The organism is Mycobacterium bourgelatii, from assembly GCF_010723575.1.
Taxonomy (GTDB): domain Bacteria; phylum Actinomycetota; class Actinomycetes; order Mycobacteriales; family Mycobacteriaceae; genus Mycobacterium; species Mycobacterium bourgelatii.
This window is the reverse complement of the sequence record NZ_BLKZ01000001.1, coordinates 1,263,604-1,377,317: the sequence shown is the minus strand read 5'-3', so window position 1 is coordinate 1,377,317 and position 113,714 is coordinate 1,263,604. Positions and strand designations below refer to the sequence as shown.

Genomic DNA, 113,714 nt, shown 5'->3' with positions numbered 1-113,714 from the left:
TAAACCGACCGCTGTCATAGGCTGCCCCAGCGCCACCGAAAGGCGACACTGGACCGGCCACGGGAGCACGGTGCTGCGGGGGCGTTGCGAAGCCACCGGATATCTTCGCACCGGCGGGCATCGCCTCACGTAGCGTCAACCCGGGCAATACCGGCGAAAGGTCACCATGACAGACAACAAGGTCGGCAGGGTCGCCGGCAAGGTCGCGTTCATCACCGGTGCAGCTCGCGGCCAGGGGCGCGAACACGCGGTCCGACTGGCCGAGGAGGGCGCCGACATCATCGCGGTCGACGTCTGCGAAGACATCGACGGGGTCGCCTATCCCGGCGCGACCGAGGCCGACCTGGCCGACACTGCGGATCTCGTCGAAAAGGCCGGCCGTCGCATCGTCACCGCCAAGGCGGATGTGCGGGACTTGGAGAGTCTTCGCGCCGCGGTCGAGCAGGGAGTTGCGGGCCTGGGCGCGATCGACATCGTGGTGGCCAACGCGGGCATCAGCGGAGCCCCTGCACCCGCCGCCCTGATCGAGCAATCCGCGTGGCAGACCATGCTGGACATCAACCTGACCGGCGTGTGGCACACCGTCAAGGTGGCGCTGCCGCACATGACCAACGGCGGCGGCTCGATCATCTTGGTCAGCTCGATGCTGGGCATTCGCGGCGGCGGCTACATGGCCCACTACGCGTCGGCGAAGCATGCCGTTGTCGGGTTGATGAACTCTCTGGCGAATGAGCTTGCACCGCAGTGGATCCGGGTGAACTCGATTCACCCGGGCAATGTCTTGACGCCGATGCTCGACAACGAGTGGTTCTGCAGGACGCTGCGACCGGATCTGCCGAATCCAACGGTGCACGATGCGGGAGAGGTCATCGGGCAGTTCCACATGTTGCCCAAACCCCTGATCGAGGCGCGCGCCGTCAGCAACGCGGTGCTGTTCCTCGCCTCCGACGAGGCGCAGTACATCACCGGCGCGGCACTGCCTGTCGACGCCGGCGCCGTCGCCAAATTCTGATCCGCCGGTGCGAGCCCGACGCCAATAACGACCCAATGACCGACAACAGGCCAAGACAAACGCCTCTCTGACGGCTCGCGCACCCGATCAGGCATGCTGGGTGCGTGTTCGATGCGCTCGACCACGTAATTCTCGCCGTGCGCGACCTCGATGACGCCGCGCGTCGCTACGCCACACTGTTGTCCCGACGGCCCTCCTGGCGCGGAAATCACCCGGGTTGGGGTACGGCGAATGTGCTGTTTCGGCTCGACAACACCTACTTGGAGTTGATCACGCCGTACGGCGACGGTGTCCTCGGTCGGACAATTGCCGCGTATCTGGATCGACGAGGTGACGGCCCGATAGGCCTTGCGTTCGCCACGTCCGATATCGACGCAGCCCACGCCCAGCTTGCCGCGAACGGCCTTGAGCCGTCCGCCGTGTCACCGGGTCTAGGCCGTGACATCGATACCGCGGCGACGCGGCGCTGGCGCGGCGTGGTGCTGCCCGAAACGCGCACCCGCGGCGTGCTGATGCTCGTGATCGAGCACGAATCGCCGCATCGCCTACCTCAGGCCACTCCGATCGGCACCGCCGATGCCGTGGTCACCGGAATCGATCACGCGGTGGTCAGCACCTCCGATGCGGACGCCGCGATCACGCTCTACCGGGACCGACTCGGCCTGAGACTGGCACTCGACCGCAGTTTTCCCGATTGGGGCATGCGACTGGTGTTCATGCGCGTCGGCGACACCACGGTGGAAATCGCGCAACCCCTGCGGGACGCACCGCTGCCGGCGGATACCGATCAGGTCTGGGGACTTTCGTGGCGAGTTCCGAACGCCGACGCCGCGCGGTCGCGGCTCGCCGCAGCCGGACTCGACGTCTCCGAGGTCCGCCCAGGTCGCAAGCCCGGCACGCGAGTAATCAGCGTGAAGGACGGCACGTGCGGTGTACCCACGCTGCTGATCGAACCGGCGCAACGCCCGCCGCAAGACTAGTTCTGGCGAACCAGCAGCTCGGCGACAAACCGATCGATGAAAACATCCAAAGGCTCGAACGGCTTTGTGCCGACCGGCCTTATGACGAATTTCGTCAGACCCGCATCGAGGTATGCGTCGAGTTGACGATGCAACTGCTCCCAACCGGCGGCGACAAGCTCGTGCGGATCGAGATCGGGACGGCGACGTCGCACCGCTGCGGCCAACTCCCCCGGCAAATCGCCGTCCGCAACCGCCAACGAAATACCGAAGTGATCGGGCTCGATTTCCCGGTCCGCCTCCGCCGCTGCCCGTTCGATCGCCTCGCGCGCTTGCCCGGCTTCTGTTGGGGTGAGAAAGCTGCCGAGCCAACCGTCGGCCAACGCGCCGACGCGGCGGTACGCCGCGGGTGACGAGCCGCCCACCCAAATGTCCAGCGCGGGCGTCGGCCGCGGCTGGACCGCTGCCCCACTGACTTTGAAGAACTCGCCGGAGTAGCTGGCCGCCTCGTCGACCAACACCGAGCGCAACACCCGCAACGACTCGTCGAACACGGCCGCTCGCCGGCCGTCGGGAACGACGAACACCTCGCGCTCAGCCGGAATCGCCGAACGCAGACCGAACACCGGAAGAACCCGCCTGGGAGCCAGCGCCGCCAACGACGCCAACTGTTTTGCCACCAGCACCGGGTGGCGTCCCGGCAGCACCGCCACCGACGTGCCCACTTTCAAACGAGTCGTGCGCGCCAGCGCATACGCCATGCCGACCACGGGATCCACCGCCGGGGAGTACACCAGCTCGGAGAACCACAGGGAGTCGACACCGCTGGACTCCAACTGATCGACGATCTCGGCGAGCTGATCAGGAGCGGTATCCGCCCCCAGCCCAAGCCCAAAGCGAATCTTCACGTCGAACGCAACGCCGCAGGCCGCCCGTTTGTGCCCGCCCCCGACTTCACCGCGGCCCGGTCTGTCGGAGCAGATCCGCGAAAACCCGCGCCGCCGAAGTCACGCCGGCCTCGTCGTCCGTAGCTACCAGATCAAGCAACAACCCGCGCATGACGGCCAAGCCCAGCCGCACCAGGGCCGGGTCGGTCGTACCTCCCGATGTCTTGTTCGCCTCAGACAACCAATCCTCGACCGCGCCCGGCACCATGCGGGCGAAGGGCTGCTCGCCTTGTGCGCCACGCGAATAACACTCGAAGAACAGGCGCTCGAACGCCCGCAGCTCAGGCCGGCACAGGGTTATCCACATTGCGAGAACGCTGTCGGCGGGTTCGGTCGGCAGCTCGGACAGAATCGCCATCTGCCGGCGCTCAACCTCGTTCACGATCGCGAGCAACAGCTCCTCTCGGGAAGCGAAGTGGTGCAACAACATTCGGTGGCTGGTGCCGACCGCCGCGGCCACGTCGCGAAGCGAGCGGTCGCCGACGCCGCCCGCGGCGAATTCCTCGACCAGCGCGTCGAGAAGTTGCTGGCGACGCTGTAGATCAGGCGCGCGACCCATGAGAGTGCCGCAGTTGCTCGCTGCGGCTCTTGAGGCCCAGACCCTCCATTTCCAGGTAACGACGGGTGGTGCGCAGCATCAGTTTGCCGACGAGCGCGCCGATCGGCCCCCGCTGGTCGATCGACTGACGCACCAGAGTGCGGTCCGCGCCGATCGACGTCAGTGAGTGATTGGCCAACGTCAAGCCGCCGGGAGAACGCTGCACCCACGTCCACGACACTCCGGTTTCCAGCTCAGTCACCTCCCAGACGAGTGTCGGCAGTTTCGGCTGTTTGATTTGAAATCGCTTGCCGACAGCGAGTTCTGGGCCATCGAGGGCGACCAGACGGCTCACCGAGGGGGTCCATTCGGGCCAGCGCTCGACATCGGTGAACACCTCCCACACCAGGGGTGCCGCTGCATTGATTTCCACACTGCTCTCCGTAAACATGTACCAAATGGTACATCAATCGAGGGGTGATGCCTATAGGCTCACCGCATGGACTTCGAGTTGCACCGCAAGGACTTGCACCAGACCCGCTTCGCCACCGGCGACGCGCCATCGCCGGAAGATGGTCAGGCGCTACTGCGCGTCGAATCGTTCGGGTTGACGTCGAACAACATCACCTACGCCGTGTTCGGCGAGGCGATGAGGTACTGGGATTTCTTCCCGGCCTCGGACCCGGACTGGGGCAAGCTCAATGTCTGGGGTTACGCCCACGTCGAGGAATCACGGCACCCCGATCTGGCACCGGGCATGCGCGTCTACGGCTACCTACCCTGCGCGAGCCACCTGCTGATCGTCCCGGACCGGATCAACGAGAAGGGGTTCATCGACGCGGCGCCACACCGCGCCCAGCTGCCCTCGGCTTACCAGGGGTATCGCGACGTCCAGACCGACCCCATCTACTCGGCCGAGCGCGAAGCAGAACACATCATCTTCTTTCCGCTGTTCTTCACGTCGTTCCTCATTGACGATTTCCTGGCCGACGAAGCCTTTTTCGGCGCGAGCACCATCACGATCTCGAGCGCGTCGTCGAAGACGGCGATCATCGCGGCGTACCTGCTTTCCAAGCGTGAGGGCATCAAAGTGATTGGCCTCACCTCGGGCGGCAACGCCGAGTTCGTCACGTCGCTAGACGTCTACGACTCCGTTTACTCCTATGACGACATCTCCGAGTTGCCCGGTGACCGTGCCGTCTACGTCGACATCTCGGGCGACACAGGTATCCGGACCGCAATTCATTCCCACTACGGTGACCGCCTGGCGCACAGTGCTGCGGTCGGGGTGACCCATTGGACCCAAATGTCGCCCGGGCCAACGGATCTCGCCGGACCCCAGCCCGTCTTTTTCTTTGCGCCGGACCGGATCAAGAAACGCGGTGCCGATTGGGGCACGGCCAAACTCGACCAGAACGTCGCGGACTCATGGACGCCTTTCGCGGAGTGGGCGTCGGGTTGGCTTCGTGTTGAACGGATTTCGGGACAGGACGCGATCCAGCGCGCCTATCTCGAGCTGCTCGACGGCAAGGTCGACCCGGCGGAAGGCACGATCGTCGAGCTGGACAGCTGATAGGCCGTGAGTAGGCACTGGGCGGATTCTCGTAGGAGGTCCGTTTCGGAGGAGGCTGCTCATGTCGGTGTTGGAGGTTGCGCTTGATCCGTCCACGGTGATCGTTGCCGTGGATCCTGGCAAGGCGTTCAATCGGGTGTGGATCAGTGACGGGTCCGGTCTGCTCGCTGGTCCGATGTCGTTATCGGTCTCGCGAGAAGGCATCGCACAGCTTGAGCTGGCGCTGAACAAACATGGCCGAGATGCGCCCGTGATCGCGATCGAGGCGACCGGCAGTCTGCACCGGCCGTGGGTCGCCGAACTGGAACGGCGCCATCCTGGTTGCGTGCGGCTGTTCGCGCCGTCGGAGACGAAATCTGCTCGCACACAGCTGGGTTCGGGCAGGTTCAAGACCGATGATCGCGACTGCGCAGCGTTGACGTACATGGCCCGCCAGGGCGGCGGTCGCCGCTACGGCCAGGAATCGCCGGTCGAAGCGTTACGTGCCGCGGTGCGACATCGTCGCGGATTGGTAGCCGACCGCAAGGTCGCCCAGCAGCGACTGCACGACCAGCTCAATGCGTTGTGCCCTGGATTGTCGGCGCCGGCGGGTCACGGGCGATCTTTGGCGTTGGAGACTCCGACGGGTCTGGCGGTGCTGGCGTGTGCTGCCGTGTTTGCAGGACGACCACCGCAACTGCGGTCGCTGATGCGCCGGGCTCCGGGCCGATTGACGACCAGCACCGCCCAGTACTGGCTGCAGCGGTGGCGCGGATGTCTGCCTCCGCCGGCCGATGCTGATCAACGTGCGCACCGACTGGGGCGTGATCTGGCCCGGTACCGCCGGCTCCGGACAGACATCGATGCCCTCGACGTCGAAGTCGTGGCCTTATTGGCCGAGACCGACGGCCAGATCCTAACCACTCTGCCCGGCGTCGCCTCCGTTCGTGCGGCAGCCTTCGCCGCGCACAGCCTTCCCATCCAACGCTTCCCTGATGCTGAACATCTCTACTCGGCAACAGGTTTGGCGCCAGCACTCTACCAATCGGCCACGCTGAACCGGCGTGGCCGCATTTCACGTCAGGGCCTGGCCGAGCATCGCGACGCACTGATGGGCATCGCGTGGGGACTGTCGCAGTGCTCACCGTCTTTCATCGAGCGCAACGCTGAACTTCACGCGCGAGGGATGGCCCCGATACAGGCCCGTGTCGCGCTCGCGCGTCATGCCTGCCGGCTGTCATACCGACTGCTTCGAACCCAACAACCCTTCGATGAACAGCGCTATCGTCAAGGAAGGCTCAGCGGCGAACGGTGACGGCCACGGTAGCTATGCCGCACGACGGCGAAACCTAGCTTGCCGCCCGCTCGCCCTGGGCCGCCATCACGGCGCACACGAAAGCCTGCCGCTCACGGCGACTAATCAGCCTGCCGGAACACGACGGCCCACCGACCAACAACGACACACCGTTCATCGCGCCACAAGCCGAGCATCAGCCCGGCTGATCAACCACGCCCAACGTCAACCTTGACTACCAGCGCGAAAGCTAGCCGACAGCCGGCGGGGTCCCCCAGAGCTCGACTACTTCACCGACGTTGCGCAGCAGAACGTAGCGATAGTCGGCCGCGGGCGCCTTCGCCGCGTGCTCCTCGTACGCAGCCCGTGCGCCTTCTTCATCACCTTCGTAGACGGTTGTCGGCACGGCGGGAATGCCCGGGTTTCCTTCGGGAGCCTCGCCGATCTGCACGTTCCACGAATTATCAGTCATGAAACCAGACTACGGAATTCGACGACCATAGGTCGGCCTGCGCTGCGGCCGCACCACCAGGAGTCGAAACCCGTGGCCGCACAAGCGATAGCGTCGCCATCGGGCGGTTCGTGCGCGGTTTCTGTGGTTTGACCGTCCGGCTCTCATCCACCTGAGACGGACGGCAGTGGCGATCCTGGCCTGAACAAGGCCGGCCTCGGCTTAGTGTGGTGAGGAAAGCCGGGAAAAGGACGAACGCCGATGAGCATCGACGAGGAACACGTCACCACGCTGGAGGACCTCAAGAGCGATCTCGCGGGGCGGTACAGGTGGACACCGAGCGGCGGAAGCTCCGTCGACCCCGCGGTCGTCGACGCCGACATGGCGGCCCTCGACCGCGACGGCTACGTGATCTGGCCCAACCTACTCAGCGCCGACGAATGTGCGGAAATCCGCGAGGTCGTACGGCCGTGGCTGGGACACACCGGACGCAATACCTTCGAAGGCCGGCGCACCCAACGCATCTACAGCGTCCTGAGCAGAACACGGGCATGCGATCGGCTCGTCGATCATCCCCGGGTTCTGGCAGTGCTCGACCGCTTGCTGATGCCCAACTACCTGCTTTCGGCACTGCAAGCCATTAACATCCTTCCCGGAGAAGCCGCTCAGCTGGCCCATCACGACGACGGGTTCTACCCGATTCCGCGACCCCGGGAACCGCTGGCGGCGGCGACCATCTGGGCGATCGACGACTTCACCGCCGACAATGGCGCCACCGTGGTCCTACCCGGCAGCCACCGGTGGGGCCAGGGGCGGCCGGGCCCCGACGACCCGGCGGTACCTGTCGTTATGCCCGCCGGGTCATGCGTGTTCTTCGTCGGCACCCTGTGGCACGGCGGAGGCGCTAACACCACCAGCCGCGGCCGTCTCGCCGTCACCGCTCAGTACTGTCAGCCTTGGCTACGCCCCATGGAGGCTTACACCCTGTCAATCTCCAAAGACATCGCCCGAGCAGTCTCCGACGACATTCGCCGCATGCTTGGCTACAGCATCCACCCGCCGTTCGTCGGCGCGGTCGACGGTCTGCACCCCCTGCGCTTGCTGGATATCCCGCCGGAGGGGTAGAGCAGCGGAATTCGCTACTGGGCCGCGCCGGTTTGTAGGCTCTCGAACATGCCCTTGAACCCCGGTGACGTCTTCGCTGGTTACGTCATTGACCGGTTGCTGGGCTCCGGAGGGATGGGCGAGGTCTATCTTGCTCAGCATCCTCGCCTGCCGCGGCACGACGCGCTGAAGATCCTGTCCCTGCCCGCGACCGCAGACGCAGAGTTCCGCGCGCGATTCATTCGCGAAGCCGAGTTGGCCGCGACGTTGTGGCATCCCAACATCGTCGGCGTGCTCGACCGCGGCGAGTTCAACGGCCGCCTTTGGATCTCGATGGCTTACGTCGAGGGCACCGACGCCGGCCGACTGGTTCGGGAGACCTACCCGAACGGAATGCCCGAACAGGACGTTGTCGAAATCGTGATGGCGGTGGCCGAAGCGCTCGACTTCGGCCATGAACGCCGTCTGCTCCACCGGGACGTCAAGCCGGAGAACATCCTGGTGACCCCGTCCGACGGTATGCGGCGCAGGGTGCTGTTGACCGACTTTGGCATCGCCCGCCGAATCGACGACGTCAGCAACCTCACCGACGCCAACGTCACCGTGGGCACCATCAGCTATGTCGCTCCTGAGCAACTACTCAGCAAACCGCTTGACGGACGGGTGGACCAATACGCGCTGGCCGCGACCACCTTCCATCTGCTGACCGGTGCCCCACCTTTCGTGGATACCAATCGCGCCGTCGTCATCAGCCACCACCTGAATTCGCCACCGCCTCGAATCTCACAGCGCAGGCCCGATCTGGCGCACCTCGACGCCGTGCTGATCCGGGCCCTGGCCAAAAACCCCGCTGACCGTTACCCGACCTGCCTCGAATTTGCCCGGGCACTCACTTCCGGATCGGGCCGCATTCCGGACGCCGGCTCGAAAGATCGTCCTGCCACCCAGCGTCTTGAACGTGTCACCGTTCAGGGCACGGCGCGGGGCGTTCAGCAGACAGCGATCGACGGTCACGATCAGTTCGGGGTCCTGTCGTTTTACCTGATCACAGATGAGCCATTGGGCGATCGGCGCACACCGGTGCCCGTGGAGATACAAACCGACTTGGTGGCTGGTCAACTCGCCGATGGCGATGTGGTCGAAGTCAGCGGCGCTTGGGACGGCGAAACGCTCGATGCCGACAAAGTGGTCAACCTGTCGGCCGCAGTTCCTGCGAAGCCACGCCGGTCCCAGGACCGCGCAGCGCCGGAGAAACCGCAGCAGAAGCCGGAGAAGCCGCAGCAGCCGCCACGAGAGGACGAGAAGAAGGCGTCGAAAGGCGCCAAGGTCTGGTTCACCGCTATCGCGGCCGTAATCGCCGTGATCGCGCTGACCGCCGGTGCGGTCTGGTACTTCACCGACGGATTCGGCCGCGGGACCCGCCCCGGGGTGGAGATCAAGCCGGTGAGCGCGACGGTGTTCTCCCCGGACGGCTCCCCGGACAATCCGCAGGACGCCGACTTGGCGATCGACGGCGACCCGAATACCGGATGGTCCACGGTCACCTACAAGGACGCCGTCCCCTTCCCCAAATTCCTCAAGGGAATGGGATTGTTGCTGCACCTGGCGGAACCGGCCGTGCTGACTGCGGTGACGCTCGACCTCAGCAGCACCGGAACCCAGGTCCAGATCCGCTCGTCAGCGACGGAAAGTCCCGCCAAACTCGAGGACACCACCGAACTGACCCCGACCACGTCCCTGCAGCCGGGACACAACCGCATCGAGGTGCATAACCGCACCAAGACCTCCAACGTGCTGGTGTGGATTTCCACCTTGGGCACCACGAACGGCGAAAGCCGGACGAAAATCTCCGACATCACCCTGCAGGGCAACACCTAAGACGCGCAGGTAGGGAAGTCGCCGGTCCCAGCACCGGGCCCGACGCGGTAACGCAATTCTCGTAGAGAAGTGGCGCGCACCATGACGCGCTCTGATGCTCACCCCAGGTCGCCGGCCTTATTGCCGCTGCTAATGCGGGAGGGGTAACCTGATTACCAGAGGCGGCTGCGCTATCGACGATTCTTGCCGCCCGGGCAAACGAGACTGCCAGGAGACGAATATGCCGTCACGCGACCTTTCCTTCCCTGTGTTCGACGCCGACAACCACTTCTACGAGCCCAAGGAAGCGCTGACCAAATTTCTGCCGGAGCACCGCAAAGGTGTCATCGACTACATCGACGTCCGTGGCCGCACCAAGATCATGGTGCGCAACGTGGTCAGCGACTACATTCCGAACCCAACGTTCGAGATCGTGGCGCGCCCCGGCGCCCAGGAGGAATACTTCCGGCACGGCAGTGGCGGCAAGAGCTTCCGTGAGGTGATGGGCAAGCCGATGAAATCGATCCCGGCGTTCCGCAATCCCGAGGCGCGCCTGGAAGTCCTCGACGGACTTGGCTTGGACTACACGCTGATGTTCCCGACGCTGGCCTCCCTCGTGGAGGAGCGGTTGAAGGACGATCCGGAGTTGATTCTGGACATCATCCATGGGCTCAACCAGTGGATGTACGAGACCTGGCAGTTCAACTATGAGGACCGCATCTTCTCCACGCCGGTCATCAATCTGGCCATCGTCGATCGGGCCCTCGAGGAACTCGACTGGTGCCTGCAACGAGGCGCCAAGACCGTTTTGGTCCGGCCCGCGCCGGTGCCCGGCCACCGCGGCACCCGGTCCTTTGGCCTGCCCGAGTTCGACCCGTTCTGGGATGCGTGCGTCAAGGCCGGCATCCCGGTATCGATGCACGCCTCGGACAGCGGATACGCCGAATACCTCAATGACTGGGAGCCCGGCGACGAGTACAAGCCGTTCAAGCCGACCGCGTTTCGCATGGTCGCGATGGGCAAGCGGCCCATCGAAGACACCATGGCCGCGTTGGTCTGCCACGGCGCGCTCACCCGCAATCCCGATCTGCGCATCCTGTCGGTCGAGAATGGTGGATCGTGGGTGCCGTACCTCTTCTACCAGTTCAAGAACGTCTACGCGAAGATGCCGCAGGAGTTCCCCGAGGACCCGATCCAGGCCTTCAAGCGGTGCGTGTACGTCGCGCCCTTCTGGGAAGACGACTTCAAGAAGATGGCCGATCTGTGCGGCGTCGACCGCATCATCTTCGGCTCGGACTGGCCGCACCCGGAGGGGTTGTCCGATCCGATCACCCTCGTCGACGACCTCGAACGCCAGGGCCTGGACGAGGAGGGGGTCCGGAAAGTGATGGGCGGCAACATGATCGACCTCTTCAAGGTGCCCAACGAGATCGTCCACCGACCCGACGTACCCGCGCTCGTACTCACCTGATTTCGCCCGGGCATCGGGAATTGACGTCGTCAACGCGCCGCGTTGCGCTGTTGGCACGAGTGCTCGCGCCGGTTCTCCTGCTCGTGCAATGCGCCAACCCGGCGCCACCCCCTGCCGCGAAATCATCACCGTCCGTAGCGCCGTCCTCATCGACGGTCGCTGCACCGACCAGCACGTCGGCGCCCAGCGCATCACCAACACCGGCGTCAACCCCGACTGCCGCGACTGTGCAACCGGTCACCGCCGCCGACCTGGGCACCACTTGGCGCCCGGAGTGTCCCGTCCAACCAGAACAGTTGCGACGGGTTGACCTCCCCTACAGAGGTTTTGACGGCCAGATTCACCGCGGCGCGCTCGTCGTGCACGAAGAGTTGGTGGCGGACGTGATCGCGATCTTCGACGATCTGCTGCGATTGGGCTATCCGGTCGAGAAGATGCGTACGGTCGACCAATACCCGGACGCCGACGATGAAGCATCCATGGAGGACAACAACACGTCGGCGTTCAACTGCCGGCGCATCCCGGGCAGCGACGAATGGTCCCTGCACGCCTATGGCCGGGCCATCGACATCAATACGTTGATCAACCCCTGCCTCTACGTCAGCGGCTATTTCGAGCCGCGGAACGCGGCGGACTACCTGGACCGCAACCGAACCGACCCGGGACTGATCCACCCTGGGGACCCGGCCGAACGCGCCTTCACCGATCGGGGCTGGCAATGGGGCGGCTACTGGAAAACTCCCGACTACCAGCACTTCGAGCACGCCTGAGCCCGGATTACTTTGCCGTTGCGGCAGTTACAGGCCCAGGGCCCGGGCTGCCAATGTCGCGACCTCACCCCGCAAATCCGATATGGGTGCACTGCCTCGCACGAGGATCGAGTTCGAAAGCAGTACGACGTAGGTGTCCGAAGTCGGGTCGATCCAAATGGAGGTTCCGGTGAAGCCCGTGTGACCGAAGCTCCCAACGGGAAAGACCCTGCCACGCGCACCGGACAGGGGCGTATCGATGTCCCAACCGAAGCCGCGCAGGTTTTGTCCAGGGATCGCCGGGTAGCGCGGTGCGAGCAGCGGATCCCTCGTATTGGGTCTTGTTGCAACGGCTTCCCGGGTGGCGCTGTTGGCTGCCTCCAGTTGCCCCGGCGTGTTTCCCGGCTGCTGCGGCGAGATCATCATCTCCAACGTTGCTTGCGTCAGCGGGAACTCGCTCGGGCGACCCGCGAGCCGGTCGAGCAGAGCCTGCGCAAAGATGCTGACGTCGCGGGCCGTGGAGAACACTCCAGCATGTCCTGCCACTCCCCCCATCCGCCGCGCCGTCATGTCATGCACTGTGCCCCAAAGCAGGTAATTGAAGTCCGGGTTCTTGCTCGGATCTGCTGCATTCTCTTCGTCACGCGCCGTCGGAGCGATGCGCGGTAAGAGCTCGGTGCTCCAGGTTCCGGCTGGGCACTCATCCGGCTCGGTCTCCTCCCCGGGAGCCCACCCGACCGCAACTCCCCTAATCGTGTGCGGCCCACACGCTTTGGCGGGAGGAAGGTAGCTGGTCTCCTGCAGACCAAGCGGTGCGAACACTTTTCGCTGAACGTAGACGTCCAAGGTCTCGCCGGTGATCTTCTCGAGCAGCGCTCCGAGCAGGATGTAGTTGATGTCGGAGTAGTGAAAAACAGTCCCGGGCTCCGATTCAAGCGGTGTCGTCAATGCGCGGCGAAAGCCCTCCGCTTTGTCCGCTCGCTCCAGTCCCCACGGATCTTTGAGTTCTACATCGTCCTTTTCGCCGGAGGTATGCGTGAGCAGCATGCGAACGGTCACCTGAGCGCGCCGTGGATCGTTCGCCGAGTTGAAGTCAGGCAGATACTGCTGCACGGGATCGTCGAATCGGACCGCGCCTTGCTCGTAAAGCTGCATGATGGCCGTGGTGGTAGCAATCGGCTTGGTCAACGACGCCAGATCGAAGATGGTGTCCTCGGTCATCGGGTCTGCGGGTGCCGGCTTTCCATCCAATCCAGGTTCGCTCGCGAGCCTCCGCACGCCGTAGGCCTCGTGGAAGACGATATTGCCGCCGTGCCCGACCACCAGGACGGCACCCGGTAGCTTCTCGGCCGCAACCGCATCGTTGATCAGCTTGGAGACAGCCTCGAATCCGGGTGGCGGGACGACATCGGGCATCTTGGGAACCGTTGCGCGCAGGGGTCTTTGAGCACGCGATGTCGGTGCTGACGCAGTGCTGGTACTTTTCGCCGGATGCGTCGGCTCGCCGTGCGAGCAACCCGTAACGACCGCAACCATCACGGTTCCGGCCACTGCGACCTTACGAAAAAGCTTCCGCACTACCTCTCCCCTGAAGTCTTCCCTGCCAGTGCATCTCGTACGCGTCCCCCCGACCGCTCCAACCGGACCGCGGCCTCGGCGACGTCAACGCCCGCAACGAGCGCGACGATCGCGGTCTTGGCGTGACCGCCCGCAGCGGCAAACGCGGCGGTCGCAGCTTCCTCGTCGACGCCGGCCGCGTCGCGAACGATTCGCACCGTGCGGCGGCGCAGCTTCGCGTTGGTTGCCCGCACGTCGACCATCCGCGGTCCATAGGCCTTGCCGAGGGCGATCATCACACTCGTCGAGATCGCGTTCAGCACAATCTTTTGCGCTGTCCCCGCCGTCAGCCGGGTGGAGCCGGCAAGCACCTCTGGTCCGGTCAGCAGTTCGATGACGATGTCGGCGGCCGCCTCACTGCCGGCGTTGTTGACCACGGCGACGGTCAGCGCCCCAGCCGCGCGCGCATGGTCAAGCGCCCCAAGCACGTACGGTGTGCGGCCGGACGCCGCAATGCCCACCACCGCATCGGCTGCGGTCACATCGGCTAGGTCCGCCGGGTCGAAAATGTCTTCCGCGCCGTCGATCGCCATGGTCAGCGCCGCCGGCCCGCCCGCGATCACGCCACGCACCAGGTCGGTGTTGAAGGTCGGCCCGCACTCGGCGGCGTCGAGCACACCGAGCCGGCCCGGTGTCCCGGCACCGGCATAAATCAGGCGACCACCGCGGTCCAGTCGCGCTGCGATCGCCTCCGCCGCCGCCGTAATCCGTGGGATTGCCGCCCGCAGTGCGCTGTGTGCGTCGCCCTCGGCGGCGACGAGCAGCGCGACGATCTCACCGATCGGCCGCGCATCGAGGTCGTCGAGTCCGGGCCTTGCGGCCTCGGTCGCTAGCGCGTCCAGCCGGTCGGGAACGGCACCCGCCCGCAGCCGGATCACGTGCGGCTCGTGGATCGCGCTGAGCCGCAGCGTGCCGTCGAGGGCGTCACCAACGGGCGCGACGAGGTCGAGTCGCTCGCGCAGCGTTTCCACCCCGGCGAGGCCGCCGACCATCGTCACCGGCCCACCCCCCACCGCGTGCGCGGTCGCGACCAGCGACTCCGCCGCGGCGCTAACAATTGCCGACGCCACGGCGTCGTCGTTCGCGGCCAAAACTTCCGGCGCGAACGACGCGAGGGAGGCAGGATCGGCGAGCTGTCCCGGCCAAGTTCGCGGCGGACCGAAGCGGGCGGATGCGGCGTCGAACAACGCGGTGGCCGGTCCGCGGCCGTCGAAAGCCCGCAGCGCCGCGCGCAACCCGGCCGTTCCGATCCAGGCGCCACCGCCCTCGTCGCCCAGCCATGGACCCCAGCCGTCGGCTGTTCGCAAGGCGCCGTCGGCGTCGATCGAGAGCGCGACGACGCCGGTGCCCACGAGGAGCACCGCGCCCGGCTTGCCATCCAGCGCGCCGGCATGGGCGATCACGCTGTCACTGGTGACCGCGACCCGCTGGGCCCGTAGTGAACGCAGCAGCGCCTCGCCCAGCGCGCGTGCCGCATCGGGGTTCGCCAACGCTCCGGCGGCACCCACGATCACCTCTTCGATGGGCCCGAACTGCCCGGCCACGGCAAGGATCGATGCCTCCGCCGCCCGCACGCCTCCCGGCGCCGCGAGGCCCGGCGCCCCGGCCCCCTCGACCCTGCGGCCGCCTCCAGCCGCTCGGCACGACGTCTTGCCGAGGTCGACGGAAAGGATCACCCGACCAATATTGGTCAGCTTCGCGTGACTTGCAATCAGGCCGCGATACCAAGCTGCTGGTTGATCTGCGGCCAGTACCGCAGACCGTCGAGGGTGAGGATGAGCCAGTCGTGGATTTGGCCGTTGGCCAAGACGAACGAGATCGGCGCGGTTTGGCTGATGGCGGTTTGCTGCAGGCGGAATACGTCGGGCGACAGAATGTCGAGGTTGCCGGAGTACACGAATGTCGGCGGGAGCCCGGCGAAATTCGTTCCGTACAGCGGGCTGACCAACGGGTCGGTCACCGGCAGACCGCCAGCCCACACCTTGCCGATCTGTATCGCGGGCCCCCACGGGAGCAGCGGATCCTGAACGAAGGCGATGTTGGGGTTGGTCATCGTCAGGTCTAGCCAGGGCGACAGCAGCACCATTCTCGAAGGCACGGGGTTGCCGAGGCCGACCATGTGGTTGACCGCGGCGAGCGCGAGGTTGCCGCCCGCGGAGTCGCCGATCACGCTGACGTTGGCGGCGCCGTGCGCGGTGACCTGCGAGTCGATGAAGCTAGCCAGCTGAGGTACCACCAACCCGGCGGTACCGCCCTCCTGCAGCAGCGGGTAAATCGGCACCTGAATGGTCGCGCCGGTCTGGTGGGCCATCACCGAGTAATGGATCCAGTGCAGGAACGACGGCGGGAAGATGAACGCACCGCCGTGAATGGCGACCACATTTTCGCCGGTGGGGTTCATCGGTGTGATCTGCACGATTCGCATGCCGTCGCTGCTGTAGAACTGGACCGTTTCACCCAACAGCAGGTTCAAGAACGGTGGCGGGGAGTTGCCGATGAACCACGACAGCGGCGGGATGTCGCTGGCAAGCAGCTGCAGCAGCGGATTGCTCGGCATCGCAATTCCCGATTCGAGTCCGGACAACGCCAGCAGCGGCTTCACGGGGTACAGCGCGGCGGTTTCAAGTCTGTTGATGATCGACGGCACGCCGGTGAAGGTCCCCGCCTCGGTGGCGGGAAACGGCGGGGCGGCCGGCGCACCGACGATCTCGGTGAAGAAGTAGTTGGCCACTCGGGCGAATCCGGTGGCAACGTTCGTGGGGGCCTGCAGGATTTCCTGCCCGACGAGCTCGAAGTTCTGCAAGACGGAGGCGCTGGCCGCCTCAGCGCTGGCATACGACCCGGCCGCGTTGTTGAGTGCCCGCACAAACTCCGCATGAAATGTCGCCGCCTGCGCGCTGAACGCTTGATAGCCCTGACCGTGGGCGGAGAAAAGTGCCGAGATCGCCGCTGACACCTCATCCTGGGCCGCGGCCAGTACTTCCGTGGTGGCAGCTGCCACGCCCTGGTTTGCCGTCGCGACGACCGAACCGATCGAGGCCACATCCGTGGCCGCGGCCGACACCACTTCCGGCAATGCAAACACATATGACACCGCGCCGCTCCCCTACGTCGGGGCAACTTCCCCTAGTTGCCTGTCACTTGACGATCGCCGAGTAATCGGAGCTTATGCCTGCAACTGTGGCTCTGGGAGCGGCTTGTGCGAATTATCCAAGTCGGGGGTGTTGAGCGGCCACGATGAATTTAAGGTGGATCGGCGGTCGGTATTGATGTGACTGAAGAACGATTGATCGCTACAACCACTATCAACGCTCCCGCCAACGTGATTTTCGACGTGCTCGCCGACCCGAGGGCGCACGCGGGCATCGACGGCACAGGTTGGGTGCGCGAATCCCGCGACGGCCAACGCTTGACCGGGCCGGGTCAGATCTTCCGGATGGCGATGTATCACGACAACCACCCGGACAAGCACTATGAAATGGCCAATCGCGTCGTCGCGTACGACCCGCCGACAACCATCGCATGGGAGCCGGGTCAGGAAGTGTCCAAAGGAGCCCTTGGCGTGGATGCGGGGAACGCCGGGGACAACGGTAACGACATAGTGTTCGGAGGCTGGATCTGGCGCTACGACCTGACCCCCCTCGAGCCGTCGAAGACCGAGGTTCGGTTGACCTACGACTGGTCGGCGGTGCCGCGGGAGGGCAGGTTCCTCGACTTCCCACCATTTCCCAGCGAGCATCTGGACAACTCGCTGAGCAATCTGGCAGCACTGGCGGCCCGGACCGCGACGATCTAGACGACCTGGGGCCAAGCGATCAGGCCACGATGCCGAGTTGCTGGTTGATCTGCGGCCAGTAGGGCAGGCCCCACGGGGTGAGCAATATGAAGTCGTGAATGCCACCCGGGAAGAGTTCGAAGCCGAACGGAGCCCCTGCGGCGATGGCCGCTTGCTGCAGGATGGCCGCCTGGGCTGCGAGCGGATCCAGCGAACCCGAGTAGACGTACGTTGGCGGCAGGCCGTCGAGTGACCCGTACAGCGGACTCGCCATGTAGTTGGTGACCCCGAGATCGCCCGCCCAGACCGCGCCGATCCCTCTGGTCCCGACGTCCAACCAGGGCGACACCAGCACCATCGCTGACGGCATCGGGCCCAGCCCGTTGGTCTGCATGTACTGGAGGGCCGCGAGGGCGAGGTTGCCGCCCGCGGAGTCGCCGGTCACGCTCACATTGGTCGACCCGTATTGAGCGATTTGCGACGAGATGAAGCTGGCGACCGTGGGCACGACCGTGCCCGCGGTGCCGCCTTCCTGCACCAACGGGTAGATCGGCACCTGGAAGGTGGCGCCGGTCTGGTACGCCGTCACGGAGTAATAGATCCAGTGGAAGAACGAGGGCGGAAAGATCAACGCGCCGCCATGCAGGGCGACCACATACTCGCCCGTGGGGTGGGCCGGCGTGATCTGGACTACGGGCATCCCCTCGTAAGTGGTGTATTGGACCGTTTCACCCAGCAGCAAATTCAGCAACGGCGGCGGGGAGTTGCCGACGAACCACGACAACGGCGGGATGTCGCTGGAAATGAGCCGCAGCACGGGGTTATTCGGCAGCGCGGTTAGAGATTCAAGTCCAGACCATGCCTGGGTTGCCATCGCTGACGTTTCGCTTGCGACAAGGTTCGACGCCTGGTGCAGTTGCCGCTGGACTCCCAGGACCGTCTGTTCCAGGGCAGCCAACGGCGACGCATTGGCCGCCTCAGCGGCGGCATATGCCCCCGTCGCGCTGGCCAACGCCTGCACAAACCGCTCGTGAAAAGCCGCCGCATGCGCGGTAAGCGCTTGATATCCCTGGCCGTGGGCGGAAAACAGGGCCGCGATCGCGGTTGATACCTCATCTTCGGCGGCGGCCAGCACCGCGGTGGTGGCCTCCGCGACGCCGCGGTTTGCCGTCGCGACCGCAGTACCAATCGAAGCCACGTCCGTCGCCGCCGTCGATATGACGTCGGGCAACGCGAAGACGTATGACAATGTGCCGCTCCCCTATCCGAAGGCGACCCGTTGAAGGTTGCCCAGGTTTACCAATTGTCGGCTAGCCGGAGCTTAGGCATACACCGGGGGATTTCGGAGGAGTTTGCATGAATTACGTGTGAGGGGCCAGGTCCACAACTGCCGTGGCGCGGCGGATGCGAAGGGGCCGAGTACTTTTCGCGAAAACGCCACGAGGATCAGTACCCTTGCGTATGCTGCGGAAGATGCAGGTTGCGCCGGAGAATCTAGTCGCTGCAGCACGAAATATTGCGACCATCGGGTCGGACTTGAAGTTCGCTCATCTTGAAGCGGCCGTCCCGATGACGAACATCGCCAGCGCGGGGGCCGACGAAGTCTCCGCAGCCATTGCTGCGGCGTTCGCTTCACATGGTCAGAGCTTTCAGCAGGTAACCGACCAAGCGATCGCGTTCCATGACCATTTCGTACAAACCCTGACAGGGAGCGCGAACTCCTACGCGAGTGCCGAGGCGGCTAATGCCTCAGTGCTGTCTGGGGCCGCCGCAGCGTTGCCCGCGGCTGCCGCACCCGCCGAGGACAACGGCTGGGTCACCCTGATCCAATTGGGCGCGCTGGTCCTGTCGCCCTTCATCGTGGTGGCGTTGTTGGGCACCTTGTCCACCATGTTGGCCACGTATTGGGCGGTGCAGTTCTTGGGCACCGCGTTGGGCTAGCGGGAGCGTCAGGACAGGTAGCGGCTGCTGAGCCGAGCGAAAGCCGCCGGCTGCCGACAGGACTCGTACCGGTCGTGCAACTGCCGCGCCAGTTCGGGCATGGGCACGTCGGTGGTATCGATCTCAAAGTCGTATTCGGTGTGGGCGTGGGCGGCTCGGGCGCTGCCGCGGTTTACCCCGGCAAGGCGGTTACCCCGCGCCGCCTCCCTACGGGCGCCCTCCTCGTCCGATACGTGGACACCTACCAACCAAACCTGGTAGCCGGTGAACACGCGGAGCAAATCCAGCAGCCAGTCACGCGTCCAGATCAGGTCATCGGCGATGACGTTGATGCCCTCGTCCAGGAAAGCCCTGATGTACACAAAACCCGCCATTGCGACCAAGCCGGCCCCGAACATCGCCCAGATCCACGGCGCCCCTTGATGAGACCGAAACTCTTGCAAGGCAAAAACGACCAGGAATAGCGCAACGCCGGACAGCACCACCCCGACGACGTCGAACCGGTGCCGATTAATCGGCATAGCCGGCATCAGCCAGATGCCAAGCCCGAAGGCGATCACACCGATGGGCACATTGACGAAAAATATCCATTCCCAACTCAATTGGTCGACGAGTACCCCACCGAACAGTGGGCCTGCGAGCGTGGCGACCCCGACGGCCGCCATGATCGACGGATTGGCGACCGAGACCGCCGTCCAGTCGATGAGGGTCATGAAATAGCCGAGGAGCATCGCCCACAGCGCCGCCCAAGGTCGCGTCGCGGGCGGACTCATGTCGCTACGTTGCCGGCGCGACGGTTCATGGAGAGACTGTAGACCCGCGTCTTTCCTCAGGGGATCAAGATGTAACTCATCCCCGGGAGCTCCGGAATGGTGCGCGTGTCGAATTCGCCGAAGCCCGTCGTGCGGTAGCCGTTGGCGGGGGTTGCCCCGTAGCCGTAATTCATTTCACTGATCGTCAGCACTCCGCCGTCGACGGAATCGACCCAGGCCACGTGGCCGACGCCTCCGACGAGCGCGCTGCTGAAGACGGCGACCGAGCGGGGCTGCGCTTCGCTGACGACCGTCCACCCCCCTGACCGGGCCAGGTTCGCCCAGAGTTCGGCATTCCCGGTGAGCGCCTGGACGTAGTAGCCGGCGTTGGCGTGAATCAGTTCTTGCGCACCCCAGGTGCAGTAGCCCTCCCAGCCAACGAGCGGGTTGCGGTCGGTCGTGGCACCCCTAGTCCGGTTACTCACTACGGTGTCTGCATTGGCCGGCTCCATAGCCACAGGAGCTCCCAACGAGAGCAAACAGCTGAATACAGCCGCCAACACCAATCGCTTGGCCTTCATACCTCCCCCTCCCTGACGCTCCCTTGCCGATGCGGTATCAAGTCGTTACATAGCTGTTATCGCCAGACGACCTGGATTCGTTTCACCTTGCGGCCGAAAAACCTGGATTGTCGGATGTCACCAGGCGATTTGTCGGGGAAGCAACGTCTGCTTCGAGGTGTTTGAACCGAGCGAGACCCCAGCGGCGCCGAGGGAAGGCAACGGATGACCGACCAATCAAGTCAGACGGCTGATGTGCGGATCGGGGTCCAGCTGTGGCCCGGCGGGACGCCGGACTTCCAGACATGGCGAGGCGCGGTCCTGCACGCCGAAGAACTCGGAGCCGATGCGATCTTCGGCTACGACCACTTTCACAAGCCCTTCGTCGACATCATCGATGGCGGCCCGCAACTCCACGACGACCAACCTGACGTCAACAATTTCGAGGGATGGACAGCCCTTGCGTCGTGGGGCGAAATCACGAGCAGAGCCGAGATCGGGCTTCTTGTGACGGGCGTGCCTTATCGCAACCCTGACCTGCTCGCCGACATGGCACGCACCGTCGACCACATCAGCGGTGGAAGGCTCATCCTCGGCCTTGGCGCCGGCTGGTATCCCAAGGACTTCTTGGTCTACGGATACGACTACGGGACGACCAAAACCAGGATGGACGATTTCGACGCGGCCCTCGCCCGGATCGAGCACAGGCTCCGCCACTTGACTCCGCTGCCGCTACGCCAGATCCCGATTCTCATCGGGGGCGGCGGCGAGCGGCGCACGATCCCGGCCGCCGCGCGGTATGCGGACATCTGGCACAGCTTCGAACCTCTGGCTGAGTTCCGCCGCAAGAACGATCTCCTCAAACGCCTGGCCACCGCGGCCGGCCGTGACGAGGCCCGCATTGAGCGGGCGATGGCCTGGACGGACGCGGCGACCGCGGATGAGTTCGCGCGAGCGGGCGTCACCCTCTTCACCACCGAGATCCACCCCACCAGCGACGGCTACGACTTCTCCGAGCTCGAGAGGATGCTGGCCTGGCGCGGCCGCCGAAACGGATGACCGTCAGGTCGCCGACACGTCGACCAAGCCGTGTCGGATGAGCGATTGGGCGTTGGCGACGACGGCTTCGATAGATCCGCGACGAGGACTCCACCACTCGACCGCCCAATTCAGCGCCCCGAGGACCAGCATCTGCGCGATGTAGAGATCGAACTCGGGGCGTAGCAGGCCGGCTCGTGCGACGTTGTTGATAAGCCGGCGCCAGATTTCGCCGTAGCGCTCTTCCTCCACAATCTGGCGCTTGCGGATCGCCACCGGAACTTGTCCGGCGTTGCGGATGGCCGCCGTGGTGTAGTCCGAAATCTCGAGTTCATGTCGCAGGTGCGCTTCGGCGGCAACGAGCAGTCGATCCAACGGCCCGGTGCCATCCGGAAGCGCATCCAAGACCTTCGTAACGTGTTCGCGCATGTCTGCGATCCCCGCCCACATCACTTCTTCGATCAGATCGTCGCGCGACGGGAAGTGGTAGTAGATCGCGGGCGCCTGTAGCTGGGCGACCGCACCCACATCGCTTAGGCGAAGGCCGGCGTAGCCGCGCTCAGACAGCACTCGGGCCGCCGCATCGAGGATGCGTTTGCGAGTCAACGCCGCCTTTGATTCGACGTTTGGCGCCTCCTCACCTGTTGCCTCGGCAGCGTCATCCGTTCCAGCGTCCCGCCTGGCCATGGCGCACATTGTACGGGGGGACGCGCACCGCTTCGGCTAACGACGCGATGGCAGAAAGCGAATTAAAAAACCGCGCTTTACCTTGCCTTGCAACGGTCTCGGGGATCCATGCCGCGAATCTCGGGCTCAGATTTTAAAATAAAATAAATGCTGGTCCACGCGCCGATGACGACCGCGTCGAAGGCGTGCCGCTTCGAGTTGATCAGTACGAGCGAGGCAGGCCCAGGGACGTCTGGGCGACGAAGTTGAGCACCATTTCCCGACTGACGGGTGCGGTGCGCATCAGGCGGGTGACGAACCACAGTTCCGACAGCCCGTATTCGCGGGAAAGGCCGTTGCCGCCATGGGTTTGGATGGCCTGGTCCAGCGCTTTCAGCGCAGCTTCGGACGCCGCGAATTTGGCGATGTTGGCGGCTTCGCCGGCCGGTTGCCCGGCATCGAACAGAGCCGCACTGTGTGCGGTGGCCATGCGGCTCAGCTCCACGGCAATGTGGCACTCGGCCAAGGGGTGGGCGATGCCTTGGTGTGCGCCGATCGGCGTGGACCACACCTGCCGCTGTCGGGCATAGTCGGCGGCCTTCTCGATGGCGTACCGGCCGATGCCGCCGCAGATCGCGCCGACGAGGATCCGCTCGGGGTTTAGACCATCGAACACTTGACGTAATCCGTTGCCCGCCTGTCCGATCAGGGCATCTTCACCGACTGCGACGTTGTCGAGGAAGACGGTGAACTGCTTGTCCGGTGAGACGATGCTGGTGTCGATTTGCTGGTAGGTCAGCCCGGGTGCGTCGGTGGGGACGACGAACAGCGACAGCCGCGACTTTTCGGCAGTCGACAGGTCGCCGTCGCGGGCGACGAGGAGGAGCGCCTCGCATTGGTCTACCGCGGAGATGTAGTACTTGGAGCCCGAAATTGTCCATCCTGTCGGTGTCTTGCGGGCAGTGGTTTTGACATCGTGACTGTTGGAGCCGGCATCGGGTTCGGTGATCCCGAAGGCCATCTTTCTGCTGCCGTCGGCGATCCCGGGGAGCCACTGCCGCTTCAATTCTTCAGAAGCATGGTGACGATCTCGTTGATCAGCCCCCACTGCAGCGCCTCCTCGGCGCTGATCGGGGTGTTGCGGAGATAGGCCGCGGCGGCGCGGCGCGGACCGATCAGGCGGGGCAGGTGCCAGGTACCGCCGCCGTCGCCGGAGACCCCCAATCCCGAGAAAGCGGTCATAAACTTGGTGTCCGGCTCTGCGAACACAATATCGGCGGCATAGACGTAGCCCAGTCCTCCGCCGGCCACGGCGCCGTGTGCGGCGGTCACGATCGGCGCATCAATTCGGCTGAGAAGGTCGAAGGCCTGATGAAACGGTGTGGTCATCGCGATGAACAGGTCACCGAGACCGCGGTCATTGTTGGCCAGGAAGTACTTGATGTCACCGCCGACGCTCAGGGCCGGCCCGTTGGCCCAGATGAGCACAGCACGCACCGAGCGATCGGACGCGATCCGGCGCGTGACCTCCAGTGTCTCCCTTGCCATCTGCAGATTAATGGCATTGCGTTCGTCAGGTCTGTTCAAACAAATTGTGGCCAAGCCGTTTTCGACCTGGTAGTCGATCGTCTGCAGCCGGCCGGCCTCATCCAGCGCGGCGCACCACGCTGCGGTGTCGGTGAGCTGGCGCAGCGAGACCATGCGCCCGTCCGCCTCGAATCCGATCAGATGAACGAACGCCGCTTCAAGCGGGTTTCGATTGCGACGGGCCCGCCCGCGGTAGGTTCCCACCACCAACAGTCGACCGTCGTCGAGATGGCGGAACTCGGCCGGCTCGACGCGAACCTTGAAGTGTTTGCCGATGCGCCACCACAGGTTGTCCCGCATCGCATCGGGACCAACGTGCGTACCGCCCATGTCCAGTGGCAACCCCTCGGCGGCATAGCCAACAAACTGCGGATGCAGCAGATAGTCGATTGCATCCCGATCCCCGGCGGCCAGCGCTTGATACAGCTGCTGAACCGCCAACACCTTCGCCTGCGGCAAGACCTCAACCGACATGGCGCGCGACCCCTTCGATGGACGCGGCACGCTTGGCCGCGCCGCACTCGAGTACGCCGAGGCCGGCGAAGGCTTCCACGGTTCTCGTCCTTCCCAAGGGCTGGTGCAAGGGCCCGCAGGTTGCGTACCGTCGCAGTATCAACGCTGCGTTCAATACCTAAAACTGCACGTCATACCGGTAAGATGCCCTAGACTAGCACAGAATTCTATTCTGTGTTAGATTCGCCTTTCGGTAGCTACAGCCGCGAAGGTCGATGCCGCAGCAGCACTTCGAAGCGCGAGGGACAATGGGCGGCATGGACCCCAAACCCCCACCCGCGGCTGCGCCGAAAGCGCCACGGGCGCGCGTCACGCCCGAGGACTTGGAGCGGTTCGGCGACGAGGACTCGATGCGGCAGGCGTCGAACGACGACTGGCTGCGCGATGAGGCGCCACCACACCACCGTGGGTAGGACGTTCGTCCGTAGGGCGGGACGAGACGGTTAGGCGGCGATACCGAGCTGTTGGTTGATTTGGGGCCAGTGCAAGAAGCCGTATGCGGAGAGTAGCGGCCAGTCGTGGCTGTGGAAGGGCGCTAGTACGAAACCGATCGGGGCGCCCTGACTCACGGCCAACTTCTCGAGGGCTGCCGCGGAGATTACGAGGGGATCCAACCCACCCGAGTAGACGTACGTCGGCGGAAGTCCGGCAAGCGACCCGTACAGCGGACTAACCATCGGGTTGGTGATCGGCAGGTTGTCCCCCCACCACATGCCGACCTGCTGTCCAAGGGTCAAATCGAGCCATGGAGACAGCAGAACCATCGACGACGGCACGGGGCCGAGCGGGTTCGTCTGCAACATGTACTGGACGGCCGCGAGTGCGAGGTTGCCACCCGCAGAGTCGCCGATCACACTGACGTTCTCGACCCCATGCGCAGCGATCTGCGAGGAAATGAAGCTGGCCGTTCTCGGTACGACGGTGGCGGCGGTGCCCCCTTCCTGTATCAACGGGTAGATCGGCACCTGGAAGGTTGCGCCCGTCATGTAGGACGTCACCGAATAATTGATCCAGTGGAAGATCGAGGGCGGGAAGATATACGCACCACCGTGCAAGGCAACTACGTATTCGCCGGTGGGACGCGCCGGGGTTATCTGGACGACGTTCATTCCCTCATACGTGCCGTACGAAACCGTTTGTCCCAGTAGTGAATTAAGCAACGGCGGCGGTGAGTTGCCCATGACCCACGACCACGGCGGGATGTCACTGGCCAGCAGCTTCAGAATTGGCGAGTCCCGCACCGAAAACAGAGATTCGAATCCGGTGGCCGCTGCGGCATGGAGTTGCTGAACACCGACCGCCGCCTGCTCTACGGCCGCCAGCGGCGCTGCGCTGGCGGCCTCAGCGGCTGCATACGCCCCGCTGGCACCGGCCAGGGTCTGGACGAAGCGCTCGTGAACCGCAGCCGCCTGGGCACTGAGAGCTTGATAGCCCTCGCCGTGGGCGGAAAACACAGCCGCGATCGCCGCTGACACCTCGTCCTCAGCGGCGGCAAGCAATCCTATGGTGGCAGCGGCCGCGCCCTGGCCCGCCGTCGCGACCACCTCGCCAATCGCGGCCACGTTGGTGGCCGCGGCTGACATCGCCTCGGGCAACGCAACAACATACGACAATGTGTAGCTCCGCTCTTCGGGGCAACAGATCGCGTGCCCGGCCGGTCCCGCTCCGACTAGCCGGAGCTTAGGTGCACGCGGCCTGGTCATGCGGCAGTTTCGGCAGAAATCTATCGGAGAACCACCGATTGCCCGGCAAGCAATCCTTCAATTGACGGTTGTCCGTGTCGACCGTTCGTCAATCCGTCGGCCGGCCGTCGTGGGGCTAGGTGAAGTTCAGTTTGCGTGGCGCAAATCGGTAACGCCCCAACAGGTTGTCCAGGGTGGGTAGCTCCCAGCTGGCATAGAGGCGTGGCAGTTCCGGGAGGTCGCGCATCAGATAGCCAGGAGTAATGGAGGGGGTGTAGTCGACCTCTTTGCGCTCGATGCTAACGGTATTCAATTGATGCGCGGCCATGTGTTTGATGACCTTGATGGCGAACCGTGTGACGGTCTCCGAGCGTTGGGTCCAAGCAGAGTGCCAAACACCAACCGGCTGAAAGTAATTGGGCACTCCGCCCCACATGATGCCCTTGTAGAAGTTGATCCCGCGCACCTCGATCTGAGCGCCGTCCACACGCAGCTCAAACTTGAGGAAGTCCAACTCGAAGCCGGTCGCAAGGATACATACGTCGCACTGCAGTTCCTTCCCGCCGACGAGTACCACGGAGCTTGGCGTGAACCGTGCGATCGTCCCTGTCTCAATGCGTACCGCCCCGCGACGCACCGCCTCCTTTAGGCCAATAGCGACGGGGATGCGCTGCTCCCACGGCGAATAGGAAGGCGAGAAGTCCCGCTTGAGCTGTTCGCTGTTTACCGTGTCTTGCCAGTGCTGACGGAAGAACCACCGTGCGGGGCGCGGAAATGCGCGGAAGGCAACGAAAATCACATCGTCGCGCAACTGAAGGTAGTTGCGCAGGAACTTGATCGGGAACCCGAGCCCTCGGCCGTAGAGGTACTGGCATAACCGCATCAACGGCGTTGCCTTGTTATCCACCTCATAGATGTAGGACGGCGAGCGCTGCAGCATCGTCATGGAGCCCGACACCCTCGCCAGCTCAGGCGCGGCGCAGATAGCGGTGGAACCACTGCCCACCAGCACCACGTTCTTCCCGGGGAATTTGCGTTCGGCATCCAAATCAAATGTGTGGATGATCTCGCCATCGAAGGTGTCGACACCCGGGAACTCCGGCACATGCGGCAGATTGAAATAGCCGTTGCCGTTGATCACGAACTGCGCCCGGATGGCACCGTGTGGGGTCTGAACCACCCAGCGTCCCGTCGTGGTGTCGAACGACGCGGACGTTACCCGCGTGCTGAAGCGGATGTTCCTCAGCAGGTCGAACTGCTCGGCGACCGAGCGCAGGTAGCGTTGGATCTCGTCGCGATCCAACAGACACCGCGACGACGGATGGGGCTGGAAGCTGTAGGAGTACTTGACGAAGTCAGAGTCGCACCGCGCTCCGTGCCAGCGCTGAGTGTGCCAAACTCCGCCCAGGTCATCGTTGGCCTCGATGACGAGATACGGAATCCCGTTGGTGCGCAGGTAGTACGCGGCGCCGATCCCAGTGATTCCGGCACCGACAACGACAACGGTGGTGTCCTCCGTCGCCCCCCGCGCGCTCAAGTGGCGCGTGTCGAAGGTTGACCAACACGGCCAACGAAATTCACTCTTTCCCAACTCTCTACTGACTGTGCCCGAAGCCGCCAGATCAGGCGCAGTTCGATACTAACTGCCGCACCTGCGCGATGGGGCCCGTTATCGACGAAATCCGTGCCCCGACTTGCGGTCCACAGCATCCGTGCAGCATCTTGTAGGTTCCTTCCCAGGCGCGGCCACAGCAAACCGCCTAAGGAGCGCTTTCCCAGAGACTCGCGTCGTCAGCAAACGTAGCAAGCCGACAACACCGGAGACAGTGAGACGGGGCTCACCATCCGTTGGTGAACGATCCTTCGCCGCGCGCCGTGGCTCATTTCAAATCGGCAGTTGGCCGAAACCGAGTTCGAAAACCTGACGGATGGGTGACCTTGCTGAATCAGATTGCAAGGATGGCGATCGCGAGGCCACGACGTGTGATCGTCGCGGCGGCCCTGCTGACACTGGGCCTAGCCATCTTTGGAGTGCCGGTCGCGAATAGTCTGTCCGCCAGCGGATTTCAGGATCCGGCAGCGCAATCGGCGCGGGCGACCCAGCTTCTGACGGACAAGTTCAACCAGGGTGACACCCAGCTGCTTATCACCGTCTCGGCAACCGATGGCGTCAACAGCCCGGCCGCGCGCGCGGCCGGGATTGCCATCGTCGAACAACTGCGAACCGCGCCACATGTGGTCGATGTGGCCTCACCGTGGACCACCCCACCGCAAGCCGCGGCCGATCTGGTCAGCAAGGACCACAGCACCGGACTGATCGTCGCGGGCATCAAGGGGAACGAAAGCGAGCAGCAGACGTACGCGGAGGAGCTGTCCGCGCTGGTGACGTACGACCGTAACGGAGTCACAGTGCGGACGGGCGGCGCGGCGATGGTCAACGTGCAGATCACAAAGCAGTCGCAGCACGACCTGCTGGTGATGGAATCGATCGCGATCCCGCTCAGCTTCCTCGTGTTGCTGTGGGTCTTCGGCAGTCTGAGCGCCGCAGCGCTGCCCGTGGGCATCGGCGGAATGGCGATCTTCGGCACTTTGGCTGTCCTGCGGACGATTTCGTTCATCAGCGATGTGTCGATATTCGCCCTGAACCTCACGACGGCCATGGGTTTGGCGCTGGCCATCGACTACACGCTGCTAATCCTCAGCCGCTATCGCGACGAGCTGGCTGATGGAGCCGACCGTGAAGTTGCCGTCGCGCGCACGGTGGTCACGGCGGGTCGCACCGTGTTGTTCTCGGCCACCACGGTCGCCCTCGCAATGGCAGTCATGGTGTTGTTCCCAATGCATTTCCTGAAGTCGTTCGCCTACGCGGGGGTCGCCGTCGTCGCGCTCGCCGCCTTTGCCGCCGTCGTTGTCACGCCCGCCGCTCTCATCCTGCTCGGCGACCGGGTGAATTCGTCCCACATCCGCCGGCTCATTCGACGCCTGTTGCGCCGGCCAGAACCCATCCTGCGGCCCGTTACACCACAATTCTGGTATCGCTGGACGAGATTCGTCATCCGCCGTGCGGTTCCGCTGGGACTGGCAGGTGTCACCGTCCTGGTGTTCCTCGGCCTGCCGTTCCTCGGCGTCAAATGGGGTTTCCCCGATGACCGGGTACTGCCCACCTCAGCTTCGGCGCACCAGGTCGGCGATCGCCTGCGCGAAGACTTCCGCATCGACTCCGATACCGCGGTGACCATCGTCATCCCCGATACCGGCGACCTGTCCCGAGGCGAGATGGAGCAATACGCCATTGGCCTGTCACGGGTGCCCGACGTCTCCGCGGTCTCATCCCCGACCGCAACCTACGTCGCCGGAACCGCCGTCGGAGGACCGTCGGCACCGGCAGGGCAGGTTAACGGCACCGCGTTCCTGACCGTTGACAGCACCGCTCCACTGTTTTCCGACCGGTCTGAAACACAGCTGAACCGCCTGCATGCGGTCCCGACGCCGGGTGGCACGAAGGTACTGTTCGCCGGCACAGCCCAGCTCAACCGAGACAGCGTGGACGCCATCGCATCACGCCTGCCACTAGTGCTCGGACTGATCGGCGGCATCATGTTCCTGCTGCTGTTCCTGTTGACCGGCAGCGTTGTGATGCCGTTGAAAGCGTTGGTGCTCAACGTGCTTTCGCTTACCGCCGCGTTCGGCGCGATGGTGTGGATCTTCCAGGATGGTCACCTCGGTGGTTTCGGAACGACTCCCAGCGGGATCTTGGTCGCCAACATCCCAGTCCTGTTGTTTTGCATCGCTTTCGGGCTTTCGATGGATTACGAGGTGTTCCTGGTGTCCCGAATCCACGAGTTCTGGCAGCTTTCCGAGGCTACCGACAACGACGAGAGTGTGGCCCGCGGGATCGCCCGCACCGGTCGGGTCGTTACCGCTGCCGCACTGATCATGTCGATCTCCTTCGCGGCGATGATCGCATCCCACGTGTCGTTCATGCGGATGTTCGGTCTTGGCCTCACCCTGGCCGTCGCCGTCGACGCGACCGTGGTGCGAATGGTTCTGATGCCGGCGTTCATGCATGTCCTAGGACGACGGAACTGGTGGGCTCCCGCGCCTCTGGTCCGCCTACACAAACTTCTCGGGCTCAATGACGGTCACTCCGTCCCGATGCCCGAGCATGGGTTGGACGCGAACCCAGCCCGACCGCAATTCAACGACGAATTGATCGAAGTGGGCGTTGAAACCAATTACGCCACAACCACGTCCGATGGGAAGTAGCTGATATGACTGTCATTTCTGCAGTGCAGGGCGTGTTGCCGCCGCACCGCTACACGCAAGATGAGATCACCGAGGCGTTCATCCGGTTTCCCGGTTACGAACCCCATGAAGATCTTCTCCGCAAACTGCACGCGAACGCCAAAGTCAACAGTCGCCATTTCGTACTTCCGCTAGAGAGATACTCCGCCCTCACCGACTTCGGTGCGGCGAACGACATCTTCATCGAGAACGCCGTCGAGTTGGGAAGCACTGCCCTATCCGGCGCGCTCGACGAGGCAGGCCTCAAACCAGAAGACGTCGATCTGATTGTCACGACGACGGTGACGGGATTGGCGGTGCCGTCGTTGGACGCCCGCATTGCGGGCCGTCTGGGTATGCGCCCGGATGTACGACGTTCGCCGCTGTTCGGCCTCGGCTGCGTGGCCGGCGCGGCCGGAGTCGGGCGGTTGAACGACTACCTGCGGGGTGCGCCGAATGACGTAGCGGTCCTGGTGTCAGTGGAACTGTGCTCGCTGACCTATCCCGGCGCCGAGCCGACCGTCGCCACCATGGTCGGAAGCGTGCTGTTCGCCGACGGCGCGTCGGCGGTCGTTGCCGTGGGCGACCAACGTGCCGAGCGGATTGGCGCCCAGGGGCCCACCGTGGTGGACTCACGCAGCCGGCTGTACCCGGACTCCTTGACCACGATGGGTTGGAACTTCGGCTCGTCCGGACTTTCGCTGGTGCTGTCCCCCAACGTCGCCACCCTCGTCGAGAAGCATCTGTCCGACGACCTCACCGGATTCCTGACCGGCCACGGGCTGACGATCGACGACATTGACACCTGGGTGAGTCACCCCGGCGGGCCGAGGGTCATCGAGGCGATCACCGAGGCGCTGGAATTGCCCGACGATGCACTCGAGCTGACCTGGCGATCGTTGAGCGAGGTCGGCAACCTGTCGTCGTCCTCGGTGCTGCACGTACTGCGCGACACGCTGGCAAAGCAACCGGCCAGCGGTCTCCCCGGCGTGCTGATGGCGATGGGTCCCGGCTTCTGCGCGGAACTCGTACTGCTGCGGTGGAATTGAGCAGCGGTGCCCATGTCCTGGTACATCTTGCTGATCGCCGCGGTCGCGGTCGAGCGCGTCGTCGAACTGATCGTCTCGAACCGCAACCTCGCGTGGAGCCGCGCCCGTGGCGGCGTCGAATTCGGCGTGACCCACTACCCCACCATGGTCATCCTGCATACCGGTTTCCTGGCGGGGTGCCTGGTGGAAGTGATTGCGCTGCATCGCCCATTCGTTCCCGCACTGGGCTGGCCGATGCTGGCGCTGGCGGTGGGAACCCAGGTGCTGCGCTGGTGGTGCATCACCACGCTGGGGCATCAGTGGAACACCCGCGTCGTCGTCATACCCAATGCGCCGCGGGTCACCGGGGGTCCCTACCGGTTCTTCCCGCACCCGAACTACGTCGCCGTGGTGGTCGAGGGAATCGCGCTGCCGTTGGCGCACAACGCATGGATCACCGCGCTGGCGTTCACTTCGCTCAACGCTGCGCTGTTACGCACCCGGATCGGTGTCGAAAACTCCGCCCTGGCAAGCCTGAAGTGATCAGTGCCCTCCTGAGAGGTGGAAGCAAGCGCCGCTGGCCGACCCGTACTCGCGCGGGCCCAACGAGCCTCACCCCAGACGGGAATGACCCACCGTTCGGCCATCCACCATGCATGGCCCCACCCGCGGGAGCCAAATTATTATCGAACGATGCCTAGGAAGAGCGACTCCGCCCCCCGTGCGGAGAGCGAGGACTCGAAATCACAGCGAACTCGCACTCGCATCCTCGATGCCGCCGCACATGTGTTGAGCACCAAGGGCTTTGCGGGCACGCGGTTGACTGATGTGGCCGAGTACGCAGAGTTGCAGGCCCCGGCGATCTACTACTACTTCCCCTCGCGTGAGGACCTCATCGAGGAGGTCATGTACGCCGGAGTCAGCGACATGCGTCAGCACCTGCTGAAGACGCTCGACGATCTGCCGGACGACACTTCATCGATCGACAAGATCATGGCGGCGGTCGAAGCGCACCTCCGGCACGAACTCGAGATCTCCGATTACACGACGGCCTCGATCCGCAACTCGGGTCAGATTCCCGAACACCTGCGTGCGCGACAGAAGAAGGAAGAAGCGGCCTACGGACGTATCTGGCAGAAGTTGTTCAACGAGGCGATCGCCGATGGCGAGATCCGCGACGACGTAGACCCCCGCGTGGCGCGCATGTTGGTGATGGGCGCCCTGAACTGGGCCGCGGAATGGTGGAACCCCAACCGCGGTTCGCTGGATGTCGTTGTCTCCACCGCCCAGACCCTGGTGCGCACCGGCCTGACGCCGCCGAAACCGGCGGGCAGAAAGCGCAGCCACTAGCTTTTGGCGGGCGCCCCGCGGGGAGCGACGTGATACCCAAACCCAGGCTCTTCGCCCGCATCTGCGGTCAGACATGATGGATTCGGACGCAGAAGGGTGGAACACATGACGATGAGCGTGGCCGAGCGCGCCGAACTCGCCGCCGCGGTTCAGGAGTTGCTCGCTCAGCACTGCTCCGAGGCCGACGTACGTCGGATCACGGACACCGAGGACGGATTCGATCGCGACCTCTGGAACAGGCTGGCCGCACAGGGACTGACCGGCCTGATCGTGGACACCGAATACGGAGGTGTCGGGCTGGGCGCGCAGGAGTTGGAAGCGGTCGCCGAGGTGACCGGTGCGGCACTCCTGCCAGCCCCATTTCTGTCGAGCGCGGTCTTCACCACGGCCTTGATTCAGGCCGCGGGCACCGACGACGACAAAGCGCGGTTACTGCCCGGGTTGGCTGACGGGACCGCCATCGGAACCGTCGCGGTTACCGGCGCCCGCGGTACCTGGTCGCCGGACGGCGTTGCGGTTCAGGCAAGTCGGCAGGGTGCGGAGTACCTGCTGACCGGCAATTCACACTATGTTCTCGACGGGCAGATCGCCGACATCATCTTGGTGGTCGCACGGATCGACCAGACCGACGAGAGCATTGGCATTTTCGAGATCGCGCCGGATGCGCCCGGATTCATGCGAACGGCCGCAACCGTTTTCGATCCGACGGTGCGTATGTCGACGTTCAGCTTCGACCAAGCGCCGGCGCGCCGGATGAATCTTGCCGACTGGGCGGCCGTCGAGCACGCCCTGTCGCTCGCCGTCATTGCCCTCGCCGGCGAACAGGCCGGCGGCACTCGCCGCATCTTCGACATCACCGTCGATTACCTCAAGACCCGCATCCAGTTCGGGCGCCCCATCGGCAGCTTCCAAGCCCTGAAACACATGGCGGCGGACCTGCTCTTGGAGGTCGAATCGTCGACATCGGCCGCACAGCACGCCGCGACGCAATTTGACGCCGACCCCGCAACCGCCGGTGGCGCGATCGCCCTGGCCGGATTCGCTTGTGCCGAGGCCTATCACACGACGGCCATGCAGGCGATCCAGATGCACGGCGGTATCGCGTTCACCTGGGAACACCCGGCGCACCTGTTCTTGCGCCGGGCTCGTACCGGCCGCCAACTGTTCGGCAGCTCGCGTGATCACCGCGAGCGGTACCTCGCATCGAAGGGCGCCTGATATGACCACGACTGCCCCGAACGTCGACGACTTGCGCGCCGAGGTGCGCGACTGGCTCACCCAGAACTGGACGCCGCTGCCGCCATCGGACGACCCGTGGGTCAGCACGCCTGAGGAAATCGCCTGGCGGGAAAAGGTTCTCGATGCCGGTTACGCCGTTCCGACCTACCCCACCGAATGGTTCGGTCGTGGGTATCCCGGACGACTCGCCTCGGTGATTCAGCAGGAATTCCGCGCCGTCAAGGCACCCGGCGCATGCCAGGACAGATACAACATCCCAGCCAACACGCTGTTCGCATTCGGCTCCGATGACCTGAAACATGCTCTGCTCCGCGACTTTCTGACCGGACGAGCCCGAACCTGCTTGCTGTACAGCGAACCCGGCGCGGGATCGGATCTGGCGGCGGTAAGCACCACCGCGGTGCGCGACGGCGAAAATTGGGTGGTCAATGGCCAGAAGGTGTGGACCTCCGGCGCGGCGACATCCGACTATGGCCTGCTGATCGCCCGCACCGACTGGGACGTACCCAAGCACAGGGGCTTGAGCTACTTCATCATCCCGATGCGCCAGCCGGGCATCGAGGTACGGCCACTGGTACAGATCACCGGTGAGGCGCACTTCAACGAGGTGTTCCTCTCCGATGCCACCGTGCCACACGCGAACCTCATTGGCGGAGAGGGCAATGGCTGGCGGGTGCTACAGACCGCCCTGGCTTACGAGCGCTCGATCATGGGTGACACCGGTCGTGGGTCACGAAACAAGTCCAAGGCCGACAACCTCGTCGAGCTGGCCCGCGCGCACGGCCGCCTCGGCGACGCCGCGGTGCGAGAAAAGCTGGCCAACGTGTTGGCGCTGCGAGAACTCAACCGGCTCAACAACCTTCGCGCCAAGTCGGCGGCCAGCCAGGGCACGTCGAGCTCGATCATGTCGCTGGGCAAACTTGCGATGTCGCGAATCCTGCACTCCGAAGCGGAGCTCAAGACTGAGATCATCGGCGTCGAGTCGTTGTTGGCAGGCCCGGACAACCGCGAGGCCGACGACGTGAACTTCCTGTCCCTCAACGCGTTTTTCACATCGATCGGGGGCGGGACCGACCAGATTCAGCGCAACATCATCGGTGAGCGCGTACTCGGCCTGCCGAAAGAACCTGAACCCGACCGCGACATCCCGTTCCGGCAGGCGCGGCGCAGTTGACCACCGCGGTGCTGCGACCACCTTCGCAATCCCTCTTTAAGTAGTGGATTACTGAAGCCCGCCCCGCGGATGCGAGCAACGATCGGTTGCGCAACTACCTGCTCGCATCCACGGGCGGAAGGGGTGAACAGCGATGTCGGCTGTGATCGTGGCGCCCGAGCTATTAACCCAGGCTGCAGGGGAGCTGGCGACTATCGGCGAAACACTCAACGCCGCCCACCTGACGGCGGCGGCCCCAACCGTTGCGGTGCTGCCCGCCGCCGCCGACGAGGTGTCCGCCGGCATCGCGAACCTGATCTCGGGTTATGGCCAGGAATACCAACTACTGGCCGGACAGGCGGCGGCGTTTCACGAGCAGTTTGTTCAGCGCTTGACTGCCAGCGCGAGCGCCTACGCCGGCGCCGAGGCCGTAAGTGTCGGCTTCTTGCAGTCGTCGTTGATTGCCGAAGCGCTTATTAATGCAATACCGGGACCGATACGCGATTTGCTAGCAGGTCCGCTCAACATCGTATGGCAGTTGATAGGTTCCTATCTCAACGCAAATCCTATGGTGGCTGGGTTCATCTTCCTGATGTTCCTGGCTACCCTGGTTGAGATTTGGCTTGCCCTTGTAGTTGCCATGCTGCTATTTACGGCCGTCCTTTACGTATTCGGTATCGATGCCGCAATCTTCCTTCCGATAATGGATGCGATCGCCTGATCAGCAAGAGCTAGCCGATTGTCCAGGGCAGCTGTGGCCGTCTGAAAGCGATACTCGCCGACACCTAGACGTAGCGGTCGCGGCCCGCGAGTGCGCCCATCGTCATCTGCAGTGTGTAGATCACCAGCACGAAGATCCACGGCACCGTCCAGCCGTTTGTGACGTCGTGGAGAAGGCCGAAGAGAAACGGGCCGACGCCTGCAAGCAGGTAACCGAAGCCCTGCGCCATCCCCGACAACTGCGCGGTGTCCTCGGTGGTGCGAGCGCGTAGCGCAATCACGGTGAGCGCCAGCGAAAAAACGCTCAGACCCAACCCGACGAGCAAACTCCACAGGAGCGGTGCGGCCGCCGGATCGACCAGCAGGCCGATGACCCCGACAAGTCCGATGACCCCCAGCGCGACGATCCATCCGCTCTGACTTCCCGATCTAGCTGCCAGCGGCGCGAAGAAAATGCTGATCGGCACGGCGATGAGCGACATCAGGCCGACGAGCATCCCCGCAGTCGCCTTGGGCACACCGCTGTCGATGAACACCTCAGGCAGCCAACCCAACATGATGTACGCGAGCGTGGACTGGAAGCCGAAGAACAGCGTCACCGTCCACGCCAAGCGATTTCGTAACAGTGATCCACCGGTGGGGCGGGCAGGCAGCTCGACGCCACTCATGTGCCGCGCACCCACAAGCCACGCGATGAGGGCCAGCATCGCGAGGACGGACCAGGCGCCCAACGCACCACGCCAACTACCGAGCACAGATTCCATCGGTGGTGTCAGCGCCGATCCCATCGCGCCGCCACCCTGCAAGGCAGCGGTGTAGATGCCCGTCATCACCCCGATCTGAGCGGGGAACGATCCCTTGATCACCACGGGAATCAACACATTGATCAGTGCGATGCCGCCGGTGACCACCACCGTGCCCCCGATCACGACCAAGGGACCGTCGAGTACCCGCAAGAGCAGGCCGACGACCAGCGTCACCAGCGCGGCGCTGACGGCGTGCTGTAGGCCTACCCTGCGGGCCAGCCACGGCGCACCCAGTCCCGCGGCGGCAAAACAAAGTCCGGGCAGCGTGGTCAGCACTCCAGCCCAAGTAGCCGAGGCACCTAGCGACTCGCGCATCACGCCGAGGATCGGCCCCACGCTGGTCAGCGCAGGTCGCAGGTTTAACGCCGTGAGCACGACCGCGGCGATCAGCAGGCCACCGCCCGCTACCCGGGTGACGGGACGGATGTCGTTGGCAGCAATCGGTGCGCCACGCTCGTCGACCGCGGCGCATATGCCGGCCACTTGACCACTCACTGGGCTAGTCTGTCATACATCCCATGATTGGATGAATTGAGAACACTGTGCCCCTAGCAACAACTCGTCGCGCCGGCCTGGTCGAGCAGATCATCGATCAACTGCGGCAGTCCGTGGCGTCCGGTGAATGGCCTGTTGGCACCCGTATACCCAATGAACCAAGCCTCAGCGAGACGTTGGGTGTGGGCCGCAACACAGTGCGGGAGGCCGTGCGCGCCCTGGCGCACGCTGGGATTCTCGAAGTCCGACAGGGAGATGGCACCTACGTCCGCGCCACCAGTGAAATGTCCGGGGCGTTGCGTCGCCTGTGCGGGTCCGAGCTGCGCGAGGTGCTGCAGGTGCGCCGATGTCTGGAGGTCGAGGGAGCACGATTGGCCGCAGCCGCACGTACGGATGAAGACGTCGCTGCGCTACGACAATTGCTCCGGCGCCGAGATGAATTGGAATGCGGTGAGGATCACGCCGCGTTTGCAGCAGCGGACGCCGCGTTGCACTTCGCCGTGGTCCAGGCGTCAGGGAACGGCGTTCTGACAGAGCTCTATCGCGGACTCACCGAGGTCGTCACGGCCAGCGTCGCAGCCACAAGCGCGACGCATGAACCCCGCGAGATCCGGCATGGCGGATTGATCGACGCGATCGCCGAGCGGGATGTCGAAAGAGCCGGACGAGAGGCCGGCGGCTTCCTCGACGATCTCATCGAGGAATTACCGTGAGCCCTTAAGACCACCCTCGACCGCTCATCCACAGCGGCGGTTCTTGGTCGTTGTACATGCTCTTGGGCCGCCATCGCTGTCTACGCAACAGTCGAGTGGCGTGGTGTTCGGCCACGTCCTTGAGGTACTCGACCTCGTCGCTGCTCCACGGGTGCTGACCCGTGCCGTCCAACCACCACCTCGGTTGGCCGTCCTGCTCGTAGCGGGTTATCCGGTAGCGCCCGGCGATGTGCCTACCCTTTTCATCAACCTGCCAGTCCAGCAGTCGCGGGCGGATGGCCTCGGGCGTCGGCTCGGAGAATTCCCGGGGGTGGGTTATCCGGATCTCGACAAACTCGCCACCCATGACTGGCCCCGCACTCTCTCGATGCGCATTCGGTAAAACGATACCGATTCCGGTTTTACCACAAAAAGTGGCATATTACCGGATCCCGTTATGTCGCACCAATTTTCATCAAGCCCAGGCACTGTCTGCTGCCGCGTTTGGCATGTCGGATGTGCAGCAGTGTTCGTTTGCGGTCGAGGTAAACCGCGATCGGCCCAGGACTCGACCCAGCCTGGACGCCCAGGTAAGTGTTGTACGGGCCGTAGGTCCGATAGCGGAGCCGTGGCACGCTCTGCAATTTAAACTGGCCTGATGGCATCCGCGGCCGGGCACGCCGGGAACGGCGATATCGAAGCAGCTTTTGACACACTTCGCCATGCAAGTGCGGTTGCATTTGGTGGCGTCGGTACCGCCAACATCGTGCCACCCCAGGCGAACGCCTACTTCGCAATCCGCGCGGTCGGCTCGGCATACCTTCCGCGGATTCAGCAGCTATTGGACGAAGCCATTGCGGCGGGTCAGGTGTATGCCGCGACGCTGCTTAGCGACATCGACCCCGCGGCGGGCCGACAGGCGTGGGAACGCCTCGCAATCCAGCATGACTCGTTCAACCTGCAAGGCCGATCTGTCTTTTCAGAGTCCACGCTTTCGCACTATGCCAAAGAACAACTCGCGGCGATGGGCGTCCATCCGGCCACCGATCCCGGGCGGCCGTTGCCGACGATGAGTCAGGCCGCTCCGGCCGGCACGACACTGCGGGAACTATTGGCCGACGGCCCAGTGCACCCAGTGCGCGCGGTCGAGATAGTCACCGATGTCGCTGCCGCGCTGGACTCGATACACGGACGGGGGCTCGTACATGGCGCAGTCCGTCCCGAAAACATCGTTGTGGCAGCGGGCGACTCCGTTCAGCTCGTCGAAAGCGAACCTAAGCACCAACCACGCGACAGCGTCATCGATCCCGATCCCGATCGCGACGTCGACACGTGGTATTACGCCGCGCCCGAGCGTTTTTCGACGGAACGGCTAGAACCGAGTGCGGACATCTACGCGTTGGCCTGCGTATTGTATGAATGCCTCACGGGAAGCCGACCGTTCCCAGGCCCGACTCTCGAGCGGGTAGTCATCGGCCACGTATCGGAACCCCCACCGCGGGTATCGGCGATCCGGCCCGACCTACCGTCGCAGTTCGATCGCGTGGTGGCCAAAGGGATGGCGAAGAATCCCGACGATCGGCATCGCGCCGCGGGCGAACTAGCACGAGACGCTCGGGACGGCACCATTCAAGATGACCCGGGGCGGTGCGTCACAACCACTAGCTATCCACTCGTCGATGCCGTTGGAGACGTCGTGTTGGAGTCTCTTTATTTCGATCCGCGTATCCTCTTCGTCACCACCGATGATGAGCAGCGTTTCGTGGCAAGCCTTTTCCCGCACGTCGATCCGCGCACTGCAGTGTACGTCTCCCGGCAGACGAGGATCGGATTCTCGCGGGGCCCCCATTTCGATCTCTACCAATCCATGGTCCATCCGGCCTATCCGTTCGTCGCGATCCTGAATCTGGTCGGCTCCGCGACCGTTGAATCGGCAGTCCTACACCCGGCCCTGGCGTCCTACTATTTCAAGCATCACCCGGTACCCACCGAAAACGCTTACATTGCGCGACGATTGGTGAGCTCACTTGCACTGGAACACCCCGCAGCACAGGTCGAGCGAAACGCCGTCGAGCCCAGCGTGGGCATGATCATTCCACAGCAGAACGGCGCGCTGCCCGTCGTCCATTACGTGTGGCCGCCCGCCCCATATGGCCGCGAATCATATGGCCTGTTCCTCAAATTTATTGTTCCGCGCCCCGAAGCGGAGGCCTTGGCGGCCGCGCGGGACCAGGGCTTTGCACCGTGGCGGCCGGGCACTCGATGGCAAGACCAGAGTGAAATTGATGCTGTACCGCCAGGACCGAGGCTCGATTAGCCGCACCGCCGGCCAACCGGCACATTGTTCTCTATTGTGGCGTCCATCGTGCGAAATCGCGGCTCGTCAGCAGGTCAATCGTCTGCGGGTCTTGGCGCGGCACAATAAATTTCAGGTATCGGATGAAGGCATGAGGCCCGTACGAGTTGTCCGATCCGAACTGGGGACCCAGCCGGTAAACAACGGGCGGAGCGCTGGCAACCTGGGGAACCACCAGGCCGACGCCGGGCGAAACTTCGCCCGTGTCAACAACCGCGTTCGGCTCCAAGAAGGCGAGACTGTTCATCAGCGACTGGGGTCGTTCCGGTGCGTCACTCCTTCGGCCGTAGGCCGCCGAATAGTAGTCGAGCAATTGCTCATCTAATAAAGTGGATTCGACCGACCCGACTCCCTCCGTTATGAAAATCGCCAGCAGCGGATAGTTCGGATGAACCAGACGCTGAAAGAGGTTGAACGCCGGTGGCGGCGAACCGGGCCTGATACCAGGTAGGCCAGTTACGGTCTCATCGCTGCAGACGTAGAGGGGCGTGTCGTTGCCCAACCCCGGGAATACCATTTCGACGAACTGTTGCTCTGATCTGCCGTCGACCAGGACCGCGCGCGGCCGGTTGAACAACGCGTCCGTTATCGCAGAGCGCACCCGCGCGGGCGAGTCGATTGGCTGCATCTGTTTCTCCTGCGTCACCCGGGTTGGAGGAGTCTTGTCCTGCCAACACCGTAGCGACCAACCTGCAAGCCCTCCGCTACGCGGCGAGACTCACGTCCTAAAAGCGAACCGGCCCCGCGGCGTCGACTCTGCGTCGACTCGGCGTCGACCCTACCCCCGGGAAGCGTTCATCAACGACCTGTTGGGTCGACCTGCGACGGCACCCGACAACAGTCAGCGGCAAAGAAATCTCACCCCGCCCACACGTCCTCGACGTAGTGGTCGGATTCGATGAGACCGTTCAGCCACTCGCGGGCCTGACCGTCGTCGGCGCCCGTTCGTGCCCGGTAGATGTCGAGGAACGACCCGCGCACCGCCGGCGCCATCCGCGCGCCGTCGCCGCACACGTAGACGTGGGCGTCCTTGCCTGGGTCACCCAGCAGGGCCCAGACCTCGTCGGCGTCGGCGGCGATCCGGTCCTGCACGTAGCGAACCCCGTCCCGCGGCGCCCGGGAGAAGGCCGGGCGCATCTGCACGATGCCGATGGCCTCGGCCTGCTCGAACTGGTCGCGGAATATGTAATCGACCTCCGGATCACGAACCCCGAAAAAGCACAACGCCGGCTCCACCGGTGCCCCAGCGCGCTGTGCGGCCAGTCGGTCACCGAGGAAGCCGAGGAACGGTGCGACGCCGGTACCTGCGCTGACCAGGATTACGTTCTTGGCCGGGTCGGCACCGGCCCGAAATGCATGGCGGGCTGGGTCCACTCGCGCCCGGATCGTCTGTCCGGGTTGGACTCTCGCAAGGTAGTTGGATGCGACACCCTTGAACAATCCGCGCCCGGAACGGGCCGGCGCGTCCAGCACACTGACGATCAGTCCTACCGTCTGTGGTGACAGCATTGACGACGATGCGATCGAATAGTGCCTCGGCACCATGGGGTCCAGCAGTTCGAGAAATTCAGCACCGGTGAGAACGCAGTTAGGGTATTCGTCGAGGCATTCCAGCACGCTGAGCGCGCAGCCCGCCGGATCCTCGGCGAGTTCGGTGAGCCGCTGGTGCTCCCCAGGACTGGTATTGGCAGCCGCAAGACGGCGTAATTGACTGCTGGTGACCGGTTTCCGCAATTCGACGAAGTGCGTGAGCAGTTCTTGCGCGCTGACCTCTCGGTCCAGCGCGATGAGTCGCCTTGAGCTACGCCGAGGGTTGATCGACAGCCGCAGGCCGGGGTCAATGCCGAGTTGGGCCAAGGCCGCGTCGACAACCTCGGGTGGGTTGTCGGCCATCACCGTGAGATGGTCACCCGTCTGGTAGTCAACGCCGTCCGGAAGTTGCACGCGAACATTGGTTTTGGCCTGACCCAGCCCGGGGCGGACCAGTTCGATGCTTTCGACAACCGTCATCGGGATCACCGACGATCGTGCGTCCATCGCGGCTGTCACCGGACCGACTATTCGGCGCAACTCGTAGAGCGGTTCGGCCGCATCCGTGAGTGGCGTGGCGTCGGGGTCGCCGAAGTGTTCGGCCAACGACGACCACAGCGCCCCCGCAAACTCTTCGATCACGCCGACCAGATCCCCGGAGGTGTCAGCCTCCGCCCGCGGGACCAAGCGGTTGGCTTGCAGCTCGTCGAGGCGCTCGTTGATGCGCCGGGAAACCGCTTGGTAAGTGTCCGCCCAGTTGTGGTCACCCACACCAAGAACCGCGACGTTGGGGGTCGGTTTCAGGGTGGTGTGCGCGTCGAGTAGCCAGGTGAGAAAGGCGCGTGCATCGTCGGTCGGCTGTCCGTTGTAAGACGACGCGACGATCACGACGGCCTCGGCTTCGGGGAAACCGCCAACGGCGGCGTCGAGCGGGGCCACGGTCGCTGCGCAGCCCAGAGCCGTTGCATCGTCGGCGAATTGACGAGCCAAGGCGCGGCAGGTGCCGAGGTTGGAGCCATGAAAGATGGCCACTCTCGTGCCCGCCGTGATCGCGGTCGTGTTTTGTGCTGCGCTCGGCACGGCAGCGGCCTCGAGGTCGGGGGAGTCGGCACGGCGGTCCGGTGGGGTGCGTCGCAGTAGCTCAAGCCGGAATCCGACTGGCCTCCTACTGGTCGGGGTCTCCCACTGCGGCACATAGTGGAACGCGTCGATGAGGCGATAGCGATGGATGAGCCGGGCCAGCGCCAAGGTCGCTTCATGCAGCGCGAACTGCCGTCCGATGCATGATCGCGCCCCCGTTCCGAAAGGTTTGAACAGCGCGGCCGGCCTGGCCGCCGAGCGTTCGGCCACGAAGCGGTCCGGGTCGAAGAGTTCGACGTTGTCGCCCCATTGGGGTTGGCGGTGCAGTGCGCCGGTGAGCACTGCGACCGCCTCACCACGCTTGATCGGGTACCTTCCACCGATCACGGTGTCTTCCAGAGCCATTCGGTCGAAACTCAGCACCGGTGGGGATAACCGCAGGGTTTCCTCGATAGCCTGTCGCAGATAGGTCAGCTTGCCGATGTCGTCGTAGCCGGGCAGGTGGTCGTCTTCCGCTCCGAAAACGGAGTCCACCTCGGCCTGCACCCGGTGCAGCACGGCCGGATCGCTGACGATGTTGTACAGCGTGTTGGGCATCAACTCCGATGTGGTGAGCTGGCCGGCAATCAGGAAGGTCATGATCTGATTGCGGACGTTCTCCGTCTCCAGCACGGGATTACCGTCCGGATCCTGTTGCAGCATAAGCGCCAACAGGTCCTCGAATTCGTCGCCACAAGCTCGGTGCTCGGCGATCAGGCCGTCGATGAAGTTGTGCAGGGTGCTCAATTCCTGCGTGAACACCGGTGTCTGCACTTCAGATACCAACTCCCCCAAAGCCGTTGTGAAGCTCTGCGGGATCGGGGCGAGTCCAGGACAGTCGAAAGACTCGAAGCGCGAACCGAATCCGGCCAACGCGACGGTGTCCATTGCTAACTTCTGCAAGTCGTTCGACACATCAACCGACTGGGCTCCGACGCTGGCGTCCCACCGGTCGATCAGTTTGCAGTTGATGTCCAGCATCGCCGCGTGGTAGGCGCGCAGGCCTGCGTAACTGAACCCCGGCAACAGCACATCGTGAGCCCGTTGCCAGTTCGGTTCGCCGTGGTAGGCAGTGAACAGGCCGTCACCGGCCAGCGGCCTCACTCTGGCAAGGGTTGCCGTGAGGTTCTTGGCGAAGCGGGTTTCGTCGCAAAGCTCGGACACCAGTTCCAGCGAGCACGCGTAGAGCTTTCTGATGCCACCGTTGAAATCGGAGTAGAACAACGGACCGTGCAATTCACCGAGCAAGTCCACGCCCAATGCGCGGGGGCGGCCGACCAGTTGATCCGGGCCTGGCAGGGGCCCCTCGGCCGAGGGAACACCCGGAAGATCCGGCGGCGGCGACGCACGAAACTCACCCATCTGGGCAGCATAGTTTCGACGTGACCGCTTCGTCGGCAATCCGTTTAATTCCGACGGAAGTTGTTCAGCCGCCCTAAGATCCGGATGTCGTTTGGTTTCAATAAATTCCAGCTACCAAGGTTAGCGGTGTCGCTGAGGGTGACGGCCTACTGGTAGCGCCAGACACCCACCTGACCGCCAACCCCCTTGAGAGCCGCCAACTCGCGCTTGCCGACCAGACTCAGCTCGGAGATGACCTCGTCCGCGCCCGGCGCATCACGCACCGGGTCGGTGCACACAATCTGGCGTGAGTCGGCGATCCCCTGAACACGGGCCGCAATGTTGACCGTCTGGCCGAAGTAGTCGAGGCGCTCGTTCAGGTCCACCGCAATGCACGGCCCGGCGTGCAGGCCGATCTTGAGCTCGAGTTCACCAACCTTGGCGATCTCGCGGTTCATCACCATGGCCGCTTCGAGCGCCGGCGCCGGCGTGGGGAAACTCGCCATCACCGCGTCGCCGATGGTCTTGACCACCGCACCTCCGCGCGCGGCAACTACCTCCCGGAGCAGGCCGAAATGCTCGCCGACGAGGCTGTAGGCGCGCATGTCCCCCATCCGCGAGTACAGCTCGGCCGAGCCTTTGAGATCGGTGAAAAGCACGGTCAGGTTCTTCAGCCCTAAACCACCCTGCGCGGGAATGCTCTCGGCCCGGAAGAGATCGCGGAAAACCTGGGTCGTCACCAGCTCTTTGACCGTGAAGAAGCGGTGGAAGTTCAGCTTCGCCCCCGAACCCAACATCGTCGTCTTTGCGGCGTGAGCCTCCGGCGACGACGGGTGGGGGTCCCTGAACGCGCCGAAGACCACTGGCCGGCCGAGCCGATTTTGCAGGCTCATGCGCACCTTGCCAACCGCCAACTGCTCACCGTCCTGAATAAGCCTGCCGCCGGCGAGGACCTCGTAGCTCATCGCCGAGCCACCCGCGCCCTCGTCGACCGTGAAGCGCCGCAAGGCGTGGTACTCCGGCAGCGCCAGCAGATAACGTCCCGGCGCGAGCTCCCGCTCGGCCTCGACCGTCGCGCCCGCGGGAGCCGTACCGAACCACATCGGGTTCCCCAGGTAGCGGCCTAGCTGGGTGGTATCCGTAACGCTCGGCGAGAAGAACAGCGTCATACCGTCGCGGATGAAATCCAGCTTTTCCGGGAACGAGAACCGGGTCGTTCTCGCCGAGGGAGCGACGCTGAATGCGACTTCGACGTTGTCGTCGATCGAGGGCGAGATGGAGATATCACAGATCGCGCAATCACGGTCCTCATTCAGTGCGCGCAGCGCGTGGTCCGTCGTGATAAACGCGCCGCAGGCTGGGCAGATGACACCCCAACTGAACTCGACAACACCGGCGTGCGCGGCATGCAAGAACAGGTCCACCGCATCGCGCTCGGTGATGCCGGTTTCCGCCGCGTAGCGGTAAGGGTTCATCCGGAAGAGCTTTTCGTCGGGCGCTTCGGCGATGTAGCGGGCTAGGCCGCCCACAACATGAGCATCGAAGTGGCCGGCCCTCTGCACCGCCGTGAGGCGCTCTTGAAGTATGGCGGTGGTCATCACATCTCCTGACCGCGTCGCCAAGTGGCGAGCTACTGCAGGGCGCAACTCTGAATCGTGACCAGTTATTCCGTTATGCCGGGGACCTACAAGAAAAACAGGGGCGACAGGAGCAGTGCGAGAGCCACCGACTCCGGATCGGTCTGCACCTCGGTGACGATGCCGCCGACCTCGAAGGGCATGGGAACGGTGACCGGCTCCTGCCCCGCAAACGGGCCTCCGAACGTCACCGTCGCGGTCATGGGCTGAATGGGAGCCAGCAGACCACCGAAGGGAATGTTGAGCGCTACTGATACGCCCGCGATGTTCGACGGCAACGGTATGGACATCGTGTTCTGGCCGTAGAGGATGGCGTTCCCAACGTTGGGACCAACATCGCGTAGGGCCGCCGCGGCAGCGTCCGGATTCCCCGCCAGCACCGCATTGACAAACGTTGACCCGCTTTGACCGAGCGCAGCCGTCGACGTGACCACCGGGCCGATGGCATCAAGGGGGAGTTCGATGAACTCCATTTCGGCCTTGAGCAGCATGCCCAACGGGCCCTCGGGGTAGAACTGCGCGAATTCACTTGCCGCGGCGGCATGGGTATTGCCGGCCTCGGTGTTGATATACGAACTCACGCCGGCGTTCAGCAGGTTGACGAACTCGCTGTGAAACGCCGCCACTCGGGCGCTCAGGGATTGATATTCGTGAGCTTGCGAGTTCAGCAGTGAAGCGATTGCCGCCGATACCTCATCAGCGGCCGGGGGAACTATCCCGGTCGTCGCGGCCGCCGCCGCGGAATTGGCCGCGCTCAAAGTCGAGCCAAGGCAATCCAATTCGCGAGCGGCCTGCGCGACAAGTTCGGGTACGACGCTGACAAACGACATAGCTGCCGTCGTCCTCTCTGGTTGCGTTCGTTTGGGTGTCTACGACAGTGGACAGGACGTGCCCGGCTACCGATCCCAATAACGCGCGCGCTCAACGTCGAGGTTGGGCCGCATCTTCGGCTTCGCCGTCGAGTAACCGCGTTGCGCCCTTGCACAAGCCGTCGACCAGATCGGCTTCCGCCGAGGCCGTTTCGTTGGGATTGGCAGAGTCGGCAGCCAATCGGTGTAACCGTTCGGCTTTTCGCGCAGCAGCGCCGAGTTCCCGTTTCTGGTGATCGTGAGGGCATCGCGTTTGGAGCGGACAATCAGGCTATGCCGAGTTGCTGGTTGATCTGCGGCCAGTAGAGCAAGCCGCCCGGAGTGCCGATAACCCAGTCATGGACTTGGAAGTTGGCCAGTATGAAGCTGATTGGGGCGCCTTGGGCTATGGCTGCTTGCCGGAGGACAGATGCCTGGGCGTCCAGCGGATCCCATGAACCCGAGTAGACATAGGTCGGCGGAAGTCCGCTAAGTGACCCGTACAACGGACTCACCAGAAAGTTGTTCACCGGCAGATTGCCTGCCCACGAGTTCGCGAGTTGCATACTCCAGGCCTCTCGCCACGGCGAGGCCACGTCGAGCCACGGGGACAGCAACACCATGCGCGACGGCACGGGGTCGCCCTGGGCCACCATGTACTGGACGGACGCGAGGGCGAGGTTGCCGCCCGCGGAGTCGCCGATCACGCTGACGTTGGCAGTCCCGTGTTGAGCGATCAGCGACGACACGAGACCCGCCATCTTGGGCACCACCACACCGGCCGTTCCCCCTTGCCAGACCAACGGGTAGATCGGCACTTCCATGGTCGCGCCGGTTTGGTAGGACATCACCGAGTAGTGGATCCAGTGGAAGAAGGAGGGCGGAAGGAGAAACCCGCCGCCATGCATCGCGACCACGTATTCGCCGGTTGGATACGGCGGGGTGATCCGGACGACACCCATTCCGTCGTACGTGCCGTACTGGACCGTTAAGCCCAGTGGCCACGTTAGGTACGGCGACGGGGCGTTGCCGGTGTACCAACCTAGCGGCGGAAGCTCGAGCAATCGCGACAGCGGGTTAGCGGCCTCCGCGATTGAAGTCTCGAGTGCGGACAGGTTAAGGGCGTTGGCCGCCTCGGCGGCGGCATAAGCCCCGGCCGCGCGGGTCAGTGTTTGCACAAACCGCTCATGAAAGGACGCCACCTGTGCGCTGAGAGCTTGATAGCCCCGGCCGTGGGCGGAGAACAATGCCGCGATCGCCCCTGAAACCTCGTCCTCGGCGGCGGCCAACACCCCCGTGGTGGCCTCGGCCACGCCCTGGTTTGCCGTTGTGACCAACGAGCCAATCGAAGCCACGTCTACGCTCGCGGCGGACACCATCTCGGGCAGCGCAACAACATACGACACGTGCCGCTCCCACGTCTCGGGGCAACTCCCAGTTACCCGGCCGATACCGATCGCCGAGTAGCCGCAGCTTATGCCCTTGCCAGGGAGCCGCGGAACAGTTTGCGTCGATAGACATGCGAACTCCGGCGTCGGCCCTGTCGTGAACGGGGCCTTTTCGACGATGATCGACCTCGGCAGAGTGATCGACGCTCGCTAGTCCGCCAGAGAGGACTCTCAATGAAGATGTCAAGCCGCCGACTGTGTGATTGGGGGTGAGTCGGGTTGCCAGGTGCGGTTGTCACGGATGAGCGCGTAGAGGACGTTGGTGCGGCGTCGCGCCAGGCAGATGGTGGCCGCGATCGGTCGTTTTCCTTCGTTCCGTTTGCGCTGGTAATAGGCCTTCCCGAGTTGGCTCAAATTAGTGCGCACTGTCGGCGTGGATCGTGAGCAGTGCTTCGCGTAGGTCGTCGGGTAGTGGGTCAGCTGCGGTAAGGGTTTGGTTGCCGGCTTGGATTTTGATGGTGCGGTAGCGGCGTGCGGTGCGGACGAATTTCTTGATGCTCCAACCGGTTTGGTGCTCGATGTAATGGCTGACGGCCAAGGCGGTGACCACGATGCTCAGGTGCGCCTCGATGGATTCGCGCAGGTGGTGGTAGATAGGGCGGGCTTGCAGGTCGTGCTTGGACATTCGGAAGGCTTTCTCGATGTGCCACAGCTGGTGGTAGGCATCGATGACGAAGGTGGCGGTCTGGGTGGTGAGGTTGGTGGTGTAGCCCTTCCAGCGGCCAGCGCGCGGGTTTTGGTTTCTAGTGCGCGGTCGACGGTCTTGGTGGCTCCGGCGAGGTGGATGTAGCGGTTGCGTTTGACGGGCGCTTTGCCTTCGACGGCGCGTTCGGCTTTGGCGACTTGTTCGTCGATGCCACGTAGCGTGCGCCGGGCCCGGTCATGGCGGAACTGGTAGTGGATGACCCGGTCGGGGATACCGCGGGCCTTCTCCGAACTTGTTGAGGGCCAGGGCTGGGTCAGGATCAACCCGTCCGGGATCGCCTCCTGGGGGTGTGCTTCGCGCCATCGGCGGACCACGTCGGGCAGGTAGGGGATGCGGGTGCCCAGGACGAACGACAGCCCGGCAGCCTGCAGCGCGACCTGGTTGGCTTCTGAAATCATGCCGGCATCGGCGACCACGGTGACGTCACTGAGCTGATGGGCGGTCTTGAAGGCGTTGATGACCGGCAACATGGTGGCTGTCTCGGCGCGGTTGCCTTCGAAGGCGGCCACGGTCAGCGGGAAGCCGGTGGCGTCCGTGAGCAATCCGAGGGTGATCTGGGGCTCTAGCCTGCGTTCTTTGGAGAATCCGGGTTCGCGGAACCCGTCGCCGGCGTCTGTTTCGAAGTACAGGGTGGAGACGTCGAAGAGCACCAGGCTGGCCGGTCCCAGCCCCGCGTGGGCTGCACATGCCGCCGCCAGCGATTGGCGCCAACCGGACTGGGCGTAGCCGCGGAGTCGGCGTTTGACCGTGGCGTAGGAGGCGGCGCTGACCCCGACTTCGGTCAGCACCCGTTCGGCGTCGATCTTGCTGGTCGGTTCGATGATCCGGGCCAACACCAGATCGCGAAACACTTTGTCGCGCTGGGTCGCTGACTCGAAACCTAGAATCCGATACGCCGCGCACAATGCCTCCCAGAGGTGGCGCATCTGCGAGGAGGTGATCGGTAAAGGTTCGGCTCCCGGTGGTGCCGCCACACCGAGATCAAGGACGGCCTGCCCCGCGGCTAGCCGCTCGGCAGCCGCGGCTTTCAACGCCGCCAGTGCGCCTTCGTCATGAGCCGAACCGATGTGCTCGATCTGGCGCGAACCCCGTCGTGATGACCACACGATCTGCACGGCAAGGGCGCCCGAGGCCGTCTTCACCGTGCGGATATAAGCCACCAGCGCAGACTACGGCCCCCAATTAGTGCGCAAATTCCCACCGCAGCGCCCCAAAAGGAGCTGGTCAGCACGCTACGAATGCCGTCCACCGTCAAACGTGAGCCAAGTCAGGTCTCGGGGCAACTCCCAGTTACCCGGCCGATACCGATCGCCGAGTAGCCGCAGCTTATGCCCTTGCCAGGGAGCCGCGGAACAGTTTGCGTCGATAGACATGCGAACTCCGGCGTCGGCCCTGTCGTGAACGGGGCCTTTTCGACGATGATCGACCTCGGCAGAGTGATCGACGCTCGCTAGTCCGCCAGAGAGGACTCTCAATGAAGATGTCAAGCCGCCGACTGTGTGATTGGGGGTGAGTCGGGTTGCCAGGTGCGGTTGTCACGGATGAGCGCGTAGAGGACGTTGGTGCGGCGTCGCGCCAGGCAGATGGTGGCCGCGATCGGTCGTTTTCCTTCGTTCCGTTTGCGCTGGTAATAGGCCTTGGAAAGCGGGTCGCAGCGGATGGCGGTGAGCGCGGACATGTACATGACCCGGCGCAGTCGTCGGCTGTAGCGCTTCGGAGTGTGCAGGCGTCCAGTGCGTTTCCCGAGTCGCGAGAGACCGGGGCCAGCCCGGCCCACGCCGCGAGTTGGTCAGCCGACTCGATCAGGGCGGGGTCACCAACAGCGGCCAGGAATTCGGCGCCGAGCCGAAATCCCATGCCGGGCATGCTGGTGATTACTTCAGCAAGTGGATGGCGGCGAAATCGGCCCTCGATGTCGGCGTCGGTGGTCTTGATGCGTTCATCGAGGGAGATCACCTCCTGGGCCAGTTGTGCGACCAGCCCAGCGGCGACTTCTTCGCCCGGCAGGCGCACCGTCTGGGTCTTCGCCGCAGCCACGGCCGCCGCTGCGATTGCAGCGGCGTTACGCACCGGCATCGGCCAGCACCCGCGTCAGCCGCGAAAGGCCGCTCTGCCGAATGGCTTTCGGACGCTGGTAGCGCGCCAGCAGCACCACCCAACCACGATCCTGGGTCAGCTGAGCTGCTCGCTCCAGGGCCGGGCAGACCGCTACCAGCTGTTGACGCAGCCGGTTGATGGTGCGGGTGCGATCAGCCACCAGATCAGTCCGATGGGCGGTCAGCATCCGCAGTTCGGTGATCACGTCATCGCCGGGGTGCAGCACCGGCAGATCGGCACCGCGCATCCGGGATTGATCGGCGATCACCCGCGCGTCCTTGGCGTCGGTCTTGGCCTCCCCGCCGCGGTAGGTCGCCGAGGCCTGCCACACCTGGCGGCCCGCCAGATAGCGCACCGACTTGCCGGCATCGGCGAGCACCGTCAACAACAGGGTGGCGTAGACGGTGGTCAGATCCACTGTCCAAGACACCTGCCCACCGAGCTTGTCCACATCGGAAACAAGTCCACGGATCTGTTGCTCGTCGTTGACGAACTTTCGGGAAAGCACCACCGCACCGTGGTCATCGACCACGCACACCCAGTGATGCTCCTTGCCGACGTCCACACCAGCCCACAACTGGACCGCAGTCATCTCGCCTCTATTCGCTTGTCTGCCAACATGTTCCCCACGGACCACCCCGCCAGCATTTCCTTAAACAAGCGATCACATCGCAGATCTCAATCAGCGGCCAGAGAAGTCCAAGCGGGTCGGGCGGCCAGTCCTCTCAAGCCGCACCATCAAGCCGGCAACACACCAACAACCTCACCCGACCCGCCCGGGTCACAGCACAACGTAACAACACGAAGTAACTGCACCTACGAACTTAAGGAACACCAACATGACCACGTCTCCGACGGCGATCGACCCAGACGCGCCGGTCCTCGTCACAGGTGCCAGCGGCTACATCGGCAGCTGGATCGTCCGACTCCTCCTCGAAGCGGGACGCACGGTGCACGGCACGGTACGTAACCCTCAGAAGCCTTCCGGTCTGGAGCATCTGCACAAGCTGTCAGACGACCACCCCGGTCGGCTCCGACTGTTCAAGGCAGACCTGCTCGACCCAAGCAGCTTTGACGAGGCCATGGACGGATGCGAACTCGTCATGCACACCGCATCGCCATTTCTCATCTCCGGATTCAAGGATGCGGAGGAAGCGTTGGTGCGCCCGGCCCTGGAGGGCACCCGTAACGTGCTCGACTCCGTCAACCGCACGCAATCCGTTAAGCGCGTGGTACTGACCAGCAGCGTGGTGGCGATCTACGGCGATGCCCGTGAGTGTCTAGATGTTCCCGAGGGCGTCTTCACCGGCGAACACTGGAACACCACCAGCAGCGTTGACCACCAACCGTATCCGTATTCCAAGACGGTCGCGGAGCGGGAGGCGTGGAAATACGTTAAGGCGCAAGATCGTTGGGATATGGTCACCATCCACCCCGGCCTGGTGCTTGGTCCTGCACTGACCACGGCCAGTGATTCGGCCAGCCTGAGCACGATGAAGCAGTTCACCGACGGCACCCTGCTTGCCGGGGCCCCGGCGCTGACCATGGGCGTGGTGGACGTGCGTGACGTTGCCGATGCTCACCTTCGAGCCGGCTTCACCCCGGAGGCCCACGGCCGCTACATCGTCAACGCGGATTCGTTGACTCTGCTCGAGATCGGCAAGATGCTGCGCCGCCGGTACGGCCCGCTCTATCCGTTCCCCAGGACGACGGCACCCAAGGTGATGATCAAGGCCGTCGCACCCGTTGTAGGGCTGACGCGAAAGTTCGTCGACCGCAACGTGGGTTACCCGCTGGCTTTCGATAACAGCCGCAGCCAAGACGAGCTGGGACTGACCTATCGGCCTGTCGAGCAGACCGTGACGGAGCACTTCCAACAGATGCTCGATGACGGCGTGATCCGCCGTTTGCCGGGTGGCCGCTGACCATTGCGACGCGAAAGATGTTGCTGGAAGCGACATTAAGCGGGATCGACGAAAACCGGTTGCTCCCCTGACATTCCAGCGACCACGGCAGCGATTTGATTGGGCGAGCCGATCAGCCCGGTCTGCAGAACCGATTCGAGCTCAAAAGCAGCCGCAGGGTCGTTACTGAGCCAGGTTTCGTTGTACAGACGCTTAGCGGCGCGGATGGCGTCCGGTGACTTCGTTGCGATTTCGTCCGCAAGCTGCTGCGCCGCTGCCAGCGGATCCTCGGCTGTCCGAGTGACCAACCCGAGCTCGGAACCCTCGCTGCCGGAGACGATGCGGCCCGTGAACGTCAACTCTTTCGCGACGTCGATCGGTAGCAGTCGCGGCAACGCCTGGGTGATGCCCATGTCGGGAATGAGACCCCATTTGATCTCCATGATGCTGAGCTTCGCGTCTGGCGCGGCGATCCGGATGTCTGCGCCGAGCGCGATCTGCAGGCCGCCGCCGAAGCAGTTGCCGTGGATCGCGGCGATAACTGGCGCAGGCACCAACGACCAGTCGTAGCTCACGCGCTGAGCGAGGTTCGCCGCCCGCCCCTCGTCTCGGGACAGCAGGACGCCCGTGCCACGTTCGCCACCCATGAAACTTGCCACGTCCAAACCGGAGCAGAAGCTCTTGCCCTCACCGTGCAGAACGACCGCACGTACCGATGGATTGCCCGCCAACTGCTCTGCGGCATCCACCAACCCCTCGAACATCGCTTGGTCGAGCGCATTGTGCTTGTCCGAGCGCACCATCGTCGCCGTCGCCACGCCGTTGTCGGCAATCCGCACACGGACTCTGTCTTCACTCACGAATAGCAATCTAGCGCGCCGTCACCTGTTCAGATGTCGCGGCGTTGTCGCCCGACGCAAGAGTTCCGCAAGCCGTCCGGCGCACGCTGTCGTTACCGACCAATAGAGAGATCAGAAACATGAACCGACGACTCGCAACACTGGCATCCGTCTTGATGACTGGCTGTGGTCTAGGTCTGGCAGCGCCTGCCCAGGCCACTCCCCTGCCGCCGCATACCTGGTGCCCGGGCGATTCCATGGTGTACTCCCGTTACGACCTGTCGTCCGGGCCAGGAGTTGCCTACCAGTGGGACATGAATGTCTGCCACACGTGGTACTGGGTCAAGAACTCGGCGGGCAACGTCCCGTACAAGGGCGAGTTGCCGAGCGATGTGTGGGACGGAGACAATCCCCCTCCCGTCAAAGAGGATTCGTGCGACTTCTGCTGGTAGGCATTTGCTCGCTGTTGCGCCTCACAGGGTGTCTTTGGTCCTTTGGCTTGCATCCCTTCGGCCCTCACAGTGAGGGCGTTCCTCGGCGATCCTGCATTGGGTAGACCGCGCCGATCAGAAAGAACTTCAGATGTGGCAACCACCACGTGGCTCGATCTTGGTAGGCATTGATGGCTCAGCGGCGGCACTGGCCGCCGTCCGGTGGGCGGCACGTGATGCGGCGCTGCGGAAGCTGCCGCTGGCTCTGGTCCATGTCGTCGACGCCTCATTACCGGAGTGGTTCGAGGTGTCCGCGCTGGCCGGCTTCAGGCAACGGCAAGAACAGCGGGCACGGGAATTCCTCGAATCGGCGATCGAGGCGGCCGAGGAGAGCTTTGGTGAGTGCGATCCAGTTCCGATCGACAGCAACGTGTTTCATTCGGCCAGCGTCTCGGCGCTCGTCGGCCTCTCGGCGGAGGTGGCGATGGTCGTCGTCGGCCGCCGAGGACACGGCGCGTCGGTATATAACGTCCCGGGCAGGGTGAGTTCGGCGTTGGTTTACCACGCTCACTGTCCGGTCGCCGTGATCCACGAAAGCGAGGGCGCGATCCGCAATTTCGAGCACGCGCCGGTGCTGGTGGGTATCGACGGTTCACCGGCATCCGAGGCGGCGACGGGTATCGCCTTCGAAGAAGCTTCCCGGCGAGGTGTCGGCCTGACGGCTCTGCACGTGTGGGTTGACCCCTATGTTTCCGGCTCCAAGACCAAATACCAAGACGCCAAGTGGGACGCTCGACTCGCCGAGGAAGAGGAGACGCTCGCCGAACGGTTGGCGGGTTGGCACGACCGCTACCCCGACGTGGCGGTCCATCGCAGGGTCGAAATCGGCGATCCGGCGCATTGGCTGATCGAAGCTTCCGAGTTAACACAACTGATCGTGGTCGGCAGCCACGGCTGCAGCCCGCTCCGCGGCACTTTGCTGGGGTCCGTCGGAGCGGCGGTAGTCAACAGGGCCAAAGTCCCGGTGATCGTGGCCCGGTGGTCCTAACAAGCCGAAATCCCTTGGTTACGAGTCTCTTTCGTCCGCATCAGGAAATCGACCTCCTCCGGAGGACCCATTACGCGTATACATAATTCCATGAGACTGGCGGCCGCGATTCTGGCGCTGCTCTGCTACGCGCTCACCGCATGCGGCAGCGCTGAGCAAGCGAAAGAAGGCTCTGCCCCCAGCACTTCAGTTCACGCGACCACGACGGAGCCGTCGTCATCGGTCGCGCCGACACCCTTTGGCGTGAGCAGTCCCGCCTTCGCCGACAACGGCCAGATCCCGGCCGAGTACACCTGCAACGGCCGTAACGTACCGCCGCCGCTTCGCTGGCAGAACGTGCCAGCCGGCGCGCAATCGCTAGCGTTGGTGCTCGATGATCCCGACGCCGTTGGAGGACTGTACGTCCACTGGGTGGTGACCGGCATACCGCCGTCCGCCTCCGAAATCGCCGATGACGCGCAACCTGCGGGAGCTGTCGTCAGCGCGAACTCCGGTGGCAAGGCGGCCTACCTTGGTCCATGCCCGCCGGCCGGCAGCGGCGTACACCACTACCGCTTCCAGCTGTATGCGCTGAGCAAGCCGTTGGCGTTGACGCCGACAACGCCGGCAAGGGAAGCCACCCAGGAGATCACCGGCTCGGCCATCGGCTCGGCCGTGGTGGTCGGGCTTTTCGGCGGCTGAGACGCTCTACGCGTCTACTGCGACGGAGTCATCAGCGTGTTGCTGGCTACCTGACTTGGAGCAGGTCCACCACGAAGATCAGCGCCTCGCCGGGCCTGATGACGCCACCGGCGCCACGGTCACCGTAGGCGAGGTGGGCGGGTATGAGCAGCTGTCGGCGACCGCCGACCTTCATGCCCTGCACGCCCCGGTCCCAGCCCTGGATGACCTGCCCGACGCCGAGTCGGAACGTCAACGGTTCGCCGCGGTTGTAGGAAGCGTCGAACTCCTCGCCGGTGGAGTGGGCCACTCCGACGTAGTGGACGACGACCGTGCTACCGGAGGTGGCCTTCGCGCCGTGGCCCTCGACGACGTCGGTGATGACCAGGTCGGTGGGCGGCTCCCCGCCGGGGAAATCGATCTTGGGCTTCTTTGCAGTCATCTCATGACACTGGCAGATGGTCTCCGGGGTCTTGCCGACGGGTGGGTTTCAAGCAACGCGTAGAGCCCCATCAGGCGACCACCGAACTCCGGCGCCCGATGGTGGTTCGGGCTGAACAGGGTCGACGAGGACAGGTTGCCCCCACCTGTGGTTTTGCCTTTGATGGCGCATGCGCTGTCACCGCCCGTGTGAGCCGCTGGTGATGGCGCATCTGCTAGCAATTTTGGAGTCTGTCTGTATCCCTGGAGCGGGGTGCGGTGATGTCCAGTCGGGGGATATGTGTTGGTTTCGTTTTTGATTGCGCATGCGCTATCACCGCCCATGTGAGCCGCTGGTGATGGCGCATCTGCTAGCGGTTCTGGAGCCTGTCTGTATCCCCGGAGCGGGGATTTGTGAACGGCCGGGCAGTCGATCCCCAACCCCGAGCGCATGGGCGTCTTTCTAAGTGGGGGCGTCAGATCGACTGTGTAGGTCCTGACGGGAGGATCTCAAGACATCGCGACGGTTCCGGCGAGCGTCGAGCGAATGGAGTTTCGTGACGACAGGTCAAATACAGCATTTCTGGCGTTTACAGCCATCCTTCTGGTGGAGCTGCCGGGAATCGAACCCGGGTCCTACGGCATTCCCTCAAGGCTTCTCCGTGCGCAGTTCGCTGTGCCTCTACTCGGATCTCCTAGTCACGCGAACTAGCCAGGATGACGATCCCAGTCGCTGTTGGTGTCCCGATGAGTCCCGCGACCGAACTCATCGGTGGATCCCTCTAGCTGATGCCGGGGTCCGGGTCGAGGGCGTTCCCGGTCCGACAGACTAGCTGTCGCTTAGGCAGCGAGAGCGTAGTCGCGCTGATGTGACTCGGCGCTTAATTGGTTGCAACGACGCTTACGGTGGTCTCTTGCCTGCACCGGCACGCTTCCCTTGATTCGATGCGCGAAGTCGAAACCTTTCAGCCCCTCGCATCCCTGCCGACTTTCGGCAGGACCATCAATGGTACGCCTCTACTAACTAGCGGCAAACCGTTTATGTTCCCGCGTGGGTGGATCAGTTTGCGGTCGCCGAACGTGTGGCCTGCTGCCCTAAATGCGCAGGTGGAGGGCGATACGGCCCACATTCGGCGCGGGTCGGCGGCGCCGAGCGTCGGCGTGCGCGGCGTCGAGCGTGGGGCCTGTGGCCCTCCACTCGCACGCGGCGGGACGAGGGGCTCACACTCGGCGCGGGTGTGGTGCCCCACAGCGCCAGCGCCGCCGCCGCGCCCCCTCAGATGACGAAATTCAGCCGGTCCACGATGCGTTGAGCCAGCTCTTGGTCGCCGGCCAACTCGACGTCCTGAGCGCGTTTGGGGCACAGCGGCCGGCCACCGACGAGCCTGGTGAACTGCAAGCCATCCAGCCGGATCGTCGCTGTCGGCTCTGCGCCACCGAAATCGTCGACCACCTTGGCCCGGCCGTCGACGGCGACACGGATGCTGCCGCTCAGCGGACCGGTCAGCTCGAACAGGACACGGGACCCGTCAGGAGCTTTCGCCAGCTTTCCGACGACGAAGCCCAGCGAGGATGAAATCTCGTCAAGAACCAGCGGCAATGCCGGCCCCTTCAGGTCGTCGTCGGACGAGGGCCGCTGCAGCCCGAGGCGAATGTCCTGCTCGTGCATCCAGCAGTCGAAGGCCCGAATCCGCATGAACCGCCCGTAGGCGTCCATACCGGCCGGCGTCGGGGTCGTGGCGTTCCAGTCCTCGTCGGACATGTCCGTCAAGACCTGCCGGCGCGACTTTGTCAGCTCGCGGAACTTCTCCAACACCGCAGCGCCCGGTTCGGCGGCCAGCGCGCGCACCCAGCACTCGTTCAGGGCGCCGATGTCGTTGCGCACATGGGGCAGTTCCTTGACGTCGATGTCCGGCTGGGGTGGTGCAATGCCGGCCAGAAACGACTCTGTCCCGATGATGTGCGAAACCAGGGCCTTGACGTCCCAACCGGGCAATGGTGACGGCGCCTGCCAACTGCTCTCCGGCAAGCCGTCCACCAGCGCGTCGATGTCGTCCCACACGGAGAACAGGCCATCGAGAACGGCGGACTTGTCGAGTTGGGTGATGGGGGCTGGCATGGTCGGAATAGTAGTGGCGATCGCAAGAGCGCCAGCGGGCCCCTCACATACCTTTTTGGCGACGTCCCAGCTCACGCATCACTTCGCGTTGGGCGTCGCGTTTGGCGAGGTCCTGACGCTTGTCATGGGCCTGCTTACCGCGCGCCAGGGCGAGCTCGACTTTGACCTTGCCTTCGGTGAAGTACAGCGACAGCGGCACCAACGCGTAGTTGCCTTCGCGCAGCTTGCCGATCAGGCCGTCGATCTCACGGCGGTGCAACAGCAGCTTGCGGGTGCGGCGCGGATCATGGTTGGTCCAGCTACCGTGCCGGTACTCCGGAATGTGGAGGTTTCGGAGCCAGACCTCGCCGTCGTCGACGGTGGCGAATGCGTCAACTAGCGACGCTTGGCCGGCGCGCAGGCTCTTCACCTCGGTGCCTTGCAGGGCCACACCCGCTTCGAACACCTGGATGATCGAGTAGTTGTGCCGGGCCTTGCGATTGCTCGCGATGATTTGTTTGCCGTCCGCGCGCGGCTTTTTCGCCATTGCTACCGCCGTACGTAGAGGCGCAACGTCACATACGCCGTCAGCCCCGCCATCGATAAGCCCAGTAGCAGCAAAATGGGCGAGATGTAGTACAAGATGTCGGCGTTATCGACCTTGGCGATCAAGTGGGCGCGGTAGAACCGGTCCAGCGCACCCTCCAAAAACCACGCCCGCACGGCGATCAGACCGACGATGGCGAGGACTACGCCGATCAGCGCGGCGACGATCGCCTCAACCAGGAAGGGCAGCTGCGTGTACCAACGGCTGGCGCCGACGAGTCGCATGATGCCGATTTCGGTGCGCCTCGTGTAGGCCGCGACCTGGACCATGTTGACGATCAACAGGATCGTGCCGATGGCCTGGACCAGCGCCACGGCGAACGCCGCGTTGCGCAACCCGTCCAGGATGGAAAACAGCCGGTCGATCGCTTGCTTCTGGTTGAAGGTGCTGCGCACCCCGGGCTGCCCTTCCATCGCCGCGGCGAATTCCGGGTGCTGGTCGGGGTTGTTCAGCTTGACGATGAACGACGCCGGGAAGGAGTCCTTGACGGCGAGCTCCCGGTACTCCGGGAACTTCTTCATCGCATCCGTGTACGCGGTTTCCTGGTTGACGAACCGCACCGACTTGACTTCGCTGCGCGCTTCAATCTTGTTGCGCAGCGCCTTGCACAACTCCCCCGAACAGTTGGGGTCGTTGGCGGAGATGTCCTCGGTGAGAAAGACCTGGGTCTCGACACGGTCGAGGTAAATGGCCCTCGAGTTGTCGGCCAATCGGACCACCAACAGGCCACCACCAAACAGGCCGATGGAGATGGCGGTCGTCAAGATCATCGCAATGGTCATGGTGACGTTGCGACGAAAGCCAGTAAGGACCTCGTTGAGCAGGAATCCGAAGCGCACTCAACGATCCATTCCGTAGACGCCACGCTGCTCGTCGCGAACCAGCCTGCCAAGGGATAACTCGACCACACGTTGGCGCATGGAGTCCACGATGTGATGGTCGTGCGTCGCCATCAGGACCGTGGTCCCGCTGATCCGGTTGATCCGCTCCAACAAATCCATGATGTCCTTACTGGTATCTGGGTCGAGGTTGCCGGTGGGCTCGTCGGCCAACAGGACCAGAGGCCTGTTGACGTACGCGCGGGCGATCGCCACCCGCTGCTGCTCACCGCCCGACAACTCGTGGGGAAGGCGGTTGGTCTTGCCGGACAGGCCGACCGTTTCCAGCACCTCGGGCACCACCTTGTTGATCGCTTCGGCGCGCTTGCCGATGACCTCCAACGCGAAGGCGACGTTCTCGTAGACGGTCTTTTGCTGCAGCAGCCGGAAGTCCTGGAAAACGCAGCCGATCACCTGGCGCAGTTTGGGGACGTTCCGCCCGCGCAGCTTGTTGACGTGGAACTTTGAAACCCGGACGTCACCGCTGGTCGGCGTCTCCGCGGCCAGCAGCAGCCGCATGAACGTCGACTTGCCGGAACCCGACGGGCCGATCAGGAAGACGAACTCACCCTTGTCGATTTCGACGTTGATGTCGTCGAGCGCCGGACGCGCCGACGATTTGTACTGCTTGGTGACATTTTCCAGGGTGATCATCACGGCACGCCAGTGTAGCCGGGGGTTTCCCCGGCGGACGAAATCAACGGCCCGGCACGGCCGGCAGGGGTGCCGGACCCGGGCCCGGCGGCGGGACCGAACTCGATGGCGGACACAGCGCCGGCACCAAACAGGGCAGCGTGGGCGGAGCGAACGGCGGCGGGGTCGTCGTGGTGGTGGTCGTCGGCACTTCGCTCGGCGTCGGCTCCTCGGTTGTGGTGGTGGTCGTGGGCGGCGGCGTGCTCGGCGGAGCCTGATCCACCCGGGTGCGCGGCACCCATGTGTAGTCCGGATCGGGCACGTAACCCGGCGGAACCACCTGCGCGGGCGGCGTGGAGGGCTTCGCTTCCGGTTGCGGCTTGTAGGTTTCGTAGGTCCACCAAGTCAGCAGGAACACCACGATCAGAACCAGCGTCGACGTGCGAAATTGGCCGAACAAATGTTTCGGCCACATCCGAAACTTCATCGCTGTTGCACCGAACCCGTTGTCTCGGTCTGGGTGGCCTGCGGATCCTTGACACCGCCGGCATCGACAACGCCGATGGTCGCATCGGCGGCGGTCATGATGCCGGCTCGGGCGAGCGCCCGGATGACGAGCACACGAAGCTTTCGGCCGGCCTCGAACTGCTTGCCGGGCAGGGTGCGGGCCACCAACCGCAGGGTGACGGTGTCGATCTGGATGCTCTCCACCCCCATCACGGTGGGCGAGTCCAGCAGCAGGTCGCCCAGCACCGGATCGTCAATTGCCTGTTCGCACTCCTGATGCAGAACCTCGTTGACCCGGTTCAAATCGACATGCGTGGAGACCGGAATATCGACCACCGCGCGCGCCCAGTCCTTGGAGAGATTGACCGATTTCACGATCGAACCGTTGGGAATGGTGAACACTTCCCCGTCGCTGGACCGCAGCTTGGTCACGCGCAGCGTGACGTCCTCGACCGTGCCGCGCGCTTCGGTGGAAACACCCGAGACCGTCAGCGCCACCAGGTCGCCGAACCCGTACTGCTTCTCGACGATGATGAAGAAGCCGCCCAGCAGGTCCTGGACCACCCGCTGAGCACCGAAGCCCAACGCGGCACCCAGTACGGCCGCCGGTGCGACCAGCGAGCCCACCGAGAAGTTCATGACTTCGGTGATCTGGACCGCGACGACCACGCAAATGATCGCGATCGATACCCAGGAGATCACCGAGGCCACCGCCTGGCGGTGTTTGGTGGCCTCCGAGCGCACCAGTGCATCACTTTCGGCGAAGCCGACGTCGAGCTTGCTCGTCACTCGGTGCGCCACATAGTTGACGAAACGGGCCGCCAGGACCGCCGCGATCAACAGCATGACGATCCGCAGACCCCTGGTGATGATCCACTCACCGATTTCGCCGCCCCAGAAATCGTGCCAACGCTGTTTCATGGACGCGGCGAGGATTGTCGTGTTAGTCGTCGTCATCTTTTCGATTGCGCCATCGAATTCCCGCTTCCAGGAACCCGTCGATGTCTCCGTCCAGGACGGCGGCCGGATTGCCCACCTCGTACTCGGTGCGCAGATCTTTGACCATCTGATAGGGGTGCAGCACGTATGAGCGCATCTGATTGCCCCAAGAACTGCCGCCTTCGCCCTTCAGGGCGTCCAGCTCGGCACGTTCTTCTAAACGCTTGCGCTCCAACAACTTTGCCTGCAGAACCCGCATCGCCGCCACTTTGTTCTGTAACTGCGACTTTTCGTTCTGACAAGTGACGACAATACCCGTTGGGATGTGTGTTAAACGAACCGCGGAGTCGGTGGTGTTCACCGACTGGCCGCCTGGGCCGCTGGATCGGTACACGTCAACGCGTATATCGCCCTCTGGGATGTCGATGTGGTCTGTGGTTTCCACCACAGGCAGAACCTCGACTTCGGCGAAGGAGGTCTGGCGCCGGCTCTGGTTGTCGAACGGGCTGATCCGCACCAGGCGGTGAGTGCCCTGCTCGACCGACAAGGTGCCGTAGGCGAAGGGGGCGTGCACGGCGAAAGTGGTGCTCTTGATGCCGGCTTCCTCGGCGTAGGACGTGTCGAACACCTCGACGGGGTACTTGTGTTGCTCGGCCCACCGGATGTACATCCGCATCAACATCTCGGCCCAGTCGGCCGCATCCACCCCGCCGGCACCGGAGCGGATGGTGACCAACGCCTCACGTTCGTCGTACTCGCCCGACAACAGGGTCCGAACTTCGGCGGCCTCAATATCGGCCCGCAGCGCCTTGAGCTCGGCGTCGGCCTCCGCCAGGGCCTCGGCGGCCGCAGCGCCCTCTTCTTCCGAGGCGAGCTCGTACAGGACGGGCAGATCGTCCAGGCGGCGCCGCAACTCCTCAACGCGACGCAACTCGCCCTGAGCGTGCGACAGCTCGCTGGTCACCTTCTGCGCGCGGGACTGGTCGTCCCACAGGTGGGGGTCGGATGCCTCGTGCTCGAGCTTCTCGATCCGGCTCTTCAGACCGTCCACGTCAAGCACCCGCTCCACCGTGGTAAGGGTGGAGTCAAGTGCTGCGATGTCGGCTTGCCGGTCAGGTTCCACAGCGAACAACGTTACCGGCAGCACCGACTAGCATCAGATGACCCAGTGCACCGCGTGCCTGTGACGCCCAGCCCGCATGCCAGCCCTCATGCGTCACAGCCGGAAACAACAGAAGGCTCGACCATGCGCCCATATCATGTTGCGATCGTCGGCTCCGGCCCGTCCGGCTTCTTCGCCGCGGCGTCTTTGTTGAAGGCAGCCGACGCCTCCGAAGAGATCGATGTCGCCGTCGACATGTTGGAGATGCTGCCCACGCCCTGGGGACTGGTGCGCTCCGGCGTCGCGCCCGATCACCCCAAGATCAAGTCGATCAGCAAGACGTTCGAGAAAACCGGTGCGGACCCGCGGTTCCGGTTCTTCGGCAACGTGCTGGTGGGCGAGCACGTCGGGGCCAGAGAACTCGCCGAACGCTACGACGCTGTTGTCTACGCGGTGGGTGCCCAGTCCGACAAGGCGCTCAACATTCCGGGCGAGGACCTGCCCGGCAGTATCTCGGCGGTCGACTTCGTGGGCTGGTACAACGCACACCCCCACTTCGAGGACAAGACACCGAATCTTTCGGGCGCCCGAGCTGTGGTCGTCGGCAATGGCAACGTGGCCATCGACGTGGCGCGGATTCTGGTCACCGACCCCGATGTGCTGGCTCAGACCGACATCGCCGATCACGCCCTGGAGTCGTTGCGGCCCTGCGGCGTGGAAGAGGTGGTGATCATCGGCCGGCGCGGCCCGCTGCAGACCGCGTTCACCACGCTCGAGTTGCGCGAGCTGGGCGAGCTGGAAAACGTCGACGTGATCGTCGATCCGGCCCAGCTGGCCGGCATCACGGACGAAGAGGCAGAGGCGGCGGGCAAAGTCACCAACCTGAATATCAAGGTGCTGCGCGGCTACGCCGAAAAGGCTCCCCGGCCGGGCCACCGCCGCATCGTGTTCCGCTTCCTGACCTCCCCTATCGAGATCAAGGGCGACGGCAAGGTCGAGTCGATCGTGCTGGGCCGCAACGAGCTGGTCACCAACGCCGATGGTTGGGTGTCGGCCAAGGACACCGGCGAGCGCGAGGAATTGCCCGCTCAACTGGTGGTGCGCTCAGTGGGCTACCGCGGTGTCCCAACTCCCGGCCTGCCGTTCGACGAAAAGCGCGGGATCATTCCCAACACCGACGGCCGAGTGGACGGCAGCCGCAACGAGTACGTGGTCGGCTGGATCAAACGGGGCCCGACGGGCGTCATCGGCACCAACAAAAAGGACTCCCAGGACACCGTCGACACCTTGCTTCGCGATCTGGCCGGATCGGGTGATCGCGCGGATTTCCCCGACGACCACCGCGACCGGTTGGCCGAGTGGCTGGCGTCCCGTCAGCCGAAGCTGGTCACCAACGCGCACTGGCAGGCCATCGACGAGTACGAACGGTCCGCCGGTGAGCCGCACGGGCGGCCTCGCATCAAGCTGCCGAACATCGCGGAACTGCTGCGCATCGGGCACGGCTGATCACGGATCGAGCAGCACCCCTGGATTGAGGATCCCCGCCGGATCCAGCGCTGCCTTCGTCGCGCGCAGCGCCGCGGCGAACGGATCGGGGCGCTGCCGGTCGTACCACGGGCGGTGGTCGCGGCCGACCGCGTGATGGTGGGTGATGGTGCCGCCGGTCGCGCTGATCGCCTCGGACACGGCGGCCTTGATCTCGTCCCACTGCGCGTCGAGGGAGCCCCACCGTCCGCCCGCATAGATGCCGTAGTACGGGGCCGGCCCGTCGGGATAGACATGGGTGAACCGGCAGGTCACCACCCCGGTGCCGCAGACACTCTTTATCGCCGTGCGGGCGGCGTCGGTCACGGCGGCATGCAGTGCGTCGAATCCGGTCCAGGTGCAAGCGGTTTCGAAGGTCTCGGCGATAACGCCCCGGCGGGCCAAGGCATCTCGTTGATACGGCATCCGCAAGAAGGCCGCACGCCAGGTGGCTGAAGCGTCCTCTGTTGACTCACTTCCCTTTTCGGCCTCACGGCTGCGTCGGGAGACGACCGTGCCGCGGTGATCGACGGCGATCTGCACGGCCCGGTCCAGCCAGGGGTCGATCGGGTGGTCGGCCGACTCGAACGCGAGGACCAACAAACCGCCCGCGACAGGGGTTCCGGCGTTGAGGAACGCCTCTGCGGGGTCCAGCAGTCGGCAGTTCGCCGGAAACAGCCCGGCTTGGGCGATGGTGCGGGTGGCCGCAACGGCGGCGGCCCAGTCGTCGAAGGCAACCGAGGCCGTGACCTGCCACCGCGGCCGTTCCTGCAACCGCATCCACGCCTCGGTGATGATGCCCAGCGCGCCCTCCGAACCGAGGAACAACCGGTCGGAGGACGGCCCCGCCCCGGAACCCGGCAGCCGCCGCGACTCGCTGATACCGGCGGGAGTGACAACCCGCATTGATTCGGTCAGGTCGTCGATGTGCGTATACAGGGTGGCGAAATGACCGCCGGCGCGGGTGGCCAGCCACCCACCGAGGCTGGAGAAACCGAAGGACTGCGGAAAGTGGCGCAACGTCAGATCGTGTTTGCGCAGCTGTTGCTCGATCCACGGCCCCAGCGCCCCGGCCTGGATGCGTGCGGCGCGGCTGATCCGGTCGACCTCCATGACCGAGCTCATGACGGAGACGTCCACCGTGACGGCCGGATGGTCGAACCTTGGCTCCACTCCCCCGACCACCGAGCTACCACCGCCATAGGGGATCACTGCGATGCCTTCGCGCGTACACCAATCGAGCACGTCGACCACGTCCTGCTCACGGCGCGGACGCAGAATCAGATCGGGAACATGGTCGAGACGGCCCTGCAGGTTGCGCGCGACGTCACGGAATGCCTTGCCGCGGGCGTGGCCGGCCCGGTCAACGGGGTGATCCGAGCAGATCGCACCGAGAGATCGCGGCGCGGTGACGCGCGGCGGCGGCAGCCCGAGCTCGTTCGGGTCAGGCGGGCGATGATCGGTCAGATCGTGCCCGGGCAACATCGAGGAGACCCGCGCCTCGAGGTCGCGTGTCTCTCGCGGGGAGAGCGCGTCCTCGACTGTGCCCCAACCCCACCAGGAGCGCACTGCCGTCAGCGCTTGAGGACGACGAACGCCCCGCCGGCGACCAGCAAGACCAACAGGGTGACGATGGCCCATCCCGTGCCCGCGAGCCACCAGATGAGAGCTAGTCCGGCGAACGCCGGCGACAACGCGAAGAGCACCAAGAGCGGGTGCTGCCTAACCACCTCGAGCGCACTCGTCGTCCGGACCCGATCGATTTCCTTGGCCATGCGTTCAGGATGCCAGACATTCGTCCTCGTCACATCAACAAAGACTCAGCATTTTCAGCACCGCGAACGCGGCCGTCGAGCGGCCGAAAGGCCGCCGCATGTTTCGTCAGTCAGCGATCGCTGAAATTGCGGTGACACAAGGTATTACCCCTCGGGACCAAGGTCCCTATCAGGCCCTCACCGATGGTCGTAGCGTCAGTTCCGTGGAGTTAGAGGTTGTCAAACAAGCGGTACGGCTGGCCTGCCGAGCTCCGTCGGTACACAACACCCAACCCTGGCGATGGCTGGTTGAGGACGATGTAATCCACCTGTACCTCGACCGCCATCGTGTCGTGCCGGCCACCGACCCTTCGGGGCGCCAAGCCATCATCAGCTGCGGCGCCGTGCTGGACCATTTTCGGGTCGCGATGGCAGCCTCAGGGTGGCAAGCCAATATCGTCCGCTTCCCCTACCCCAAAAACCCCGACCATTTGGCCGCAATCGATTTCAGACCGTTCCGACGGGTCACGGTGGCGGAGCAGAATCGGGCGGAGGCGATACTGCAGCGACGAACGGATCGTCTTGCGTTCGACTGCCCCACCTACTGGGAAGCGTTCGAATCGGCCCTGCGCGGCACCGTCGACGAGGGCATCGCCATGCTGGATGTGCTGGACGACGACCATCGTCCGCGTCTGGTCGAGGCGTCCGAACTGAGCGAAGAACTCCGCCGCGACGACTGGACGTATCATGACGAACTCGCCTGGTGGACTTCGCCTTTCACGCTGTCAGACGGCATCCCGCCGAGTGCCCTCGCATCGCCTTCCGACCGCCTACGGGTCGACCTGGCCCGGGACTTCCCGAGTCGGAACTACCGGGACCACCGACCTCAAGTGAGTGCCGACTGGGCCAAAATCCTTGTCCTGTCTACCCCTGCGGACACCCCACTTGACGCATTGCGGTGCGGCGAGATGCTGTCGAGCGTGCTGCTGGAGTGCACCCTGGCCGGCATGGCAACCTGTACGTTGACCCATCTCGTCGAAGCGAACGAAAGCCGCGACATCGTGCGTGAGTTGATTGACCACCGCGGCGAACCGCAAGTCTTGGTCCGCGTGGGCGTCGCCCCGCCATTCGACAATCCGTCCCCGCCGACACCGCGCCGAGCGCTGTCCGAAGTCCTACAACTCGAAAAAGGATTGGTCCCATGAATAGTGAGCCCATCGTCGTTCTGTCCGAAGACGAAAGTTGGGACCGGCTGGGGTCCGTTGCGTTGGGACGACTGGTCACTACCTTCGCCGGCGAGCCGGAAATCTTCCCGGTGAACTACGTCGTGCAGGGTCGGACCGTCCTGTTCCGCACCGCGGAAGGCACCAAACTGTTTTCGGCGATTGCCAGCCACACGGTGGTCTTCGAGGCCGATGACCACAGCGAGACCGAGGGATGGAGTGTGATTCTTCGGGGTCGTGCCCGGCTCCTGAAAACGGACGCGGACATTCAGGAAGCCGAACGCGCGCACCTACTGCCCTGGCTCGCGACGCGCAAGCCGCACTTCGTCCGGGTGACCCCGACCGAAATCTCCGGCCGCCACTTCAATTTCGGCCCGGAACCGGATTGCCACGAAACTGTTGCTTAGCCAGTAGCCCGAACCAGTAGCTCGGGCGCATCGTCACCGGTAAGTCGGCGGAGCATCGCCCACGCGATTCGACCGGCCTGAACTTTCGCGCGCTCCGCCGCGGGCCCGTGGTACATCTCGTCGACGGTGTCGTGCCAGATCTGCAACCACCGTAGGAAGTGCCGGTCGGTCAGTGGGGTCCGCTGGTGCACTTTCAAGTGTGGCGCCAGGGCACTGCCTTTGTAGCGGCCGGCGCGAAACAGCACGGTTTCCCAGAAATCGCACATCGTCGGAATGTGCGCGTCCAGTCCGGTGGCCCGCAACTCGGCGAACGGCTCCGCCAAGACCTCGTCGATCAACGCCCGTCCGTAGAAGCGGTGCAACAGCGCCTCGACATCGGCGCGGTCGGCCAAATCCGATTGAGCCATCCGTCAGACAACCAGGGACAGGGGTCCGCGCCGACGAGGAGCCTTGCGGCGCTTGCTGATAGCCACCAGTCGCGCCACTGCGGCTTCGATGCCCCGCGCCAGCTGATCGACATCGGCGGCGTCGTAGTCGGCAAGTATCCCGAAATAAAGGTCATCGGCGTAGCTGAGCATCGCGACGCCGGTCCGCAGGTGCATCGCCAACGGCGGAATCGGATACACGCTGAGCACGCGTCGACCAAGGAGTCGCAGCGGACGCCGTGGCCCGGGAACATTCGTCGCCACGGTCACGACACCACGCTGGGGCAATCGCGTCAACAAGCCGACCGCCCAGGCACTCAACGCAAATGGGATGCGGTTTGCAAGGGAAACAAGCACATTCCCCGCCTGCCGCTGTCCGCTAGCCTTGGCGCGGCCCAGCCGAGCATGCACCTTCTGCAGCCGTTGCACCGGATTCTCTTCGTCGACCGGCAGATTCGGCAGCATCATCGAGACCCGGTTGTCGGTCTGGCCGAACGCGTCGGGTGAACGCACCGACACTGGAATCAACGTGCGCAACGAATCGCGGTACGGCCGCTGGCCGCGTGCGAGCAGGACGTTGCGGTAGCTCTCGGTAATTGCTGTCAGCGCAACATCGTTGAGCGTGACATCGAACGTCTGGCAGATCCGCTCGATGTCCGCCAGCGGGACCCGCGCACCGCTGTACCGGCGCAGGTCGCTGAGGCGTCCCGTCAACGGCGACCCGACCGGGCTGAGCAAGCCGGCGGCGATCTGGCCGGCGCCCTGGGCCGTGCGGAGCACACCCGAGGCGATCGAGGCCGGCAGGTTCCACAGCGCGGTCATAAGGCTCAGGGAACCGGAATCGGGTTGCGGGGATTCCTGCGCGGCGCGGATCTGGTGCACATAACTGTCCCGGCTCATGCCACTCATGCCGCTCATGCCGTCATCACACAACCCGGCCAGCACGTGGGTGGCCGCAATGCCGTCGGCCATGCAGTGGTGAATCTTGGTCAGTGTCGCCCAGCGGTCATCGGCAAGGCCCTCGATGACCCAGACCTCCCACAGCGGCCGATCCCGGTCCAGCCGCCGCGCCATCACGTCCGCGATCACCCGGCCAAGCTCGTGGTCGTCACCCGGCTGCGGTAGCGCAACGCGCCGCACATGCCGCTCGATGTCGAAGTCGGGATCGTCCACCCATTCGGGAGCACCGAGGTCGAGGGGATGCAATTTCAATCGCTGGCCGAAGCGCGGACAGGCGCGAATTCGCTCGGCGAAGACCGACACCAACGCGTCCTGCCGTGGCGCGGGCCCCTCAACGACCGCGAGGCCTCCGATGGCCAGGCTGACCCGGGAATCGGCGTCTTCGGCCTTGAGAAATCCGGCGTCGAGGGTTGTCAGGTGGTCCATATCACGACCTTCCGAGCCTGTGAATTGCATTTATCTGCAACTCGCAGTACCACTATCTCGCGGGTAGGCCCGTCACGGCAGGGCCAAAAGTCCCTCCTTAGGGTGGCTTCATCCCCTGCCGGGGGACGTATCCCCAGACGAAACTTGGGTGAATGACCACAGTCGATGACAGGAAGTCTCGTCAGGTCGGAAAGGCACCCATGACCGCCGAATTTCCGGATGTCGCCACCCTCCGGACGGTCCTGACCCTGGCTGCCCGCGCACCATCCATCCACAACACGCAGCCGTGGCGTTGGCGAGTGAACGCCACGAGCCTGGATCTTTTCTCCGAACCCGAGCTGCAACTGCAGAGCACCGATCCGGACGGGCGCGACCTCATCATCAGCTGCGGGGTCGCGTTACACCACTGCGTCGTAGCCTTGGCGTCCCTAGGCTGGCAACCCAAGGTGAGTCGTCTACCCAGTCCTGACGACCCGCGTCACTTAGCGACCATCGAGGTCAAGCGGCAGGTTCCAGACCAGGCCGACATCGCGTTGGCGGCCGCCATACCGCGGCGCCGGACAGACCGCCGTGCCTACAGTTCCTGGCCGGTTTCCGGCGGCGACCTCGCACAACTGGCCGCACGGGCAGCCCGCTGCGGTGTCATGCTCCGCCAGGTGGATGCCTTGGACAAAATGAGAGCCATTGTGGCGCAAGCCGTCCGGGACCACACCGCCAACAACGACTACATGCGCGAACTGACGGCGTGGAGCGGCCGTTATGGGTCCATGGCGGGCGTACCGGCCCGAAACGCACCGGCATCGCAACCCAAAGCGCCGATTCCCGGTCGCCTTTTTGCTGCACCCGGACTGGCTCAGCCGTCCGGCGTGCTGCCCACCGAGGACAATGCCGCACTTCTCGCACTAGGTACCGACCAGGACGACCGGTTGGCCCGATTGCGCGCCGGCGAGGCGACCAGCGTCGTCCTGCTCACCGCGACCGCGAAGGGATTGGCGTGCTGCCCGATCACGGAGCCATTGGAGATTCCCGAGACTCGCGAAGCAGTCCGCGCCGACGTCTTCGGCACCAGCGGTTACCCGCAGATGCTGCTGCGCGTGGGCTGGGCCCCGGTCAATGCCGACCCACTGCCGTCGACGCCGCGGCGCACCCTCGCGCAGGTCGTCGATTGGCCGGCCGGGGAAGACGCCCTATTGGATGAGCGGCGCTGACCAGCGCAATAGTGTTCCGCCATCTGGGGATTGAGTTTCGACGCTGAATTCTCCGCCGGCTTCCTCGGCGCGTCGTCGCAGGTTCGTCAAACCGCTTGCGGTGAAGTTATCAGGCATGCCGCAACCGTTGTCACTGACTTCGATGCGCAAATCGTCGTCGACCGTGACCCGAACGGTCAACGTCGTCGCATGGGCATGGCGTGCCGCGTTGCTGACGGCTTCCCGGACCACCGCCTCGGCGTGATCGGCCAGCGTGCTGTCCACCACCGACAGCGGCCCGATGTATTGAACGTTGGTGCGCAACCCCGCCCCAGCGAATTGGCCGACGGCCGTGTCGATTCGCTGCCGTAGCCGAGTGATGCCCTGTGATGCTCCGTGCAGGTCAAAGATGGTGGTCCGGATCTCCTGGATGACACCCTGCAGATCATCGACGGCCTCCGAAAGCCGTTTCTGCACTTCGGGTTCACGTGTTCGCGGCGCGGTGCCTTGCAGCGACAGCCCTACGGCGAACAAGCGTTGTATCACGTGATCGTGCAGATCACGGGCAATGCGGTCGCGGTCGGTGAGCACATCGAGTTCGCGCATCCGACGCTGAGATGTGGCGAGTTGCAACGCCAGCGCGGCCTGGTCGGCGAACGCGGCCATCATCGCGAGCTGGTCATCGCTGAATGAGCCCCATCGATCGTGTCGCAGCACCACAACGACGCCGGCCACGGTGTCGGTGGCACGCAGCGGCAGTAGCAGCGCCGGGCCCGCGCGGTCCAACTCGTCCAAAGTCAGCGAATCGACCTGTTGCGGGGTACCGCTGCTGAACGCCTCCCCCAAGGAGGTGCCCGCCACCGGTATGGTCTGGCCGTTGATGGAATCGACAGCGCCGCCTACTGTTTCGATCACCAACAACTCGGTGACCTCGGCGACCGGCAGGTTCTCGTCGAGCGGCACGGCCACCAACGCCGCGTCGGCCGACGTCAACTTGAGCGCTTCCTGTGCTATCAACCGGAAGACCGCCGCGGGTTCGGCGCCGGACAGCAATTCGGTGGCGATGTCCCGGGTGGCCTCGATCCACGACTGACGCGCCTTTGCCGCTTGGTAGAGCCGGGCATTCGCGATCGCGATACCCGCCGCAGCGGCCAGCGCCTGGACCAACACCTCGTCGTCGTCGCTGAACGGTTGCCCACTGATCTTGTCTGTCAGGTACAGGGTTCCGAAGGATTCGTTGCGCACCCGAACCGGTACGCCGAGAAAGGTCCGCATCGGAGGGTGGTGCGCGGGAAAGCCGACAGAGGCAGGGTGCTGCGAAAGATCGTCCAAGCGAAGCGGTTTGGGGTCCTCGATGAGCAGACGAATGAGACCCCGTCCTTCGGGAAGATGACCGATGCGGCGTACGGTCTTCTCATCGATGCCCTCATGGACGAAGCGCTGCAAGCGGTTCTCCCGGTCGTGCACCTCCAACGCGCCATAGCGAGCGTCGACGAGGTTTGTCGCCGAATGCACGATCGTGCGCAGGGTGGCGTCCAAATCCAGCCCCGAGGTGACCACGAGCATGGCTTCCAACAGCCCGTCCAGGCGGTCGCGGCCCTCGACGATCTGCTCGACACGGTCTTGCACCTCGACCAGCAGCTCGCGCAGGCGCAGCTGGGAAAGTGTCTCGCGGAACGGACGCATGTCCGCGTCGTCGGCGCTGCTATCCATCGCGTGTCGACCGCGAGCGCTTCAATTCCGCTGCGAACACCGCAGCTTGCGTGCGGCGCTCCATGCCAAGTTTGGCCAGGAGCCTGGAAACGTAGTTCTTCACCGTCTTTTCGGCCAGGAACATCCGGTCGGCGATCTGCTTGTTGGTCAGGCCCTCACTGAGCAGTCCCAGCAGCGTGCGCTCTTGGTCGGTGAGACCCGACAATGGGTCCGGTTTCTCGGCCGCTCCCCGTAATTTCGCCATCAGCGCCGCCGCGGCTCGATTGTCCAGCAGGGACCGTCCCGCGCCCACTTCCTTGACGGCACGGGCCAATTCCATGCCTTTGATGTCTTTGACCACATATCCGCTGGCGCCGGCCAGAATGGCGTCCAGCATCGCCTCATCCGAGGTGAACGACGTCAAAATCAGGCATCGCAGATCAGGCATGCGGGACAACAGGTCTCGGCACAACTCGATACCGTTGCCGTCGGGCAACCGGACGTCCAGTACCGCCACATCGGGGTTGGCCGCCGGAATCCTGGCTACCGCCTCGGCGACCGAACCCGCTTCACCGACCACTTCGAGGTCGGGATCGGCGCCCAGCAAGTCGATCAGGCCGCGCCGCACCACCTCGTGATCGTCGACCAAGAAGACTGTTACCAAGGCACCTCCCGTGTTCCGCTTGGCTATAGGTTGCCGCACCGCACGGTCAACACGGAACACCCGGCGTTGTACACGCTGCAAAGTTGCGCGGCGTGCGCGTCGGTGACCAGCAGCTCCCCCGGCTTCGCATGATGGGCCATGTATCGGCAGGCGTGGCCGTGCACAGCCTCAGATTCGACCTGCACGTCCGGGTACAACCGTGTCCACCTGGCCAGCCGGCGGCTCAGATGCGGATGCTCTACCGACCTGTGCGCACCGACGTCGTCCGGCGCTTCGGCCGGATGCACCGAGATGGCTCGTAGCGGCACTCCGCGTAGCCGGGCCTCCTCGAAGGCGTGTCGCAACACCGCACCATTGTCCACTTCCGCCACGACCGCGCTGACCTCGGGGGTTGCCCCGTCCTTGGGATCCCGATTGATTACCGCAACCGGGCACAGGGCGGCACCGGCAAGCGTCGCAGCCACCGACCCTTGCCCGCGGCGAGCGTGGTTGAGGCCCATCGAACCAACGCAGATCATCGTGGCGTTCCTGGACTCGTGCATCAGCTTGTTCAGCGGTTTTCCGCGGAGGATGTCGGTTTCGATCTTGACCGGCTTTCCGGTCTCTTCGACGGCCAGAGAAGCGTCGTGCAGCGCCACGCGGGCGGCGGCCATCCGGCCGTCGTAGCTGCCGGGTTCCCCGGATACCTCGATCGCGTCGATGACGTACACCAAGCGCAGCGGAATGTCTCGGCTCACGGCCTCATCCACGGCCCACAGCGCCGCTTGGATGGCCGCTTTTGACCCGTCGATGCCGACAACCACGGATGGTCGGGAATAGATGTCCTCCATGACGATTTCCCTTGCCTCTCGCGAACCTCTCGTGTGCCTCTTCATCCCGTTTAACTCAGAAGTTATGCGCGAAAAACTGGTAGCTACAGAGGCATTAGTCACCGGATTAGGGTCTTTAGTCCCTACCGCGCACCGGCCAAAAATTCGGTCTTGCCATTCCGGCGATATACGAATTTGATGTTTGTGAGGTCTCTGCATATCAGGGACCTGGCGATACAACCAATTGCCCAGAGGGGAGTCTCCCAGTGGCCACTCAAGAGATATCGTCGTTACCCACTCCCTCCGAACCCAGCCCGCGACCCCTCATCGGCAAAGGATGGGTTCAGGGCGTCGCCCTCGTGATGATCTTCGGTTTCCTGGTCATGGGCATCCTGGCCTACCGGACTTACACAGCGGCGATGCCGATGCCGGACAAGGTGGTCAGCGAGTCGGGCCAGGTGTTATTCACCAGCGACGACATCATCAAGGGCCAGGAGCTGTTCCAGGCCCGGGGATTGATGCAGTACGGGTCGGTGCTGGGCCACGGCGCCTACCTGGGGCCGGACTACACCGCCGAATACCTGCGGATGGCAACCGACGAGGTGGCCAACCAATTCCGGGCCGAGGGCGTCGCCGAACCCCGTGACCGGGTGGTGAGTGAATTCCGCACCAACCGCTACAACCCGGAAAACAAGACGCTGGTGTTCACTAATCACCAGACCGCCGCTTTTGAACGCATCCAAAATCACTATGCGGCGTTTTTCGGCGAAAACTCCACCAAGTACGGATTGCGGCCGGAGCTGATCACCGACAAGACGCAGATCCGCCAACTCACGGCATTTTTCGCCTGGACCGCCTGGGCCGCGGCCGCCGAACGACCCGGCCACAAGTACTCCTACACCAACAACTGGCCGGCCGAGCAACGCGTCGACAACGGTCCCACCGCGGCGGTGATCGTGTGGTCTGCGCTGTCGCTGGTGGCGCTGCTCGGCGGCATCGGAATCCTGTTCGGGGTCTACGGCCGGTGGAGCCAGCAGGTCGGCTGGCACAGCGCCGAGGCAACGAACCTGTCCTTCCGCCAACCCGGCGAGGTGAGCCTGACGCCCGCGCAGCGCGCCACCGTCTGGTTCTTCGCGGTGGTGTCGGTGCTGTTCCTGGCGCAGACGTTGCTGGGTGCGGCCGCCGAGCACTACCGCGCTGATCTGTCGACGTTCTTCGGGCTGGACCTGGCCCGAATCCTGCCCTACAACCTGGCCCGCACCTGGCATCTGCAGTTGGCGCTGTTCTGGACGGCGGCCGCATTCCTGGCCGGTGGCATCTTCCTGGTGCCGTTTATCGCCCGCCGAGAACCCAAACGACAGGCGACGCTGGCCTATGTGCTGCTGGGCGCGGTCGCGCTGGTGGTGTTCGGTTCGCTGATCAGCGAAGCGCTGTCCATCTACGGCGTCATCCCCGAAGGCGGCCTGTTCTCCCAGCAGTGGGAATACCTGGACCTGCCGCGGCTGTGGCAGATCCTGCTCGTCATCGGCCTGTTCGTGTGGATCGCGATCGTCTGGCGCGGCATCCGCGCGCGCCTCAAAGGCGAGTCGAAGATGAACATGCCGTGGTTGTTCTTCTTCTCCGGGCTGGCGATTCCTGCCTTCTACGCTGTCGGGCTGCTCGCCACCAGCGACACCCACTACACGGTCGCCGACTTCTGGCGGTTCTGGGTGGTGCACCTGTGGGTCGAGGACTTCCTCGAACTGTTCACCACCGTGATGGTGGCCTACCTGTTCGTGCTGCTGGGAGTGGTGCGCGAGCGCATTGCCCTGGGTGTGATCTTCCTCGACGTGATCCTGTATTCCGCTGGTGGCGTGATCGGCACCATGCACCACCTGTACTTCTCCGGCACGCCGGTGGAGCACATGGCGCTGGGCGCGTTCTTCTCGGCGGCAGAGGTCATCCCGTTGACCTTCCTCACGGTCGAGGCGTGGGCGTTCCTTCAGCTGGGTGCCCGTCAACAGTCCGGTGACGGCAACCCGTTCCCGCACCGCTGGGCCGTGATGTTCCTCGTCGCGGTCGGGTTCTGGAACTTCTTGGGCGCGGGCATCTTTGGGTTCCTGATCAACCTGCCGGTGGTGTCCTACTACCAGATCGGCACCGCGCTGACGGCCAATCACGGGCACGCGGCGATGATGGGTGTCTACGGCATGCTCGCCGTCGGCCTGGCAATGTTCGCGTTCCGCTACATGATTCCGGCCGATAAGTGGCCGGAGAAGTTGGCCCGGCTTTCCTTCTGGTGCATGAACATTGGTCTGGCCTGGATGGTCTTCGTCACCTTGCTGCCGTTGGGTGTGATGCAGCTCTATAGCTCGGTCAACGAGGGCTACTTCGAGGCGCGGTCGCTGGGCTACATCACCAGGCCCGGTAACGCGGTGCTGGAGTGGTTGCGGCTGCCCGGTGACCTCATCCTCATCGTCGGCGGCGTGTTGCCGTTCGTCTGGATCGCATTGCTGGCGTTGCGCCACTTCCGATCCGGCACGACGGTCGACGAGTTGCCCGAACACCCGCTGTACACGGAGGTATCCGCCGTTCCCGAGCCGGCGTCCGCCCCGCCGGCATCCGCTGGGCCGGCATCTGGGGCGCCGGCATCGCGCGCGCCGGCATCGGAGGATTAGCCTATGGCACCACCGGCTGCGACGGTGTGGCTGATTGCCGGGTATTCGTTGGTATTGCTGGCCATCGGATGGAGTTTCGACGGGATGGCGCGTCGGGCCTCGGCTCGCGCGGCGCAATGGCGCACCGGCCAATTCACCTACCGTCCCGACCACGACGCCTGGATCTGTCCGCAGGACCATTGGCTGTGGCCGAGTTCCTTCGATCCCAAACACCGCGTCATGAGGTACCGAGCCTTGCCGGTCGTCTGCAACAGTTGTCCGGTCAAGTCGAATTGCACGTCATCGGATCATGGTCGTGAGGTGAGCCGTGAAGTCGATCCCTGGCCGCATTCGGAGGCCGGGCGCTTTCATCGCGGAATCGCCTGCTGTGTAGCCGCTTTCGGGATCGTGTTGCCGTTAGCGACGTTGATCACCAACCACTCGGTGGCTGATGCGCTGGTCTTGACGGGCACCATCGCGGTGGTGGCGTTACTCGGATCCCCACTGGCACGTCACCTGTGGAACACCCCGTCCAACGCGCCGGACTACCTGCCGCATCGCACCGCGATGGAAGACCAGGTGGCCGCCGCGATCGATCGCTATTCCACCCGCTGGGGCGGCTGGGAAGGCAAGGAGGACCGGACACCATGACCGAATTGGTTGTTGGTCTGGGAGCTGTGGGAGTCGCGCTTATCACGGTGCTGGCGTTTTTCTCGTTGGCCGTGTTACGCGAGTACGAACGCGGCGTGGTGTTCCGGATGGGACACGTGCGCCCGCTGTACCAGCCCGGTTTGCGTTGCTTGATTCCGTTGGTGGACAAGATGGTTCGGGTCGACCAGCGGTTGGTGACGCTCACCATCCCGCCGCAGGAGGTGATCACCCGTGACAACGTGCCGGCCCGGGTGAACGCGGTGGTCATGTTCGCGGTGACGGATCCGCTGAAAGCGATTCTGGCGGTGGAGAACTACGCGGTCGCCACCTCGCAGATCGCCCAGACGACGCTGCGATCGCTGCTCGGCCGCGCCGACCTGGACACCTTGCTGGCACACCGCGAAGACCTCAACAGCGACCTGCGCACGATTATCGAGAAGATGACCGAACCGTGGGGTGTGCAGGTGCACGTGGTGGAGATCAAAGACGTCGAGATTCCCGAATCGATGCAACGCGCAATGGCCCGCGAAGCCGAAGCCGAACGCGAACGGCGCGCCAAAGTCATCAACGCCCGAGGCGAACTGCAGGCCTCCGAGGAGTTGCGAGAGGCGGCGGAGACGCTATCGAAGAGCCCCGCGTCACTGCAATTGCGGTACCTGCAGACGCTTTTGGAGCTGGGGGCGGATCAGAACTCGACAGTGGTTTTCCCGCTGCCCGTCGACATCATCACGCCGTTTCTGCGCAACCCCGATGCCTTGCGTGGTGTGATCGACAACATCAATCACCACGGCTGAAAACTGCTGTTGCCCGCCGTTCTCATCGGCATCTCAGGCGCGTCGCAGCAACATGGCCGTGGTCCCACTGTTGGCGGCGCCGACGCCGACCGCCGCCAGACTGGCGTGGTCCACCTGTCGAGCGCCCGCTTCCCCGCGGATCTGCAGGCAGGCCTCGTGCAGATGCCCGAAGCCGTGGAGCCGTCCGCCCGACAACTGTCCTCCGGCGGTGTTGATCGGCAACTCACCGCCCAGCGATATGCGTGCCGTGTCAGCGACCCACGCACCGGATTCCCCGACCGGGCAGAAGCCTAAATCTTCCAGCCAGCACAACACGAAAACGCTGAATCCGTCGTAGAGCGAGGCCACGTCGACGTCCGAGACGGTGAAATCGGTGCGCTGCCACAGGTTCGACGACCACCGGGAACTGATGCGGGTGATGTCTTCGCCACCTTCCCAGGTGAAGCGGTCGTGGTGGGCACAGTCCAGGGCCTCTACCGCCACCGCGGGATGGTCGAGTCCCGCGGCGTGTTCGGCGCGCGAAATCACGAATGCCGTGGCGCCGTCGCAGGCGATGTCGCAGTCGAACATGCACAACGGGTCGGACACCATTCGCCCGTTGAGGTAGGCATCGAGGTCCAGCGGGTCGGTGTAGATCGCCACGGGGTTCAGCGCGGCATGTGCGCGCGCGGTGATGGCGATCGACGCAAGCTGCTCGCGGGTCAACCCATAACGCAGCATCCGTGCCCGAATCTGCAGTGCCGCGAGATTGGCTGCCGTGACACCAAATGGCAGCTGCCAGCCCATCATTCCGCTAGGACGTCCACCGCTGGACCCATAGCCCCTGCGGCGTCCGGCCCCTTGCGCGGTGCCCTCCCAGATGCTGCGCCAACACAGCACATGGTTGGCCAATCCGCCGGCGACCGCCAGCATCGCATCGACCACCGCGCCGAGCTGCCCTGGCGACTCGACTCCCCCAGCGACCCAGTTCGGCTTGATTCCCAACGCGTCATGGATGTCGCGCAGTGAAGCTCCGGAAAACCCTGGACCCGCTTGTGATGCTCCCGGATAGGTTGTTAGGCCGTCGATGTCAGCCAGTGTCAAACCGGCGTCACCGACCGCCGCCAAACATGCCTCGACGGTGAGCTCCAACCCGTCACGTCCCAACCGCCGGCCGATCTCCGATTGGCCGATGCCGCTGATGACGACCTGATCGAGCGGGCGCTTCATTGGCGCTCTGGCTCAAACAACGGGATGTACACCACGTCGTCACCGTCCTCGCGGCGCTCGAAGACGACTTGCACCGGCATGTTTGGGGTGACCTCGTCGGGATCGACGTTCACCAGGTTGGTCAGCAACCGCACCCGGGTGTCCTCGACCGGGCTCACGAAGGCGACGAGATATGGCGGCGGAAACCCGGGGAACCAAGGATGCCGGTTGACGGTCCACGATTCGACCCGCCCCCGGCCGCTGAGGTCGACGTATTCGAGCAGGGCGTGGTCGTACGGGCAGCGCAATGCCGGTGGGTGAACCAGCCGACCGCACGCGGCGCAGCGCTGCATGCGCAGCACCCCGTCGGCCCCCGCGGTCCAGAACGGCCGATTGAGCTCGGTCAGCGCCGGCAAGGGGCGCTGAATTTCGGACTGCTGCGTCATGTGTCGTCGAACGATTACCCGAACACGCCCGGCGATTGCGAGTAGTCCACCGTCGACAGCTCGGTCATTCCGCCGTCGACATGCAGCACCGTGCCGGTAACGAAGGCCGCATCATCACTGGCCAAAAAGGCCACCGCCGGCGCGATTTCGGCTTCGGGGTCGGCACCGCGCCTCATCGGTGACGCGACCGCGGTCCGCGTGTAGTTGTCCCATTCCGTGCCGATCATCGACTCCTGAGCCTCAGTCAGGGCGAACGGGCACAGCGCGTTGACCCGGATCCGGTGGCGCGCCCATTCGTTGGCGGCCACCTTGGTCAGCGCGGCCACCGCACCCTTGGCGGCCGAGTAGGGCGCCGTGTAGGCGATGCCACCCAGTGCAGATCCAGACACGAAATTGATCACCGATGCCCGGCCGGAGGCGCGCAGGAACGGGAAGCCGATCTGCATGAACCGAAACGTCGCTTTTGGGCCGGTCGCTTCCGACAACTCCCAATCCTTTTCGGTGACCAGCTCCAACGCCTTTGGCATGGCAAAGAACTGGGCCGCGTTGACCATCACGTCGATCCGACCGTCGCCGATGTCGGCGGCGTGGTGCACAGCGGCTTCGATGTCTTCCCGGCGCGCGACATTAGCCTTGACGAAAGACGCCGAGCCAGCTGCTGCGCCAATACTGTCAACACATTCGCGCCCCTTCGCCTCGTTGAGGTCGACGACGGTCACGTGGGCTCCCAGGCCGGCGAGCGATCGGGCGATCGCACGGCCCAGACCCTGAGCCCCGCCGGTGACCAGCGCGTTTCGGCCTTCCAACCGGGACAACGGCGACTCCTTGAAAAAGACTTGACGTGATGTAACAGTTGAACACTTTCCGTACAGTTATTCAATTCTTGCAGATCCTCAGCGCGCTGCCTAGTGGACCATCCTTGGGCTCACCAAGGGTCGGCTTGCCACTTACCGTTGTTGGCCCGCGGTCACGAAAATGTCCTGCCCGGTGATCGCTGAGGCCGCGTCGGAGGCCAGCCACACCGAGACGTCGGCAATTTCCTGCGGTTCGACCAGGCGCGCCAACGCATTCGCCGATGCCAAACGTTGCCGCACACTTTCCGGGGCGGCGGACTCTTGGACAGCCACCTTGGCGACGTAGTTGTCGACCAACTCGCCGGCCACCGCGCCGATCACTATGGTGTTGACTCGAATTTCCAACGAGCCGACCTCCATGGCAAGCGTTTGGCCCAGCGCACTCAGTCCCAATTTCGCGGCCGCATAGTGGGCTTTTTTCGTACGCACCAGCCTCGCCGCGGCCGAAGAAAAGAACTGAATATTTCCGCAGCCGCTGCCAATCATGGCTTGCCGCAGGGCCTCTCGGGACAGCACCATGGGTGCGATGAGGTTTGTCTCGAGCACCTCTCGCCAATTCGCGACGGTCGCTTCGCTGACCGCCTGGTCCGTACCGGGCACCGCCGCATTGTTCACCAGCACGTCGAGGCGGCCAAAGCGCGAAAGCGCCCGGCCGACAGCATCGCGGCACTGATCCTCATCACAGATGTCGGCAACCGCCACCAGCGATTCACCGCCCTCGTCTGCCACAAGTCGGGCCGTCTCCACCAGTTGCTCGGCGCGACGCGCCACCAGGACGACATTGGCGCCGCACTGTGCATATCGCCGCGCCAGCACCCGTCCAATACTTCCGCTGGCACCGGTGATCATCGCTGTCCGACCGCGCAAGTCCGCCGGTCCCACTATCGCCGACCTAGCCTGCCCGACCCCCATACGAAAGCCCTAGCAGCCCAACGATAATAGCGCCACTTGGACCTCATTTCGGGTCGGCCGAATTATCAACAAGGGTACATGTTGTGAATTATCGTTTACATCGGTGGCGCGGTCGGCCTGTCGGCGCGCTGCCATAGTGGTGCCTCTCCCTCACGTAGCATGAATGGGTTATGACTGTTGGTCGGAGGAGTGCATGTTGACGGACCGAGCCACTGGCGAAGCGGAGGTCGCCGACGAGTTTGATCGCCGCGACCAGATTCTCGACGCCGCGAACGAATGCTTTACCCAGTTGGGCATCCAGCGCACCAGTGTGCAGGACGTCGCGCGGATGGCCAAAGTCTCCCGCGGCACCATCTACCGTTATTTTGCCGACCGCGACGTATTGATCGAGGCCGCCATCGAGCATGGCGCCCAACGCTTCTATCGCGAAGTCGCCGCCGCGATGGCGCAGAAGAACACGCTGGCCGAACAACTCGGTGCGATGGCCGAGACGAACGCGAGGATCCTGCTCGAACACCGCACCCGCAATCGGCTCATGGCGGATGACTCCGAGCTCATGCGCCACATGATTTCCGACGGCGACTCCGCGGTTCGGCGCACCACGAAGTTTCTGGAACCCTATGTGCGCGATGCCCAGAAGCGCGGCGAAGTGGGCGCGGGAGTCGATATCACCGCCGCCAGCGAATGGCTGGCCCGCATGATCTACTCCTTCAACACGGTCAACCAGGGTCTGAGCTTCGACATGTCGAAGCCCGAAACCGTCCGTCGCTACGTGGAGAAATTTGCCGTCAACGGCTTGCGCTGACCCGCAATCGCGGTACAGCCCTGGCACGGACCAGGTTTAAGAGCAAGTAGGAGACGTACGCGACGCCGACGACCTTCCAGCGATTCCGCTTCCTCGCCTCGAGCAGGGTTAGGCCGATTAGTGTTTCAAAACCCCCGTTGATGTAGGTGTACGGCCGGGGATTTTCGGGGAAGGCGATCTTGTTGATCGGGTCGAAATGCGCCGGGAAGACGAAGTGGGCCAGTCCGATTCCCACGACGAGCGCCCCCACAAGAACCCGCCAATCTCTGTCGGTCTGGCCGCTAAGTGACATCCGAATCCTTCCTCGCTGCAACGAATGGAGATCAAGTAATTATGCGGGTGTCAGCCGCGCGGCCAAGTGGGACGGACCTCAGGCGTGCCGAAACGGCCAACGGCTTGACGATCGAACCGGCCGCCCTGGCGTTGCGGGAAAGAGCCTGGGAAGGATTCCGGGAACGCACCGTTGTGGTCGCAGTCATGACCGTGAGCCTCCTAGTTCAAGATGCGAACGCAAGCGGGCTTCCTTGCGCGTGGCGCGGAGCGACCCGTTACATTGCCGTCCTGCTGTCGTGACCGATGGCGGCAGGATCCGCCGCGAAGTCGCGGACCATCGCCTGCACCGTGTACGACGCGGCCAAGCGGCCATCGCGAGTGAAAACCCGCCCATCGCCTTGCACCAGACCACGACCCGCCCAGAACGCATGGTTGGTGTACAAGAGCCAGTCCGCGATGTCGACGTCGTCGTGAAAAGCGATGTCGGCCTTCATGATCCCCGTCGACAGCGTGATGTGCGCACGAGCCTCGCCGAAACCCGGGTGGGGTCGCATGCCCGCGGCGATGATCCAGTGCGTCGTCGACTGCGCCAGCAGGGCCGACTGCAAGGATCGTTCCCGCGGCGCTTCCCGAAACCGCACCCACACGTTGATCACCGGAGGGCCAATCCGGTCGGGATCGGGGTCGTAGGCCGCGTCCACCACCCGGATTTCGCGACCCGTCATCCCGAAGCCCGGAAATGCCACCGCTGTCTCAGGCCCGGGGACATCCGGCATGCCCTCAGTGTCGCGAATGACATCGCGCGCGCCCGAGTCCGCAAGGACGATCGCGGCACTACGCAGTTTGCCGTGCTGGCTGATCCGTACTTCGGCCGACGAGAAGGACCTGCCCCGGCGCAGTACATCGACAGTGAGGTCCACCGACGCATCGAATGCGGCCGCCTTGTTGAAGATCATCGAGGTGGACGTAACCCGTTGTGCTGGAAATGTTTTAGATGCGGCAACGATAGCCTCCCCCAGCAGCTGGCCACCCTCGACGACATTGCGACGGGTCGGCCCGTGCGCTGGGCCGACGAACCGGCCATCGCCTGCGGGCTCGACATCGATGAGCCGGCGCAGCTCCTCGGCATCGCCCCACAGCGGGAAGTTGGTGGCAACCTTACTGCCGTCCGGCCAGCTTTCGACAACAACCACCCGCAGCACATCGTCGTAGAACGATACGTAGCCGGCGATATCGGCCACCTCGGGTAGTGGCGTGCGGTATGCCCAGACAACGTTCTCGACCACCGGGTCCGCACCGGACAAGGTCCAGTAACTGGCGCGACCCTTGAAAGGGCACACGGTGGCGTGATCCGACGGCACGAAGAGATCCCAGCGAACATCCGACTCAGGGAAGTACAGGCGGTCCTCGTGGTCGCTCTCGGTGACCAGTAGGCAGCGGTCGCTCTCGGCAACGAGGACGTCGCCATGCCACACTTGGCCGGCGTGCGGGTACCGGGTGACATCAATCCGGTACCCCGGGTGATCCGGCCACGCCGATTCGACTTGAGCTGTCATCGTTGACCTTTCACGCCATTGCAGGTTTCACCACCGCTGCGGGTGGACGCAGCACCAGCTGCTCGGGGCTGACGACAGGACAGTTCAACGCGCTGGCGAAGACACCGGCAAGCATGTCGGCGACCTCGTCGGGTGTCATCAAGGTCTCTTGCAGCAGACCTCGCGCGATCCAATCCTGAACGACGGTCCCCAGCAATTCGGTGTCGAACGCCGCCGTGAACTCGGTAGGCACGGTGCCCCCCACCGTGACACAGCAGAAACGAAAATCGGGATGCTCGGTGCGCCAAGCGTTCAGACTCTCGTTCAGGGCGGCCTTGCTCGTTGAATAGGCGCCGAGACCGAGCCGGGGCTGGCCGACCGTCTCCGAGGAAAGTGCGCCCACGATCGCACCGGGTGTGAGCGCCGGCAGACAGGCCCTGATCACCTGATGGATGCTGACCACGTTGGTCTGCATCACGTCGAACCAGTCCGCAGCGGAGGTGTCGACAAACATCCGCAAGGGTGCGTAACCGACTGAGATGAACAGCAAGTCGATGCCACCCAGCGTGTCGCGAGCCGCGGCTGCGATGCGCGCGCAATCGTCGGCGTTGCGCACATCGGCGGTCACCGTGCTACCCCGGCCCGCCTCGGCCACGACCTCCTCCAGACGTCCTTGGCGGCGTGCGGCGACAAGCAATTCCGCGCCTTCCTTGCCGGCACGCACGGCAAAGGCGCGCCCAATGCCGGCTGACGCACCGACCACCGCGACACGCTTACCGCGCAAAGTCCGTTCGCCCATGGCTCTGCTCACCGGAGGCCGTTGACGGCGAAGGTCTCGACATAGCGACCGACGGTATCCGGTTTGGACATGTCGAATGTCTGCGCCTCGTTGACGGTAGCGAACGAGTAGATGATCCGAGCCAGCCATTCGCTGGCGGCAGCGACGTCGACGCCGGCGCCGACCTCGCCTCGTTCACGTGCATCGCGGACATAGGGCATCAGAAATGCCGTCGAACGGCGAACAGCCGTATCCCCGTCGGAGATGATTATCCGCATCAACTCCGCGTCATCAGCCATCAGACGGTTGCGCGTGCGATGGTCGAGAAGTATTCGCGCATGCGTTTCCGCCATGGCACCGACCTGCTCGGCGAGGGTGGTCTTTGCTGCCATGGCAGTAGCGACCTCACGGTAGAAACGCTGCGCACCGAACTCAATCGCGGCACCGATCAACACATTACGGTCCTCGAAATAGCGGTACACCGTACCGCGCGAGACGCTCGCCACTCGGGCAACGTCCTGAACACTGGTCCGCTGAATACCGAGTTGGGCGAAGCATTCGTTCGCCGCCTCAAGGATCTGGTCCCTGCGGTCGAACTCGTCGGCCGAGTCGGGCTCTGCGCTGATCCGTTCCGTCGACATTCTCGCTCCTCGCGCCACGCTAACCCGCTCGCCAATAGTCGTGCCACGCGACAAACGTGCGCCTATTGTTCCGCCAGCCGCAGCACCGCCCTGCGCGACCCGCGATAGCGGTAATCATTATGACATAATTCGTTCTGTTGTTCAGGATGCTGATCCGGGGCATATGCCGTGGCCCCGGGACGATGCGCGCAGAAGGGACGGCGGGTGGACCTGGGCGTAGCGGAGCGCAACTTCGTTCTGGTGGGTGGCACCACCGGAATCGGGTTCGCGGCCGCCGAGCAACTCGCTGGTAATGGAGCCAACGTGGCGCTGTTGGCTCGCGACGGGACTCGTGCCAGCGACCGGGCCGCGCAGTTGAGCGACCAGCACGGTGTAGCTGCGGTCGGCATCGCCGTTGACGTTGCCGCCACCGGCGATAGTGTCCAGCGCGCCATCGACCAGGCGGCTGCCGCGCTGGGTCCGCTCCGGGGGCTCGCCGTCACCGCGGGCCCGATGAATCAGCAGGGCCCATTCCTCGAACACGGCGACGAGTCGTGGGACTGGTACTACCAGTTGATCCTTATGGGGACGGTCCGCTCCTGTCGCGCGATCATTCCGCACTTGCAGCGCAACGGAGGCGGAACGATCGTGACCACGGCCGCGTATTCCGTCAGGGCACCCAAGATCTTGATTCCGCCCTATAACGCGCTCAAAGCCGCGGTGCTGACGCTGTCGAAGATTCTGGCCAAAACGCACGGCCCAGACGGTATCCGGGTGAACACGGTGTGCCCGGGTCTGTTCGACACCGAAGTGAACGACTTCATTCGCGCCCAGCGCGCGGCGGAATACGGTGTGCCAGAAAAAGACGCGATCTACACGCATCTGGCAAGCAATCCAGACTGGAACATGCGGGTCGCCCTGGGTCGTGGCGGCCTACCGAACGAAGCGGGCGAACTGATTGCATTCCTACTGGGTGAGCGGGCGGCCTTCATGACCGGTGCGGCCATCAACATCGATGGGGGCACCGACTTCTAAGCTTTAGATCCCGACCTCGTCGGCGAGCAGTGCGCGGTGAAAGTTGGCGTCGCCGAGTAGGTGCCCGGAGGATTTCGCGCGCTTGTAGTACAGATGCGCGGGATGCTCCCAAGTAAAGCCAATCCCGCCGTGAATCTGAATACTTGCCGCCGCGGCACGCGCATACGCATCCGAACTGCAGGCCTTGGCCAGCGACGCCACCGCCGGAAGTTCCTCCGAGAGCTGAGCCGCCGCGCGCACCGCGTAATGCGCAACGCCGCGCGCGCATTCGACATCGACGAACACGTCGGCGCACTTGTGCCGAATGGCCTGGAAAGACCCGATGGGCTTACCGAACTGTTTGCGCACCTTTGCATAATCCACAGACATCTCGAGGCAGCGCTGCGCCCCGCCGACCTGCTCGGTCGCCAGCGCCGCAGAGCCGAGCGCCAGGGTCCGCATCAGCACCGGCCAGGCGTTACCCTCCGTCCCGACCAAAGTAGCTGGAGTGGAATCGAATTCGACACGGGCCTGCCTGCGGGTCGGATCCAGGGTCGACAGCTGCCGGCGCACGACGCGCCCGAACCGGTCGACCGCGAACAGCGAGAGGCCGGTATCCGTCCGAGCAGCCACGAACAGCACCTCGGCGGCACAACCATCAAGCACATACGTCTTGGCGCCGTCCAGCAACCACTCGTCGCCTTCCCTGCGCGCCCGCAGTTGGACTGCGTCGGGCGTCCAACGACCGGATTCCTCGGTGACCGCCAGGGTCGCGACGGTGGTGCCCGATGCGATTCCCGGGAGGTAGCGGTGGCGTGCCGCATCATCGCCGCAATGGAGGAGCAGGTTGGCCCCCAGGACTATGGATGCGAAATACGGCGACGGCAGCAGAGCCCGGCCCATTTCCTCCACGACGATGCCGAGTTCGACAAAGGTGAAACCGTGGCCCCCGAACTCTTCCGGGATGGCCAGCCCGGTCAGGCCCAACTCATCGGACATTTGTGCCCACAGGGCCGGGTCGTACCCGAGCGGCAATTCCATGTGTCGACGAACCTGCGCCTCGCTGGCCTTGACCTCCAGGAACGAACGCACCGTTCGACGCAACTCGTTCTGCTCGTCGGTGAAGGCGAAATTCAAGTTAGTGCCGGTCATTCGAATCTCCCGCTCGACCGGTGGGGTTAACCCGCGGTACGTCGGCACCACGACGCAGGGTGCGTAACCACTCCCCTACGGGAGCCGGAGCGGGCACGGGTGCGTCGAAACGTCCCGGGTCGGCATTCCAGAACTCCTCCCAGGACGGGAATGCATCGTGGAATGCACCGTCGTGGCGCGCGGCGCCCGGCCAGCGGATCTTGTGTGGCCCGACGGGTGGATCGGTGATGTCGCTCTGATACCAGAACAGCGGTGTGCGCCGCAGAAAGTACCAATGGCCGTCGCGCCGCACGTATGAGTCCAGATACGCCAACAGCTCGATGACCCAGGCCGATTCGGTCTCGAGGTCATTGCGTGAGTACACGAGCCCGCTGGCGGTGTCGGCGTCGTGGATGTCGATCACATGGCCGAGAATCCCGTGGGCGCTGCCTATCAGCGAGCGCCGGATCTCAGTGTCGTACCACTCCCGCATCGCCGCACGGCCTTGGCGCTTGCCCGGTAGGCCGACGTCGTCGACGAAAAGATTGGCCAAGCTGTTGAAGTCGCGCATGTCCAGGGCCACCGCGTATTTGGCCGCCAGTTGTCGGATCTCGTCAAGGGCCTCCAGTCGCGCGATACGCGCCTGCAGTTCGGCCAGCGTCCCCTCCTCGGTCACGTCAGCTCTCCTGACGTGAGCCGCTGCACCAGCCGATTCTTGTCGATCTTGTTTGTGGTGGTGTAAGGCAACTTGTCCGTGTCGGGCAGGATGACCCATCTTTTTGGGATCTTGTATGCTGCCAGTTCTTTTCGGCATGCCGCGGTGAGTTCTTCCGCCGAGGCTTGGCGTCCTTGGTTGAGCACGACGACGGCGCAGACCAATGCACCCTTGTCTGGGTCGGGAACGCCTACGACGTAAGCGATCCGGACCCCGTCGATACGGGCGAGCACCGCTTCCACCTCCAGGGGTGCGACATTGGCTCCTGATGTCTTGATCATCTCGTCGCCACGCCCGGTGAAGTACAGGAACCCGTCGTCGTCGAGGTACCCGGCATCCCTGGTGTGATACCAGCCGTCGGCGTCAAACAGTTCGGCGTGCTGACGTCCGACCATGCCACGCATCATGGCAGCGCCCCGCACGCAGATCTCTCCGACAGTGCCGTCTGGCACCACCGCACCGGTTTCGTCGACGATGCGGTGCTCGTAGCCGGGTCCGGAGATACCAAGCGAGCCGCGCTTTGCCTCCGGAAGCGGTTCGTGCGGCGGCCACCATGTGTGCGAACTGCACGTTTCGGTCATACCGAGTTGCGTTGTCCGCAACGAGGGATCTGCGGCACGCGATTCGGGCGGTAGCAGCACCTGATGGTATCCCTCGCGCAGGCTGGACAGATCGGTGGACGCGAAGTCGGGGTGGTTCGCGAGCGCCGTCCCGACATGCGGGAAACCCGTTGCGTAGGTGGCTCGTTCGGATTCGAGCAGACGTAACGCTTCGCCGGCGTCGAATCTGTGCTCGGTGAGTATCGTCAGCCCGGTTTGCATGGGTCCCAACAGGCCGAAAACCAGCCCGGCAACCCAGAAGAAAGTCATGGGAACGTAGACCCGGTCATGCGGTTTCCACTCGTGCTGGGTGGCGATGAAACGCGAATGGGTGATCACGGTCGCGTGAGTGTGAATGATGCCCTTGGGATCCGACGTACTCCCCGATGTGTAGATGATGACGAGATCGTCGGACGGTCGCACCGTGGCTTCGCATGCCCGCAGGAAGGCTTCGGGCACCGGCTGGGGCCAGTTCGTCGGCCAACTTCGACTGGTTTCACCGAGCGGTAAGACGTTGCGCAACTGCGGGAGTCGCGCCACAGCCAGCTGCCCATCTGGGGTCGGAAGCCTGTCGGCGGGCCCGACCGCATCGGACACCCGCGCCAACATATCCTTGCCCAACAGCGAATCGACCGACAGCAAGGTGTGGATGTCGGCGTCGCGGAGTACCCACCGCAGCTCTTGCGCCTGAAAGAACGTGTTGATCGGCACCGCCACCGCACCGATTCGGGTCGCGGCAAGAAGAGCCACGACGAACTCGGGCCCGTTCGGGGCAATCACTCCGACCCGAACGCCCTTGGTAACACCTGCAGCAATGAGTTTGCGCGCCATGGTTGCGGATTGGAAATCAGCCTGCGCGTAGGTGATCCGCGCGACGTTGCCGTCGCCCACCGCGGAGACGATGAAGTCGTTACCGCCATGGGCGGCAACCACATCGGCCAGCATTGCCGGAATGACCGCCGGGTATGGCAGTGGGTCGTAGCTGAATGTTCGCCGGGGCTGGCTCGGCTGACGGGGCTGGGTCATTCAACGACCCATCGCGGTTCACGTTTCTCGGCGAAGGCCAGCATCCCTTCCCGGTAGTCGGGGTGAGTCAACTGGTGCTGCAGCACGTAGCGGTACGCCACGTCGTGGGCCGCGTGCAGTCCCACGTCGAGGGTGGCCCACATCGCCTTGATAGACGCCTGCACTGTGGCCGGCGAAAGCTTGACGATGTCGAGCGCGATTTCGCGTGCCCGTTGCTGCAGGCGATCGGCCGGTACGACTTCGTTGATCAAACCGATCTCGTGGGCCCGTTGGGCGCTGATGCGCCCCTTCTTGGTCATCAGCGCGAGTTGCATGACCATCGACAGCGGCATCCGGCGCAGCAACACGGCGGCCTCGAGCGCGAATACGTTGCCGACGGCAAGGTGCGTGTCGATCAGTTCCGCATGTTCGGCAGCGATGATCAAGTCGGAGTCGGCGACCTGATGGAGGCCGCCGCCGACCGCCATTCCGTTGAGCGCGCAGATGACCGGTTTCCACACGTTGTGGTGCAGTCGCGAACCCGGAACCTTATTGCGGATGCCGCTTTCCGCGGTGGCCCGAACGTCCTGCCCCGCAGAAAAAGCGCGGTCGCCGGCACCGGTGATGATGGCGACCCGGATGTCGGGGTCGTCGCGCACCCGCGCCCACGCAATGCCGAGTTCGGTACGGGTCAGGTCATCGGTGGCGTTGAGTCGCTCCGGACGGTTGATGGTAATCGTCGCGACGTGCTCGCTGACCTCGAACAGGATTCTCTTCAGTTCCACGGCATCCCCTGACCTCGACTCCCTGCGACCGTCTTGCTCGACATTCACGGCATCCATTGCCCCCCCGACACCGAAATCAACTGCCCGGTAATGTGTTTGGCTGCCGGTGAGCACAGGAAGACCGCCACTCCGGCGACATCACCCGGGTCGCCGAGTTGACCGGTCAGGGTGCTCTGACGCATCTTCGCCAACTCTTCCTCGCTTTTTCGCGACAACAGCCACGGAGTCGCCGTGGTCCCGACAACCAACGTGTTCACCCGTATGCCATGCTCCCCCAACTGCACGGCCATCAGCCGGCTCAGGCCTTCCACTCCGGCCTTGGCGGCCGCATACGCCGGCGGACCGGTCCGCACACCGTGGGCCGACACCGAACTGATGTTGACGATCGACCCACCACCTTCAGCCACCATCTGTCGGGCGGCAACCTGCGAGACGACGAATGTGCCTTTGAGGTTGACATCGACGATGCGGTCCCAGTCCTCATCGGTTTGATCGAGAAACGATCCCGATAGCGTCATCCCGGCGTTGTTGACCAGCGCGCTGACGGGCCCATGTTGCTCGGCCAGGCCGGCCAATGCATCTTCCACCGCGGCACGGTCGGTGATGGACAACGCCAGCGGGATGAGTAATCCCGCTCGGGCGGCATCCGAGTCACTAGCCCGTGCAATGGCTTTCGCATTGATATCCACGACGACCACCCGGTGGCCGGCGGATATCAGTTCCGCGACAATCGCTTCCCCAATCCCCCGTGCTCCTCCGGTGACGACCGCGAGCGGACGGGCTTCAGCCGACACGCTGTCCACCTCCCTGTCCTCCGGTCGATGCTGAGCTCTCGATCGCCTCGATGGACGGCCGCACCAGTTTCACGGACTCGGCCATCAATTCGCACAGATCACCCTCCCCACCACCGGCGACCCACGCATCAATGGCAGCGCGGTTAGCACCGTTGATCAACGCCGCCGCCAGTCGGGGCCGTAGGTCTGAATCCGCATCGCTGTTCAGCCACCGGGCAACCTCGGCGGTGAGCTGGTCGATCCAGTCCTCGTTGATCCGCAACATGGTCGCGCGCAATGGCGGCACGCTGTGGTACATCCGCGCGCGAACCACGAAAATCTCCGGCTGGTTCATAATCGCCTCTGCCACAGCCGAAGACGCCTCGAAGAGCGCCCCCCACAATGAGCTTGAGCGCGAGGCGCGAAACCGGCGGGTGGCCTCGCGGAGCCGTTCGACATATCCGTCGAACAGGATGTCATCCTTGGTGGCGAAGTGACGGAAGAACGTGCGCGGCGCCACGCCCGCGGCAGCAGAAATCTGTTCGACGGTGGTCGCCTCGTAGCCATGCACGGCAAATAGTTCCAGCGCAGCATGTATCAGCGCCTGGCGGTTGCGCAGTCCACGGGCCCGTCGTTGATCCACAATCAAACCCCTGCCACGACACCCGCTACGGCAGCGGTGCCAGAACTCAACGCCACGACATCACCCTGCAGGGTCCGGAAACGCACGGAGTCTCCGGTTTGCCAGATCTCGGTGCGCAGTGGGGCATCCAGCTTGACCGGCTTGGCGAACCGGCAGCTCACGGACGTCAAGGCTTGCGGGTCACCGCCGCCAATGGTGTTGATGACGGCACGCGCGGCGAATCCCAGCGTGCACAACCCGTGCAGGAAGACGTCGTCGAAGCCGTACTTGCGGGCCGCCTCTGGGTCGATGTGCAGCTGATTGCGGTCGCCGGACAGCCGATAGATCGCCGCCTGCTCCGGACGGATGACGTCCTCGAAGAATGTGTCCGGCGCGACGTCCGGATCCGGCTGCGGTGCGGGTCCACGGGTACCGCCGAAACCGCCTGCGCCCAATACCATCGTCTGTGATCGGGTTACGAAAACGGTGCCGTCCGCGTCGGTGCCGTGGCCGGTCAGCTCCACGGCGCCATGCTTGCCCGTGTCCCACACCGCAGACACCGTGGCCTGCACGCTCAGTTCACCGCACGGCCCGATCGGCCGGTGCAGTTCCAGCGCTTGCGCGGAGTGCACGATCGGAAACGTACCGAGGTCAAGGACGGACCGCAGATCCTTGACGGCCCACCAATTGGCAATGAGCGCAAAGGTTGGCAGTACCGCCGGACCCAACGCCTCGTTCAGCAGGGCCAGCTCGGCCGGGGGGCGAGCACCGACCCCTAGCGCGTAGAGGATTACATCGGTCTGATCCCACTGAAAGGTCGTCGATTCCAACGTGGTTCCGACCACGGAGTCGGACAGGGTCACGGCGTCTCCCAGCTATGTACGAATTGACGCTATTTGTTCAATCGTGCAATATAGTGGCAGTAACTGCAACTAGTTTTGCCAGGTCTATCTTGCGGGAAGGACCGACATGAAGTTCGGTGTGTTCATCCTCGGCGACAAGCCCAATCACCTCAGTGAGCGTGAGGTGTTGGCCAATGTGTTGCAGGAGGCGCGCTGGGCAGAAGAACTCGGCTACGACGAGGTATGGCTGGCCGAGCACCACTTCTCCCCGTACGGCATGCTGCCCGACCTCCCGCAGATCGCGACGGCCATCGCCGCGCAGACCGAGCGCATCCAAATCGGGACCGCATGCATGGTCGCGCCCTTCCACGACCCGATCCAACTGGCCGAACGGATCGCCGTTGTCGACGTCCTCTCCGGTGGCCGTTTCGACGCGGGGTTCGGCCGTGGTTATCAGTCGCACGAGTTCAGGGGCTTCGGCATCTCGATGGATGAGGCCACCGGCAGGTACCAGGAATGCGTAGAGATCGTCGACCGCCTACTGACCGAGGAGAATGTCAGCTATCAGGGCAAGTACTTCCAGATTGAGGACGTGACCATCTATCCGCGACCGCGGCGGAAGATTCCCGTCTGGGGCACGGTGATGAAGACGCCGTCGAGCTTCGAATGGCTTGCCGACAAGGGCTACGGTGCGATCATCGGCAACCCCTACCAGGTCGACCCGGATCTGAAGGGAGCACTGGACATCTACCTGGATGTGCAGTCCAAGAAGGGACTCGACGCGGCCACCGGCAACGTCTGGGCACTACTGAACGCCTTCTGCCACGAAGACGACGGGTTCGCCCGCAGCTATCCCCGCCGGAGTGTGGAGTTGTCGATCGAGACCCATCGCAAGTATTCGAACCCGTTCGAACGCGGCGGGGAGATACCGGCCGACTACAAGGCCTACGCAGACTGGTTCGAGAAGCACGACAAGCAGAGCTACGAGCAGGTACTGAATTCACACCTGACGCTGATGGGCAACCCGGAACGCATCATCGACAAGATGCACACCGTCATCGACATGGGTTGGCGCAACATCATTCTGCGCATGTCGCGCGGCGGTGCGATGGAACGCTCCAAGGTATACGACTCGATGAAGTTGTTCGCCCAAGAGGTGATCCCGGCGGCCTCCGAACTCGCGGCAGCTGCGGTTTGAGCCAGCGGCTGGCCGACCGCATCCGCGCGGTTCTGGCGCTCGACCCCGAGGCACCCGCGATCGAGTACGAGGGTGAGTGGTCGACGTGGCAATCGCTAGCGGATGTCGCTGCCGGAATCGAAAAATACCTCACCACAGCCGGTTTGGGCGAAGGATCCGCCATCGGCCTGATATTGCGAAACCATCCCGCCGCGATCGGGGCAATGCTAGGTGTGCTGCAGGCGGGTGCCTGCGTCGTCACGATCAACCCGTCACACGGTGACACCGGACTGACGTCAGACATCCGCGGCTTGCGACTGGCGGCGCTGGTGGCGATGGAGACCGACTGGCAGCGCACCGGCGTCATCGACGCCGCGGCCGGCTCACTGGGGTTGCGGGTCACGCTCAATCCGGCGCAGGCAGTACCCGTAGCCGGGCTAGAAGCTCCAACCGCGAACCCAGACCGGAACATCGCCGTCGGCGCCGATCCCACAGCGGTCTTGATGCTGACCAGTGGCACCACCGGACCACCCAAGCGTATCCCACTGTCCTACAGCGCGTTCGAACACACGTTGACCGCGGCGGGCAGGCATTACAGCCAAAACCGAACGCCTGAACTCAAATTGCGTTCGGGCGTCGCGATAGTCTCGGCGCCCTTGGTGCACATGTCTGGCCTGTTCCGAACCCTGCACAACCTCTGCGAAGGCCGAAAGATTGCCCTTCTAGCACGATTTCGGGTGAATGACTTCGTGGACCTGGTGGTGCGACACCGCCCGCGCGCGGTGAGTCTGGTGCCGTCCGCGCTCGCGATGGTGCTGGACGCCGATGTGCCGCCAGAGGTGTTCTCCAGCGTCGAGGTGGTGACGTCGGGTACCGCACATCTGCCGGTGGACGTGCAGACAGCATTCGAGGAGCGTTACGACGTCGCGGTCCTACCGTCCTACGGGGCAACCGAATTCGCCGGCGGTGTCGCCGGCTGGAACCTCGCGCTGCACCGGCAGTGGGCGTCCACCAAGCGGGGAAGCGTGGGACGGCCGCAGCAGGGGCGCGAGATTCGTGTCATCTCCATCGATGACGGCACCGAGGTGGCCCCCGGAGCGCAGGGCCGAATCGAAGTACGCACCACCGGTGGGGACTGGGTGCGTACCACCGATGTCGGCCGAGTGGATGCCGACGGTTTCGTGTTCATCGACGGGCGCAGCGACGACGTCATCATTCGCGGCGGCTTCAAGATCACGCCGGCCGATATCGTCAACGTCCTGCGTACGCATCCGGCGGTCCGCGACGCGGGCGTCACCGGCCTGGCCGACGAACGCCTGGGCCAAGTCCCGGTCGCGGCGGTCGAATTGGCCGACGGCCGCCAGGCCACGTCCGACGATCTCCTTGCGTTTCTGCGCGCACGGCTCAGCAGCTACCAGGTTCCGGCCCACTTGATCATCGTCGACGAGTTGCCCCGCACGCCGTCGCTGAAGGTCAGCCAGCCCGGTATCCGCGAATTGTTTGATGGGGTGTCCGGATGAAAGAGGTGTGTACGTGACTGATGACGTCCGCGGCGCTGCCGCCATCGTCGGTGTGGCCGATGAGGTTTCGTCGACGGGTGTGATCGATGTTGCGCTGCGGGAACTCGAGGCACGCGTGGTCACTGCCGCGCTGGCTGATGCGGGCCTGTCGCTACGCGATGTCGACGGGCTGTGCACCTGCACCGGGGGATCGCTGATGCATTCCGTCGAATTAGCCGAATACCTGGGAATCACACCGCGATTCACCGACGCCACCCAGACCGGCGGGGCCAGCTACGGACTCTACGTCGAACACGCCGCGGCCGCGATCGCGACCGGTGCGGCCGAGACGGTCGTGATCGTGTACGCATCCACGCCGCGCGCGGCCCGAAAACGGGGCGAAAAGGGACTCGGCGTTTTCGCCACCCCGGAACGCCTCGAGTGGGAGACGCCATCCGGAGTGATGCTGCCGATCAGCGCCTACGCACTGGCCGCCAACCGCCACATGGCGACCTACGGAACCACCGCCGAGCAGCTGGCTCAGATCGCCGTCGACACCAGACGATGGGCCTCGCTGAACCCCCGCGCCTACCTGCGCGACCCGATCACCGTGGACGACGTGCTGGCTTCCGGGTTCATCGCCGAACCGCTGCACAAGCTGGAATGCTGCCTGGTGACCGACGGCGCCGCGGCGATCGTGCTCACCAGCGCAGAGCGCGCCCGCGATCTGGCCAGGCCGCCGGCGTTCGTCCTGGGCGCGGCCTCTTGCGCGTCGCACGCGATGATCTCGCAGATGCCGGATCTTACGGTCACTCCCGGGGCGGTGTCCGGCCCGGCCGCATTCCAGACGGCCCGGCTCGATCCTGGTGACATCGACGTTGTCGAACTCTATGACTCGTTCACCATCACTGTCCTGCTCGCCCTCGAAGACCTTGGCTTCTGCGCCAAAGGCGAAGGTGGAGCATTCGTCGGCGACGGCGCTTTGGCGCCCGGGGGGATACTGCCCGGCCAGACGACCGGCGGCGGGCTTGCCTACACGCACCCGGGCGCGTTCGGCGCCTTCCTGCTCGTCGAGGCCGCCCGGCAGCTGCGGGGCGAGTGCGGCGAACGACAGGTAGCCGACGCGAAGACCGCGGTCGCACACGGCACCGGCGGGGTGTTGTCGGCGACCTCGACCGTGATTCTCGGAACGGAGGACACACTGTGAGCGCTGAGCTGCCGGTCCCCGAACCCAGTGCCGTTTCGGCACCGTTCTGGGACGCCACCCGACGACACGAACTGACGATGCAGCGGTGTGAATCGTGCAGCCGCCTGGTGTGGTACCCACGGTTTGTCTGCCCGCACTGCGGGGGATTGTCGCTACGGTGGGAAAAACTGAGCGGAGGCGGTGTCGTGTACGCGGTGAGCGTGCACCACCGCGCGGCGCTACCCGCGCTGGCCGACAAGGTCCCCTACTCGGTGGTCTTGGTGGATCTCGACGAGGGAGTTCGGCTGATGTCCAGTGTGTTTGGCCCGCCGCCCGCGGTGGGTGAGCGCGTCGGACTGGCCTGGGTGCCGCTGGATGACGGTCGCAATCTCGCGGTGTTCGAGCGGCAGCGATGATTCCGGATCCCGGCCTGCAACGGGTTCGCGAGGACCTGGTGCTACGCCACGTCGCCGCCGAGAATGCGCGGGACGCGGACGCGGCGCTGGCCACCTTCACCCGGCCGCGCTACGAGATCATCCCTACCGGCGCGGTTTTCGACGGACATGACGCGGTGCGCGCCATGCTGTTGAAGCAGTGGGCGGACCTGCCGTCGCTGCGCTACACCGCCGAGGCGGTCTATCACGGCGAACACGGCCTGATCGTGGAGACCCGAACAACCGCACCCGGCACTTCTTTCGACATGTTGAGTGTGAATCTGTTCGGTTTCGACGGACCCGACCTGGTCCTTGAGCGCTGTTATTTCGACCGGATGCTGCTGGCAGAGAAACTGGCGGCCGCCAGTCGGACGAATGAACAAACTTCGTAATATTGTATACTCGCCGCTGAGCGCACATCGCGAAGGAGCAAGTGGTGGCCACGCAGGTAGATACCGGGATTCCATCGTTGAGCAGCGACCCAGCTCTCGAGTTGTACCGGTTGATGAGCAAGGTGCACCACAGTGACCGACGCGTTCGAAAAGGGTTGTCATCAGGCGAGATTGCGATGAGTTACTGGCCGGTGGAGGGCCAGGAAGCGATGTCGGCGGGCGCAGCGTTGGCTCTCGCGCACGACGATCAGCTGGTCACCACTTATCGAGGCCTCGGCGACGTGGTTGCCAAAGGCATCGACCTGCCAAAATATTTTGCCGAGATTCTCGGACGAAGCACCGGCTTGTCGAAAGGCAAGGCGGGGGCAATGGGCATCTTCGACCCTGACCACGGGATCGCCTGGACCACAGGCATCGTCGGCGCGGGACCCCTGATCGCCAACGGGATTGCCCTGGCCGAAACCATGAAATCCACCGGGCGAATCGTGCTGGTTAGCTTCGGAGACGGCGCGACCAGCATCGGCTACGTCCACGAAGCGATGAACATGGCGGCGTTGTGGGCGCTACCGGTGGTGTTCTTCTGCCAGAACAACGCGTGGGCCGAATGCACCCCCGTGGCGGGCTACACGCGCTCGACGCGACTGTCCGATCGTGCCGCCGGCTACCAGATGCCCGGCGTGACCGTCGACGGCACCGATCCGCACGCCGTCTACCAGGCAGTCACGGAGGCCGTCGAGCGTGCGCGCTCTGGTGGCGGCCCGTCTTTCGTCGAGGCCGTCGCCTACCGCCTCCAGGGGCATTACTTCGGCGACCAGATGACCTACGCCGACCCCGACGAGCTTGCGGCCAAGCGCGCGGACCCCCCATTCGCGCGGTACCGGCAACATCTCATCGACAACGGCTCGGCCACCGAGGCCGAACTGGACCGCGTCGATGCCGAGCTGATTGCCGAGATCGATGCGGCCTTCGCCGCTGCGCGCGACGCCGAACCGACGGCGGTCGACGAACTCAACCTCGATGTCTTCGCCGGGAACGGCACCGAATTGGCCGCACCCGTGGTCCAGCGCGCCAGCGTGCCGGACGGCGACACCGAGGATCTCGGCCTGGTGCAAGCGATTCACCGCACGCTAGACCGCGCCATGGCCGCCGACGAATCGATCGTGCTGCTAGGGGAAGACATCGCCGACCCGGCTGGCGGCATGTTCAAGATCACAGCGGGGCTGTCCACGAAGTACGGTGCCGACCGGGTCCGCGACACCCCGATCGCCGAGAGCTCAATCATCGGCGCCGCACTCGGAGCTGCTCTCGGTGGACTGCGGCCGGTCGCGGAGCTGATGTTCATGGACTTCCTCGGAGTCGCCATGGACCAAATCGCCAACCATGCGGCAAAGATTCGCTACATGTCCGGCGGCCGGCAGGGCGCGCCGATGATCATCCGCGTCATGGTGGGCACCGCCGCGGGCCCACAGCACTCGCAAGCATTCGAAGCCTGGGCGATGCACACCCCGGGTATCAAGGTCGTCTGGCCCAGTACCGCCGCAGACGCCGTCGGCCTGCTCAATGCGTGTCTGGCAGAGGATGATCCTTGCCTGTTCGTCGAGTCGATGAAGCTGTTTTACGGAGGCGGCAAAGGACCAGTCCCGACCGCCGACTATGTGATCCCGTTGGGGCAGGCCGACATCAAGCGTGTCGGCAACGACGTGACCATCTGCACCTACGGAGCTACGGTGCACGCGGCGCTGGACGCGGCTGATCGCCTTGCCGACGAGGGTGTCTCGGTCGAGGTGGTCGACTTGCGGACCCTCGTGCCATTGGATCTGACCACAGTGCTCGAATCGGTTCGCAAGACGCGCCGCCTGGTCGTAACACACGAATCGGTCGGGTTCTGCGGACCCGGCGCTGAGATCGCGGCCGCGGCGGGGACCGAATTGTTCGACGTTCTCGAGAGACCCATTCAACGGGTGGCCGGCAGCTACACACCGGTGCCGCGGGCCGCGACCTTGGAAGCCGCTTGCCGCCCGGACGCCGCCCGTGTCGCCGACGCCATCAGGAGGATCGTGTGACAGAGGTGCGCATGCCCAAGCCGGGTGACGCGATCACCGAAGCCGAATTGACCGGGCGCTACGTTGCCGACGGCGCGCGAGTTGCGGAGGGCGACTTGCTATATCAGATTGCCACGGACAAGGTGGAGATGGACATCGAAGCTCCGGCAAGCGGCGTGGTTGTCTGGAAGGCCGACGTCGGAAATTCCTACGACGTAGGTTCCCTCCTCGCGATAATCGAGGACAAATGACCGCTCTGCCGCATTCAACCGATGTTGACCTGGGCGCGCCTGAGCTCGCCGGACGGATCGAGGGCGACACGTTGATCGTCACGATCAACCGGCCCGAAAAGAAGAACGCCGTCACTGCGGACGGCTATCACGGAATCAAACGGGCGGCCATGATCGTCGCCGATGAGCCCGCCTTGAATTTTCTGGTGATCACCGGCGTTGGCGAAACCTTCTGCGCCGGCGGGGATATGAACGCCGACCAGAACCCGGACCGGCGGTGGGATGCTTTCACCGAGTCCTACGACGGGACGCCGTTCGAAACGTTGGGCAAGATTCCCAAACTCGTCGTGTGCGCGGTCAACGGCATCGCGCTCGGTGGGGGTCTGGTCATGACGTTGTTCGCGGATCTGGTTGTCGCCTCCGATAAAGCTCGATTTCGCGTGCCAGACCTCACCCGCGGCGTGTATGAGGCGTTCGTTGCCGCGAGACTGCCACAGCGACTGGGCACGCTGCGGGCCAATCACCTTATTTACGGGAATGATTGGATCGATGCGGCCGAGGCGGAGCGACTCGGCCTGGTCGGCAAGGTCGTGCCGCACGACACCCTTCTTTCCGAGGTCGCCACTCTGCTCGATCGAGTTCGCAAGACCGGTCCCGCCGCACGTGCAGCAATGAAACGCGAAATGGCCCGCGCCTTACCCCCCGTCGACGTCACCGGTTACTGGTCATCCATCGGGACTGCCGAGCAGATCGAAGCTTTTACCGCGTTCTTGCAGAAGAGATCACCGGAATGGCCACCCGTCAATAACGACCGAGCCGCCTTCGTGCATACCCGTCGTCCGATCTGGTTGCCACCCCAACCCGACTGACGTCGCGTCAACGTCAACCGACAGCGCCTTACATGACAGATAGACATTATTTGTTCTATCATTCAGCATGATGACGGACCTACCGCGCGGCACCTCGGAACTGACCGGGTGCGACGAAATCCTGGTTGCGGCGGACGGGCCAGTCCGGATCGTGACGTTGAACAACCCGGACAACGCCAACGCGGTCAACAACACGATGCACACCGCGTTCACCCGACTGTGGGCCTCGCTGGCCGAAGACCCCGACGCGCGCGCGGTCCTGATTACTGGCACAGGCGATTACTTCTCCGCGGGTGGAAACCTGGTGGAATGGCTGGAAACCCACGTCAACAACCCGGTCACCCGCCGCGCCGGGATGCGCGACGCTCGGCGAATCGTGCGTGACATGATCGATTTTCCGCTGCCTGTTGTCGCTGCAGTGAACGGGCCGGCGGTCGGATTCGGCTGCAGCATTGCCGTGTTGTGTGACATCGTGCTGATCTCCGACCGGGCGTTCTTCGCCGATACCCACGTCGCAAGCGGTCTCGTCGCCGGCGACGGCGGGTCGGTGCTGTGGCCGTTATTGATGAGCCTGATCAAGGCCAAGGAGTACCTGATGCTCGGCGAGCGCATCAAGGCAGAGAAGGCCGTTGAGTTGGGTCTGGCCAACCGGGTTGTACCGCACGCCGAGATCAAGCAAGAGGGCCTCGCGGTGGCACACCGCCTCGCCGCGCTGCCGCCGCGCGCGGTTCAGGACACCAAGCGGACATTGAATCTGCATGCGCAACGCGCGATTACCGGCATTCTTGAGTACGGAATATCAGCCGAGACGGAATGTTTCACCACTCCCGAGCACCGCGCCGCGATCGACAAGTTCCTCAACCGGTAGCGCACAGGCTATGGACGACACCGCGGACGCTCCACTAATCCTGCGCGAAGACCACGACGGGGTCACGACACTGTTGCTCAACCGGCCCCGCCAGCGCAACGCTTTGCGCTACGAGTCGTGGACCGAGCTATCGGTGCTACTCGGCGCTGTCGTCGACGACCGCAGCGGCGCCGTGATTCTCGCCGGATCAAATGGATTCTTCTGCGCCGGTGGAGATTTGAAGGCCGGCCCGGCCCACGGTGATGGACCCCTGGCGCCCGCCGGCCGCGTCGAACACGCACAACGGGTGATGGCGCAACTCAGGGCACTTCCGGTGCCGACGATCGCTGCGATCGAGGGTGCCGCGGTCGGCCTCGGTTGGAGCCTGGCCCTCTCGTGCGACCTCGTTGTGTGTGCCAGCGACGCGTTCTTCGCTGCGCCGTTCGTGGCGCGCGCGGTGGTGCCCGACGGCGGACTGGCCTGGCGCCTCACGGAGCAACTGGGTCGGCACCGTGCGGCTTCGCTGTTGCTCCGCGGTGGCAGATTGCCTGCGATCGAAGCCGAACGGATGGGACTAGTCACCGATTTGGCGGAACCTGGAACGGCGATAGACCGTGCGCGTGATATCGCCATCGAGTTGATGAAAGCCGACCCGGGTGCGATGGAAATGACCAAAAGGCTTATCAATTCGGCCGAAAGCGCTCAACTGGCAACGTTCCAGCCGCTCGAACTGGCGATGGCGACCGTGGCACAGCAACGCTCGGCCGCGGCAGCCGCACGGACCGCTTTCTCTTAACCTCAGCGGGGCAGGCCCAGGCCGGACGTCGAGATCAAATCGCGCTGGATCTCGCTGGTCCCCCCACCGATCGAGTGCAGCAACGAGAGCAACAGCCCCTCGGAGAAATGGCCGTGCAGCAGGGCGTCCGGATCATCGGGTAAGAGTTCTCCTGCGGGACCGAGTATCTGGGCTCCGAGCGAGCGAAGTTCGGCGGTCAGTTCGGAGTGGTACAGCTTGGACAGGGACGGCAGAGCGGGATCCAGGGCGCCCGCGGCTTGCAGGGTCGCCACCCGGTAGGACAGCGCGCGACCGACCTCGACACGTTCGAAGGCCCGGGCCAGCGCGATACGGGTGTTCGGATCAGCGAGCGGATCGTGCAGCGCGCCTTGTTGAGCGTGACACCAGTCGATCAGTTCGTCGAGATAGCGCTGAGCCTGCGCGGCCCGAGTAATATTCGACCGCTCCACCTCAAGCAGCGCTTTGCCGACCGTCCACCCCTGCCCCTCGGCCCCAACGAGATTGGCCGCCGGTACCCGGACGCCGTCGAAAAATTCCTCGGCAAAAGTGGGATAGCCGGTCATCGACCTGATGGGCCGGCGGGTGATACCGGGAGTGTTCAGGTCGACCAAGAAGAACGAAATGCCCGCCTGGCGCCTTTCGGCGACCGGCGCCGTGCGGGCCAGCACGAAAATCCAATCGGCGAGAACGCCGTTGCTGGTCCACGTCTTCTGCCCATCGAGGATGTAATGGTCGCCATCGCGTCGGGCGGTCATGCGCAGCGCAGCCAGATCCGACCCGGCCTCGGGTTCGGAATACCCTTGTGCCCACATGCGTTCCGAGCGCGCGATGGCAGGCAGGTGCTCCGCCTTCTGTTCGGGCGTGCCGTATTTGAACAATATGGGCGCGAGCATGTTGACGCCGTTGGTGTTCACCAGGGGCGCCCCCGCATAGGCGAGTTCCTCACGTATGACGACCTGTTCGACGACCCCTCGCCCGCCCCCGCCGTACTCGGCGGGCCAGTGCGGCACGAACCATCCTTGGGCGTGTAATTCCCGACAGAACGCGACGGCGCGGTCGTGCGCGTCGCGCGGTAGGTAGTCGGGATTGGCCGCGGTACGGCGAAATTCATCGGGCAGGTTACGGGCAAGCCACTCACGGACCGAAACTCGCAGCGATTCGGTCTTCTCGTCCCCGCCAAACCGGATGATCGGCTTAAGCGGCATGCTCAGATCCGGTCAGTGGGTTTCGAGCCCTTCTTCATCAGTTGTGCCAGAAATTGTTGGAACTCCGCGCTGCCGGTCACCATCGCCTGCAGGTCATTGCTGGCCTGCTGATGGGTGCGGAAACCCATGGTTTCCCAGGCCCGGATGACGCCGGACTTGACCGCTTGCAACGTGATCAGCGGGGCCTTGGCGATCTGCGCGGCCAACTCCTCGACGGTGGTTTCGAGTTCGTCAGCGGGCACCACCCTGTTGACCAAACCAAACTCCAGCGCCTCGGCGGCGGTCAACCGCTGGGCGGTGTAAAGGTACTCGGCGGCGCGTTTGTAGTTCATGAATACCCACGGCTCGAACATCGTTTCGGCGCCCGGCAGCCCGAATCCGGGAACCAGTGGCATCTGGAACCAGGCGTCCTCGGAGCAAACGGTGATCTCGGGGATCAGCGCCCAGGTGGTGCCCCCGCCGATCGCGTAGCCGTGCACCTGAGCGATCACCGGCTTGGGGAACTCCCAAAGCTTGAGGACCGGCCACAGAAACAACTGCGCGGCCGATCGCCAGACTTTCCCCGATGCTTCGAGCTCGGCCTTGAACTCTGGATACGCGCCAGTGGGCACGTGACCCGAGCAGAAGCCCCTGCCGTTGGCCTTGATGATGACGACCTTGATGTTGTAGTCGTACTGCGCGTCGTCTAAGGCATGGTTGACGCTGTGGACCATTTCGGAGGTCTGGGCATTGGCGGCATCCGGATTGTTCAGAATGATCCGGGCGATGGGACCGTCTTTTTCATAGATGACATGCTCGAGCTCTTGCGTTTCCACGTTATGGTTCGTCCTCTCGACAGGGCTGGGAGCCCGTAGCACCACGATAGTGCAACTACACATATAATGTATTACTGTTCTTTGCGGAAGGGCGGTGCTGATGACCACGACGGACTTGCGTTGGGATCCTTTCGACCGTGCCCTGCATGTTGACCCGTACGCGGTGTGGAAGCGATTGCGCGACGAAGCACCGGTGTATCGCAACGAGGAATACGACTTTTACGCGTTGAGCAGGTTCTCCGACGTACTGGAGGCGTCGCTGGACACCGAGACCTTCTCCTCGCAGCACGGCATCACGTTGGACGCGATCACCGCTGAACCCTGGCCATCGCCCAGGGCGATGATCATGATGGATCCCCCCGATCACACCGCGTTGCGGAAAATGGTCAACCGCACGTTCTTTCGGACCAAGATCGCAGAACTCGAGGAGCATATCCGCGGGCTGTGTCGCGGCTACCTAGACCCTTTCGTCGGGAGCGGCGGCTTCGACTATGTGCGCGATTTTTCCATGAAGTTGCCGGTGATGGTGATCAGCTCCCTACTCGGATTTCCCGAGGAGGATCACGACAACCTGCGGGAATGGTCGGATGCCCAGATCCACCGGGACGACGGCTCACCAAAGCTCAGCGAGGCGGGCCGGGAGGCCAACGTCAAGCTGTTCAGCTATTACACCGCCCAGGTCCAGCAACGCCGGGCCAACCCGACCGACGATATCGTCGGTAATCTGATGGTTTCCGACCTCGTCCAACCCGACCGCGAGACTCGTCGCCTGGACGACACCGAGTTGTTGATGTTCATCGCGATGATCAACGTCGCGGGTAACGAGACGGTGGCGCGGCTACTTGGCTGGGCGGGTCTGACGCTTTGGCGCCATCCAGAGCAGCGGGCCAAGCTGGTCGCCAATCCCCAGTTGATCGGCAACGCCGTCGAGGAACTGCTTCGCTATGACGCGCCGTCGCCGGTGCAAGGCCGCTACACCGAACGCGACGTCACCTTCCATGGCCAGCTCATACCCAAGGGCTCGCGGGTGGCGCTATTGACTGGGTCCGCCGGTCGCGACGAGCGCCAGTACGAGAACCCGGACGTTTTCGATGTCGAACGAACCGGAATCCGCCACGTCAGCTTCGGCCACGGTTCACATTTCTGCCTGGGTGCCGCGCTTGCGCGCCTGGAAGCCCGGGTAGCGCTGGAGGAGACGCTCGCGCGGTTTCCAACGTGGGACGTCGACGAAGATGCGGTGCGATATGTGCACACCAATTCGGTGCGTGGCCCGGCCAGCGTGCCCATCCGACTGTGATCACTCCCGATGTGGTGGTACGCACCGAGGATGGGGTGCGCTGGCTGATCCTGGACCGTCCGGACGTCGGCAATTCGGTAACGCGTGCCATGCAGCGCAGCCTCATCGAAAATCTCGCTGATGCCACCGAGAATCCCGACGTGCGGGCCGTGGTGCTTACCGGATGCGGAAACAAACACTTCTGTACTGGACCGAATTTGCGTGACCCTGGAATGCAACCGCGGAAGGACCGCATCGCCGGCGATGCGGCGCGCATCTTGCGTTCGGGTTCACAAGCGGTGGTCTCGGCACTGCTCGATTGCGAGAAGCCGGTACTCTGCGCGCTCAACGGTGTCGCTGCCGGAATCGGCGCGAGCATGGCGCTGGCCTGCGACCTCATCGTTGCAGCCGAAAGCGCCCGGCTGATGGCGCTTTTCACGCGCCGAGGTCTGGCACCCGACGGCGGCGCCGCCTACCTACTGGCCCGCAAGGTGCCCTTCAACGTCGCCAAACAACTGCTGTTTTTCGGCGAAACGCTGACAGCGCCCGAAGCCTACCGAATCGGCCTGGTCAACAAAGTGGTGCCAGACGGCGACCTCCTCAGCGAGGCGACCGCCTGGGCGCAACGCCTCGCACAAGGACCGACCCGCGCTCTCGCCGCCGCCAAGGCGATGCTCAATCACGCCCTCGACGTCGACCGTGATGCGGCGTTTCGCACCGAGGCGCTGCTCGTGGAACAGGTCGCCGCCACCGACGATGTTGCCGAAGGAATGGCAGCCTTTGTCGAACGACGCGACCCCGAATTCCGCGGCCGCTGATGAGCTCGCGACGAATTCCGCTGCTAGATACCCATTTTCAGGCCAGCGCCCGCATCGACGAACAGCTGCTGTCCGGTGACGTACCGGGATTCGTCGGAGGCCAGGTACACCACCAGATGGGAGACGTCCTCGGGCTCTATCCACGGGACCGGCATGAGCTGCAGCAGCGGAAAGACGAGTTCGGCGTCCTCTCGACTCGGGTCAGGCAGGTCCGGACGAAATGTCCGGTACATCGCCGAGTTGTGCAACATCCCGGTGTTGACGTTGGTTGGGTGCACGGTGTTGATGCGAATCTGCTCGGGCGCCAATGTCAGGGCAAGCCCCTTGGTGTACTCCCCCAGCATCTTCTTGGCGAGCCCGTAGCCGGCGCCGCCGGGGCCCTGTGGCCCACCCCCAGTGGCCAGATCCTTTTGCGGGACAAGCCCGGCCACCGATCCGGTAACGATGATCGAGGCACCCGCCCGCAAGTGATCGATGCTCGCGTGGACCGCGTTCACGACGCCGACAAAGTCGACGTCGAACGCGTCCATGAATCCCCGCGACGGAACATTGTTGCCCAGTGGGCAAATTCCCGCGTTCGCCACGACAACGTGCAGGCCGCCCAGCTCCGCGACGGCCTCGTCGATCGCCTTCTTCAACGAGACGCGGTCACGTACATCGGCAACAGCAGATATCGCCCTCCGACCTGACTTTTCGACGAGCTTGACGGTCTCGTCCAGATCCTCGCGGGTAGCCAGCGGATACTGATTGGTCTCGATGTCGGCGCAGATGTCCAGCGCGATGATGTCGGCACCCTCGTCCGCAAGGTGGATGGCGTGGCTTCGACCCTGTCCCCGCGCCGCACCCGTGATCACGGCCACCTTGCCGCTCAGCCGGCCGCTCAGACGCTGCATTTGCTCCTCCATCTGCGGGTGCGCGAACCCGCCAACCTTATTGGATGATAGAACACTCAGTGTTAATCTGTCACTTACGACAGCTCACGTGATTCGAGGTCGCACCTTGCCACAGGAAGGGGTGCTCGGCGCAGCAGCGGTCCGGGACATGTTGGCACGCGAGGAGATTCACCAGCTTGCCTATCGCTATGCCGCCGCGATCGAGACCCGCGATGTTGACGCGATGGCTGACCTGTTCGTTCCGCACGCCCGGTTCGGCGAGTACGGAGGGGGCCGCGACGGGCTGCGGTTGCTGATGTCACGGAGCCTCCGGGAAAGCGTCTTCTCGGTCATTCTCGTCGCCAACCACATCATCGAACTCGACGGCGAGGACCGCGGACATGGGCAAGTCTGGGCACAGTGCTTCGCGCAGACCCACTCCGACGGGTTCATCGAACAACTCATCAGATACGACGATCGCTACGAGAAACATGCGGGTCGGTGGTGTTTCCTGCATCGCAGGCACCGCCTCTATTACGGCGTCCGCCGAGAGAATTCGCCGCTGACCCAACGGGCCGCCCAGTGGCCAGCAAATCAAATCGGCGTGGGTGACCTGCCCTTGTCCGATCCCACCTTCATCGACTGGCGGAACACGACCAAAACCGTTGCGCCGCCGCAACACAACGAGCCGCCGCGATGATCCAGTGCATATCCGACGGGTTGGCATTTCCGGAAAGCCCGATAGCCTACGAGGACGGCTCGGTCGTGGTGTCCGAGATGGCGGCCGGCCGCATCACCCGGGTTCTCCCCGACGGGGCAACCGAGACTGTCGCCATCACCGGAGGCGGACCAAATGGGGTCGGCAGGCTCCCCGACGGGCGACTGGTGGTGTGTCAGAACGGAGGATCGCGGTTCGGCCTCGGCGCGTGGCCGTACGAGTTCGAGGGGTGCGTACGGCTTTTCCGGCCGGTAGGTCCACCCGATCAACCGGTACCGCCCGCACTGCAAATAGTCGCCCCGAGTGGTCACGTCAGCACGCTGGCCACGGAATTCACCACGCGCTCGGGGAAGGTGCTGCCGCTGGTGCGACCCAGCGACATTTGTGTTGACGGTCAAGGCGGCTTCTACGTGACAGATGGCGGAACTACGCGAGGCCGCACGCGCAGCATGACCGGGCTGCTTTACGGCACCGTCGAAGATGGCCTGCGCGAAATCGTCTATCCGCTGGAAATGCCCAACGGCGTGGCACTTTCGGCCGACGGCGCGGTGCTGTATGTGGCGGAGACACGGACGCGACGCATCTGGGAGTTCGAGCTCGAGCGACCCGGAGTCGTTGCCGCGGCCCGCGGACTGACGACGGTGCCCAGTGGCGGCCCGCTCAACATCGGCGGGGCCGACGGAGTCTGCGTCGATGAAGCCGGGCGCGTACTGGTCGCCACGCTCGGGACGGGCGGCGTCACGGTCTTCTCCCCCACGGGCGAGCTCTTGGGCTCGATTCCCGCCGACGACCCGATGACAACCAACGTGACATTGAGCTGCGACGGAAAGACGTTGTTCATGACCCTAGCGTCGACGGGCCGTCTGATAGCGGTCAAGAATTGGCTGCAGGCAGCGGGTGTGGCCGATTGATTCGTCAGGCCTTCTGAGCCTTCTGTTCCTCCATCTTGTTGAGGAAGGCCTCGAAGCCAATCCCCCCGTGGGCCGCCATGATCTCGTCATAGTCGTACTCGGGCGGGTTGCCGCCGTTCGGGCGCCAGCCGGCATCCGCGGTACAGGACTTGAATCCCTCCTCTGGAAAGGAGTACCAGCGACGGGCGTTCAGTTCGACGATCTTGGCGGCCTCCTCGTCAGGGACATCGGCCAGCATCTCCTCGGCGCGCGCACGGCTCTTCGGCCAGAACGAATCGGAGTGCGGGTAATCGCATTCCCAGGTGATGTTGTCGATCCCGATCTCGTGGCGCATCGCCATCCCTACCTCGTCCTCGATGAAACATCCGGAAATGTTGCGGCGGAACAGTTCTGACGGCGCGACGGTCGGGTGGATGTTCTGATAGAACTTGTGTTTGCGCCAGACGTAGTCGGCGCGCTCGACAAGATAGGGCATCCAGCCGACACCACCCTCGCTGAACGCGACCTTGAGGTTCGGATGCTTGTGAAACACGGGCGAGAAGATGAGCTCGGTGGCCGCCGCCATCGAGGTGGTGCCCATCAGTGTGATCATCACCGCGAACGGCGCCTCGGGCGCGGTCTGGGGCGGGAATCCGCCACTGCCGAAATGCATTACCGCCGTCAGGTTGGTCGCCTCCAGCGCCGACCACACCGGTTCCCAGTAGGCGGTGTGGTAGCTGGGTAGTTTCAGATTGGTCGGGTTGTCGGGCAGTCCGATCGCGCGCGCCCCCTTGGCTGCCACCCGCTCGATCTCTGCGACGATGAGCGCCGCATCCCACAGCGGCGTGATGGCCATCGGGATGAACCGGGCGGGGTCGGTGGCGCACCACTCGTCGAGCGAAAAGTCGTTCCACGCCTTGACGCTGAGCAGGGCCAGTTCCTTGTCCTCGCCTTCCAGAAACACCGTGCCGCAGAACCGCGGAAACGATGGAAAGCACAACATGGCATGCACACCGTCGATGTCCATGTCGGCGAGGCGCGCTTTGGGGTCGTAACATCCGGGGATCATGTCGGCGTAGCGAATCGGATCGACGCCGAACTCTTCCGGCGATCGGCCCGCAACGGCGTTCAGCCCGATGTTCGGATAGGCCCTGCCCTCGTAGACCCACTGCTGCATCGGTGGAGCACCCTCGCGTGGGAAGTCGACGATGCGCGGCCCCTGGTCGACATACTTCTTGGGCAGTCGGTCCCGCCACACATGAGGCGGTTCGATGAGGTGGTCGTCGACAGATAGAAGCTTCATCGATGGCTGCAGGGGCATCGTCGGCGTCCTCGACTCTCGTCTCGTGCGGTACGGTACAAATAGACAACTTATGCCTAATTGACTATACCGCCGGTTCTGAGTCGTCCTCAAACAGCGGGCGGGCATTGAGGAGAGACATGGATCCGCGCCGACGCATCCCCCACGACGACTGGGCCGACCAGGACCTGCTCACCAAGAGCGAAGCGGCAGAGCGGCTCGCGGTCGAGATCGCCGAGGTCACCGCCAAGCTCGATGGGCCCGATGCCGGTTCCGGCGCGGCGAGAGAGATTCTCGAGCGCCGACTGCACGGGCTCAAAGAGGCCCACAAGCACCTGACCGAGGAAAGTTAAGACTGCGATGCAGCGGCGGCTCAGCTGCGCGGCAGGCCGAGCACGCGCTGCGCGACGATATTGCGTTGAATTTGCGCGGTCCCACCGTAGATGCTCGCCGAGCGCGACCAGACGTAGACGTCCCACTCCAAACCTTCGGTGAGCAGCGGGTCGGCGCCGCGCAGATCCATCATGGTGTGGGCGAACAACTGGTCCGCGCGGGTGAGGAGCAGCTTGTCAATTGATCCCTCCGGCCCGGGAAGCTTTCCCTGCTGCCGCTCGGTGAGAGATCGCTGCACCTTGATCTGCAACGCCCGCAGCGCAACATATGACTCGCCGAGCCGCGCCCGAATCGCGGGTGAGTCGTCCAGTCGACCGGCGCGGATATCGTCCTCCAACCGCCTCAGCTGAGTTGAGAGGCGACTGATCCAATTGATGTCACTGGGTCCTCGTTCGTAAGCCAGCAGCTGATTGGCGATGGCCCAGCCCTGGCCGCGTTCGCCGAGGAGGTTTTCGACCGGCACGTGGACGTCGTCGAAAGTGATCTGGGTGAATTCCCGGTTTCTTGCGGCGTTCACGATGGGCCGCACCTCGATGCCCGGTGTGGACATGGGAACCAGCAGCACCGAGATACCGGCGTGCTTGGCCGCGTCAGGTTCGGTCCGGCACAGCAGGAAGCACCAGTCGGCAACGGCCCCGAAGCTGGTCCAGATCTTGCGTCCGTTGACACGGAACACCGGACGGCCGTCGACGTCGACCAACTCGGCCCGGGTCTTCAGACCGGCCAGGTCGGAGCCCGCCTCGGGTTCGGAGAACCCTTGACACCACCGCACGCGGCCGGACAACAAGCCGGGCAAGAGGTCGTCCCGCTGTTGGTCGTTCCCGAACAGCCGCAATGCGTTGCTGAGGTGACCGACACCCTCGATGGGCGGAGCGCCCGCTCGGCCAAGTTCGTCGTTGAGGATCGCCTCGTAGATGGGTGGCTTGCCGTGTCCCCCATACTCGACGGGGAACGAAAGGCCGATATACCCCGCCTCGTAAAGCGTTTGATGCCAGGCATTCTGGGCGTCTGCACGGGCGGCGGGATCCGCTGGGATGGTGGCTTCGGCGGCATGTTCGGCGAGCCACTGCCGAAGTTCGGCGCGAAATTGCGCTTCGGGTGCGGTGTCGTTGAAGTCCACTGTTACGCGAGCTCCCGGTTCGCCAGGCGCATTGCCCCGATGGCCTCGTAGTGGACCGTCTCGTCACCGAACAACCGCCGATCAAGCAGCGCGCGACGCAGCCGTAGATGTGACACGTGCTCCCAGGTGATAGCGATTCCGCCGAACACCTGAACGGATGTCTCCACCACCTCGCGCCCAGCCGCGGAGGCATATGCTTTGGCCGTCATCGCGGCCAGACGTGCCTCATCGACCGGGAGTTGGTCGATGGCCCACGCGGCATGCCATAGGCAACTGCGGGCGCCCTCGACCTGCACCAGCGCGTCGGCGAGTAAGTGCCCGATGGCCTGGAAGGAGCCGATTTTCACGTCGAACTGGGTGCGCTCGCCGGCATACTGCACCGCATCATCGAGCGCCCCCTGCATGACCCCGACAAGATCGGCGGCGATCGCCGTCATGGCCAGCGCAGTCGCCCGCTGCCACCTCTCGTCGCTGATCGACTTCCCGATGACGGTGCCAGCTTCTGCCAGATCCGCTGGTACGCGGCGGAACTCGCGAGTGAGATCCAAGGCGTCCGACTTGGCCCCGCCCAAGGGCGCGCAGACCAGCCGGCGTTGCCCGTCCAGCCGGGTCTCTATTAGCGCATGGGTGGCTCCCACGGCGTCGAATGCGAGTGCTTTCTCCCCTGCGGTACCGAATTCGGTTAAGGCAGCGCTCAATACGGGCGCGACCCGCAAGTTGCCGCCGGCGACTAGGTCCAACTCGTGCTCAGCGTCGGCCGCCTCGAGCAGTTCGGTGGCCAGCACCGCTTGACCGATCACCGGCACCGCGCTGAGCGTGCGCGCGAGTTGCTCGATGACGATGACGGTTTCGACGCCACTTGCCTCGAGACCGCAGTGCGCGGACGAACGCAGCGTCGGCACCCCTAGTTCGACCACGTCGCGCCACTGGGCGGCGAGTGTCTCCGCGGAAGGCAGTCGCTCGGAACCTTCGACGCCAAGGGTCTTTGCAAGCCGGCCCGCGGTGTCCTGCAGCAGTTGCTGCTCGTCGGTGAGGCAGATTTCCATGTCAGCGCAACGTCATCTCCACGCTGGTGTAGCCACGCACCGTCGCGGTCAACACCCGCTCGCACGCCCCAATGGTGTAGTCCGGAAATTTTCTTGCAACGTAGTCGAAGACGAGCTGCGCCTCGCGGCGCGCCAGCCATTGCCCGAGGCAGATGTGGATACCCCAACCGAAATACACGTCGGTGCCCCGGGGCCTGCCGATGACGAAGCGGTCGGGATCCTGATAGCGGCGTTCGTCCCGGTTGGCGCTGCCCAGCAGCAGCAGCACCCAGTCACCGGCGTTCATCGTCACGCCGTGGCGCTCGATGGGCCGCGTCAGGGTGCGCGCCACCCAATGACTGGGTGTGTCGTAGCGCAGCGCCTCGTTGACCGCGATCGGAATCAGGCTGCGGTCCTTAATGATTCGTTGCCACTGATCCGGGTGCTCCGCAAGCGCCACCAAGCCGTTGGAGATCAATTTCTGTGTGGTCTCCGATCCGGCCGCCGACAGCAGATTGCAGAACATGAGCACCTCGTGCCCCGTCAGCGAACGCTCACCACCCGTTTCGGGGTCGTCGAAGGTGGCCCGCAGGACGATGCTGATCAGGTCATCGCCTGGGTCGGTTCGCCGGCGGTCGATCAGGTCGCCGATGTACTGGCTGATCATCCGGTTTGCTTGGATCGCTTTAGCCGGCATGGCGACTTGGCCTTCCTCGCGGGTGAGGAAGTCTTCCCACCAGACGCGAAGTTGGGCGCGATCGCCGTGCGGCACCCCGAGCAG

The 113,714-nt window shown here is 64.2% G+C and carries 107 protein-coding genes, 1 other RNA gene and 7 pseudogenes (1 of these 115 running past the window's edge); 50 read left to right on the top strand and 65 right to left on the bottom strand.

Annotated features, from left to right (window positions below; genetic code table 11):
- Positions 1-166 precede the first annotated feature (166 nt).
- Together G6N68_RS06275 and G6N68_RS06270 are read left to right on the top strand one after the other, a co-directional pair.
- Positions 167-1,012: a mycofactocin-coupled SDR family oxidoreductase gene (locus G6N68_RS06275; protein WP_163709255.1), complete on the top strand. Its 846-nt coding sequence runs from the start codon at positions 167-169 to the stop codon at positions 1,010-1,012.
- A gap of 104 nt (positions 1,013-1,116) precedes the next feature.
- Positions 1,117-1,992, top strand: coding sequence for a VOC family protein (locus tag G6N68_RS06270; RefSeq protein WP_163709254.1), 876 nt, complete (start codon positions 1,117-1,119; stop codon positions 1,990-1,992).
- Here the strand turns inward: G6N68_RS06270 and G6N68_RS06265 are convergent.
- From G6N68_RS06265 to G6N68_RS06255, 3 genes are read right to left on the bottom strand one after another with little or no spacing between them, the layout of a single operon-like run.
- Complete coding sequence (locus G6N68_RS06265) at positions 1,989-2,879, bottom strand: TIGR03854 family LLM class F420-dependent oxidoreductase (protein WP_163709249.1); 891 nt, start codon at positions 2,877-2,879, stop codon at positions 1,989-1,991. The genes G6N68_RS06270 and G6N68_RS06265 overlap by 4 nt on opposite strands.
- Positions 2,880-2,925: 46 nt before the next feature.
- On the bottom strand, positions 2,926-3,477 hold the full coding sequence (locus G6N68_RS06260) for a TetR/AcrR family transcriptional regulator (RefSeq protein ID WP_163709245.1): 552 nt from the start codon (positions 3,475-3,477) through the stop codon (positions 2,926-2,928).
- Entirely contained in the window at positions 3,461-3,907 is a 447-nt protein-coding gene (locus G6N68_RS06255; RefSeq protein ID WP_163709243.1) for an SRPBCC family protein, read from the bottom strand. Before G6N68_RS06255 ends, G6N68_RS06260 begins: the two co-directional genes overlap by 17 nt.
- Positions 3,908-3,955: 48 nt before the next feature.
- On the opposite strand from G6N68_RS06255, the gene G6N68_RS06250 reads away from it, so the two are divergent.
- Positions 3,956-5,029, top strand: coding sequence for a DUF2855 family protein (locus tag G6N68_RS06250; RefSeq protein WP_163709240.1), 1,074 nt, complete (start codon positions 3,956-3,958; stop codon positions 5,027-5,029).
- Between the two features lie 61 nt (positions 5,030-5,090).
- On the top strand, positions 5,091-6,323 hold the full coding sequence (locus G6N68_RS06245; protein ID WP_163709236.1) for an IS110 family RNA-guided transposase: 1,233 nt from the start codon (positions 5,091-5,093) through the stop codon (positions 6,321-6,323).
- Between the two features lie 229 nt (positions 6,324-6,552).
- On the opposite strand, the gene G6N68_RS06240 is transcribed toward G6N68_RS06245, so the two are convergent.
- Complete coding sequence (locus tag G6N68_RS06240; RefSeq protein WP_163709233.1) at positions 6,553-6,774, bottom strand: hypothetical protein; 222 nt, start codon at positions 6,772-6,774, stop codon at positions 6,553-6,555.
- Positions 6,775-7,014: 240 nt separating this feature from the next.
- Between G6N68_RS06240 and G6N68_RS06235 the strand changes: the two genes are divergently transcribed.
- From G6N68_RS06235 to G6N68_RS06220, 4 genes are all read left to right on the top strand, one after another.
- Positions 7,015-7,878 (top strand): phytanoyl-CoA dioxygenase family protein, encoded by an 864-nt coding sequence (locus tag G6N68_RS06235; protein WP_163709230.1) that lies wholly within the window; start codon positions 7,015-7,017, stop codon positions 7,876-7,878.
- A 48-nt stretch (positions 7,879-7,926) separates the two neighbouring features.
- Complete coding sequence (locus G6N68_RS06230; protein ID WP_163709228.1) at positions 7,927-9,735, top strand: serine/threonine-protein kinase; 1,809 nt, start codon at positions 7,927-7,929, stop codon at positions 9,733-9,735.
- Between the two features lie 220 nt (positions 9,736-9,955).
- A complete protein-coding gene (locus tag G6N68_RS06225; RefSeq protein ID WP_163709225.1) occupies positions 9,956-11,185 on the top strand; it encodes an amidohydrolase family protein in 1,230 nt (409 codons plus the stop codon).
- Positions 11,186-11,232: 47 nt separating this feature from the next.
- Positions 11,233-11,955, top strand: coding sequence for a M15 family metallopeptidase (locus G6N68_RS06220; RefSeq protein ID WP_371871679.1), 723 nt, complete (start codon positions 11,233-11,235; stop codon positions 11,953-11,955).
- 27 nt (positions 11,956-11,982) lie between these two features.
- On the opposite strand, the gene G6N68_RS06215 is transcribed toward G6N68_RS06220, so the two are convergent.
- The 4 genes and pseudogenes from G6N68_RS06215 to lipY (G6N68_RS06205) form a co-directional block, all read right to left on the bottom strand.
- Entirely contained in the window at positions 11,983-13,350 is a 1,368-nt protein-coding gene (locus G6N68_RS06215; RefSeq protein WP_240355403.1) for a serine hydrolase domain-containing protein, read from the bottom strand.
- 161 nt (positions 13,351-13,511) lie between these two features.
- The gene (locus G6N68_RS31995; protein WP_371871678.1) at positions 13,512-14,393 is read right to left on the bottom strand and encodes an N-acetylmuramic acid 6-phosphate etherase; all 882 of its coding nucleotides are present in this window, start codon (positions 14,391-14,393) and stop codon (positions 13,512-13,514) included.
- A gap of 114 nt (positions 14,394-14,507) precedes the next feature.
- A pseudogene (locus G6N68_RS31990) lies at positions 14,508-15,065 on the bottom strand (BadF/BadG/BcrA/BcrD ATPase family protein); the annotation flags it as partial.
- Between the two features lie 197 nt (positions 15,066-15,262).
- Positions 15,263-16,645: a triacylglycerol lipase LipY gene (gene lipY, locus G6N68_RS06205; protein WP_163709222.1), complete on the bottom strand. Its 1,383-nt coding sequence runs from the start codon at positions 16,643-16,645 to the stop codon at positions 15,263-15,265.
- 177 nt (positions 16,646-16,822) lie between these two features.
- Between lipY (G6N68_RS06205) and G6N68_RS06200 the strand changes: the two genes are divergently transcribed.
- Positions 16,823-17,347 carry an SRPBCC family protein gene (locus G6N68_RS06200; RefSeq protein WP_163709219.1) on the top strand — a complete coding sequence of 175 codons (525 nt, stop codon included), beginning with the start codon at positions 16,823-16,825 and terminating at the stop codon, positions 17,345-17,347.
- 19 nt (positions 17,348-17,366) lie between these two features.
- Here G6N68_RS06200 and lipY (G6N68_RS06195) read toward each other — a convergent pair whose 3' ends face one another.
- Positions 17,367-18,575 carry a triacylglycerol lipase LipY gene (lipY, locus tag G6N68_RS06195; RefSeq protein ID WP_163709216.1) on the bottom strand — a complete coding sequence of 403 codons (1,209 nt, stop codon included), beginning with the start codon at positions 18,573-18,575 and terminating at the stop codon, positions 17,367-17,369.
- 224 nt (positions 18,576-18,799) lie between these two features.
- Between lipY (G6N68_RS06195) and G6N68_RS31380 the strand changes: the two genes are divergently transcribed.
- Complete coding sequence (locus G6N68_RS31380; RefSeq protein ID WP_163709213.1) at positions 18,800-19,267, top strand: PE family protein; 468 nt, start codon at positions 18,800-18,802, stop codon at positions 19,265-19,267.
- 8 nt (positions 19,268-19,275) lie between these two features.
- Here G6N68_RS31380 and G6N68_RS06185 read toward each other — a convergent pair whose 3' ends face one another.
- A complete protein-coding gene (locus tag G6N68_RS06185) occupies positions 19,276-20,040 on the bottom strand; it encodes a phosphotransferase-like protein (protein ID WP_240355401.1) in 765 nt (254 codons plus the stop codon).
- 56 nt (positions 20,041-20,096) lie between these two features.
- Positions 20,097-20,504, bottom strand: a complete 408-nt coding sequence (locus G6N68_RS06180) for a CHAP domain-containing protein (protein ID WP_163709211.1) — start codon at positions 20,502-20,504, stop codon at positions 20,097-20,099.
- Positions 20,505-20,804: 300 nt separating this feature from the next.
- Between G6N68_RS06180 and G6N68_RS06175 the strand changes: the two genes are divergently transcribed.
- A complete protein-coding gene (locus tag G6N68_RS06175; RefSeq protein WP_163709208.1) occupies positions 20,805-21,638 on the top strand; it encodes an LLM class F420-dependent oxidoreductase in 834 nt (277 codons plus the stop codon).
- A 3-nt stretch (positions 21,639-21,641) separates the two neighbouring features.
- Here the strand turns inward: G6N68_RS06175 and G6N68_RS06170 are convergent, their stop codons facing one another.
- The 3 genes and pseudogenes from G6N68_RS06170 to G6N68_RS06160 all read right to left on the bottom strand — a co-directional run.
- A complete protein-coding gene (locus G6N68_RS06170; RefSeq protein ID WP_163709205.1) occupies positions 21,642-22,304 on the bottom strand; it encodes a TetR/AcrR family transcriptional regulator in 663 nt (220 codons plus the stop codon).
- Between the two features lie 202 nt (positions 22,305-22,506).
- Positions 22,507-23,358: pseudogene (locus G6N68_RS06165) on the bottom strand (acyl-CoA dehydrogenase family protein); the annotation flags it as partial.
- Between the two features lie 8 nt (positions 23,359-23,366).
- Positions 23,367-24,344 (bottom strand): annotated as a pseudogene (locus G6N68_RS06160) (enoyl-CoA hydratase-related protein); the annotation flags it as partial.
- Positions 24,345-24,640: 296 nt separating this feature from the next.
- On the opposite strand from G6N68_RS06160, the gene G6N68_RS30105 reads away from it, so the two are divergent.
- Entirely contained in the window at positions 24,641-24,796 is a 156-nt protein-coding gene (locus tag G6N68_RS30105; RefSeq protein ID WP_205351258.1) for a hypothetical protein, read from the top strand.
- A 30-nt stretch (positions 24,797-24,826) separates the two neighbouring features.
- Here G6N68_RS30105 and lipY (G6N68_RS06155) read toward each other — a convergent pair whose 3' ends face one another.
- Positions 24,827-25,996, bottom strand: coding sequence for a triacylglycerol lipase LipY (lipY, locus tag G6N68_RS06155; RefSeq protein WP_263992046.1), 1,170 nt, complete (start codon positions 25,994-25,996; stop codon positions 24,827-24,829).
- Between the two features lie 205 nt (positions 25,997-26,201).
- Positions 26,202-27,602 (bottom strand): flavin-containing monooxygenase, encoded by a 1,401-nt coding sequence (locus tag G6N68_RS06150; protein ID WP_163709196.1) that lies wholly within the window; start codon positions 27,600-27,602, stop codon positions 26,202-26,204.
- Between the two features lie 401 nt (positions 27,603-28,003).
- Between G6N68_RS06150 and G6N68_RS06145 the strand changes: the two genes are divergently transcribed.
- The 7 genes from G6N68_RS06145 to G6N68_RS06115 all read left to right on the top strand — a co-directional run bounded on the left by G6N68_RS06145 (position 28,004) and on the right by G6N68_RS06115 (position 35,840).
- The gene (locus G6N68_RS06145) at positions 28,004-30,331 is read left to right on the top strand and encodes an MMPL family transporter (protein WP_163709193.1); all 2,328 of its coding nucleotides are present in this window, start codon (positions 28,004-28,006) and stop codon (positions 30,329-30,331) included.
- Positions 30,332-30,336: 5 nt separating this feature from the next.
- On the top strand, positions 30,337-31,398 hold the full coding sequence (locus tag G6N68_RS06140) for a type III polyketide synthase (protein WP_163709191.1): 1,062 nt from the start codon (positions 30,337-30,339) through the stop codon (positions 31,396-31,398).
- 12 nt (positions 31,399-31,410) lie between these two features.
- Positions 31,411-31,920 carry an isoprenylcysteine carboxyl methyltransferase family protein gene (locus G6N68_RS06135; protein ID WP_163709188.1) on the top strand — a complete coding sequence of 170 codons (510 nt, stop codon included), beginning with the start codon at positions 31,411-31,413 and terminating at the stop codon, positions 31,918-31,920.
- A gap of 150 nt (positions 31,921-32,070) precedes the next feature.
- Positions 32,071-32,727 (top strand): TetR/AcrR family transcriptional regulator, encoded by a 657-nt coding sequence (locus tag G6N68_RS06130; RefSeq protein WP_163709185.1) that lies wholly within the window; start codon positions 32,071-32,073, stop codon positions 32,725-32,727.
- A 105-nt stretch (positions 32,728-32,832) separates the two neighbouring features.
- Complete coding sequence (locus G6N68_RS06125; RefSeq protein ID WP_163709182.1) at positions 32,833-33,945, top strand: acyl-CoA dehydrogenase family protein; 1,113 nt, start codon at positions 32,833-32,835, stop codon at positions 33,943-33,945.
- Position 33,946: 1 nt separating this feature from the next.
- On the top strand, positions 33,947-35,140 hold the full coding sequence (locus tag G6N68_RS06120) for an acyl-CoA dehydrogenase family protein (RefSeq protein ID WP_163709177.1): 1,194 nt from the start codon (positions 33,947-33,949) through the stop codon (positions 35,138-35,140).
- A 133-nt stretch (positions 35,141-35,273) separates the two neighbouring features.
- The gene (locus G6N68_RS06115) at positions 35,274-35,840 is read left to right on the top strand and encodes a PE family protein (RefSeq protein WP_163709172.1); all 567 of its coding nucleotides are present in this window, start codon (positions 35,274-35,276) and stop codon (positions 35,838-35,840) included.
- A 64-nt stretch (positions 35,841-35,904) separates the two neighbouring features.
- On the opposite strand, the gene G6N68_RS06110 is transcribed toward G6N68_RS06115, so the two are convergent.
- Positions 35,905-37,086, bottom strand: coding sequence for a CynX/NimT family MFS transporter (locus G6N68_RS06110; RefSeq protein WP_163718250.1), 1,182 nt, complete (start codon positions 37,084-37,086; stop codon positions 35,905-35,907).
- Between the two features lie 101 nt (positions 37,087-37,187).
- Between G6N68_RS06110 and G6N68_RS06105 the strand changes: the two genes are divergently transcribed.
- The gene (locus tag G6N68_RS06105; protein ID WP_163709168.1) at positions 37,188-37,853 is read left to right on the top strand and encodes a FadR/GntR family transcriptional regulator; all 666 of its coding nucleotides are present in this window, start codon (positions 37,188-37,190) and stop codon (positions 37,851-37,853) included.
- Between the two features lie 4 nt (positions 37,854-37,857).
- Here G6N68_RS06105 and G6N68_RS06100 read toward each other — a convergent pair whose 3' ends face one another.
- The gene (locus G6N68_RS06100) at positions 37,858-38,199 is read right to left on the bottom strand and encodes a hypothetical protein (RefSeq protein WP_163709165.1); all 342 of its coding nucleotides are present in this window, start codon (positions 38,197-38,199) and stop codon (positions 37,858-37,860) included.
- 474 nt (positions 38,200-38,673) lie between these two features.
- Here G6N68_RS06100 and G6N68_RS06095 point away from each other — a divergent pair, with 474 nt between their 5' ends.
- Positions 38,674-40,149, top strand: a complete 1,476-nt coding sequence (locus G6N68_RS06095; protein ID WP_163709162.1) for a protein kinase domain-containing protein — start codon at positions 38,674-38,676, stop codon at positions 40,147-40,149.
- A gap of 31 nt (positions 40,150-40,180) precedes the next feature.
- Here the strand turns inward: G6N68_RS06095 and G6N68_RS06090 are convergent, their stop codons facing one another.
- From G6N68_RS06090 to G6N68_RS06055, 8 genes and pseudogenes are all read right to left on the bottom strand, one after another.
- Positions 40,181-40,816: a hypothetical protein gene (locus G6N68_RS06090; RefSeq protein ID WP_205351256.1), complete on the bottom strand. Its 636-nt coding sequence runs from the start codon at positions 40,814-40,816 to the stop codon at positions 40,181-40,183.
- Positions 40,817-41,046: 230 nt separating this feature from the next.
- Positions 41,047-44,199 carry a bifunctional cytochrome P450/NADPH--P450 reductase gene (locus G6N68_RS06085; RefSeq protein WP_163709157.1) on the bottom strand — a complete coding sequence of 1,051 codons (3,153 nt, stop codon included), beginning with the start codon at positions 44,197-44,199 and terminating at the stop codon, positions 41,047-41,049.
- A gap of 146 nt (positions 44,200-44,345) precedes the next feature.
- Positions 44,346-45,776, bottom strand: a complete 1,431-nt coding sequence (locus G6N68_RS06080; protein ID WP_163709154.1) for an adenylate/guanylate cyclase domain-containing protein — start codon at positions 45,774-45,776, stop codon at positions 44,346-44,348.
- 86 nt (positions 45,777-45,862) lie between these two features.
- Positions 45,863-46,645 carry a PE family protein gene (locus G6N68_RS31375; RefSeq protein ID WP_163709151.1) on the bottom strand — a complete coding sequence of 261 codons (783 nt, stop codon included), beginning with the start codon at positions 46,643-46,645 and terminating at the stop codon, positions 45,863-45,865.
- 305 nt (positions 46,646-46,950) lie between these two features.
- Entirely contained in the window at positions 46,951-48,069 is a 1,119-nt protein-coding gene (lipY, locus tag G6N68_RS06070) for a triacylglycerol lipase LipY (protein WP_163709149.1), read from the bottom strand.
- Positions 48,070-48,294: 225 nt separating this feature from the next.
- A pseudogene (locus G6N68_RS31985) lies at positions 48,295-48,460 on the bottom strand (IS110 family transposase); the annotation flags it as partial.
- Between the two features lie 6 nt (positions 48,461-48,466).
- A pseudogene (locus G6N68_RS06060) lies at positions 48,467-49,977 on the bottom strand (IS1634 family transposase).
- 323 nt (positions 49,978-50,300) lie between these two features.
- Positions 50,301-51,506: pseudogene (locus G6N68_RS06055) on the bottom strand (IS110 family RNA-guided transposase).
- 247 nt (positions 51,507-51,753) lie between these two features.
- On the opposite strand from G6N68_RS06055, the gene G6N68_RS06050 reads away from it, so the two are divergent.
- Positions 51,754-52,839, top strand: coding sequence for an SDR family oxidoreductase (locus G6N68_RS06050; protein ID WP_163709147.1), 1,086 nt, complete (start codon positions 51,754-51,756; stop codon positions 52,837-52,839).
- A gap of 35 nt (positions 52,840-52,874) precedes the next feature.
- Here G6N68_RS06050 and G6N68_RS06045 read toward each other — a convergent pair whose 3' ends face one another.
- Entirely contained in the window at positions 52,875-53,678 is an 804-nt protein-coding gene (locus G6N68_RS06045) for a crotonase/enoyl-CoA hydratase family protein (RefSeq protein ID WP_163709145.1), read from the bottom strand.
- Between the two features lie 155 nt (positions 53,679-53,833).
- Between G6N68_RS06045 and G6N68_RS06040 the strand changes: the two genes are divergently transcribed.
- The 3 genes from G6N68_RS06040 to G6N68_RS06030 all read left to right on the top strand — a co-directional run bounded on the left by G6N68_RS06040 (position 53,834) and on the right by G6N68_RS06030 (position 55,817).
- A complete protein-coding gene (locus G6N68_RS06040) occupies positions 53,834-54,109 on the top strand; it encodes a hypothetical protein (protein ID WP_163709142.1) in 276 nt (91 codons plus the stop codon).
- 130 nt (positions 54,110-54,239) lie between these two features.
- Entirely contained in the window at positions 54,240-55,136 is an 897-nt protein-coding gene (locus tag G6N68_RS06035) for a universal stress protein (protein WP_163709139.1), read from the top strand.
- Between the two features lie 90 nt (positions 55,137-55,226).
- On the top strand, positions 55,227-55,817 hold the full coding sequence (locus G6N68_RS06030) for a YbhB/YbcL family Raf kinase inhibitor-like protein (RefSeq protein WP_163709137.1): 591 nt from the start codon (positions 55,227-55,229) through the stop codon (positions 55,815-55,817).
- 46 nt (positions 55,818-55,863) lie between these two features.
- Here G6N68_RS06030 and G6N68_RS06025 read toward each other — a convergent pair whose 3' ends face one another.
- The 9 genes from G6N68_RS06025 to prfB all read right to left on the bottom strand — a co-directional run bounded on the left by G6N68_RS06025 (position 55,864) and on the right by prfB (position 63,001).
- A complete protein-coding gene (locus tag G6N68_RS06025; protein ID WP_163709133.1) occupies positions 55,864-56,238 on the bottom strand; it encodes an FKBP-type peptidyl-prolyl cis-trans isomerase in 375 nt (124 codons plus the stop codon).
- Between the two features lie 583 nt (positions 56,239-56,821).
- Positions 56,822-57,189, bottom strand: a transfer-messenger RNA (tmRNA) gene (gene ssrA / locus G6N68_RS06020).
- 303 nt (positions 57,190-57,492) lie between these two features.
- Positions 57,493-58,335, bottom strand: a complete 843-nt coding sequence (locus G6N68_RS06015) for a maleylpyruvate isomerase family mycothiol-dependent enzyme (RefSeq protein ID WP_163709130.1) — start codon at positions 58,333-58,335, stop codon at positions 57,493-57,495.
- 43 nt (positions 58,336-58,378) lie between these two features.
- Entirely contained in the window at positions 58,379-58,861 is a 483-nt protein-coding gene (gene smpB, locus G6N68_RS06010; protein ID WP_163709127.1) for an SsrA-binding protein SmpB, read from the bottom strand.
- 2 nt (positions 58,862-58,863) lie between these two features.
- Complete coding sequence (ftsX, locus tag G6N68_RS06005; protein ID WP_163709123.1) at positions 58,864-59,760, bottom strand: permease-like cell division protein FtsX; 897 nt, start codon at positions 59,758-59,760, stop codon at positions 58,864-58,866.
- Positions 59,761-60,453 carry a cell division ATP-binding protein FtsE gene (gene ftsE, locus G6N68_RS06000; RefSeq protein ID WP_163718248.1) on the bottom strand — a complete coding sequence of 231 codons (693 nt, stop codon included), beginning with the start codon at positions 60,451-60,453 and terminating at the stop codon, positions 59,761-59,763.
- Positions 60,454-60,496: 43 nt separating this feature from the next.
- Entirely contained in the window at positions 60,497-60,907 is a 411-nt protein-coding gene (locus tag G6N68_RS05995; RefSeq protein WP_240355400.1) for an Rv3103c family proline-rich protein, read from the bottom strand.
- An 8-nt stretch (positions 60,908-60,915) separates the two neighbouring features.
- Positions 60,916-61,896, bottom strand: a complete 981-nt coding sequence (locus G6N68_RS05990) for a mechanosensitive ion channel family protein (protein ID WP_240355399.1) — start codon at positions 61,894-61,896, stop codon at positions 60,916-60,918.
- On the bottom strand, positions 61,883-63,001 hold the full coding sequence (gene prfB, locus G6N68_RS05985) for a peptide chain release factor 2 (protein WP_163709117.1): 1,119 nt from the start codon (positions 62,999-63,001) through the stop codon (positions 61,883-61,885). The genes G6N68_RS05990 and prfB overlap by 14 nt, the downstream gene beginning before the upstream one ends.
- 123 nt (positions 63,002-63,124) lie before the next feature.
- On the opposite strand from prfB, the gene G6N68_RS05980 reads away from it, so the two are divergent.
- Complete coding sequence (locus G6N68_RS05980; protein WP_163709115.1) at positions 63,125-64,486, top strand: FAD-dependent oxidoreductase; 1,362 nt, start codon at positions 63,125-63,127, stop codon at positions 64,484-64,486.
- Here G6N68_RS05980 and G6N68_RS05975 read toward each other — a convergent pair whose 3' ends face one another.
- Both G6N68_RS05975 and G6N68_RS05970 read right to left on the bottom strand, forming a co-directional pair.
- A complete protein-coding gene (locus G6N68_RS05975; protein WP_163709112.1) occupies positions 64,487-66,073 on the bottom strand; it encodes an FAD-binding oxidoreductase in 1,587 nt (528 codons plus the stop codon).
- Positions 66,074-66,078: 5 nt separating this feature from the next.
- On the bottom strand, positions 66,079-66,279 hold the full coding sequence (locus G6N68_RS05970; protein WP_163709108.1) for a hypothetical protein: 201 nt from the start codon (positions 66,277-66,279) through the stop codon (positions 66,079-66,081).
- Positions 66,280-66,482: 203 nt separating this feature from the next.
- Between G6N68_RS05970 and G6N68_RS05965 the strand changes: the two genes are divergently transcribed.
- Together G6N68_RS05965 and G6N68_RS05960 are read left to right on the top strand one after the other, a co-directional pair.
- Positions 66,483-67,463: an Acg family FMN-binding oxidoreductase gene (locus G6N68_RS05965; protein WP_163709104.1), complete on the top strand. Its 981-nt coding sequence runs from the start codon at positions 66,483-66,485 to the stop codon at positions 67,461-67,463.
- Positions 67,460-67,888 (top strand): pyridoxamine 5'-phosphate oxidase family protein, encoded by a 429-nt coding sequence (locus G6N68_RS05960; RefSeq protein ID WP_163709101.1) that lies wholly within the window; start codon positions 67,460-67,462, stop codon positions 67,886-67,888. The genes G6N68_RS05965 and G6N68_RS05960 overlap by 4 nt, the downstream gene beginning before the upstream one ends.
- On the opposite strand, the gene G6N68_RS05955 is transcribed toward G6N68_RS05960, so the two are convergent.
- Positions 67,885-68,295 carry a group III truncated hemoglobin gene (locus G6N68_RS05955; RefSeq protein WP_163709098.1) on the bottom strand — a complete coding sequence of 137 codons (411 nt, stop codon included), beginning with the start codon at positions 68,293-68,295 and terminating at the stop codon, positions 67,885-67,887. The two genes, G6N68_RS05960 and G6N68_RS05955, sit on opposite strands and share 4 nt — an antisense overlap.
- Positions 68,296-68,298: 3 nt before the next feature.
- Positions 68,299-69,699, bottom strand: a complete 1,401-nt coding sequence (locus G6N68_RS05950) for a WS/DGAT/MGAT family O-acyltransferase (RefSeq protein WP_163709095.1) — start codon at positions 69,697-69,699, stop codon at positions 68,299-68,301.
- Between the two features lie 200 nt (positions 69,700-69,899).
- On the opposite strand from G6N68_RS05950, the gene G6N68_RS05945 reads away from it, so the two are divergent.
- Positions 69,900-70,907, top strand: a complete 1,008-nt coding sequence (locus G6N68_RS05945; protein ID WP_163718245.1) for an Acg family FMN-binding oxidoreductase — start codon at positions 69,900-69,902, stop codon at positions 70,905-70,907.
- Here the strand turns inward: G6N68_RS05945 and G6N68_RS05940 are convergent.
- Genes G6N68_RS05940 through G6N68_RS05930 form a run of 3 tightly spaced genes read right to left on the bottom strand, consistent with a single transcriptional unit; the run spans position 70,887 to position 74,072 of the window.
- Positions 70,887-72,599 carry a GAF domain-containing sensor histidine kinase gene (locus G6N68_RS05940; RefSeq protein WP_163709092.1) on the bottom strand — a complete coding sequence of 571 codons (1,713 nt, stop codon included), beginning with the start codon at positions 72,597-72,599 and terminating at the stop codon, positions 70,887-70,889. The two genes, G6N68_RS05945 and G6N68_RS05940, sit on opposite strands and share 21 nt — an antisense overlap.
- The gene (gene dosR, locus G6N68_RS05935; protein WP_069419103.1) at positions 72,592-73,242 is read right to left on the bottom strand and encodes a hypoxia response regulator transcription factor DosR/DevR; all 651 of its coding nucleotides are present in this window, start codon (positions 73,240-73,242) and stop codon (positions 72,592-72,594) included. The genes G6N68_RS05940 and dosR overlap by 8 nt, the downstream gene beginning before the upstream one ends.
- Before the next feature lie 23 nt (positions 73,243-73,265).
- Positions 73,266-74,072 carry a universal stress protein gene (locus G6N68_RS05930; RefSeq protein WP_163709089.1) on the bottom strand — a complete coding sequence of 269 codons (807 nt, stop codon included), beginning with the start codon at positions 74,070-74,072 and terminating at the stop codon, positions 73,266-73,268.
- Positions 74,073-74,317: 245 nt separating this feature from the next.
- On the opposite strand from G6N68_RS05930, the gene G6N68_RS05925 reads away from it, so the two are divergent.
- From G6N68_RS05925 to G6N68_RS05915, 3 genes are read left to right on the top strand one after another with little or no spacing between them, the layout of a single operon-like run.
- A complete protein-coding gene (locus G6N68_RS05925) occupies positions 74,318-76,708 on the top strand; it encodes a nitric-oxide reductase large subunit (RefSeq protein ID WP_371871539.1) in 2,391 nt (796 codons plus the stop codon).
- Between the two features lie 3 nt (positions 76,709-76,711).
- A complete protein-coding gene (locus G6N68_RS05920; protein ID WP_163709086.1) occupies positions 76,712-77,338 on the top strand; it encodes a hypothetical protein in 627 nt (208 codons plus the stop codon).
- Complete coding sequence (locus G6N68_RS05915) at positions 77,335-78,132, top strand: slipin family protein (RefSeq protein WP_163709082.1); 798 nt, start codon at positions 77,335-77,337, stop codon at positions 78,130-78,132. The genes G6N68_RS05920 and G6N68_RS05915 overlap by 4 nt, the downstream gene beginning before the upstream one ends.
- Positions 78,133-78,165: 33 nt before the next feature.
- Here G6N68_RS05915 and G6N68_RS05910 read toward each other — a convergent pair whose 3' ends face one another.
- From G6N68_RS05910 to G6N68_RS05895, 4 genes are all read right to left on the bottom strand, one after another.
- Positions 78,166-79,341: a thiolase family protein gene (locus G6N68_RS05910; RefSeq protein ID WP_163709080.1), complete on the bottom strand. Its 1,176-nt coding sequence runs from the start codon at positions 79,339-79,341 to the stop codon at positions 78,166-78,168.
- Positions 79,338-79,766: a Zn-ribbon domain-containing OB-fold protein gene (locus G6N68_RS05905; protein ID WP_163709077.1), complete on the bottom strand. Its 429-nt coding sequence runs from the start codon at positions 79,764-79,766 to the stop codon at positions 79,338-79,340. The genes G6N68_RS05910 and G6N68_RS05905 overlap by 4 nt, the downstream gene beginning before the upstream one ends.
- A gap of 14 nt (positions 79,767-79,780) precedes the next feature.
- Positions 79,781-80,581, bottom strand: a complete 801-nt coding sequence (locus tag G6N68_RS05900) for an SDR family NAD(P)-dependent oxidoreductase (RefSeq protein WP_163709074.1) — start codon at positions 80,579-80,581, stop codon at positions 79,781-79,783.
- 132 nt (positions 80,582-80,713) lie between these two features.
- Positions 80,714-81,502 (bottom strand): SDR family NAD(P)-dependent oxidoreductase, encoded by a 789-nt coding sequence (locus tag G6N68_RS05895; protein ID WP_240355398.1) that lies wholly within the window; start codon positions 81,500-81,502, stop codon positions 80,714-80,716.
- 223 nt (positions 81,503-81,725) lie between these two features.
- Here G6N68_RS05895 and G6N68_RS05890 point away from each other — a divergent pair, with 223 nt between their 5' ends.
- Positions 81,726-82,337, top strand: coding sequence for a TetR/AcrR family transcriptional regulator (locus G6N68_RS05890; protein ID WP_163709068.1), 612 nt, complete (start codon positions 81,726-81,728; stop codon positions 82,335-82,337).
- Here the strand turns inward: G6N68_RS05890 and G6N68_RS05885 are convergent.
- The 4 genes from G6N68_RS05885 to G6N68_RS05870 form a co-directional block, all read right to left on the bottom strand.
- Positions 82,321-82,629 carry a hypothetical protein gene (locus tag G6N68_RS05885; RefSeq protein ID WP_163709065.1) on the bottom strand — a complete coding sequence of 103 codons (309 nt, stop codon included), beginning with the start codon at positions 82,627-82,629 and terminating at the stop codon, positions 82,321-82,323. The genes G6N68_RS05890 and G6N68_RS05885 overlap by 17 nt on opposite strands.
- Before the next feature lie 256 nt (positions 82,630-82,885).
- Positions 82,886-84,166 (bottom strand): DUF427 domain-containing protein, encoded by a 1,281-nt coding sequence (locus G6N68_RS05880; RefSeq protein WP_163709063.1) that lies wholly within the window; start codon positions 84,164-84,166, stop codon positions 82,886-82,888.
- Positions 84,167-84,176: 10 nt separating this feature from the next.
- The gene (locus G6N68_RS05875) at positions 84,177-84,944 is read right to left on the bottom strand and encodes an SDR family NAD(P)-dependent oxidoreductase (RefSeq protein WP_163709060.1); all 768 of its coding nucleotides are present in this window, start codon (positions 84,942-84,944) and stop codon (positions 84,177-84,179) included.
- An 8-nt stretch (positions 84,945-84,952) separates the two neighbouring features.
- Positions 84,953-85,618: a TetR/AcrR family transcriptional regulator gene (locus G6N68_RS05870; RefSeq protein WP_240355397.1), complete on the bottom strand. Its 666-nt coding sequence runs from the start codon at positions 85,616-85,618 to the stop codon at positions 84,953-84,955.
- A 150-nt stretch (positions 85,619-85,768) separates the two neighbouring features.
- Between G6N68_RS05870 and G6N68_RS05865 the strand changes: the two genes are divergently transcribed.
- Complete coding sequence (locus G6N68_RS05865; protein ID WP_163709058.1) at positions 85,769-86,578, top strand: SDR family NAD(P)-dependent oxidoreductase; 810 nt, start codon at positions 85,769-85,771, stop codon at positions 86,576-86,578.
- A 3-nt stretch (positions 86,579-86,581) separates the two neighbouring features.
- On the opposite strand, the gene G6N68_RS05860 is transcribed toward G6N68_RS05865, so the two are convergent.
- The 7 genes from G6N68_RS05860 to G6N68_RS05830 are packed head-to-tail and all read right to left on the bottom strand — an operon-like array spanning position 86,582 to position 93,050.
- Positions 86,582-87,709 (bottom strand): acyl-CoA dehydrogenase family protein, encoded by a 1,128-nt coding sequence (locus G6N68_RS05860; protein ID WP_205351254.1) that lies wholly within the window; start codon positions 87,707-87,709, stop codon positions 86,582-86,584.
- A complete protein-coding gene (locus G6N68_RS05855; RefSeq protein WP_240355396.1) occupies positions 87,696-88,364 on the bottom strand; it encodes a nuclear transport factor 2 family protein in 669 nt (222 codons plus the stop codon). The genes G6N68_RS05860 and G6N68_RS05855 overlap by 14 nt, the downstream gene beginning before the upstream one ends.
- Positions 88,361-90,028 carry a class I adenylate-forming enzyme family protein gene (locus G6N68_RS05850; RefSeq protein WP_163709054.1) on the bottom strand — a complete coding sequence of 556 codons (1,668 nt, stop codon included), beginning with the start codon at positions 90,026-90,028 and terminating at the stop codon, positions 88,361-88,363. The genes G6N68_RS05855 and G6N68_RS05850 overlap by 4 nt, the downstream gene beginning before the upstream one ends.
- Positions 90,025-90,792 carry an enoyl-CoA hydratase-related protein gene (locus G6N68_RS05845; protein WP_163709052.1) on the bottom strand — a complete coding sequence of 256 codons (768 nt, stop codon included), beginning with the start codon at positions 90,790-90,792 and terminating at the stop codon, positions 90,025-90,027. Before G6N68_RS05845 ends, G6N68_RS05850 begins: the two co-directional genes overlap by 4 nt.
- A 44-nt stretch (positions 90,793-90,836) precedes the next feature.
- Positions 90,837-91,586 (bottom strand): SDR family NAD(P)-dependent oxidoreductase, encoded by a 750-nt coding sequence (locus G6N68_RS05840; protein ID WP_163709050.1) that lies wholly within the window; start codon positions 91,584-91,586, stop codon positions 90,837-90,839.
- Positions 91,576-92,208: a TetR/AcrR family transcriptional regulator gene (locus G6N68_RS05835; RefSeq protein ID WP_163709047.1), complete on the bottom strand. Its 633-nt coding sequence runs from the start codon at positions 92,206-92,208 to the stop codon at positions 91,576-91,578. Before G6N68_RS05835 ends, G6N68_RS05840 begins: the two co-directional genes overlap by 11 nt.
- Positions 92,209-92,210: 2 nt before the next feature.
- On the bottom strand, positions 92,211-93,050 hold the full coding sequence (locus G6N68_RS05830) for a MaoC/PaaZ C-terminal domain-containing protein (protein ID WP_163709044.1): 840 nt from the start codon (positions 93,048-93,050) through the stop codon (positions 92,211-92,213).
- Between the two features lie 106 nt (positions 93,051-93,156).
- Here G6N68_RS05830 and G6N68_RS05825 point away from each other — a divergent pair, with 106 nt between their 5' ends.
- The 11 genes and pseudogenes from G6N68_RS05825 to G6N68_RS05780 all read left to right on the top strand — a co-directional run bounded on the left by G6N68_RS05825 (position 93,157) and on the right by G6N68_RS05780 (position 102,501).
- Positions 93,157-94,227, top strand: coding sequence for an LLM class flavin-dependent oxidoreductase (locus G6N68_RS05825; RefSeq protein ID WP_163709041.1), 1,071 nt, complete (start codon positions 93,157-93,159; stop codon positions 94,225-94,227).
- A complete protein-coding gene (locus G6N68_RS05820) occupies positions 94,224-95,726 on the top strand; it encodes a class I adenylate-forming enzyme family protein (RefSeq protein WP_163709038.1) in 1,503 nt (500 codons plus the stop codon). Before G6N68_RS05825 ends, G6N68_RS05820 begins: the two co-directional genes overlap by 4 nt.
- Positions 95,727-95,739: 13 nt before the next feature.
- On the top strand, positions 95,740-96,912 hold the full coding sequence (locus G6N68_RS05815; RefSeq protein WP_240355395.1) for an acetyl-CoA acetyltransferase: 1,173 nt from the start codon (positions 95,740-95,742) through the stop codon (positions 96,910-96,912).
- Complete coding sequence (locus G6N68_RS05810) at positions 96,909-97,307, top strand: Zn-ribbon domain-containing OB-fold protein (protein ID WP_240355394.1); 399 nt, start codon at positions 96,909-96,911, stop codon at positions 97,305-97,307. Before G6N68_RS05815 ends, G6N68_RS05810 begins: the two co-directional genes overlap by 4 nt.
- Entirely contained in the window at positions 97,304-97,717 is a 414-nt protein-coding gene (locus G6N68_RS05805) for a nuclear transport factor 2 family protein (RefSeq protein WP_240355393.1), read from the top strand. The genes G6N68_RS05810 and G6N68_RS05805 overlap by 4 nt, the downstream gene beginning before the upstream one ends.
- 113 nt (positions 97,718-97,830) lie before the next feature.
- Positions 97,831-98,694 (top strand): annotated as a pseudogene (locus G6N68_RS31980) (thiamine pyrophosphate-dependent dehydrogenase E1 component subunit alpha); the annotation flags it as partial.
- Between the two features lie 96 nt (positions 98,695-98,790).
- The gene (locus tag G6N68_RS31975; RefSeq protein WP_371871676.1) at positions 98,791-99,780 is read left to right on the top strand and encodes an alpha-ketoacid dehydrogenase subunit beta; all 990 of its coding nucleotides are present in this window, start codon (positions 98,791-98,793) and stop codon (positions 99,778-99,780) included.
- Positions 99,777-100,010: a biotin/lipoyl-containing protein gene (locus tag G6N68_RS05795; protein WP_163709029.1), complete on the top strand. Its 234-nt coding sequence runs from the start codon at positions 99,777-99,779 to the stop codon at positions 100,008-100,010. The genes G6N68_RS31975 and G6N68_RS05795 overlap by 4 nt, the downstream gene beginning before the upstream one ends.
- Positions 100,007-100,858 (top strand): enoyl-CoA hydratase/isomerase family protein, encoded by an 852-nt coding sequence (locus G6N68_RS05790; RefSeq protein ID WP_163709026.1) that lies wholly within the window; start codon positions 100,007-100,009, stop codon positions 100,856-100,858. The genes G6N68_RS05795 and G6N68_RS05790 overlap by 4 nt, the downstream gene beginning before the upstream one ends.
- Before the next feature lie 70 nt (positions 100,859-100,928).
- Positions 100,929-101,726, top strand: a complete 798-nt coding sequence (locus G6N68_RS05785) for an enoyl-CoA hydratase/isomerase family protein (protein ID WP_163709023.1) — start codon at positions 100,929-100,931, stop codon at positions 101,724-101,726.
- A gap of 10 nt (positions 101,727-101,736) precedes the next feature.
- A complete protein-coding gene (locus tag G6N68_RS05780) occupies positions 101,737-102,501 on the top strand; it encodes an enoyl-CoA hydratase/isomerase family protein (protein WP_163709020.1) in 765 nt (254 codons plus the stop codon).
- 2 nt (positions 102,502-102,503) lie between these two features.
- Here G6N68_RS05780 and G6N68_RS05775 read toward each other — a convergent pair whose 3' ends face one another.
- Together G6N68_RS05775 and G6N68_RS05770 are read right to left on the bottom strand one after the other, a co-directional pair.
- Positions 102,504-103,706: an acyl-CoA dehydrogenase family protein gene (locus tag G6N68_RS05775; protein ID WP_163709017.1), complete on the bottom strand. Its 1,203-nt coding sequence runs from the start codon at positions 103,704-103,706 to the stop codon at positions 102,504-102,506.
- A gap of 2 nt (positions 103,707-103,708) precedes the next feature.
- Positions 103,709-104,521, bottom strand: coding sequence for an enoyl-CoA hydratase-related protein (locus tag G6N68_RS05770; protein ID WP_205351253.1), 813 nt, complete (start codon positions 104,519-104,521; stop codon positions 103,709-103,711).
- Between the two features lie 100 nt (positions 104,522-104,621).
- Between G6N68_RS05770 and G6N68_RS05765 the strand changes: the two genes are divergently transcribed.
- Both G6N68_RS05765 and G6N68_RS05760 read left to right on the top strand, forming a co-directional pair.
- Positions 104,622-105,818 carry a cytochrome P450 gene (locus G6N68_RS05765; protein WP_163709013.1) on the top strand — a complete coding sequence of 399 codons (1,197 nt, stop codon included), beginning with the start codon at positions 104,622-104,624 and terminating at the stop codon, positions 105,816-105,818.
- Positions 105,815-106,615 carry an enoyl-CoA hydratase/isomerase family protein gene (locus G6N68_RS05760; RefSeq protein ID WP_240355392.1) on the top strand — a complete coding sequence of 267 codons (801 nt, stop codon included), beginning with the start codon at positions 105,815-105,817 and terminating at the stop codon, positions 106,613-106,615. Before G6N68_RS05765 ends, G6N68_RS05760 begins: the two co-directional genes overlap by 4 nt.
- A 23-nt stretch (positions 106,616-106,638) precedes the next feature.
- Here G6N68_RS05760 and G6N68_RS05755 read toward each other — a convergent pair whose 3' ends face one another.
- Positions 106,639-107,508, bottom strand: a complete 870-nt coding sequence (locus tag G6N68_RS05755) for a mycofactocin-coupled SDR family oxidoreductase (RefSeq protein ID WP_163709011.1) — start codon at positions 107,506-107,508, stop codon at positions 106,639-106,641.
- A gap of 106 nt (positions 107,509-107,614) precedes the next feature.
- On the opposite strand from G6N68_RS05755, the gene G6N68_RS05750 reads away from it, so the two are divergent.
- On the top strand, positions 107,615-108,187 hold the full coding sequence (locus G6N68_RS05750) for a nuclear transport factor 2 family protein (protein ID WP_240355391.1): 573 nt from the start codon (positions 107,615-107,617) through the stop codon (positions 108,185-108,187).
- Positions 108,184-109,116, top strand: coding sequence for an SMP-30/gluconolactonase/LRE family protein (locus G6N68_RS05745; protein WP_240355390.1), 933 nt, complete (start codon positions 108,184-108,186; stop codon positions 109,114-109,116). The genes G6N68_RS05750 and G6N68_RS05745 overlap by 4 nt, the downstream gene beginning before the upstream one ends.
- A 4-nt stretch (positions 109,117-109,120) precedes the next feature.
- Here G6N68_RS05745 and G6N68_RS05740 read toward each other — a convergent pair whose 3' ends face one another.
- Positions 109,121-110,416: an amidohydrolase family protein gene (locus G6N68_RS05740; RefSeq protein ID WP_163709008.1), complete on the bottom strand. Its 1,296-nt coding sequence runs from the start codon at positions 110,414-110,416 to the stop codon at positions 109,121-109,123.
- Between the two features lie 119 nt (positions 110,417-110,535).
- On the opposite strand from G6N68_RS05740, the gene G6N68_RS05735 reads away from it, so the two are divergent.
- Complete coding sequence (locus tag G6N68_RS05735; RefSeq protein ID WP_163709005.1) at positions 110,536-110,748, top strand: hypothetical protein; 213 nt, start codon at positions 110,536-110,538, stop codon at positions 110,746-110,748.
- 20 nt (positions 110,749-110,768) lie between these two features.
- On the opposite strand, the gene G6N68_RS05730 is transcribed toward G6N68_RS05735, so the two are convergent.
- The 3 genes in view from G6N68_RS05730 to G6N68_RS05720 are tightly spaced (at most 2 nt apart) and all read right to left on the bottom strand, a layout consistent with a single transcriptional unit that may run on beyond the window.
- Entirely contained in the window at positions 110,769-111,908 is a 1,140-nt protein-coding gene (locus G6N68_RS05730; RefSeq protein ID WP_163709002.1) for an acyl-CoA dehydrogenase family protein, read from the bottom strand.
- 2 nt (positions 111,909-111,910) lie between these two features.
- Positions 111,911-112,954, bottom strand: a complete 1,044-nt coding sequence (locus G6N68_RS05725; protein WP_163708999.1) for an acyl-CoA dehydrogenase family protein — start codon at positions 112,952-112,954, stop codon at positions 111,911-111,913.
- A gap of 1 nt (position 112,955) precedes the next feature.
- Positions 112,956-113,714, bottom strand: partial view of a cytochrome P450 gene (locus G6N68_RS05720; protein WP_163708996.1) — the 3' portion only. Its footprint extends 435 nt past the window's final position; only the last 759 of its 1,194 coding nucleotides appear in the window; its start codon lies off the right edge, out of view; it ends in the stop codon at positions 112,956-112,958.

What these genes read in the sequence shown, in the direction of transcription:
- G6N68_RS06235 (WP_163709230.1), top strand. Translation starts at nt 7,015, where the DNA reads ATGAGCATCGACGAGGAACACGTCACCACGCTGGAGGACCTCAAGAGC.
- G6N68_RS05780 (WP_163709020.1), top strand. Translation starts at nt 101,737, where the DNA reads ATGGACGACACCGCGGACGCTCCACTAATCCTGCGCGAAGACCACGAC.
- G6N68_RS06245 (WP_163709236.1), top strand. Translation starts at nt 5,091, where the DNA reads ATGTCGGTGTTGGAGGTTGCGCTTGATCCGTCCACGGTGATCGTTGCC.
- G6N68_RS06030 (WP_163709137.1), top strand. Translation starts at nt 55,227, where the DNA reads ATGAGACTGGCGGCCGCGATTCTGGCGCTGCTCTGCTACGCGCTCACC.
- G6N68_RS05725 (WP_163708999.1), bottom strand. Translation starts at nt 112,954, where the DNA reads ATGGAAATCTGCCTCACCGACGAGCAGCAACTGCTGCAGGACACCGCG.
- G6N68_RS06175 (WP_163709208.1), top strand. Translation starts at nt 20,805, where the DNA reads ATGACCGACCAATCAAGTCAGACGGCTGATGTGCGGATCGGGGTCCAG.
- G6N68_RS05805 (WP_240355393.1), top strand. Translation starts at nt 97,304, where the DNA reads ATGATTCCGGATCCCGGCCTGCAACGGGTTCGCGAGGACCTGGTGCTA.
- G6N68_RS06025 (WP_163709133.1), bottom strand. Translation starts at nt 56,238, where the DNA reads ATGACTGCAAAGAAGCCCAAGATCGATTTCCCCGGCGGGGAGCCGCCC.
- G6N68_RS06230 (WP_163709228.1), top strand. Translation starts at nt 7,927, where the DNA reads ATGCCCTTGAACCCCGGTGACGTCTTCGCTGGTTACGTCATTGACCGG.
- G6N68_RS30105 (WP_205351258.1), top strand. Translation starts at nt 24,641, where the DNA reads ATGGACCCCAAACCCCCACCCGCGGCTGCGCCGAAAGCGCCACGGGCG.
- G6N68_RS05910 (WP_163709080.1), bottom strand. Translation starts at nt 79,341, where the DNA reads ATGAAGCGCCCGCTCGATCAGGTCGTCATCAGCGGCATCGGCCAATCG.
- G6N68_RS05735 (WP_163709005.1), top strand. Translation starts at nt 110,536, where the DNA reads ATGGATCCGCGCCGACGCATCCCCCACGACGACTGGGCCGACCAGGAC.
- G6N68_RS05755 (WP_163709011.1), bottom strand. Translation starts at nt 107,508, where the DNA reads ATGCAGCGTCTGAGCGGCCGGCTGAGCGGCAAGGTGGCCGTGATCACG.
- G6N68_RS06035 (WP_163709139.1), top strand. Translation starts at nt 54,240, where the DNA reads ATGTGGCAACCACCACGTGGCTCGATCTTGGTAGGCATTGATGGCTCA.
- G6N68_RS05905 (WP_163709077.1), bottom strand. Translation starts at nt 79,766, where the DNA reads ATGACGCAGCAGTCCGAAATTCAGCGCCCCTTGCCGGCGCTGACCGAG.
- ftsE (WP_163718248.1), bottom strand. Translation starts at nt 60,453, where the DNA reads ATGATCACCCTGGAAAATGTCACCAAGCAGTACAAATCGTCGGCGCGT.
- G6N68_RS05790 (WP_163709026.1), top strand. Translation starts at nt 100,007, where the DNA reads ATGACCGCTCTGCCGCATTCAACCGATGTTGACCTGGGCGCGCCTGAG.
- G6N68_RS05880 (WP_163709063.1), bottom strand. Translation starts at nt 84,166, where the DNA reads ATGACAGCTCAAGTCGAATCGGCGTGGCCGGATCACCCGGGGTACCGG.
- G6N68_RS06225 (WP_163709225.1), top strand. Translation starts at nt 9,956, where the DNA reads ATGCCGTCACGCGACCTTTCCTTCCCTGTGTTCGACGCCGACAACCAC.
- G6N68_RS06100 (WP_163709165.1), bottom strand. Translation starts at nt 38,199, where the DNA reads ATGGGTGGCGAGTTTGTCGAGATCCGGATAACCCACCCCCGGGAATTC.
- G6N68_RS05775 (WP_163709017.1), bottom strand. Translation starts at nt 103,706, where the DNA reads ATGCCGCTTAAGCCGATCATCCGGTTTGGCGGGGACGAGAAGACCGAA.
- G6N68_RS06085 (WP_163709157.1), bottom strand. Translation starts at nt 44,199, where the DNA reads ATGGGTGAGTTTCGTGCGTCGCCGCCGCCGGATCTTCCGGGTGTTCCC.
- G6N68_RS05970 (WP_163709108.1), bottom strand. Translation starts at nt 66,279, where the DNA reads ATGGCCAAGGAAATCGATCGGGTCCGGACGACGAGTGCGCTCGAGGTG.
- G6N68_RS06115 (WP_163709172.1), top strand. Translation starts at nt 35,274, where the DNA reads ATGTCGGCTGTGATCGTGGCGCCCGAGCTATTAACCCAGGCTGCAGGG.
- G6N68_RS05950 (WP_163709095.1), bottom strand. Translation starts at nt 69,699, where the DNA reads ATGGACCACCTGACAACCCTCGACGCCGGATTTCTCAAGGCCGAAGAC.
- G6N68_RS06080 (WP_163709154.1), bottom strand. Translation starts at nt 45,776, where the DNA reads ATGACCACCGCCATACTTCAAGAGCGCCTCACGGCGGTGCAGAGGGCC.
- G6N68_RS05960 (WP_163709101.1), top strand. Translation starts at nt 67,460, where the DNA reads ATGAATAGTGAGCCCATCGTCGTTCTGTCCGAAGACGAAAGTTGGGAC.
- G6N68_RS05930 (WP_163709089.1), bottom strand. Translation starts at nt 74,072, where the DNA reads ATGGAGGACATCTATTCCCGACCATCCGTGGTTGTCGGCATCGACGGG.
- G6N68_RS05825 (WP_163709041.1), top strand. Translation starts at nt 93,157, where the DNA reads ATGAAGTTCGGTGTGTTCATCCTCGGCGACAAGCCCAATCACCTCAGT.
- smpB (WP_163709127.1), bottom strand. Translation starts at nt 58,861, where the DNA reads ATGGCGAAAAAGCCGCGCGCGGACGGCAAACAAATCATCGCGAGCAAT.
- G6N68_RS05765 (WP_163709013.1), top strand. Translation starts at nt 104,622, where the DNA reads ATGACCACGACGGACTTGCGTTGGGATCCTTTCGACCGTGCCCTGCAT.
- G6N68_RS05945 (WP_163718245.1), top strand. Translation starts at nt 69,900, where the DNA reads ATGACCGCCGAATTTCCGGATGTCGCCACCCTCCGGACGGTCCTGACC.
- G6N68_RS06135 (WP_163709188.1), top strand. Translation starts at nt 31,411, where the DNA reads ATGTCCTGGTACATCTTGCTGATCGCCGCGGTCGCGGTCGAGCGCGTC.
- G6N68_RS05990 (WP_240355399.1), bottom strand. Translation starts at nt 61,896, where the DNA reads ATGACGACGACTAACACGACAATCCTCGCCGCGTCCATGAAACAGCGT.
- G6N68_RS06125 (WP_163709182.1), top strand. Translation starts at nt 32,833, where the DNA reads ATGACGATGAGCGTGGCCGAGCGCGCCGAACTCGCCGCCGCGGTTCAG.
- G6N68_RS05920 (WP_163709086.1), top strand. Translation starts at nt 76,712, where the DNA reads ATGGCACCACCGGCTGCGACGGTGTGGCTGATTGCCGGGTATTCGTTG.
- G6N68_RS05980 (WP_163709115.1), top strand. Translation starts at nt 63,125, where the DNA reads ATGCGCCCATATCATGTTGCGATCGTCGGCTCCGGCCCGTCCGGCTTC.
- G6N68_RS05875 (WP_163709060.1), bottom strand. Translation starts at nt 84,944, where the DNA reads ATGGGCGAACGGACTTTGCGCGGTAAGCGTGTCGCGGTGGTCGGTGCG.
- G6N68_RS06040 (WP_163709142.1), top strand. Translation starts at nt 53,834, where the DNA reads ATGACTGGCTGTGGTCTAGGTCTGGCAGCGCCTGCCCAGGCCACTCCC.
- G6N68_RS05785 (WP_163709023.1), top strand. Translation starts at nt 100,929, where the DNA reads ATGACGGACCTACCGCGCGGCACCTCGGAACTGACCGGGTGCGACGAA.
- G6N68_RS06185 (WP_240355401.1), bottom strand. Translation starts at nt 20,040, where the DNA reads ATGAGTCCGCCCGCGACGCGACCTTGGGCGGCGCTGTGGGCGATGCTC.
- G6N68_RS06170 (WP_163709205.1), bottom strand. Translation starts at nt 22,304, where the DNA reads ATGGCCAGGCGGGACGCTGGAACGGATGACGCTGCCGAGGCAACAGGT.
- G6N68_RS05915 (WP_163709082.1), top strand. Translation starts at nt 77,335, where the DNA reads ATGACCGAATTGGTTGTTGGTCTGGGAGCTGTGGGAGTCGCGCTTATC.
- G6N68_RS05890 (WP_163709068.1), top strand. Translation starts at nt 81,726, where the DNA reads ATGTTGACGGACCGAGCCACTGGCGAAGCGGAGGTCGCCGACGAGTTT.
- G6N68_RS31375 (WP_163709151.1), bottom strand. Translation starts at nt 46,645, where the DNA reads ATGTCGTTTGTCAGCGTCGTACCCGAACTTGTCGCGCAGGCCGCTCGC.
- G6N68_RS06260 (WP_163709245.1), bottom strand. Translation starts at nt 3,477, where the DNA reads ATGGGTCGCGCGCCTGATCTACAGCGTCGCCAGCAACTTCTCGACGCG.
- G6N68_RS06250 (WP_163709240.1), top strand. Translation starts at nt 3,956, where the DNA reads ATGGACTTCGAGTTGCACCGCAAGGACTTGCACCAGACCCGCTTCGCC.
- G6N68_RS31380 (WP_163709213.1), top strand. Translation starts at nt 18,800, where the DNA reads ATGCAGGTTGCGCCGGAGAATCTAGTCGCTGCAGCACGAAATATTGCG.
- G6N68_RS05860 (WP_205351254.1), bottom strand. Translation starts at nt 87,709, where the DNA reads ATGACCGGCACTAACTTGAATTTCGCCTTCACCGACGAGCAGAACGAG.
- G6N68_RS06120 (WP_163709177.1), top strand. Translation starts at nt 33,947, where the DNA reads ATGACCACGACTGCCCCGAACGTCGACGACTTGCGCGCCGAGGTGCGC.
- G6N68_RS06215 (WP_240355403.1), bottom strand. Translation starts at nt 13,350, where the DNA reads ATGCCCGATGTCGTCCCGCCACCCGGATTCGAGGCTGTCTCCAAGCTG.
- G6N68_RS05740 (WP_163709008.1), bottom strand. Translation starts at nt 110,416, where the DNA reads ATGCCCCTGCAGCCATCGATGAAGCTTCTATCTGTCGACGACCACCTC.
- G6N68_RS05940 (WP_163709092.1), bottom strand. Translation starts at nt 72,599, where the DNA reads ATGGATAGCAGCGCCGACGACGCGGACATGCGTCCGTTCCGCGAGACA.
- G6N68_RS06140 (WP_163709191.1), top strand. Translation starts at nt 30,337, where the DNA reads ATGACTGTCATTTCTGCAGTGCAGGGCGTGTTGCCGCCGCACCGCTAC.
- G6N68_RS05850 (WP_163709054.1), bottom strand. Translation starts at nt 90,028, where the DNA reads ATGACCCAGCCCCGTCAGCCGAGCCAGCCCCGGCGAACATTCAGCTAC.
- G6N68_RS06015 (WP_163709130.1), bottom strand. Translation starts at nt 58,335, where the DNA reads ATGCCAGCCCCCATCACCCAACTCGACAAGTCCGCCGTTCTCGATGGC.
- G6N68_RS05745 (WP_240355390.1), top strand. Translation starts at nt 108,184, where the DNA reads ATGATCCAGTGCATATCCGACGGGTTGGCATTTCCGGAAAGCCCGATA.
- G6N68_RS06240 (WP_163709233.1), bottom strand. Translation starts at nt 6,774, where the DNA reads ATGACTGATAATTCGTGGAACGTGCAGATCGGCGAGGCTCCCGAAGGA.
- G6N68_RS06090 (WP_205351256.1), bottom strand. Translation starts at nt 40,816, where the DNA reads ATGCAGCCAATCGACTCGCCCGCGCGGGTGCGCTCTGCGATAACGGAC.
- G6N68_RS06050 (WP_163709147.1), top strand. Translation starts at nt 51,754, where the DNA reads ATGACCACGTCTCCGACGGCGATCGACCCAGACGCGCCGGTCCTCGTC.
- G6N68_RS06275 (WP_163709255.1), top strand. Translation starts at nt 167, where the DNA reads ATGACAGACAACAAGGTCGGCAGGGTCGCCGGCAAGGTCGCGTTCATC.
- G6N68_RS05955 (WP_163709098.1), bottom strand. Translation starts at nt 68,295, where the DNA reads ATGGCTCAATCGGATTTGGCCGACCGCGCCGATGTCGAGGCGCTGTTG.
- G6N68_RS06130 (WP_163709185.1), top strand. Translation starts at nt 32,071, where the DNA reads ATGCCTAGGAAGAGCGACTCCGCCCCCCGTGCGGAGAGCGAGGACTCG.
- G6N68_RS05995 (WP_240355400.1), bottom strand. Translation starts at nt 60,907, where the DNA reads ATGTGGCCGAAACATTTGTTCGGCCAATTTCGCACGTCGACGCTGGTT.
- G6N68_RS06255 (WP_163709243.1), bottom strand. Translation starts at nt 3,907, where the DNA reads ATGTTTACGGAGAGCAGTGTGGAAATCAATGCAGCGGCACCCCTGGTG.
- G6N68_RS05885 (WP_163709065.1), bottom strand. Translation starts at nt 82,629, where the DNA reads ATGTCACTTAGCGGCCAGACCGACAGAGATTGGCGGGTTCTTGTGGGG.